This window comes from Halococcus saccharolyticus DSM 5350, from assembly GCF_000336915.1.
In the GTDB taxonomy this organism is placed as follows: domain Archaea; phylum Halobacteriota; class Halobacteria; order Halobacteriales; family Halococcaceae; genus Halococcus; species Halococcus saccharolyticus.
Genome location: NZ_AOMD01000034.1, coordinates 1 through 97,726, shown reverse-complemented (window position 1 = coordinate 97,726; position 97,726 = coordinate 1). Strand labels below are relative to the sequence as shown.

Annotated in this window: 93 protein-coding genes, 2 tRNA genes and 2 pseudogenes; 58 read left to right on the top strand and 39 right to left on the bottom strand. The window is 64.8% G+C overall.

Translation table 11 applies throughout. From position 1 onward, the window contains the following. The 4 genes and pseudogenes from C449_RS17240 to C449_RS17220 form a co-directional block, all read right to left on the bottom strand. A pseudogene (locus C449_RS17240) lies at positions 1 to 485 on the bottom strand (NADP-dependent malic enzyme); the annotation flags it as partial. Between the two features lie 302 nt (positions 486 to 787). Further along, positions 788 to 1,552: an IclR family transcriptional regulator gene (locus C449_RS17235; protein ID WP_049914413.1), complete on the bottom strand. Its 765-nt coding sequence runs from the start codon at positions 1,550 to 1,552 to the stop codon at positions 788 to 790. Positions 1,553 to 2,701: 1,149 nt separating this feature from the next. After that, on the bottom strand, positions 2,702 to 3,148 hold the full coding sequence (locus C449_RS17225; protein WP_006079330.1) for a universal stress protein: 447 nt from the start codon (positions 3,146 to 3,148) through the stop codon (positions 2,702 to 2,704). Between the two features lie 129 nt (positions 3,149 to 3,277). Then, on the bottom strand, positions 3,278 to 4,483 hold the full coding sequence (locus C449_RS17220; RefSeq protein WP_049914412.1) for an MFS transporter: 1,206 nt from the start codon (positions 4,481 to 4,483) through the stop codon (positions 3,278 to 3,280). A gap of 286 nt (positions 4,484 to 4,769) precedes the next feature. Between C449_RS17220 and C449_RS17215 the strand changes: the two genes are divergently transcribed. The 4 genes from C449_RS17215 (at position 4,770) to C449_RS17200 (ending at position 9,234) form a co-directional block, all read left to right on the top strand. Then, a complete protein-coding gene (locus C449_RS17215) occupies positions 4,770 to 6,116 on the top strand; it encodes an NRAMP family divalent metal transporter (protein ID WP_006079328.1) in 1,347 nt (448 codons plus the stop codon). 1 nt (position 6,117) lies between these two features. Further along, positions 6,118 to 6,669: a hypothetical protein gene (locus C449_RS17210; protein WP_006079327.1), complete on the top strand. Its 552-nt coding sequence runs from the start codon at positions 6,118 to 6,120 to the stop codon at positions 6,667 to 6,669. Positions 6,670 to 6,835: 166 nt separating this feature from the next. Further along, complete coding sequence (tenA, locus tag C449_RS17205; RefSeq protein WP_006079326.1) at positions 6,836 to 7,519, top strand: thiaminase II; 684 nt, start codon at positions 6,836 to 6,838, stop codon at positions 7,517 to 7,519. Further along, entirely contained in the window at positions 7,519 to 9,234 is a 1,716-nt protein-coding gene (locus C449_RS17200) for a sodium:solute symporter family transporter (RefSeq protein WP_006079325.1), read from the top strand. The genes tenA and C449_RS17200 overlap by 1 nt, the downstream gene beginning before the upstream one ends. Positions 9,235 to 9,277: 43 nt before the next feature. Here the strand turns inward: C449_RS17200 and C449_RS17195 are convergent, their stop codons facing one another. The 3 genes from C449_RS17195 to C449_RS17185 form a co-directional block, all read right to left on the bottom strand. Then, positions 9,278 to 11,188 carry an ABC transporter ATP-binding protein gene (locus C449_RS17195; protein ID WP_006079324.1) on the bottom strand — a complete coding sequence of 637 codons (1,911 nt, stop codon included), beginning with the start codon at positions 11,186 to 11,188 and terminating at the stop codon, positions 9,278 to 9,280. A gap of 507 nt (positions 11,189 to 11,695) precedes the next feature. Beyond that, a tRNA-Thr gene (locus C449_RS17190) sits at positions 11,696 to 11,767 on the bottom strand. Between the two features lie 43 nt (positions 11,768 to 11,810). Next, positions 11,811 to 12,506 (bottom strand): DUF7114 family protein, encoded by a 696-nt coding sequence (locus C449_RS17185; protein WP_006079323.1) that lies wholly within the window; start codon positions 12,504 to 12,506, stop codon positions 11,811 to 11,813. 59 nt (positions 12,507 to 12,565) lie between these two features. Here C449_RS17185 and C449_RS17180 point away from each other — a divergent pair, with 59 nt between their 5' ends. Then, complete coding sequence (locus C449_RS17180; RefSeq protein WP_006079322.1) at positions 12,566 to 13,258, top strand: enoyl-CoA hydratase/isomerase family protein; 693 nt, start codon at positions 12,566 to 12,568, stop codon at positions 13,256 to 13,258. Positions 13,259 to 13,326: 68 nt separating this feature from the next. Beyond that, complete coding sequence (locus tag C449_RS17175; RefSeq protein WP_006079321.1) at positions 13,327 to 14,283, top strand: phosphotransferase family protein; 957 nt, start codon at positions 13,327 to 13,329, stop codon at positions 14,281 to 14,283. Positions 14,284 to 14,327: 44 nt separating this feature from the next. Here C449_RS17175 and C449_RS17170 read toward each other — a convergent pair whose 3' ends face one another. The 4 genes from C449_RS17170 to C449_RS17155 all read right to left on the bottom strand — a co-directional run bounded on the left by C449_RS17170 (position 14,328) and on the right by C449_RS17155 (position 18,455). Further along, complete coding sequence (locus tag C449_RS17170) at positions 14,328 to 15,707, bottom strand: hypothetical protein (protein WP_241430143.1); 1,380 nt, start codon at positions 15,705 to 15,707, stop codon at positions 14,328 to 14,330. A 334-nt stretch (positions 15,708 to 16,041) separates the two neighbouring features. Next, entirely contained in the window at positions 16,042 to 16,404 is a 363-nt protein-coding gene (locus C449_RS17165; protein ID WP_006079319.1) for a hypothetical protein, read from the bottom strand. A gap of 103 nt (positions 16,405 to 16,507) precedes the next feature. Further along, entirely contained in the window at positions 16,508 to 17,359 is an 852-nt protein-coding gene (locus C449_RS17160; RefSeq protein ID WP_006079318.1) for an NAD+ synthase, read from the bottom strand. A gap of 247 nt (positions 17,360 to 17,606) precedes the next feature. Further along, positions 17,607 to 18,455 carry a DUF63 family protein gene (locus tag C449_RS17155; RefSeq protein ID WP_006079317.1) on the bottom strand — a complete coding sequence of 283 codons (849 nt, stop codon included), beginning with the start codon at positions 18,453 to 18,455 and terminating at the stop codon, positions 17,607 to 17,609. A gap of 83 nt (positions 18,456 to 18,538) precedes the next feature. Between C449_RS17155 and deoC the strand changes: the two genes are divergently transcribed. From deoC to C449_RS17130, 5 genes are all read left to right on the top strand, one after another. Next, positions 18,539 to 19,180: a deoxyribose-phosphate aldolase gene (gene deoC, locus C449_RS17150; protein ID WP_006079316.1), complete on the top strand. Its 642-nt coding sequence runs from the start codon at positions 18,539 to 18,541 to the stop codon at positions 19,178 to 19,180. Between the two features lie 121 nt (positions 19,181 to 19,301). Further along, positions 19,302 to 20,693, top strand: a complete 1,392-nt coding sequence (locus C449_RS17145) for an MFS transporter (protein WP_006079315.1) — start codon at positions 19,302 to 19,304, stop codon at positions 20,691 to 20,693. 618 nt (positions 20,694 to 21,311) lie between these two features. Next, complete coding sequence (locus C449_RS17140; RefSeq protein ID WP_006079314.1) at positions 21,312 to 21,806, top strand: protein-tyrosine phosphatase family protein; 495 nt, start codon at positions 21,312 to 21,314, stop codon at positions 21,804 to 21,806. Between the two features lie 92 nt (positions 21,807 to 21,898). After that, the gene (locus C449_RS17135; RefSeq protein ID WP_006079313.1) at positions 21,899 to 23,143 is read left to right on the top strand and encodes a tRNA (N(6)-L-threonylcarbamoyladenosine(37)-C(2))-methylthiotransferase; all 1,245 of its coding nucleotides are present in this window, start codon (positions 21,899 to 21,901) and stop codon (positions 23,141 to 23,143) included. Positions 23,144 to 23,392: 249 nt separating this feature from the next. Further along, positions 23,393 to 24,361 (top strand): acetamidase/formamidase family protein, encoded by a 969-nt coding sequence (locus C449_RS17130; RefSeq protein ID WP_006079312.1) that lies wholly within the window; start codon positions 23,393 to 23,395, stop codon positions 24,359 to 24,361. Between the two features lie 3 nt (positions 24,362 to 24,364). Here the strand turns inward: C449_RS17130 and C449_RS17125 are convergent, their stop codons facing one another. Together C449_RS17125 and C449_RS17120 are read right to left on the bottom strand one after the other, a co-directional pair. After that, positions 24,365 to 25,327 (bottom strand): cation diffusion facilitator family transporter, encoded by a 963-nt coding sequence (locus C449_RS17125; protein WP_049914410.1) that lies wholly within the window; start codon positions 25,325 to 25,327, stop codon positions 24,365 to 24,367. 62 nt (positions 25,328 to 25,389) lie between these two features. Further along, positions 25,390 to 25,920 carry an HIT family protein gene (locus C449_RS17120; protein WP_006079310.1) on the bottom strand — a complete coding sequence of 177 codons (531 nt, stop codon included), beginning with the start codon at positions 25,918 to 25,920 and terminating at the stop codon, positions 25,390 to 25,392. 243 nt (positions 25,921 to 26,163) lie between these two features. On the opposite strand from C449_RS17120, the gene C449_RS17115 reads away from it, so the two are divergent. From C449_RS17115 to C449_RS17085, 7 genes are all read left to right on the top strand, one after another. Beyond that, entirely contained in the window at positions 26,164 to 26,364 is a 201-nt protein-coding gene (locus C449_RS17115) for a DUF7835 family putative zinc beta-ribbon protein (protein WP_005039521.1), read from the top strand. A 164-nt stretch (positions 26,365 to 26,528) separates the two neighbouring features. Next, on the top strand, positions 26,529 to 27,683 hold the full coding sequence (hemC, locus tag C449_RS17110) for a hydroxymethylbilane synthase (RefSeq protein ID WP_006079309.1): 1,155 nt from the start codon (positions 26,529 to 26,531) through the stop codon (positions 27,681 to 27,683). After that, positions 27,680 to 28,447, top strand: a complete 768-nt coding sequence (gene cobA, locus C449_RS17105; protein ID WP_006079308.1) for a uroporphyrinogen-III C-methyltransferase — start codon at positions 27,680 to 27,682, stop codon at positions 28,445 to 28,447. The genes hemC and cobA overlap by 4 nt, the downstream gene beginning before the upstream one ends. Continuing rightward, positions 28,444 to 29,187 (top strand): uroporphyrinogen-III synthase, encoded by a 744-nt coding sequence (locus C449_RS17100; protein ID WP_006079307.1) that lies wholly within the window; start codon positions 28,444 to 28,446, stop codon positions 29,185 to 29,187. The genes cobA and C449_RS17100 overlap by 4 nt, the downstream gene beginning before the upstream one ends. Positions 29,188 to 29,213: 26 nt before the next feature. Then, a complete protein-coding gene (locus C449_RS17095) occupies positions 29,214 to 30,650 on the top strand; it encodes a single-stranded-DNA-specific exonuclease RecJ (RefSeq protein WP_006079306.1) in 1,437 nt (478 codons plus the stop codon). A 61-nt stretch (positions 30,651 to 30,711) separates the two neighbouring features. Further along, on the top strand, positions 30,712 to 31,734 hold the full coding sequence (locus tag C449_RS17090; RefSeq protein WP_006079305.1) for a sodium:calcium antiporter: 1,023 nt from the start codon (positions 30,712 to 30,714) through the stop codon (positions 31,732 to 31,734). A gap of 68 nt (positions 31,735 to 31,802) precedes the next feature. Continuing rightward, positions 31,803 to 32,348, top strand: coding sequence for a CDP-2,3-bis-(O-geranylgeranyl)-sn-glycerol synthase (locus tag C449_RS17085; RefSeq protein ID WP_006079304.1), 546 nt, complete (start codon positions 31,803 to 31,805; stop codon positions 32,346 to 32,348). Positions 32,349 to 32,632: 284 nt separating this feature from the next. Here C449_RS17085 and map read toward each other — a convergent pair whose 3' ends face one another. Continuing rightward, complete coding sequence (gene map / locus C449_RS17080; RefSeq protein ID WP_006079303.1) at positions 32,633 to 33,526, bottom strand: type II methionyl aminopeptidase; 894 nt, start codon at positions 33,524 to 33,526, stop codon at positions 32,633 to 32,635. A gap of 43 nt (positions 33,527 to 33,569) precedes the next feature. Continuing rightward, complete coding sequence (locus C449_RS17075; RefSeq protein ID WP_006079302.1) at positions 33,570 to 34,427, bottom strand: isoaspartyl peptidase/L-asparaginase; 858 nt, start codon at positions 34,425 to 34,427, stop codon at positions 33,570 to 33,572. 110 nt (positions 34,428 to 34,537) lie between these two features. Between C449_RS17075 and icd the strand changes: the two genes are divergently transcribed. The 3 genes from icd (at position 34,538) to C449_RS17060 (ending at position 37,386) form a co-directional block, all read left to right on the top strand. Further along, positions 34,538 to 35,785 carry an isocitrate dehydrogenase (NADP(+)) gene (gene icd, locus C449_RS17070; RefSeq protein ID WP_006079301.1) on the top strand — a complete coding sequence of 416 codons (1,248 nt, stop codon included), beginning with the start codon at positions 34,538 to 34,540 and terminating at the stop codon, positions 35,783 to 35,785. A 122-nt stretch (positions 35,786 to 35,907) separates the two neighbouring features. Beyond that, positions 35,908 to 36,741: a proline dehydrogenase family protein gene (locus C449_RS17065; protein ID WP_006079300.1), complete on the top strand. Its 834-nt coding sequence runs from the start codon at positions 35,908 to 35,910 to the stop codon at positions 36,739 to 36,741. 39 nt (positions 36,742 to 36,780) lie between these two features. Further along, complete coding sequence (locus C449_RS17060; RefSeq protein ID WP_006079299.1) at positions 36,781 to 37,386, top strand: DUF502 domain-containing protein; 606 nt, start codon at positions 36,781 to 36,783, stop codon at positions 37,384 to 37,386. 162 nt (positions 37,387 to 37,548) lie between these two features. Here the strand turns inward: C449_RS17060 and C449_RS17055 are convergent, their stop codons facing one another. The 3 genes from C449_RS17055 to eif1A all read right to left on the bottom strand — a co-directional run bounded on the left by C449_RS17055 (position 37,549) and on the right by eif1A (position 39,361). Beyond that, positions 37,549 to 38,061 (bottom strand): GNAT family N-acetyltransferase, encoded by a 513-nt coding sequence (locus C449_RS17055; RefSeq protein WP_006079298.1) that lies wholly within the window; start codon positions 38,059 to 38,061, stop codon positions 37,549 to 37,551. Between the two features lie 25 nt (positions 38,062 to 38,086). Then, positions 38,087 to 38,953: a serine/threonine-protein kinase Rio1 gene (gene rio1, locus C449_RS17050; protein WP_006079297.1), complete on the bottom strand. Its 867-nt coding sequence runs from the start codon at positions 38,951 to 38,953 to the stop codon at positions 38,087 to 38,089. 120 nt (positions 38,954 to 39,073) lie between these two features. Next, entirely contained in the window at positions 39,074 to 39,361 is a 288-nt protein-coding gene (gene eif1A / locus C449_RS17045) for a translation initiation factor eIF-1A (RefSeq protein ID WP_006079296.1), read from the bottom strand. Positions 39,362 to 39,508: 147 nt separating this feature from the next. On the opposite strand from eif1A, the gene C449_RS17040 reads away from it, so the two are divergent. Beyond that, on the top strand, positions 39,509 to 39,697 hold the full coding sequence (locus tag C449_RS17040; protein WP_006079295.1) for a DUF7470 family protein: 189 nt from the start codon (positions 39,509 to 39,511) through the stop codon (positions 39,695 to 39,697). Positions 39,698 to 39,715: 18 nt separating this feature from the next. On the opposite strand, the gene C449_RS17035 is transcribed toward C449_RS17040, so the two are convergent. Continuing rightward, on the bottom strand, positions 39,716 to 41,692 hold the full coding sequence (locus tag C449_RS17035) for a DUF460 domain-containing protein (protein WP_006079294.1): 1,977 nt from the start codon (positions 41,690 to 41,692) through the stop codon (positions 39,716 to 39,718). A gap of 120 nt (positions 41,693 to 41,812) precedes the next feature. Between C449_RS17035 and C449_RS17030 the strand changes: the two genes are divergently transcribed. The 5 genes from C449_RS17030 (at position 41,813) to C449_RS17010 (ending at position 45,421) form a co-directional block, all read left to right on the top strand. Continuing rightward, positions 41,813 to 42,091, top strand: coding sequence for a hypothetical protein (locus tag C449_RS17030; RefSeq protein ID WP_006079293.1), 279 nt, complete (start codon positions 41,813 to 41,815; stop codon positions 42,089 to 42,091). 104 nt (positions 42,092 to 42,195) lie between these two features. Continuing rightward, positions 42,196 to 42,831: an adenylate kinase gene (locus tag C449_RS17025; RefSeq protein WP_006079292.1), complete on the top strand. Its 636-nt coding sequence runs from the start codon at positions 42,196 to 42,198 to the stop codon at positions 42,829 to 42,831. Positions 42,832 to 42,951: 120 nt separating this feature from the next. Next, entirely contained in the window at positions 42,952 to 43,902 is a 951-nt protein-coding gene (locus tag C449_RS17020) for a DUF106 domain-containing protein (RefSeq protein ID WP_006079291.1), read from the top strand. A gap of 65 nt (positions 43,903 to 43,967) precedes the next feature. Further along, positions 43,968 to 44,543, top strand: coding sequence for a (d)CMP kinase (cmk, locus tag C449_RS17015; RefSeq protein WP_006079290.1), 576 nt, complete (start codon positions 43,968 to 43,970; stop codon positions 44,541 to 44,543). After that, a complete protein-coding gene (locus C449_RS17010; RefSeq protein ID WP_006079289.1) occupies positions 44,543 to 45,421 on the top strand; it encodes an RNA-guided pseudouridylation complex pseudouridine synthase subunit Cbf5 in 879 nt (292 codons plus the stop codon). Before cmk ends, C449_RS17010 begins: the two co-directional genes overlap by 1 nt. Here the strand turns inward: C449_RS17010 and C449_RS17005 are convergent. Beyond that, positions 45,418 to 46,341, bottom strand: coding sequence for a mechanosensitive ion channel family protein (locus C449_RS17005; protein ID WP_006079288.1), 924 nt, complete (start codon positions 46,339 to 46,341; stop codon positions 45,418 to 45,420). The genes C449_RS17010 and C449_RS17005 overlap by 4 nt on opposite strands. A 144-nt stretch (positions 46,342 to 46,485) precedes the next feature. Here C449_RS17005 and C449_RS17000 point away from each other — a divergent pair. Continuing rightward, positions 46,486 to 46,558, top strand: a tRNA-Pro gene (locus tag C449_RS17000). Positions 46,559 to 46,944: 386 nt separating this feature from the next. Continuing rightward, positions 46,945 to 48,987 (top strand): PGF-CTERM sorting domain-containing protein, encoded by a 2,043-nt coding sequence (locus C449_RS16995; protein WP_006079287.1) that lies wholly within the window; start codon positions 46,945 to 46,947, stop codon positions 48,985 to 48,987. A 140-nt stretch (positions 48,988 to 49,127) separates the two neighbouring features. On the opposite strand, the gene C449_RS16990 is transcribed toward C449_RS16995, so the two are convergent. Further along, entirely contained in the window at positions 49,128 to 50,120 is a 993-nt protein-coding gene (locus C449_RS16990) for a radical SAM protein (RefSeq protein ID WP_006079286.1), read from the bottom strand. Between the two features lie 133 nt (positions 50,121 to 50,253). Here C449_RS16990 and C449_RS16985 point away from each other — a divergent pair, with 133 nt between their 5' ends. Beyond that, complete coding sequence (locus C449_RS16985; protein ID WP_006079285.1) at positions 50,254 to 51,339, top strand: DUF373 family protein; 1,086 nt, start codon at positions 50,254 to 50,256, stop codon at positions 51,337 to 51,339. Positions 51,340 to 51,421: 82 nt separating this feature from the next. Beyond that, a complete protein-coding gene (locus tag C449_RS17970; protein WP_152415764.1) occupies positions 51,422 to 51,916 on the top strand; it encodes a hypothetical protein in 495 nt (164 codons plus the stop codon). Between the two features lie 12 nt (positions 51,917 to 51,928). Here C449_RS17970 and C449_RS16980 read toward each other — a convergent pair whose 3' ends face one another. The 4 genes from C449_RS16980 to C449_RS16965 form a co-directional block, all read right to left on the bottom strand. Beyond that, the gene (locus C449_RS16980) at positions 51,929 to 52,771 is read right to left on the bottom strand and encodes a polyprenyl synthetase family protein (protein WP_006079284.1); all 843 of its coding nucleotides are present in this window, start codon (positions 52,769 to 52,771) and stop codon (positions 51,929 to 51,931) included. Between the two features lie 61 nt (positions 52,772 to 52,832). Next, positions 52,833 to 53,801: an electron transfer flavoprotein subunit alpha/FixB family protein gene (locus C449_RS16975; RefSeq protein ID WP_006079283.1), complete on the bottom strand. Its 969-nt coding sequence runs from the start codon at positions 53,799 to 53,801 to the stop codon at positions 52,833 to 52,835. Beyond that, positions 53,798 to 54,592: an electron transfer flavoprotein subunit beta/FixA family protein gene (locus tag C449_RS16970; protein WP_006079282.1), complete on the bottom strand. Its 795-nt coding sequence runs from the start codon at positions 54,590 to 54,592 to the stop codon at positions 53,798 to 53,800. The genes C449_RS16975 and C449_RS16970 overlap by 4 nt, the downstream gene beginning before the upstream one ends. Positions 54,593 to 54,636: 44 nt before the next feature. Next, on the bottom strand, positions 54,637 to 55,818 hold the full coding sequence (locus C449_RS16965; RefSeq protein WP_006079281.1) for a helix-turn-helix transcriptional regulator: 1,182 nt from the start codon (positions 55,816 to 55,818) through the stop codon (positions 54,637 to 54,639). Between the two features lie 121 nt (positions 55,819 to 55,939). On the opposite strand from C449_RS16965, the gene C449_RS16960 reads away from it, so the two are divergent. Together C449_RS16960 and C449_RS16955 are read left to right on the top strand one after the other, a co-directional pair. Then, positions 55,940 to 57,262: a DUF7096 domain-containing protein gene (locus tag C449_RS16960; RefSeq protein WP_152415763.1), complete on the top strand. Its 1,323-nt coding sequence runs from the start codon at positions 55,940 to 55,942 to the stop codon at positions 57,260 to 57,262. A gap of 50 nt (positions 57,263 to 57,312) precedes the next feature. Further along, a complete protein-coding gene (locus C449_RS16955; RefSeq protein ID WP_049914408.1) occupies positions 57,313 to 57,786 on the top strand; it encodes a type IV pilin in 474 nt (157 codons plus the stop codon). 299 nt (positions 57,787 to 58,085) lie between these two features. On the opposite strand, the gene C449_RS16950 is transcribed toward C449_RS16955, so the two are convergent. Next, positions 58,086 to 58,706, bottom strand: coding sequence for a methyltransferase domain-containing protein (locus tag C449_RS16950; protein ID WP_006079278.1), 621 nt, complete (start codon positions 58,704 to 58,706; stop codon positions 58,086 to 58,088). A gap of 408 nt (positions 58,707 to 59,114) precedes the next feature. Between C449_RS16950 and ahaH the strand changes: the two genes are divergently transcribed. The 10 genes from ahaH (at position 59,115) to C449_RS16900 (ending at position 68,666) form a co-directional block, all read left to right on the top strand. Next, positions 59,115 to 59,441: an ATP synthase archaeal subunit H gene (gene ahaH / locus C449_RS16945; RefSeq protein ID WP_006079277.1), complete on the top strand. Its 327-nt coding sequence runs from the start codon at positions 59,115 to 59,117 to the stop codon at positions 59,439 to 59,441. Continuing rightward, positions 59,434 to 61,776, top strand: a complete 2,343-nt coding sequence (locus tag C449_RS16940) for a V-type ATP synthase subunit I (RefSeq protein WP_049914406.1) — start codon at positions 59,434 to 59,436, stop codon at positions 61,774 to 61,776. Before ahaH ends, C449_RS16940 begins: the two co-directional genes overlap by 8 nt. 178 nt (positions 61,777 to 61,954) lie before the next feature. Next, positions 61,955 to 62,206: a hypothetical protein gene (locus C449_RS16935; RefSeq protein ID WP_006079275.1), complete on the top strand. Its 252-nt coding sequence runs from the start codon at positions 61,955 to 61,957 to the stop codon at positions 62,204 to 62,206. A gap of 25 nt (positions 62,207 to 62,231) precedes the next feature. Beyond that, on the top strand, positions 62,232 to 62,813 hold the full coding sequence (locus C449_RS16930) for a V-type ATP synthase subunit E (protein ID WP_006079274.1): 582 nt from the start codon (positions 62,232 to 62,234) through the stop codon (positions 62,811 to 62,813). Continuing rightward, positions 62,810 to 63,871: a V-type ATP synthase subunit C gene (locus tag C449_RS16925; protein WP_006079273.1), complete on the top strand. Its 1,062-nt coding sequence runs from the start codon at positions 62,810 to 62,812 to the stop codon at positions 63,869 to 63,871. The genes C449_RS16930 and C449_RS16925 overlap by 4 nt, the downstream gene beginning before the upstream one ends. A 49-nt stretch (positions 63,872 to 63,920) precedes the next feature. After that, positions 63,921 to 64,250: a V-type ATP synthase subunit F gene (locus C449_RS16920; protein ID WP_006079272.1), complete on the top strand. Its 330-nt coding sequence runs from the start codon at positions 63,921 to 63,923 to the stop codon at positions 64,248 to 64,250. Between the two features lie 4 nt (positions 64,251 to 64,254). Then, positions 64,255 to 66,012, top strand: coding sequence for an ATP synthase subunit A (locus C449_RS16915; protein ID WP_006079271.1), 1,758 nt, complete (start codon positions 64,255 to 64,257; stop codon positions 66,010 to 66,012). 8 nt (positions 66,013 to 66,020) lie between these two features. After that, a complete protein-coding gene (locus C449_RS16910) occupies positions 66,021 to 67,499 on the top strand; it encodes a V-type ATP synthase subunit B (protein ID WP_006079270.1) in 1,479 nt (492 codons plus the stop codon). A gap of 26 nt (positions 67,500 to 67,525) precedes the next feature. Beyond that, the gene (locus tag C449_RS16905) at positions 67,526 to 68,230 is read left to right on the top strand and encodes a V-type ATP synthase subunit D (protein ID WP_006079269.1); all 705 of its coding nucleotides are present in this window, start codon (positions 67,526 to 67,528) and stop codon (positions 68,228 to 68,230) included. Between the two features lie 40 nt (positions 68,231 to 68,270). Next, on the top strand, positions 68,271 to 68,666 hold the full coding sequence (locus tag C449_RS16900) for a DUF6276 family protein (protein WP_006079268.1): 396 nt from the start codon (positions 68,271 to 68,273) through the stop codon (positions 68,664 to 68,666). A 27-nt stretch (positions 68,667 to 68,693) separates the two neighbouring features. Here C449_RS16900 and C449_RS18765 read toward each other — a convergent pair whose 3' ends face one another. From C449_RS18765 to prf1, 3 genes are all read right to left on the bottom strand, one after another. Continuing rightward, positions 68,694 to 68,999 carry a hypothetical protein gene (locus tag C449_RS18765; protein WP_080504957.1) on the bottom strand — a complete coding sequence of 102 codons (306 nt, stop codon included), beginning with the start codon at positions 68,997 to 68,999 and terminating at the stop codon, positions 68,694 to 68,696. 150 nt (positions 69,000 to 69,149) lie between these two features. Continuing rightward, positions 69,150 to 69,644, bottom strand: coding sequence for a TackOD1 domain-containing metal-binding protein (locus C449_RS18760; protein WP_152415762.1), 495 nt, complete (start codon positions 69,642 to 69,644; stop codon positions 69,150 to 69,152). Positions 69,645 to 69,753: 109 nt separating this feature from the next. Continuing rightward, on the bottom strand, positions 69,754 to 70,998 hold the full coding sequence (gene prf1 / locus C449_RS16890) for a peptide chain release factor aRF-1 (protein WP_006079267.1): 1,245 nt from the start codon (positions 70,996 to 70,998) through the stop codon (positions 69,754 to 69,756). Between the two features lie 112 nt (positions 70,999 to 71,110). Here prf1 and C449_RS16885 point away from each other — a divergent pair, with 112 nt between their 5' ends. Then, a complete protein-coding gene (locus C449_RS16885; protein WP_006079266.1) occupies positions 71,111 to 71,731 on the top strand; it encodes a DsbA family oxidoreductase in 621 nt (206 codons plus the stop codon). A gap of 91 nt (positions 71,732 to 71,822) precedes the next feature. Here the strand turns inward: C449_RS16885 and argS are convergent, their stop codons facing one another. Together argS and C449_RS16875 are read right to left on the bottom strand one after the other, a co-directional pair. Beyond that, on the bottom strand, positions 71,823 to 73,568 hold the full coding sequence (argS, locus tag C449_RS16880; protein ID WP_006079265.1) for an arginine--tRNA ligase: 1,746 nt from the start codon (positions 73,566 to 73,568) through the stop codon (positions 71,823 to 71,825). A gap of 149 nt (positions 73,569 to 73,717) precedes the next feature. After that, positions 73,718 to 74,362: a MaoC family dehydratase gene (locus tag C449_RS16875; RefSeq protein ID WP_152415761.1), complete on the bottom strand. Its 645-nt coding sequence runs from the start codon at positions 74,360 to 74,362 to the stop codon at positions 73,718 to 73,720. 269 nt (positions 74,363 to 74,631) lie between these two features. Here C449_RS16875 and C449_RS16870 point away from each other — a divergent pair, with 269 nt between their 5' ends. Together C449_RS16870 and ribB are read left to right on the top strand one after the other, a co-directional pair. After that, positions 74,632 to 75,336: a DUF120 domain-containing protein gene (locus C449_RS16870; protein ID WP_006079263.1), complete on the top strand. Its 705-nt coding sequence runs from the start codon at positions 74,632 to 74,634 to the stop codon at positions 75,334 to 75,336. After that, a complete protein-coding gene (gene ribB, locus C449_RS16865; RefSeq protein ID WP_006079262.1) occupies positions 75,333 to 76,022 on the top strand; it encodes a 3,4-dihydroxy-2-butanone-4-phosphate synthase in 690 nt (229 codons plus the stop codon). Before C449_RS16870 ends, ribB begins: the two co-directional genes overlap by 4 nt. Here the strand turns inward: ribB and arcD are convergent. Continuing rightward, entirely contained in the window at positions 76,019 to 77,461 is a 1,443-nt protein-coding gene (arcD, locus tag C449_RS16860; protein ID WP_006079261.1) for an arginine/ornithine antiporter ArcD, read from the bottom strand. The two genes, ribB and arcD, sit on opposite strands and share 4 nt — an antisense overlap. 138 nt (positions 77,462 to 77,599) lie before the next feature. Between arcD and C449_RS16855 the strand changes: the two genes are divergently transcribed. Then, the gene (locus C449_RS16855) at positions 77,600 to 78,532 is read left to right on the top strand and encodes a branched-chain amino acid transaminase (RefSeq protein ID WP_006079260.1); all 933 of its coding nucleotides are present in this window, start codon (positions 77,600 to 77,602) and stop codon (positions 78,530 to 78,532) included. A gap of 345 nt (positions 78,533 to 78,877) precedes the next feature. On the opposite strand, the gene C449_RS16850 is transcribed toward C449_RS16855, so the two are convergent. The 3 genes from C449_RS16850 to pyrE form a co-directional block, all read right to left on the bottom strand. Next, complete coding sequence (locus tag C449_RS16850; protein WP_006079259.1) at positions 78,878 to 79,135, bottom strand: glutathione S-transferase N-terminal domain-containing protein; 258 nt, start codon at positions 79,133 to 79,135, stop codon at positions 78,878 to 78,880. Positions 79,136 to 79,203: 68 nt separating this feature from the next. After that, positions 79,204 to 80,652, bottom strand: a complete 1,449-nt coding sequence (locus tag C449_RS16845; protein WP_006079258.1) for an arylsulfotransferase family protein — start codon at positions 80,650 to 80,652, stop codon at positions 79,204 to 79,206. 49 nt (positions 80,653 to 80,701) lie between these two features. Further along, the gene (gene pyrE, locus C449_RS16840; RefSeq protein ID WP_006079257.1) at positions 80,702 to 81,223 is read right to left on the bottom strand and encodes an orotate phosphoribosyltransferase; all 522 of its coding nucleotides are present in this window, start codon (positions 81,221 to 81,223) and stop codon (positions 80,702 to 80,704) included. Between the two features lie 109 nt (positions 81,224 to 81,332). Between pyrE and C449_RS16835 the strand changes: the two genes are divergently transcribed. The 9 genes from C449_RS16835 to C449_RS16800 all read left to right on the top strand — a co-directional run bounded on the left by C449_RS16835 (position 81,333) and on the right by C449_RS16800 (position 90,290). Further along, positions 81,333 to 82,202: an ArsR/SmtB family transcription factor gene (locus C449_RS16835; RefSeq protein WP_152415760.1), complete on the top strand. Its 870-nt coding sequence runs from the start codon at positions 81,333 to 81,335 to the stop codon at positions 82,200 to 82,202. Between the two features lie 196 nt (positions 82,203 to 82,398). Further along, positions 82,399 to 83,685, top strand: coding sequence for a tryptophan--tRNA ligase (locus C449_RS16830; RefSeq protein WP_006079255.1), 1,287 nt, complete (start codon positions 82,399 to 82,401; stop codon positions 83,683 to 83,685). 25 nt (positions 83,686 to 83,710) lie between these two features. Next, positions 83,711 to 84,271 (top strand): GNAT family N-acetyltransferase, encoded by a 561-nt coding sequence (locus C449_RS16825; RefSeq protein WP_006079254.1) that lies wholly within the window; start codon positions 83,711 to 83,713, stop codon positions 84,269 to 84,271. Positions 84,272 to 84,327: 56 nt separating this feature from the next. Then, positions 84,328 to 84,876: a KH domain-containing protein gene (locus C449_RS16820; RefSeq protein ID WP_006079253.1), complete on the top strand. Its 549-nt coding sequence runs from the start codon at positions 84,328 to 84,330 to the stop codon at positions 84,874 to 84,876. Between the two features lie 146 nt (positions 84,877 to 85,022). Further along, entirely contained in the window at positions 85,023 to 86,750 is a 1,728-nt protein-coding gene (locus C449_RS17635; protein ID WP_080504955.1) for a pentapeptide repeat-containing protein, read from the top strand. 226 nt (positions 86,751 to 86,976) lie between these two features. Beyond that, entirely contained in the window at positions 86,977 to 87,609 is a 633-nt protein-coding gene (locus C449_RS16815) for a TetR/AcrR family transcriptional regulator (RefSeq protein ID WP_006079252.1), read from the top strand. A gap of 102 nt (positions 87,610 to 87,711) precedes the next feature. Then, positions 87,712 to 88,182 carry a carotenoid biosynthesis protein gene (locus C449_RS16810; protein ID WP_006079251.1) on the top strand — a complete coding sequence of 157 codons (471 nt, stop codon included), beginning with the start codon at positions 87,712 to 87,714 and terminating at the stop codon, positions 88,180 to 88,182. A gap of 126 nt (positions 88,183 to 88,308) precedes the next feature. Continuing rightward, positions 88,309 to 89,349: an ATP-binding cassette domain-containing protein gene (locus tag C449_RS16805; RefSeq protein ID WP_006079250.1), complete on the top strand. Its 1,041-nt coding sequence runs from the start codon at positions 88,309 to 88,311 to the stop codon at positions 89,347 to 89,349. Next, a complete protein-coding gene (locus C449_RS16800; protein WP_006079249.1) occupies positions 89,346 to 90,290 on the top strand; it encodes an ABC transporter permease in 945 nt (314 codons plus the stop codon). The genes C449_RS16805 and C449_RS16800 overlap by 4 nt, the downstream gene beginning before the upstream one ends. Before the next feature lie 8 nt (positions 90,291 to 90,298). Here the strand turns inward: C449_RS16800 and C449_RS16795 are convergent, their stop codons facing one another. Then, positions 90,299 to 91,120, bottom strand: a complete 822-nt coding sequence (locus C449_RS16795) for an MBL fold metallo-hydrolase (RefSeq protein WP_006079248.1) — start codon at positions 91,118 to 91,120, stop codon at positions 90,299 to 90,301. Further along, positions 91,121 to 92,503, bottom strand: coding sequence for an ATP-binding protein (locus C449_RS16790; RefSeq protein WP_006079247.1), 1,383 nt, complete (start codon positions 92,501 to 92,503; stop codon positions 91,121 to 91,123). Between the two features lie 174 nt (positions 92,504 to 92,677). Here C449_RS16790 and C449_RS16785 point away from each other — a divergent pair, with 174 nt between their 5' ends. Further along, positions 92,678 to 93,817: a thiolase family protein gene (locus C449_RS16785; RefSeq protein ID WP_006079246.1), complete on the top strand. Its 1,140-nt coding sequence runs from the start codon at positions 92,678 to 92,680 to the stop codon at positions 93,815 to 93,817. Between the two features lie 81 nt (positions 93,818 to 93,898). Further along, the gene (locus tag C449_RS16780; RefSeq protein WP_006079245.1) at positions 93,899 to 95,206 is read left to right on the top strand and encodes a DUF389 domain-containing protein; all 1,308 of its coding nucleotides are present in this window, start codon (positions 93,899 to 93,901) and stop codon (positions 95,204 to 95,206) included. A gap of 53 nt (positions 95,207 to 95,259) precedes the next feature. Here C449_RS16780 and C449_RS16775 read toward each other — a convergent pair whose 3' ends face one another. Both C449_RS16775 and C449_RS16770 read right to left on the bottom strand, forming a co-directional pair. Next, the gene (locus tag C449_RS16775; RefSeq protein ID WP_006079244.1) at positions 95,260 to 97,479 is read right to left on the bottom strand and encodes an amino acid permease; all 2,220 of its coding nucleotides are present in this window, start codon (positions 97,477 to 97,479) and stop codon (positions 95,260 to 95,262) included. Then, positions 97,472 to 97,726 (bottom strand): annotated as a pseudogene (locus tag C449_RS16770) (universal stress protein); the annotation flags it as partial. The gene C449_RS16775 and the pseudogene C449_RS16770, both read right to left, overlap by 8 nt.

The following is a 97,726-nucleotide window of genomic DNA, read 5'->3' as shown; positions in this document are numbered from 1 at the left end:
TTGATGCCGCCGAAGGTGGGCTCCATCGCCTCGACAGTTCGAATGATCTCCTGAGGGTCTGCCTCGTCGAGTTCGATGTCGAAGACGTCGATGTCGGCGAAGCGTTTGAACAGCACGCCTTTGCCCTCCATCACCGGCTTGGAGGCCTGCGCACCGATATCCCCGAGGCCCAACACGGCGGAGCCATTGGAGATCACACCCACCATGTTGCCCTTCGCGGTGTAGGTGTAGGCGTCGTCGGGATCGGCAGCGATCTCCTCACACGCTGCCGCCACCCCCGGCGAGTACGCCAGCGAGAGGTCCCGTTGGGTGTTCGTGGGTTTGGTNTCGGGATCGGCAGCGATCTCCTCACACGCTGCCGCCACCCCCGGCGAGTACGCCAGCGAGAGGTCCCGTTGGGTGTTCGTGGGTTTGGTAGTGGCGATCTCGATCTTGCCCGGCGGTTCCTGTCGGTGGTACTCCAGCGAGTCCTCGTCTAGTCCCATGCCCGGAGCCTCTCCGTTGAGCAGTAAAAAGATATCCCATCGTTGTTGACGTAGATCGTTATTGTTCTGGATCAGAGAGCACTCGTATTTGACTCAGTGTACCCTCAACGGTTTGTCAGTCGTGGAGAGTATTCAAGGGATTTCTGAACACCAAGTCATCGTGAGAGTCGACCGTTTCCTCGGTCGAAACACTAACATTTGTTCTCGATTTAACCGGACGTAAATGAAGAGTACACGGCGTGTCGGCTTCTGTTATCTCCTTCGAAAAGGCTGTTTCCGATAGGGAAGCGGCCTAGTGGTGTTTAATCGTACGCCACGTTGAGTTCGATGACGTTCTGTACGTCCAGAATCAACTGTGGTAGTTTGCCCAGGCTATCTCGTTTCAGACGACTCCGTGGACCAGAGACGCTGATAGCTCCCAGCGCGGTACCGTCCGGGTCCGTGATCGGTGCCGCCACGCAACAGAGCCCTTTCAATCGCTCCTCGCGGTCGTACGCCCATCCTTGCTCCCTGATCGATTGGAGCTCGTCGAGCAAATCAGCCTCGTCAGTGATTGTATACTCCGTCATCCGTGGAAGACCGTGGCGCTCGATGATATCGGTCACTCGTTCGTCAGAAAACCCCGCGAGGATCGCTTTGCCCATCGCCGTCGTGTGGAGATACACTTCACGACCAGCGTGAGTATCGAGATTCACCGCTCGGCTGCTGTCGGCTCTGTAAAGGAATATCCCACGTCCCTGTTCTTCGACCAGCAGGTTCGCCATTTCGCCGGATTCTTCGGCTAACCGCTGTATCTCCGGCTTTGCAGTTTCGTAGATCTTCCGCCGTCGGCGTGCTCCCACACCGAGACTCAACAGTCGGAGTCCAGTGTAGTACATATCATTGTCTCCTTTGATCACGTACCGCTCCTCTTCGAGCGTCTTGAGGTGCTTGTATACGCTACTTTTGGAGATATCCAACCGGTTCGCGATCTCGGTGACACCGGCTCCCTCCAGTTCGTGAAGGGTTTCGATGATCTTGAACGAGGTCGTCGTCGTCTTCACCCGCATTTCGTTTTTCGATGTCATCGTTTCTCTACTAGCACACCGTGCGTCAGGGTACAAAAGTATTGTTCTTAATGGACGAAAGAGCACGGTTCGCATTGTCGTTCCGTCCTCGACCATCAGTCACGAACGTCTCGACAGCACCGCGTGTTTCAGTGGAATCGAACTCATTCGACGGTCGAACAGGATGAAAAGCTTCGACAGTCCACGAACGAGTTCGTCGTACGAGACAACCTGGGAACCGGTTCACGCTCACTGGTTCAACTGTTGTGCAGGTCCACCCACTCCGTAACAATACTACCTGTGTTACGAAATGGCCCGGCGCAGAAAGTTGTTCATAGAGTAAGAGTATAATTAGAAGTGATAGCCCAGATATGATCGAGTCAGATCAGGAAATTAGTGGGCACAGCGCTGGCGTTTTATCAATCAAACAGTAGAGATCAGAGACAGATCGATTGCATATCGTCATGCATCCGGGAGCTGCCATCTTTTCCGATTTCGACCCGATGCACGAGGTTTAAAACGGTTCTGAGCGCCATTCGCCACGAACTGTATGATCTCCACGAGAGTAGGTTGTGGAACATATCGGTGGACCCCACAGGCAAAGACTATTCTCTATTGGTGGTAGAAAATGGCCGTTTGGTAGAAGAGAATCTAGACAGAAGATATGAGTTGATGATTTTTTACCGGATCGATGCTCGACACCACAGAGACCATTACAGGCCTCGTGTCGCATCGGGGCGATCCTGTAACTGATCGAGATTAAATGGCCATATCGAGGGTTCTAAGGGACGATATCGGCGAAAGTAAGGGGCAGTGATGGATCAGTGTCCTCGGATCGATAGCGTATTTCCGAAATACGAACACACGTTTCTTCCGCTGGCACTTGCAGTAACGGTGGTTCACACGACGACCGTTCGTTGGCTGGACGATACGAGCCACGATAATGGAAATGGCCGGCAACGGCTTCATCCACGAGACGAAGGGTGGGAGATCACTACCTGCTCGCTTGCCGCGGAACCGTCTCGACTGCGATCCCGCTGTCGGATTCGAGAGCCGTCGGCAGGTATCGTCGAATCAGCCGGACACGTCGGTAGCCGCCCGGGAGCGACTCACCGATCCGTCCGTAGCGAACACGATGACCTCGATCGTGTGACGGGCCAGCGGTGAACCTCAAACGGTGGTGATCGTGACCGTGCCATCGAACTTGAGCAGGACCGACTGAGCGAGGTCACCGAACAGCGCCTTCCCCGTCGGCGAGCGTTTCCGGCCCTGGATGAAGAGGTGGTCACAGTCCTTTTCGTAAGCGGTCTCCAGGATCTTCTCTTCCTTGTCACCGAGGATGCCGATAGCCTCGAACTCAACCGAGAGCCCTTCGAAGGCCTCGCGACCGATATCCTCCGCGAACTGACGGGCCCCCTCACGCGCCCGATCGAGACTGTACGTTGCGTCCCGGTCGGAAACGTCCGCCAGCGAACTCGCGTGCTCGCTGAACTCACTTTGAGTGGTGACGTGTACCAAGAACAGTTCGGCTCCGACGCCGGCGGCGAGTTCGCCGGCCTCTCGCACGAGTTCCTTCGTCGCTTCGGTTCCCTCAACGACAACGAGCGCACGCTCCATGGCGAACGGTTCGTGGGAAGCCGTCCTAAACGTATCGGTCGTTGCAGTCCTCGCTTCGAGAGAGCTGTTGCACATATGTCGGCGAACGAACCGTGGCCACGGCGGTTCCGAGATGGCTCGAAGTGGTCGCTACGAGGCACGATACACGAGGAGCGCGACACCACCTCCGAGCAGGACCACGCTACCGACGCCGGCAAGTACCGTGGGATACCCGATCAGGCCGTTGCCGAGCGACACCGAGGCGGCGGTCGTGAACGCGACCGGACCGACGGTCTGACCGAGTCGGAGCATACTCGTCCGGACGCTCATCATACCGGCGCGGAGCCGTCCCGGCACGAGACCGATCACCGTGCTGTCGAGCGACGGCGTGATGAGCCCGACGCCCACACCGAAGCCGAGCAGACAGACGATCACGATCGGGAGCGAGGGGCCCGTTGCGAGCCCGAGCAGCGAGAGGCCGTACCACCCAAATCCGACGGCGATCAGGGTCGGCGAAGCGTAGTGTCCGGAGAGACGGCCGTACTGGGTGTTGACCACCGCGCTCGCGACCGCCAGTGCGGCGAGGAAGAGTCCGATACGGCCACTCGCGAGACCGTAGGCGTCGCCCAGCACGAGCGGCATCGCGGTCAACAGTCCGTAGAACACGAAGAAGTGCGTGAAGACGGTGGCGTGGACTGCGAGGGCGCGCGGGTACGACAGCACCTCGCGCATTCCCTGGAGGTACGCCCGGATCGATTGTCGATCGTCGATGACCGGCTCGTCGAGAACGAACAGCGCGTAACAGCCGACGAGGACGGCGACACCGAAGAAGAGAAACGGTATCTCCCACCGGATCGTCGCGAGCGCCCCGCCGAGGAGCGGAAAGATCGCGCCGCTGGTGCCGATCGCGCCGCCGTTGATTCCGATGGCGGTGCTGCGGCGCGGGTCGTCGTAGTAGTCCCCGATCAGCGTGATCGCGAGCATGATGAGCGCGCTGCCGCCGATTCCCTGGAGGACCCTGAGGGCGAGTACCGCCCGAAAGTTCGGTGCGAACGCGATCGCCGACCCCGCGACGCCGAACAGCACGAGAAGCGGGACCAGGGTCCGCCGCCGGCCGAACCGATCGGCCGCGATCCCGACGAACGGGGTCAAGACGACGCCCGGGAGGGTGAACGCCGGGACGATCAACCCGACAGCGGCGTCGCCGACACCGAAAACGCCCTTCAATTGGGGGAGGACCGGTGTGAGCAACGAAACGCCCATGATCCCGATCATCGAACTCGCGAGCACCACCCGGAAGTTCGCCGACCACGGCAACACGCCGGACTGCATCCCTTTCTCGGTGCTTGCGCTCATCGTCCCCCGGTTCGCGTCGGTCGTTCGTTCATGAGTTCACCAGTCGTCGCCGTCGACGATCGTCGATCGACGGGTCGGATCGAGCGGTGCTTCCGATCGATGGGAGTTAGTTGTTTGGGTCCGATATCGTCCGGAGGGAGATGGTCGATCCGTACCGGTTCCGAGAGATGTCATCTCGATTCGCTGCACGTAACCGTCACATGTCGATGTCGCAAGCGCTAATTACTGGCAGATAGTATCGAGTGATATACCAATGAACGACGACGAGTTCCTCGGGTGCGTCTGAATGGCCACGATCGAACGCGTCCGCGGCTACACCGCGGAGATCGGGCCGGCGTGGCTCGCAGGGGCGATCGCCGCCGGTCCAGCGACGATGGCCAGCCTCATCGCCGGCGGAGCGGGCTTTGGCTACACTCTCCTCTGGGTCGCCGTGCTCTCGGCAGTGCTCGGCGCGCTCTCGCAGTATCTCGCGATGCGGCTCGGACTGCTGACCGAGGCGGGTATCGTCTCGGTCGTCGAGGAACACCTCGGAGACGGATGGGCGTGGCTGCTCGTCGCCGACACGGTGCTGGCCGCCGGATTAGCGCAGTTGGTCATCATGAAGACGGTCGCCGGCGTCTCCGCGACGATCACCGGGATCGACGCCCGGGTCTGGGCGGTCGTCTGGGGGCTCGTGCTCGCCGTCGGGCTCGCCAGCGGCGGCTATCACATCGCCGAGCTCGGCGCGAAGGTGCTCGTCTCGCTCGTCGTTCTCGCCTTCGTCGCCTCGCTGTTCATCGTGCCCATCGATCTCTCGGCGGCGGCCGGCGGACTCGTACCACGGATTCCCGCCGGCGTGGACGGCGCGCTCGTCGCCGCGGGCGTTCTCGGCGGCGCGGTCCACATCACGCTCGTGACGATGCAGTCGTACACGATGGCGGCGCGCGGCTGGACCCGCGAGGAGTTCGGTCTCGCGCGCTTCGACGTCATCGTCTCGATGTTGGGTGCGTTCGGCGTCTACAGCCTCGCCATCTTCCTCGTGGCCGCGTCGGTGCTCCACGGACCGAACGTCGCGGCCGGCGAGCTGACCGCGACCGCGGCCGCACAGGCGCTCGGACCGCTCGTCGGCGAGTCCGCCAGCTGGCTGTTCCTGCTCGGTCTCTGGGGTGCAGCCATCTCGACGCTCGGCGCGAACACGGTCGTCCCGCCGTACCTCCTCGCGGACAAGCTAGGGTGGGAGCGCGACGTCGCCGATCCGCGATACCGGGCGGCCGTCGTCGCCGTCGCGCTCGCCGGCATCGCTGGCGTGTTCGTCGGCGGGGAGGTCTTCCCGCTGCTCGTCCTGACGCTCGCGTTCGGGCTCGTCGGGACACCGTTCGCGCTCGCACTCGTCCTCTACCTGCTCAACGACCGGCAGGCGGTCCCGGAGACGAACCCGACGGTCGCCAACGTCGGCGGCGTGGTGCTCATCGGCGTGACCGCCGTCACGGCGGGGTCGTTCCTCCGAGAACAGATCGCGGGCGGGTTGACACCAGTCACGCTGTTCGTTCTCGTCTTCGCCGCCGTTCTCGGGACCGCGACGCTGCTGTTGCTCGCGCTGTTCGTCCGCGAACAGTTCGGCAGCGCCAGCACAACCGTCGAGTCGGCAGGCTGAGATGACTGATCTTCCGTTTCCGCTCGCCGGAACGACACTCGTGACTGGCCCATCGAACGTGGGCAAGACGCGCTTGACTGCCCGTGCGCTCGACGCGTGGATCGACGAGCACGGAACGGACGGGGTCGTAATTCTCGATTTCGCCCCCGAAGTTCGACGGGACGGCCGGCTGCTCGGTGGGTTCCTGACACGATTCACCGACGTGCCGGACGACGTTTGGTACGAGCGCCTCGACGCCCACGCACCACGGGCGTCCGGCGCGACGGTTTCCGCGGCGCTCGATCTCGCGACGGAAAACGCCCGACAGTCGAAACGGATGGTGGAGTCGGCTCCCGCCGATCCGTGTGCGGTCTTCGTCAACGATGCTACCATCCCATTTCAAGCCGGCCAGTTCGATCCAACGGCGTTACTGTCATACTGTGACGGTGTGGAGGTGGCGGTTTGCAACGCCTTCGAGAGCGATGATCTCGGTGTCGACGACGGCATCTCTCGCAACGAGCGCGCCGCCCTCGACACGCTGCGATCGTGGGCGGATCGCGTCGTCGAACGCTGATCGACGGGCAGCGTTCCGTAGTGTCGCGTCAGCGGTGTTTGCAGTGCTATCGTCGTTCCGATCCTTGCTGCACTCGACGAAGTCATCCCTTCGAAGCACGTTGTGTCGTTCGCTCTCGCAGAATTATTCGATAGTTATATCACTCGCGAATCCTACCGTTCAACCAATGCGCTTCAGCGATCACCTCGTCGAAAACGAAGCGGAGCTCTGGGCGGCACAGAAAGACCATTCGTTCGTCCGCGAGTTGGCCGATGGAACGCTCGACGAAGCGGCGTTCCGCACGTGGCTCGAACAGGACTACCGGTATCTCCTCGATTACGCGCGCACCTTCGCCGTGCTCGGCACGAAAGCGCGTGATGAGGCGACGATGGCCCACTGCTTCGACGTCGCGGGGACGATCGTCGCCGAGGAGATGGACCTTCACCGAGAGTTCGCGGCCGAATACGGGCTCACTCCCGAAGATCTCGCCGCCGTCGAGAAGGCACCGACCTGCGTCGCCTACACGAACTACCTGCTGCGAACCGCCCGCGAACGCCCGCTCGGGGTCGGTGCGGCCGCCATCTACCCCTGTGGCCAGGGGTATCTCGACATCGCCGAGCACATGGCAGAACTGGCCGACGACGAGCACCGCTACACCCCGTTCATCACGAAGTACACGAGCGAGGAGTTCCGCGAGTCCGTGGCATGGATGCGCGAACTGGTGGATCGGTGTGCCGAGCACGATCCCTCGCTCCACGACGAGATGGAGGCGGCGTTTCGGCGGAGCGCCCAGTTAGAGCACGCCTTCTGGGAGATGGCCTACACCGAGGAGTCGTGGCCGCACGCACGCCAGATGCGAGAGGACGCCTGATGGTCGGGACCGCGCTCGCACTCGGGGTCACGGTGGCAATGCTCGCGGCCATGACTACCCTCGGGGTCGCTCACTCGCGCACGCGCATGCTGTCGGTCGAGGACTACATCAGCGCCCGCAACTCGGCGGATTCGGGGACCACGGCGGCCACGCTGATCGCGTCGGGAATGGGTGCGTGGATACTGTTCAGCCCCGCGGAGGCGGGCGCGGCCTTCGGGGGTCTCGCTGCGGCGGCCGGCTACGCCGTTGGCAGCGCCGTCCCGCTCCTCCTGTTCGTCTCGGTCGGCGTCCGTCTCCGCGAGTATCTCCCACAGGGTCACTCGCTGACCGAGTACGTCTACGCGCGCTACGGAACCTGGATGTACGGCTACGCCCTGCTGATAGCGGTGTTCTACATGTTCATCTCGCTCGCGGCGGGGATGACGGCCGCCGCGGACGCGCTCGCGTTCGTCGCCGGCGTGCCGGGATGGGTCACCGCCAGCGTCATCGGCGGCTTCGTGCTCGTCTACACCGGCTACGGGGGCCTCGTGGCGAGCATCTTCACCGACACGGTCCAGACGCTCGTTATCCTGCCGCTGCTCACCCTCAGTTTCGCGGCAGTCGTCGTCGGGCTCGGTGGCACCGGCGAAATCCATCGCGCCATCGTGGCTTCGAACCCGCACCTGCTCGATCCGGGCTTCGTTCCCGGCCTCGCGTTCGGGGGCTACGTGGTGATCGCCATCACCGGTGCGAGCGTCTTCAACCAGGGCCGCTGGCAGCGCGTCTTCGCCGCCGCGGACGACGACGCGCTCCGCCGTGGCTTCGCCGTCGCGGCGGTCGTCACCGTCCCGATGATCCTTCTGGCGGGGCTGCTCGGCGTCGCGGCGGCCGGACTCGGGCTGATCGGGGACGCGGGACCGAGCGTCGCGCTGTTCGTCGTCGTGGCTGCAGCGCTCCCCGAGTGGGCGACGCTCGGGGTCGTCGTTCTCGTGGTCTTGCTCGTGACGAGCACGGCCGACACGCTGTTCAACGGACTCGCGAGCATCGTCACCGCCGACCTCTCGCGCGTGCTCGACGATCCCGACGAACGAACCCTCCAGTACGCCGCCCGCGGGTTGACGATCATCGTCGCCCTTGCCGCCATCGTCGTCGGTGCACAGGGCTACTCGGTGCTCGAACTGTTCTTGCTCGCGGACCTCCTCGGAGCAGCGACGTTCGTCCCCTTCCTCCACGGCCTCTACTCCGGCCGGGCGACCGAGTCCGGTGCCTTGCTCGCCAGCACTGCCGGACTCCTCGTCGGTCTCGCCTACTTCCCGACGTTCCACGCCGCGCTGGTCGGGCTCCCTGTCGTCGGGCCGCTGCTTCCTGGTGGCTCGTTCATCCACTCGTTCGCCGGGGCGGCGGGAGTCTCGTCAGTCATCGCAGTGCTCTCCGCACGGCTGAGTGACGGTCGCTTCGACCTCGACAGCCTCGCTGCCGAGGTCCACTCGCTCGACGACACATCCGGCGATCCCGTGGCCGACGGCGGCCGAGAGGAGACCACGCCTGGCGGCAATAGAGGGCGAAACGATGATTCTCGGTCCACTCGCGTTCGCGGTGCTCGTCTGGGGCAGTCTCGCAGCGGTCGTGGTCGTTTTCGCTCAGTTACTCCGGGTCGTTCTCCGCGAGACACGGCTCGGGACAGGTTCGTCGATCCGAGACCAAACGAGATCGTAGCCGATCAGGCAGTGTGTTAGCGGTCGAAGATTCGGATAACAGACGCGTGAACCAGATATTGGTTCAGTCGTCGTCCGCTTCCAGACCGATCTCTGCGGGACCTCTCGACTGAGACTGCCACAGTTCGGCGTATGCACTGTCGGCCGCGAGGAGATCGGCGTGCGTCCCGCGTTCGGTGATGGTTCCGTCGTCGACGACAACGATACGGTCCGCGTCCTGGATCGTCGAGAGTCGGTGGGCGATGACGAACGCCGTCCGGTCGGCGGTGAGCCGTGCGAGACTCTGTTGGATCCGTTCTTCGGTTTCGGTGTCGACGTCGGAGGTCGCCTCGTCGAGGACGATGATCGCGGGATCGTTGAGCAGCGCCCGGGCGATGGCGATGCGCTGGCGCTGGCCGCCCGAGAGCTTCACCCCGCGCTCGCCGATCTGGGTATCGTAGCCCTCGGGGAGGTCGGTGATGAACTCGTGTGCTTCGGCCGCCATTGCGGCCTCGCGCACCTGCTCGTCGGTACTGCCCTCTTCGAGCGCCGTGTCGAGCGCGTCGGTCGTGCCGTACGCGATGTTCTCCCTCACCGTTCCCGAGAAGAGATACGGGTTCTGCTCGACGATACCGATCGACTCACGAAGTGCCTGGATATCGTACTCGCGGACATCGGTTCCGTCGACGCTTACGGCTCCCGCATCGGTGTCGTGAAATCGTGGGATCAGCTTCAGCAGCGTCGACTTGCCAGCCCCGGTCGGACCGGCGAGACCGATCGTCTCGCCCGGATCGACGTCGAGCGAGAGGTTCGAGATGACCGGTTCGCCATCCTCGTAGCCGAACGTCACGTCGTCGAACGTCACCCGTCCATCGACCCGTTCGGGGACGTGGCCGTTCTCCGGCGAGGCGATGGCGGGATCGTGGCTCAACACGCCGAAAACCCGCTCGGCGCTCGATTTGGCGAGCTGGTACTTGTTGGCGGTCTTCCCGATCCGGCGCATCGGCGAGTAGAGCCGTCTGATGTAGAGGAACACGCCGGCGAAGGCACCGACCGAGACCGCACCGGGGGCATCAGTGATGACACCACGACCACCGACATAGAGCACGGCCACGAAGACGACGCCTGTGAGCACTCGGAGGCTGGAGAAAAACGCCCGCCGAATCCTGATCGCACTCACCTGCTCGTCGTGGTAGCGTTCGCTCTCGGCGGCGACGCGGTCACGCTCGAATTCGTAGCGATTGAACGATTTGATGACCGGCGCACCGCTCAAGTTGTTTTCGAGGCGGACGCTGAGCCGCGCGACGGTCTCCCGGATGGCCCGGTATCGCGGCTCGACCCGGTGGAGAAAGCCCGCACTCGCCAGTCCGATGATCGGGACCGGCGCGAGCGCGATGAGTGCCAACGTCGGCGACTGAACGTAGAGGATGGCACCGATACCGCCAACGATGGCGACGACGCGGATGATCTGGCGGAGTTCGGTGTTGAGAAACCGTTCGAGCCGGTTGATATCGCTATTGAGGATCGACATCATCCCGCCGGTCTGGTGGTTCGCGAAAAAGGCCATCGAGAGGTGCTGCATGTGGTCGTAAGCGTCGTTGCGGAGGTCGCGCTGGATCTTCTGGGCCGTCGATTCGAGGAGGTATCGCGAGACGAACCGCGTCACCGACCGGACGACGTACGCGAGCGCCGCGATGGCGACGAGGCGTTCGAGGACGGCGAGCTGTCCTGCCTGTGCGTCGATGATCCCACCCGGCAGCAGTCCGAACCGCACCAGCAGGCCGGAACCACCCGAAGAACGGACGATCAGATCGATGGCGGCAGCGACGATGAGCGGCGGAACGAGGCGTGCGATGCGAGTCAACAGGGACGCACCCACGCCGACAGTAAGCCGCTTCCAGTAGGGAACGGCATAGCCGAACAGCCCCACCATCGGGTGCCCGTCGACTTCGTTGCGGATGTCCTCGAAGCCACCGTGTTCGTCCTCCGACGGCATTGTCCGCACGAGGCAATCGACACAGAAGTATTCGTTCGTTTCCCAACGAGACACCCACTCATTCCACAATACTCAGCGGTCAATACGGCTCATTGGATGTATGGAATTTCCATCTTGTTGAGCAGTTAGTCAAACATTTCACAACTAACGCTCGCTATGAAACAATCAGACAACAGGAGATCAGATATAATGAATTGGAGATTTCTTATATCAGCCGAGAATTTTATTCTGAAGATATGGCTTTTGAAGGACTCCGAAGGGCTGAAACCGGCCTGATATCAAATATAACTTATTTTCTCGATGTATATCAGTTTGATTATTTCTGTTCTGGGTCGCTGATCAGAGTAAGATTGTTCTTACTGACCAGATTCTTCACTAAGATATCGCTCACTGGTCACACATTTGGTGAGTGGGATAGCGGCCCTGCTCACGTGTGTTGGAGAGTATCCAGAAAGAGCCCGTTCGACAGAGCCACCGCTCCGGCAGGAGTCTGGGAGAAATCCAGAAAGCCTAGGCCGGGATTTGAACCCGGGGTCTCGTCCTTACCAAGGACGCGCTTTACCGCTAAGCTACCCAGGCAGGCACCTGTGAGTACCGCCGACCCGTGTTTATCCGTTTCGATTCACGAGTCGGTCGCAGATGGGCGGACACCCTCACCGGAGACGGCGGGAGCAGCCGAAAACGCCCGAAGCGATTCGCGTACCGACGCGCCGAACACCGTCTCCGGAGTCGGCAGCCCATCGTCCGTCCTCGCGAGGGCGGCGACGAACTCACGACACTCGGTCGAGGGGGGTGCGCCGACGGCCGTCGTGCCCGCGACCGCGGCAAGTTCGAACACGTCGGCTTCGAGACTGGTGTCGAGCGCCGTTTCGGCCGCCGATCGGCGGCGCGTCTGATCGCGGCCGAAGCTCCGCACCGTCTCGACGGCGGTGCCGGCGGCCTCGGTCCGTGCGAGCAGATGGAACCCACGAGCAACCAGCACGTCCGCCACGAGCACGTCGACGTTGGCTCCCGTCTCGACGTCGGGATCGAAGGTGGTGTCGGCACCCTCGTCGGTGGCACCCTCCCACGGTGGATCGGTGGCGAGCGCGCGCGTCAGTCGAAGGCCTTCGTAGATGAGCTGTGTTCCGGCAGCGCGCTCGGCGACGGTATCGAACGCGACCGATTCGTCGGCCGCGCGCGCACACGCTACTGCGAGGACGCCGGGCGTCATCGACCCTTCATCGAGCACGGCCCCGACGGCGTCACCGAACCGTTCGGGACCGACGTCGCGGACGGCCTCCCGCGCGGCACGTCGGACTTGGGAGGCTTCCTCCATCACCCGAAAATAGCCGCGGGGAGGGCAAAGGCCTTTGGAAAGCGTACCCAGCGTCGGCCATGATCGAGACGACCGCCGAGGCAGACGTCACGTACGTCACCGTCGATCGACCCCACCGACGCAACGCGCTAACACCGGACGGCCTCGATGCGCTCCAGGCTGCCATCGAGGAGTGCGAGACGCCCGTCATCTGTCTCCACGGCGCGGGCTCCGCGTTCTGTGCCGGCGCTGATCTCGATGTCGTTGCCGACCTCGATCACGAGGAAGCGACCGCGTTCGCCGAACAGGGCCAGCGGGTCGCGAGAGTCATCGAAGAGTCGACGGCAGTCGTGGTCGCGGCGATCGACGGTGCGGCGCGCGGCGGTGGCGTCGAACTCGCGCTCGCCTGTGATCTCCGGGTCGCCACCCCGAACGCCACGTTCGCCGAAACGGGAGTGCGGCTCGGGCTGTTCGGCGCGTGGGGCGGCACACATCGCCTTCCACGAGTCGTTGGCGAGGGCAACGCGATGGACCTCGCACTCTCGGGACGGACTGTCGACACCGAGGAAGCGCTCAGAATGGGGCTGGTTTCGCGCATCAGCGACGATCCGTCCGAAGTCGCTCGTGAGGTAGCAGCGAGCGATCCCGTTGCACTCGAACGACTACAACCACTACTGCGACAGCAGGGGACCGCCGCTGACCGCGAACGTGCCGAACGTGAGGTGTTCGCAGCCCTCGTCACGCGGAACGCCGGGACGCTCCGCGACGGCTGAGAATTGCTGAACGAGAGGCACCCTCGCACCACCACAAGAGCCATTCCGAACACGCATCACCGACGGACATGGACGACCGAGTCGCAACGGTTCTCGGTGATGGGTTCCCAGGACACGAGGTCGACGAGGTGAGGTCCCCGGGACCATCGTGGAACGAGAAGAATCATACGGTCAGGGTCGATTTCGACGACGGAACAACGATCTACCTGAAAGTGGCCGTCGACGGCGACGGGACCCGCGTGGCTCGTGAACGCGCGGTCATCGCCTACGTCGGCGCGAACAGTCCGATTTCCGTGCCAAGGGTGGTGGCGAGCGCGACCGGCGACCCCGGACCGTATCTCGCGACCGCACCGGTCGGCGGACAAAATTTTCTGGAACTCTGGACTGACGCAGAAACCGCCGAACGGGCGTCACTGGCCCACGAAGTAGGAGAATCGCTCGCGTGCGTCCACGCCGAACGGTTCGAACGACACGGACACATCACCGGCGGGAGCGTGGACGGGCTCGATATCGATACCGGATCATGGACGGATATCCTTCTCAATAAAATCGCCGAAAAGCGTGAGATCGCCTCGTCGGAACGGTTCGACCACCACTTCGAGGAAGTCGCCGCGGCGGTCGAGGAGAACCGCGATCTGCTCGACGACGCACCGGCCGCCCTGCTTCACGGCGACGCCGCCAAGCCGAACTGTTTTCGCACCGATAGCCGCATAGGGTTTCTCGACTGGGAGATCGCCCACATCGGCGACCCAGCACGAGATGTCGTCCGCACCCGCGGGTATCTCGATACGCTCCGTGGCGACGGCCCGGCAGCAATCGTGGATAGCTTCCACGACGGCTACCGCGAACGGGCGGGCGGGCTTCCGGAGAGATTCGTGGATCGACGGCCGATCTACGAGGCCGTCCGATTTCTCGGCAACTCCGGGTTCTACGAGCGCCTCGTCGAGTTCACTGGCGAGTCCCGCGAAGAGACCGCGACCTGGATCGAGGACGGGATGGATCGACGGCTGGCCGCGATAGCGTAATCTGCTCTCCCGCCGATCGCGTCTCACGACGATCCTCTCGACGGTTACGAACGGAACTTCTCCCGCAGTATCGGTGGCAACGTCGCCATCACGTATGCGGTGATCGCGCCGAGACCGACCAGAACTCCCAATCCCGGCAATCCTGGACCGGGCGACGGTGGTTGGACAGTCGTATTTCGGATCGCCGGGACGTCGCTCGGTACGCCGAACTGACTGTCGATACGCTGGCTGGCGGTGCAGTCCGCGCCGTAGCCGACGTTTCGCGTCCGAACCGCTCTGACGTCGGCGGGACCCGCGTCGGGGATTCGGATACAGCTATCCGCGAGCAAGGAGTTCGGCCGCTCGGTGGACCCACGGACGGCTGGCGCGCTCGTCATCGATCCCCGTATCTCGATGTGGTCCATCCGTACAGCCTGCGAGCCCGGGGGTGCCGAATACGGACCCGCTCCCGGTGGGTCGATCACGATCGCCGGCGTTCCGTCGAGGTGGTTCGTCAGCCGACAGCGCCGCATCCGCCCCGCTCCAGCACTTCCGCGATAGACGACGAGTCCCGGGCATTTCTGCATCGCGTACGCCCGAACGTCCAGGTTTCTGAGCTGTGTTCCCGACTTGTCCAAGCCACCGGTCTCCAATCGTACGGCGCTTACGCCCTGGATTTCGCCGATCGTGAACGCGCCGGGATGGCTGTCGGGCCACCGCTGCGCATCGAGGACGATCGTGGCCCCATCGCAGAACGACTCCGCACCGCTGATCCGAACGGCCGTGTTGTTGTTGTTGACGAACCGGCCGCCGATCACCTGAACAGCACCCCTGGTTCGTGTGGCGTAGAGCCCGTTCTCCCACCCGTGAAGTACCGGATCGACGAACTGCACCACGCCCTCGTTCGCACGGCCGACGAACGCGCCGACGATACCGCCAGCGACGTGGTTCGGCGGTGGATCGGACCCCACCCAGGCGTGCGACCCGGCGTTGGTGCCGCCGCGTGCGTGCAGATCGTCGATCCGGATGCTCGCCGTTCGGTTCTCCGCGACCGGGCGCAACAGCGCGCCCTGGTCGTCGTCGACGGCCGCGGCCGTGCCACGGTAGGTGAGATCGCGGGCATCGATGTGGCCGTCGGTACTCAGAAGGACCGAGACGGCGGCCCGTCCGGCACGCTGATCGAACGTGAACCCCTCGAACAGCCCGCGCGAGAGGTCATGGATCTTCACCTCACAACGGAGATCGGGATCGAGTCGAAACGTGGCTCGGGGGCCGACGATACCGAAGTCTCCATCGGGCGAGATACTGAACCCATCCGAGAGGCGGTAGGTTCCGGGCGGGAAATCGAGGAGCACGCCGTCGAGATCACCGGCGGCGTCGGCTCGTTCGAGCGCCTCGTCGATCGGATCGTTCGGTCCGATGCCGAGATACTCGATTGCGCTCACGACGCGATCGAACGTCGGCGATCCCGATCGCTGTGCGACGTTTCGCTCGATCTGCGCGAGGGCACGGTATGCGGCTCGGGACGGCTGACCCGGGGTTTCGAACCGGCTACCGTCGCGAAGCGTCTCTTGCGTCCGTTTCGTCGCGGGATCGATAGTACCACTCGATTTTGCGACTCCCGCACTCACGAACGTTCCGCTGGCACCGATACCGACGCTACTTCGAAGAAACGCACGTCTGGTGGTCGGAAGATCTGATTTCGGCGGCCGATCGCTCACGGAACAGCTCTCCCGTCGTCGATTCGTGCGCTACTGTGCTCCTGTGCTATCACGACAGTCACACCTCCGGGACACCAAGAACGGAAAGCGAGACGATATCCAGAGTTCCGAGCACGTACAACGCGACGACGGAGACGAGCCAAGCGACGAATCCGAGCACGGCGGCGGTCGGCCAGCCGCTGGAGTACTGCAAAACGATAACGACGATCCAGACGACGAGTGCCGTCACGGGGCCAACGATCGGAACGCGACCGGCGTAGAAACTGATAACAGTCCACGCGACGGCCCCAGTTGCTGCGGTGAACAACGCATCCACGGGGCGTACCGTGTCATCGACGACGAATCGCACACCGGCGAAGATCGCGAGAGCGCCGACCAGCAGGCTCACCGCGAGTATGACGAGTGTATCGAGTATCGCCATCCATCATCTCGATCGTGATCGGTGAAGTTATCTTTTTGTCCCCGTCGAGTGACAGAATCCGGCGAGCGGTCCACCGTGGAGAGACGGGCCCGAAACCATCGTGTCAGCCGAGCGGTTCGGGCGCGGGCGGCATCTGACGTTTGTGTTCGCTCCGAGCGACGAGACCTTCGACTCGCTCGACGACCGCTTCGTCGATGTCGAGTTCGCGGACGGTCGCGGATTTCGAGAGCGGGCCGTCGATGTGGAGTGCGAGCACGGCGTCGAGGACGTCGTAGCTCAGGCCCATCTCGTCCTCGTCGGTCTGGCCGACCCACATCCCTGCGGTCGGCGTCTTCGCCACGAGGTCGTCGGGGACGCCGAGATGGCGCGCGAGCTGGCGAACCTGCACTTTGTAGAGGTTCCCGATCGGGTTGCAATCGACGGCCTGATCGCCGTACTTCGTGAAGTAGCCGGCGAGTGCCTCGCTGCGGTTCCCGGTTCCGAGCACGATCCGGTTTTCGAGGTTGGCAGCGAAGTAGTTGAAGACCGCGCGCGTTCGGACGCGGACGTTGCCGACTGCCGTCGTGAGCGCCGCGGAATCCGATTCGGTGTCGAAGTCAGCCGGGAACGCCTCGCGGAACGACTCGACGATCGGTTCGATTGCAATCACGTCGTACGCGATGTCGAGGTCGTCGGCGACCCGCTCGGCGTCGCTCATGTTCGCGTCGTCGTTGACCTCGCTCGGCATCACGAGACCGTGGAGGCCGTCAGTACCGAGCGCCTCCACGGTCAGATACGCCGTCAGGGTGCTGTCGATCCCGCCGGAGAGCCCGAGCACCGCACCCTCCGCTCCCGCGTCGTCGACAGTCTCACGGATGAACTGGAGGATGTGCTCGCGGCGTGCGTCGAGTTCGGCCCCCGAGAGGGTGAGATCGAGCGGTACGTCGGTCCCCGCGACCGCCTCTGCATCGGACATTGCCGGCTGTAGGCCTTCGGCTCACTAATACCTGCCACCCGGATCAAGAAACTGGCCGTTCGGTCGCTTTCGCCACCGAGACCGCCCGTCGAAAGCCGAGTAGCGCGGCTCAGGCGAGCCGATCGAAGAGTTCGCGGCGTTCCTCGACGATACGTTCGATCCGGTCCTTGTACACATCGAGATCGCTGGGCATCGGTCGAGCGTTGTCGGCCATGTCTCCGCGGTTCGTTCTTACTGTGTGACGAATCTACGGCGAAGCGATGGTGAACAACAACAGGTTGTGGACGCCTGGTCCGAGCCCGACGGCGGCGACCGCGCCGAGCAGCAGGTAGCCCTCGGTGGGTTCGTCGCGGACGTAGCCCGAAAAGAGAACGACGACGACCGACGCGAGCACGAGTTTGACGAGGACGAAGAGCCAGACCGTGCCGAGAACCGGTGCCGTCGGGAGATCTGCGGCGAACGTGATGATCGCCCGCGAGATCGGCGACTGCTCGCCGAACCCCAGGACGTCGATCCCGACGGCAGTCGAGACACCGTCGAGTGCGTGGCCGAACACCGCGAGCGCGCCGACACCGCCGGTGATCCGGGTTTCGGGGGCGAGACGTCCCAGGAGAAGCCACACCACCGTCGCCACCGCCACGGCGACGACGAGTCCAACTGCTGGCCACGCCACCGTGAGCCCCTGGCTCGTCTCCACGCCGAACGCGAACGCCCACCCGACGGCCGCGATCGCGACCGCGCTCCCCACGAGCGCGACGACACCAGGCACCGACGGCAGTCGCCACCGGTCCGCAGGGAGTCCGGTCGCCGCCGTCGCCGCCCACACTGCACCTGCGAGAACGGCGATCGAGACGTAGACCGCCGGCGAACTGAAAAACGGGGCCACGCTTTGAGGCACCGCCTCGACCTGATAGAGCACGTAGCAGCTCGATCCAGCGACCATCCACGGCGCGAACGCGACCACCACCCGATCGGTGACCCGCGGGGCGATCCGTCGGAGTGCGACGACGACACCCGCGAACCCGATCGCCAGAGCGAGGAGGACACCGGGCGACGGGAGCGTCGTTCCTTCGGGGAGCACCTGCACGGGAACCATGGCCGACGACGCGACCGGCGGCGGCGAAAGGGTTCCGATCGGCGGATACGCGATTTTTTGTCCGTGGCTCCGTTCGCCCCGCTATGGACCGCACCGCATTCGCCGCGACGATCGATCACACCGTTCTCGGCCCCGAAACCACACCTGCCGATGTCGAGCGAGTCGTGACGGAAGCCGACGAACATGGGATGAACGCCTGCGTACCGCCGTGTTATCTCGACATCGCGACCGAAACCGCACCCGACGTGACTCTCGCCACCGTGATCGGGTTCCCCCACGGCCAGCACGCTCCCGCAACGAAGCGGGCGGAGGCGGTCCGGGCGTGGGAGGACGGCGCGGACGAACTCGACGTGGTGATAAACGTCGGTCGGCTCCGCGCGGGCGAGGACGACGCCGTGACGGCGGAACTCGCCGAGATGGTGGCCGCGGTGCCGCTTCCGGTGAAGGTCATCATCGAGGCCGCGCTACTGAGCGACGGGGAGAAACGCCGCGCGTGTTCCTGTGCGGTCGACGCCGACGCCGACTTCGTGAAGACATCGACCGGCTTTGCTGATGGCGGCGCGACGGTCGCGGATGTCGAACTCATGAGCGAGTTTCTCCCCGTGAAGGCCAGCGGTGGGGTCGGCAGCTACGAGGAGGCGAAAGCGATGTTGGAGGCGGGTGCGGAGCGGATCGGCGCGTCGAGCGGTGTCGCGCTCGTCGAGGACTTCGACGAAACCCGATGAATCAGGGGATTTCATACGGCAGATTCGAAGAACGTAATTCTTCGAAGGCGGCATTGATGGTGGGAAAGCGCTGTTGCTAAGTGTATGAAAAGATTCGTCATCAGTACGGAGAACCGAATCGATGTCGGACCAGGGCACGGTTACTGTCTCGGAGGTACTTGATTGCATCCCGATCGGGGCGTTCCACCGCCGGCTGCTCGCGATCTGTGGCAGCGCGTGGGCGCTCGACGGGATGGAGGTCATCATCATCAGCTTCACGCTGCCCGTGCTGATCGAGGCGTGGACGCTCTCGGGGCTCTCGGCCGGGCTGCTCGGCTCGGCGAGCCTGATGGGGATGGTGCTCGGTAACTGGGGCTGGGGCTGGTACGCCGACCAGCGCGGTCGTCAGGTCGCCTTCCAGTGGACGGTGTTGGTCTACGGCGTCTTTACTGGATTGACCGCGCTCGCGGTCGGCTTCTACTCCGGATTCGCGCTGCGCTTTCTCACCGGTGTGGGTCTCGGTGGTGCGCTCGCGGTCGATACGTCCTATCTCTCCGAGCACCTGCCGACCGACCGTCGGGGCCGGTATCTGGTCTATCTCGATGCGTTCTGGCCGGTCGGCTACGTTTTGGCAGTGGTGTTCGCGTGGGTCTTCCTCGCCGCGCTGCCGTCGGGTGGAATGATCACGGTACCGGTCGTGGGTGCGGTGGCGGGCTGGCGGTTGCTGTTCGCGGCCGCCTCATTCCCCGCGCTTCTCGTGTTCGTGATCCGCTCACAGCTCCGCGAGACCCCCTACTACCTCGCACGCACCGGCGACGTCGAGGGGGCGAACGAGCGCCTCGCGGCGATCGCCGAGGAGAACGGCGAGGAGCACACGCCGCCCGAGATCGAGGGGGTCGAATCGTCCGCCGCCGCGAGCGTCTCGCGGCTGTTCGCGCCGGATATCCGTCGACAGACCCTGATGATCGCGGCGGCGTGGTTCGCGATCAACTTCGGGTACTACGGCGTGTTCATCTGGCTGCCCCAGACTGTGGGCGCGGCCGGCGTGGTCGGCAACGTCTACGGTTACTTCCTGCTCGTCGGCCTCGTCCAGTTCCCCGGCTACTTCAGCGCAGCGTACCTCGTGGAGAAGATCGGCCGCAAGCCCACGCTCGGGAGCTACCTCGTGCTTTCGGGCGTGTTCACGTTCGTGTTCGCCACGTCGATGCCCGGCGTCTCGCTGTTCGGCCTCGGCTTCTCGGGCTTTTGGCCCTTCTTCGGCGGACTGCTCGCGGCGAGTTTCTTCTCGCTCGGGGCATGGGGTGCGATCTACGCCTACACCCCCGAGTTGTTCCCGACCGAGGCGCGCGCGACCGGCAACGGCTTTGCGGGCGGGGTCGGCAAGATCGCGGCCGTCATCGGCCCAATTCTCGCCGGTGCACTGGTCGAGAGTGGGTACCTCGCCGCGCTCGTCCCGCTCGCGATCGCATTCGCTGCAGGCGGAATCGTGGTGTTGGCGTTCGGCCGCGAGACGCGGGGCGAGCCGCTCCGGTAGACCGACTCGTCCGCATCATGGCGAGATGGCGGCACGGATCGTGATTGACACACCGTGGCGGTCCTGTGGTGGCGGTCACGATTCGTACTCATCCAGCCAGCGCTGAGACGGCCCTCGACCGTCAAGGGAGTAGATTTTTAATAAAATGTTTGCAATACTGGACATGGAAGTGAATTCATCAGATATTCGGCCAGACACTATTGCTCGTGGGACAGCGATTCTCGCTGCTTTCTATCTCACAGGTGGCCTACTGTGGCTTCTCCCGTCAGAAGGATATACAACAGTACGTCTTCTCTTCTTTTTGTCTATACTCGCCTGTAGCTGGATTGGGATATTCGGCGTTCTTCAACAACGACGATCACTATTAGCAATGAGTGTGGGTGGGCTCGTACTACTCGGATTCTGGCAGGCTGTCCTGTGGGTATTCATGATCCCAACTGCACTTGTTCTCCTTATCTCCGGTCTTGCCACGAGTCGAATACCGAACACAAACAGCATATAATCACACGTTTCATCCCTGTCAGCAGACTCTCTCTGCTGACGGGTAGTGCTCCGACATGATCAAGAAGGTCCTCGAATAGAACGGACCTTTATCGCGGGCAAGTACTTGATGCGGGCATGAATCCGGACGAAACGGCCGCCACGCAGAACCGGTTGGAGACTTCGGAGCCGATCGTTCGACCGTTCGGCTACGTGGCTGACGAACCGATCGTCCGTCGGATCGGCGAACGGGAACTGTACCTCGGCAACGAGGCCGCCACTGATCCTGTACAGCACGACCACACGTTCGAGTTCGTCCTCTCTGTCACCACGGACGAACGACCGCTGACGACCCATCACCACCCGCTCGACGATGGGCCAGGCAACGACTGGCCGACGTTCGAGGCTGCGGTGGACACCGCACGAGCGCTCTACCGACGTGATGGCTCACTACTGATTCACTGCAAGGCCGGGATCTCGCGGAGCAGCGCGCTCGTTGCGATAACGATCGCCGCGGAGGAGGATCGTCGACTCGACGACGCGTTCGCCATCGTCCACGAGGCTCGCCCGCACGCCGTTTCCCATCCGGCGCTCCACGAGGCGGCGGTGATCTACCTCGCCGCCAGGCGATAGTCGCTCCTCGTTCGAGCGGCGACGCGAGTCTGCTCTCGGGAGCCGAGTCGTCGCGCTTTTGCCCACGCGCGCCCGAGAGTTGATGACAGCGGATGGCCAGCTACCACCTCGAAACCTACGGCTGCACCGCGAACCGCGGGGAGAGCCGCACGATCGAGCGCCGGCTTCGCGACGGCGGTCATCACCCGGTCGATGGCCCTAAAGCGGCCGACGTGGCCATCCTCAACACCTGCACCGTGGTCGAGACCACCGAGACCAACATGCTCCGGCGGGCGCGCGAACTCGAAAGTGAGACTGCCGATCTCGTCGTCACCGGTTGCATGGCGCTCGCTCAGGGCGAGGAGTTCGCCGACCTCGACGCCACGGTCTGTGGCTGGGACGAGGTTCCCGAAGTCGTGCTCAACGGCGAGTGTCCAACGGTGACGCCGGGGACGGAGCCAATTCTGGACGGCGTGATCGGCATTCTTCCGATCGCACGGGGCTGCATGAGCGACTGTTCGTACTGCATCACGAAGCACGCCACCGGCAAGATCGATTCACCTCCTGTGGAGGAGAACGTCGAGAAAGCCCGCGCGCTGGTCCACGCCGGTGCGAAGGAGATCCGAATCACGGGCCAGGACACCGGCGTGTACGGCTGGGACGACGGCGAGCGAAAGCTCCACGAGCTCCTCAATCGGATCTGTGCCATCGACGGTGACTTCCGCGTCCGGGTGGGGATGGCGAATCCGAAGGGCGTCCACGGCATCCGCGAGGAGTTGGCCGAGGTCTTCGCGGAAAACGAGAAGCTCTACAACTTCCTCCACGCGCCGGTCCAGAGCGGGAGCGACGACGTACTCGGGGAGATGCGCCGCCAACATCAGGTGCGCGAGTTCCGCGAAGTCGTCAAAACCTTCGACGACCACCTCGACCACTGGACGCTCGCGACCGACTTCATCACGGGCTTTCCGACCGAGAGCGACGCCGATCACGAGGAGTCGATGGAACTGCTCCGCGAGACTCAGCCCGAGCGGATCAACGTCACTCGGTTCTCGAAGCGGCCCGGCACCGACGCCGCCGACATGAAGGGCCTCGGCGGCACCATCAAGAAGGAGCGCTCGAAAGCGATGTCCGACCTGAAGATGGACGTCGTGGGTGCGGCCTACGAATCGATGGTCGGCGAGCGCCACGAGGTCCTGGTCGTCGAACCCGGCACTGGCGAGTCGGTCAAGTGCTACGACGAAGCCTACCGCCAAATCATCATCCAGGACGCACCCGAACACGGCGTCGCGCCTGGCGATTTCGTCGAGGTCGAGATCACGAGTCAGAACACGGTGTACGCCTTCGGCGAGCCGGTGTAGTGTCGATTGGGCTCGAAGCGTTCAGTTGAATATCAGACATCAGTAGCTTCTCACAGGTTCGACGGTAGCAGAGAACGCAGCAACGAATCCCGTTGCAAATGAGAGACCGCAAGCCACACCTTCCCCAGCCGATTCGCTCGTCACTTCGTTCCTCGCTCATCCCTCGCGCGAGTCGCACGCCTTCGGCGTGCTCCCGCGCGCCACCCGTCCTGCGGCTTTATGTGGTGACGACACGTCGAGCGCGAACGCATGGCACACACCGAACGCGAGTACACCATCGATCATCGACTGAGCGATCGCGACGAGAACATCCACAGCGCGTGGGACAACAGTCTCGATCCCGCGCTGACCGTCGAACCGGGCGACGTCGTCCGGTTCGAATGCCGGGACGCGGTCGACGGTCAGATCGACGTCGAGACCACCGTCGAGGATGTCCCGGACGTGAGCTTCGATCCCGTCCACCCACTCACGGGACCGGTCGCGGTCGAGGGTGCGGAACCGGGCGACGTCCTCGAAGTCGAACTCCTCGACTGCCAGCACAAGGGTTGGGGGTACAACGTGTTCTTCCCCAGCGAAATGGGGCTCGGGCTGCTGCCCGACGATTTCGAGGAGCCGGGCCTCCACATCTGGGACCTGGAGGGCGACGTCGGCCAGTTCGTGAACGGGATCGAAATCCCCCTCGACCCGTTCCCGGGGACTATCGGGGTCGCTCCGGGCGAGGACGGTACACACGACACGCTGCCGCCGCGCGACGTCGGCGGGAACATGGACGTCAAACACCTCACCGAAGGCTCGACGCTGTACCTGCCCGTGGAAGTCGAGGGCGGCCTGTTCTCGACCGGCGACTGTCACGCCGCCCAGGGCGACGGCGAGGTCTGCGTGACGGGGATCGAAGCGCCGATGTTCGTGACCGCGCGGTTCGACGTGCGATCGGACATGGAGATCGAACAGCCCCAGTTCCGGACCGAGGGACCGTTCACCCCCACCGGCGTCGACGAGCCGATGTACGGAACCACGGGCATCAGCGACGACCTGATGACGGCGACGAAGAAGGCAGTACGGCACATGATCGACCATCTCCACAACGAGCGTGGGCTGACCCGGGCGGAGGCGTACATCCTGTGTTCGGCCGCAGTCGACCTCAAGATCAGCGAGGTCGTCGACGCCCCCAACTGGACGGTCTCGGCGTACCTCCCCGAGAGCATCTTCCCGGAGTAATCGTCATTGGCGGCTCCTGTTCGGCCTGGGCTCGCCGTCATCGGGGTGTTCCTCGCTCTGGCGAACCAGGCGGTCGGTGTCCGGGTCCGCCTTCCACTCGCCGAGTTCCTTCGGGTCGATGTGGACGAATACGTCGTCGACCCGATCGAGCGCGCGGATCGACTCGACGACCGCGCTCTCGATCGCGTGGGCCTCCCTGAGCGTGCGATCGCCCTCGACCTCGATGTGGAGACTGACGTCGATCTCGGGGCCGACGTAGTGAGCGATCACGTCGTGTGCACCCTCGACATCGGGATGGGCAAGCGCGCGCCTGAGGATACGGGTCTGAAATTCCTCGGAGGGTGCGCCGCCGACGAGATACGGCAGGTTGTCCCGAACCACCTCAATTCCGGTGTAGAGAATCCCCACCGAAACGAGCGCGGCCGCGAGCGGGTCGAGCAGCGGGTAGCCGAGCCGTGCACCGACCACGCCGCAGAGCGCCGCGCCTGCGGTCAGCACATCGTTGCGGTTGTCGAGCGCGGTCGCGGTCAGCGCGGGCGAGTCGTGGGTCCGGCCGGCAGCGAGACAGTAGCGGTACAGTCCGAACTTGCCGATCGCCGCACCCCCGAGCACCGCGACCGCGATCGGGCTGCCGGTGGCGGATACGTCACCTGCGGCGATCGCGGTGAGCGACCGCCACAGAACTGTGCCGCCGGTGAGAAAGACCGCGAGCGCGATCGCGAGCGCGACGAACGGCTCGATCCGTTCGTGACCGTGGGGGTGTTCGCTGTCCGGGGGTTGGGTCGTGAGGTAGAGTCCGCCGAGTACGACCGCGGCGTAGCCCGCATCCACGAGGGAGTTTGCAGCCTCCGAGCCGACCGCGAGGCTCCCGGTGGCGATCCACGCGGCCCCCTTGGTCCCGACGAGCACGACGTTCGCGGCGAGCACGAGCAGCCCGACACGCCGGACCGCGGCCGCACGACTCATCGTCGACGGTTGGCGAGCGGATGGCATAGACGCTTCGACACGCCGAAGCCGGCGGGACGTGCTCACTCGATGACGATCGCCTCGTCGGGACCGGGATCACGGACCCCGTCCTGTGCGGCGAACGCGTCGTGGAGGTGGTCGTAGGTGTCGTCGATCGCTTCCACGATCACCTTCGTGTCGCTCACCACCGGCATGAAGTTGGTGTCCCCCTGCCAGCGAGGGACCACGTGAGTGTGGAGGTGATCGTCGATCGAGCCGCCAGCCGAATCACCGAGGTTCATCCCGGTGTTCGCTCCATCGGGATCGAGTCCGTCGTCGATCGCGGCGAGCGTGCGCTGGACGAGCCGCGAGTGATCGAGGAGTGCCTCGTCGTCGAGATCGGGGTACGAGCCGGTGTGGCGATAGGGGATCACCATCGCGTGGCCCGGGTTGTACGGGGCGTTGTTCAGGAGGCAAAAGGCATGCTCGCTCCGAGCCACGATCCGTGATTCACGGTCCGCGTCGCGGTCGGGAAGCTCGCAGAACGGACACCCTCCAGAGTCGCCGTCGCGCTCGACCCACTCGATGCGCCACGGGGCGAACACCTGCTCCATGTGGAGACTGAGCGGTGGCGCGGTTAGAGACTTTCCGGATGTATCGAGTGCCAACGACAGCCATATATAAACTTTTCGGCCGTTTTCGACTGTTTCGGCCAGGATGAACGGTTGAACAGTGGGCGGCAAATTCCGTGTTCCGAGCCTGTTTCGCCGGCAATTGTCGCTATCGGCAGTTGAACCGTCGGAACTGAGGCCAACGGAATTGGAGGTTTATGGTGGCAACACCCCGAGCACCTGTCGATGTCAACCCGCACCGATGCTGCAGACGGCGTCAGCGAATCTTGCGATGTCTGCGACCGCGACACCAGCCATAGCGTCTCGATCGAGCTTCGCACCGAGAGCGGGAAAGCCGAGAACGCGGAGTTCTCGCGCGAACCCTACCGGATCAGCGAATGCATGATCTGCGGCGAGGAGACGGCGCTGCGGATGAACAACGCGTAATCGAGTTATTTTCTACCACGCCACCTACCTCGAAAGCCCGTGGCTCGCCGTCAGCCGAACCCGGATATCCACCGTTTGCTCGGCCCGCTCACCCACGGACTGACAGAACAACGGTCGCGTACGTCTCTCGAAGGTGGTTTGAAGCTCGGTGTCCGAAGGCAGGTATGAACGCGCGCGACGGGACCATCCGGCTGGCGACGCGGGGCTCCGACCTCGCCATCCGCCAGGCGGCGACGGTGAAAGAACGCCTCGAAGCCCGCCGCCACACGGTCGAGCTGGTCGAGGTCGAAACCACGGGCGACCAGCTCCGCGACGAACTCATCCACCGCCTCGGCAAGACCGGTGCGTTCGTCCGTGCGCTCGACCAGCAAGTCCTCGACGGCGACTGTGACGCCGCGGTACACTCGATGAAGGACGTTCCCACCGAGAGCCCCGACGATCTCGTGATCGCGGGCGTCCCCGAACGCGCCACGCCTGGTGACCTCCTCGTCACGCCCGACGGAGCGACGCTCGACGATCTTCCCGAAGGGAGCGTCGTCGGCACGTCGAGCCTCCGACGGAAGGCCGAACTGCTCGCAACGCGGCCCGATCTCGACGTTCAGCCGCTCCGAGGGAACGTCGATACGCGGATCGAGAAGCTGCTCGCGCCGCACCGCCAGCACGAACACGAACGGCGGATGGAGGCCGCAAATGCGGACGAGGAGGGGAGTGAGAGCGGGGAGGGAGACGGAGAGAACACGAACGACGGGAACGAGGACGACCTGCCAGAGTACGACCGCACACCCCAGGAGTGGTTTGACGATCTGAACGAGATCGAGCGCCGATCGCTCGAACGCGACGTCGAGACCCAACTCGACGCCATCGTGCTCGCGGCGGCGGGACTCGAACGCGCCGGCCTCGCGCGCCGCGTGGACACCCGCGAGCTGCCGACCGGCGAATTCGTCCCGGCACCCGGCCAGGGCGCGCTCGCGGTCACGGCCCGTGACGGCGAACTCGCCGAAACTCTCAACGAGGTGCTGGATCACCCCCGAACGCGTGTCGAAACCACCGTCGAACGGGTGGTTTTGGAGGAGCTCGGCGGTGGCTGCGTCGCACCGATGGGCGTACACGCAGTCATCCAAGGAGAGTACGTCCGAGTCGTCGTTCGGGTACTGAGTCAGGACGGCAGCGAGGAGGTGGCCGCCACGCGGGACCTCCCGATCGAGCGCCATCCGACGGCGGCCCGCGACTTCGCCGGTGACCTCGCCGATCGGGGCGCGGCCGACCTGATCGAACAGGCCAAACGGGACGAGGAAGAGGAGGCGAAACGCGCGGAATGACCGAGAACGAGACTGAGGCAACCGGGATCGTCTCCCTCGTGGGGAGCGGCCCGGGCGATCCCGAACTCCTTACCGTGAAAGCCCGCCGACTCATCGACGAGGCCGACGTCGTGCTCCACGACAAGCTTCCTGGGCCGGCGATCATCGAGACGATCCCCGAAGACAAGCGCGAGGACGTCGGCAAACGTGCGGGCGGCGAACGCACCAGCCAGGAGTACACCAACGAGCGGCTGGTCGAACTCGCGCGTGAGGGGAAGACGGTCGTCCGGCTGAAGGGGGGCGACCCGTTCGTGTTCGGCCGCGGCGGCGAGGAGGCAGCCTATCTCGCCGAGCACGGCGTCGATTTTCGAGTCGTCCCCGGCGTGACCTCGGCACTCGCCGGCCCCGCACTCGCGGGCATCCCCGCGACTCATCGCGAACACGCTTCCACTGTATCGTTCGTGACCGGCCACGAGGACCCCACGAAAGAAGAGTCGGCAGTCGACTGGAACGCGCTCGCCGCCACCCACGGCACGATCGTGGTGCTGATGGGTGTCGGCAAACTGCCAGAGTACACCGCCGCGCTCCGCGAAGCCGGCATGGGTAGCGAAACACCGGTCGCGCTGGTCGAGCGCGCGAGCCGGCCCGACGAACGGGTCGTGACCGGCACGCTCGAAACGATCACCGGAGTCGCCGACCGCGAGGGTATCGAACCGCCCGCTGTCACCGTCATCGGCGACGTAGCCAGTGAGCGCGATCGGGTACGGGAGTTCCTTCGAAAATGAAGGTCGCGGTGTTCCGGCCGGCCGACGAGCGCATCGAACGGGCGAGCGAGCTGCTCGCATCGCTCGGTGTCGAGCCGGTGGCGGACCCGATGCTCGCGGTCGAATCCACGGGAACCACGCCACGGACGGACGCCGAGTACACGATCCTGACGAGCAAAACCGGCGTCGAGATCGTCGCCGACGCGGGGTGGGAGCCGGAGGGGAAGGTGTGTGCCATCGGCACCGCAACCGCCGACGCGCTCCGAATGGCTGGCTATCGGGTCGATCACGTCCCCGAAGAGTTCTCCTCGACGGGTCTCGTGGCCCATCTCGCCGACGAGGTCCCCGGTATGCGCGTCGAAGTCGCGAGGAGCGATCACGGGTCGGCGGTGCTCACCGACGGGCTCGCCGAGAACGGCGCATACGTCCACGAGACGATTCTGTACGAGCTCGTTCGTCCACAGCAAGCGGGCCACTCGGCCGAACTCGCCGCCGATGGCGATCTCGCGGCCGCGCTGTTCACCTCCTCGCTCACGATCGAACACTTCCTCGAAGCGGCCGCCGATCGCGGACTCCGCGAGGCGGCGGTCGCCGGTCTCGAAGACGGGGTCGTCGGGGCGATCGGCGAGCCGACTCGGGCAACTGCGGCGGCCGCAGGGATCGGCGTCGACATCGTGCCAACGGAAGCGACGTTCGACGCACTCGCACGGGCCGGGGTCGATCTCTTGGACGGGACGGCCGCCAACGGTCCGGAGACTTAAACCGGATCGCGCGCCAACCGAGGACGATGGCCTCACCGGTCCCCGAGCTCGCCGACGACGCCCGCGCGTGCGCCGACGCACTCGTGGGGGCCGACGAAGTGCTCGTGGCCTCGCACATCGACGCCGACGGGCTGACCAGCGCCGCAGTCGCCGCACGGGCGCTCGAGCGGGCGGAGATTCCCTTCGAGGTCGTCTTCGAGAAACAGCTCGACGCCGACGCGATCGCCGAGATCGCGGCCACCGAGTTCGAAACTGTGCTGTTTACCGACTTCGGTAGCGGCCAGCTCGATCACATCGCCGAACACGAGGCCGCAGGCGCATTCACGCCGGTGATTGCGGACCACCACCAGCCCGCGGATGCCGACACGGAATTCCACCTGAATCCGCTGCTCGTTGGTCTCGATGGATCGTCGGAACTCTCGGGAGCGGGGACGACGTACGTTCTCGCCCGGGCGCTGGCAGAGTGTGACGGTGACACGAGCGGAGGGAAAACGACGGAAAACCGCGATCTCGCCGGTCTCGCGGTCGTCGGCGCGGTCGGCGACATGCAGGCGAGCGACGGGGAACTCACGGGCGCGAACACCGAAATCGTCGCCGAAGGCTGTGCGGCGGACGTCGTGAACGAAGCCACCGATCTGGCGCTCTACGGCAAGCAAACCCGGCCGCTCCCGAAACTCCTCGAATACGCGACCGATGTTCGGATTCCGGGAATCTCGGGAAGCGAGCGCGGGGCACGTGAGTTCCTTACCGGACTCGGCCTCGATCTCGAAGACGAGGGCGGCTGGCGACGGTGGGTCGATCTCACCGCCGACGAGCGCCAGGCGGTGGCGAGCGGGCTCGTCCAACGCGCGGTCGAGCGTGGCGTCCCCGCCGGACGGATCGACGAGCTGGTGGGGACGACGTACACACTGTCCGACGAGCCGGCGGGCACGGAACTCCGAGACGCCAGCGAGTTCTCGACACTACTCAACGCCACCGCCCGCTACGACCGCGCCGACGTCGGTCTCGCGGTTTGTCTGGGCGATCGCGACGAGGCGCTCGCACGGGCGCGCCGCCTGCTCTCGAACCACCGCCGGAACCTCGCGACCGGCCTCGACTGGGTGAAGCAGACGGGCGTAACCAGCGAGGACTACCTCCAGTGGTTCGACGCCGGCGACGAGATCCGCGAGACCATCGTGGGGATCGTCGCGGGGATGGCGCTCGGAGCCGACGCGACGCGTTCGGACAAGCCGATCGTCGCGTTCGCCGCGAAGAACGATGTCGAGAGCAAGGTTTCGGCCCGTGGGAGTCACCGATTGGTGCGGGAGGGCCTCGACCTCTCGGCGGTGATGGGCGAAGCCGCACGCGCACTCGACGGTGACGGCGGCGGCCACGACGTCGCCGCCGGGGCGACGATTCCGACCGAGGAGAAGGAAGCGTTCGTCGAGCGTGCGGACGCGATCGTGGCCGACCAGCTCGGCTGAGTCGGCAGTCGTCGAGCGATAACAGGAGTGTTATGGGATCGGCCGTCGGTAGCGTCGGACGATGAGCGCGACTCAGGTCGCCCTGTACGCGGTGATCGCCGTCGTGGCTACTGCCGGCGTGTGGAAGGGAAGCAGTCTACTGGAGCGCACCAGCGACCGACTGTCGACGTACTACGGGCTGCCGGCGGTCGTCCAGGGAGCCGTCGTCGCGGCGGTCGGGTCGAGCTTTCCGGAGCTTTCGGCGGCCGTCCTCTCGACGCTGCTCCACGGCGAATTTGATCTCGGCGTGAGCGCGATCGTCGGCTCCGCAGTGTTCAACATCCTCGTGATCCCGGCGCTCAGCGGCTATTTCAGCCAGGGTGATCTCGAAGCGGATCGCACGCTGGTGTACAAAGAGGCCCAGTTCTACATGCTCGCGGTCGCGGGGCTCCTCATCACGTTCGCGCTCGCGGTCATCTACAACCCGACCGCGCCCGGCTCGCTCGTCGGCACCGTCACGCGGCCGCTCGCGCTCGCCCCGCTCGCCCTCTACGCACTCTACATGTTTATCCAGTATCAGGACGTCGTCGAATACGAATCGACGGCGACCACCGACGGGATCAACGTCGTGCGGGAGTGGGCGGCGCTCGCGGTGAGCCTCGCCGTCATCCTGATCGCGGTGGAGGGGCTGGTCCAGGCGGCGATCGGGTTCGGCGACCTGTTCGACACCCCGAGTTCCATCTGGGGACTGACCGTCGTCGCGGCCGGGACCAGCCTGCCCGACGCGTTCGTGAGTGTCAAGGCAGCGAAGCGCGGCGAGGGCGTGACTAGCCTCGCGAACGTCCTCGGCAGCAACACGTTCGATCTCCTCGTCGCGGTGCCCGCAGGCGTACTGGTCGCCGGCACCGCGGCAGTCGACTTCGCCGCCACCGTCCCGATGATGGCGTTTCTCACCCTCGCGACGCTAGTGCTCTTCACCGTTCTCAGGACCGAACTGACACTCACCGAACGGGAAGGGATCGGCCTGCTCGGCGTCTACGGGGTGTTCATCGGCTGGCTCGTCCTCGAAACCGTCGGTATACTCGGGTTCATCCCCGGCGTGTAGCGGACGTCCCGCGTGGTGCGGTCCCCAAACTCCGACAGTATCATACCGCCGACCGCCGATCCGGCGGTATGGACCCTGTCGCAGTCGTCGCCGTCGCGTTCTGGGCGATGCTGCCGGCGTACGTTCCGAACAACGCCGCCGTCCTCGTCGGCGGCGGTCGCCCCATCGACGCCGGGCGAACGTGGCGCGGCGCGCGCGTGCTCGGCGACGGCAAAACGTGGCGCGGGACCGCCGCGGGCGCGCTCGCGGGGATCGCGCTCGCGCTCGTGCTGAACGCCATCGAACCCCCGGTCTCGGCGGCGACTGGCCTCCCGCTCCCGGAGTTCCCACCTATCGTGATGGTCACACTACCGATTGGCGCGATGGTCGGCGACGCAGCCGCTTCCTTCCTCAAGCGTCGCACCGGCCGGGAGCGCGGCGCGGCCTTCCCTGGCGTCGACCAGTTCGATTTCGTCCTCGGCGCACTCCTCCTGACCGCTCTCGGCGCGTTCGAGTGGCTCACCGCAACGTTCACGCTGCCCGTTCTCGCGGTCGTTCTCGTCGTCACCCCGCTGCTCCACGTCGGCACTAACGTGGTCGCCTATCAAGTGGGACTGAAAAGCGAGCCGTGGTAGACCACTTTTTTACTTCGTCGGGTGTGCTCGCTTCGCTCGCGCACCTCTCCTCGTAAAAACCTGGACTAAAAACACCCGCTCGCTCACTTCGTTCGCTCGCGGTACAACTACTGGCGCTCTCCGCGACCGCACAGCACCGCCCGAGCCCTCGCTCCCTGCGGTCGCTCGCCCTCGATCCACCAGGAACCATACCGCAACCGCCGAAGCCCTCGGTCACTCACTCCGTTCGTTCTCTCGCCCTTCATCCTCCAGGCCCGCACCGCAACAGCCCCGCAACCGACGTCTCAGCGCTCGGTCGTCACTTCACAGCCGTCTTCGGTCACGATGATGGTGTGTTCTTTCTGGCTCACGAGCGCACCGTCGTCCTCTTTCAGCACCGGATAACCGTGAACCACGTTCTGGCGTTCGAGCCGGCGAAGGGCCATCTCGGGACGATCGACGTCGAGCCACCGGGTGGCGAAGGGGAGCGTGCGGAACTCCTCGGTGATCTGTTCGAGCGCCTTGCGCGCGTCCCGGTTTCTGACCGACTGCTCGCGGTCGAGTGCGTAGATCTGCTCGTCACCACCTTCCGAGACCTTCCCGCCGCCGTCGGTGGCGAACGGCTCGACAGCGACCACGTCGCCCGCTTCGAGCTCGACGCTCTGGCTCACTGCCCGATTCGGGATGTTCGGCGGGATGTGCTGTTCCCAGCGGCCGAGCCCATGGCCGGTGAGATTGACGACGGGGTTGTAGCCGTAGTCGTCGATGACCTCCTCGATGCGTGCGCCGATCTCGCCGGTCTCGACACCCGGTTCGACGAGATCGAGTGCGGCGTCGAGTGCGGCCTCGGGCGCTTCCGCGAGGTCGTCGTGACCCGAGAGGTCCACGGTGATGGCAGTGTCAGCGAGCCAGCCGTCGACGTGTACCCCGATATCGAGGTTGATCATCTCCTCACCGAACGTCGTCTCGTCGTCAGCGCTCGGGGTGGCGTGGGCGGCCTCCTCGTCGATCGAGATGTTGACCGGGAAGGCGGGCTCGCCCCCCAGCTCGCGGGTGCGCTCCTCGGCCCACTCCGCGACATCGAGGTGGCTCACACCGACCTCGACGCGCTCGGCAGCCTCCTCGCGCACCTGGGCGAGGATTTCGCCAGCCTCACGGTGTTTTTCGTACTGCTCCGACGAGAGGTCCACATCGCTCATGGCACGACGTTGGACCGAACCACCAAAACGCCTGCCGTTCGGGCTACGACTGCTTGGCCGTGCTCGTCTGCATCGCTTCGGTGTTGTACGCGCTTCCCACCCTACCCTCGTCATCGAGCACGATGATTCCCGCCCCGCCATCGGTTTCGGTCGCCAACTCGTCGATAGCGTGCTCGGCGGCCGTCTCGGGACCGTCGCCAGCTTCGAGCCGCTCGACCGCCAGCCGCGAGAGCGTCATTCGGGCGATGTCCTCACCCGCCCCGGTCGCGCTCGCACCGCCCGCGGGCGTGGCGTAGAACCCGCTCCCGACCTGGGGAACGTCGCCCACCCGACCGGCGAGCGCACACCACCGTCCCCCGGTCGAGGTTGCTGCCGCAATCTCTCCATCGTCGACGGCGACCGCTCCAACCGTATCCGAGCCGCCGAACTGCTCGCGGACCCACGCGAGCCGTTCCTCGACGTCGTTCCCATCAGACGGTGAGAGGTCATCCCACCGCTCGCGCGTCCGCTCGGTCGTGAGATCGACCTCGGTCTCGACACCGAATCCTTCGGCCAGCGAAACGGCATGGTCGCCGGCGACGAGCACGTGTGGCGTCTCGTTCATGACGGCTCGGGCGACCCTCCCGGCGTCGCGGACACCGGGCATCGAGCAGGCCGCCCCCACCTCGCGCTCGTCGGTCATGATCCCCGCGTCGGTTCTGGCAGTCCCGTCGTCCTGGATTGCCCCGCCGACGCCGGCGTTGAACCGTGGAGCGCGTTCGAGGACGCCGATAGCTGCGACGACTGCGGCGGCCGGCGTCGGTTCTCCGGTGCCGGTCGCCGCAGCCTCGTCGAGGGCTCTCTGGCGCGACTCGGGATCGTCGGGTGCGCTGCCCGCCCCACCGTGGACGATGAGCTGCATGAGTGCGCCACCGGGGCCGGTCGCATAACCCTCACGAACCGGTACGAGACCGAGTACCCCGGATCGGAGAACGGTAGACCTTTGAGCGCGCCACGACGAATTCGGATGATATGAGCTACGATCGAGTCGAGGTACCTGATGAGGGCGAGCGCATCGAAGCCGCCGGCAGCGACGAGTTCGACGTTCCCGACGAGCCGATCATCCCGTTCATCCACGGTGACGGGATCGGCCAGGACGTCGCACCCGCCGCCCAGCGCGTGCTGGGAGCGGCCGCGGAAGCGACAGGACGCGAGATCCACTGGATGCGCCTCTACGCCGGCGAGGCCGCCCGCGAGCGCTACAACGAGAACCTCCCTGCGGACACCCTGGAGGCACTCCGCGAGTTCAACGTCGGCATCAAGGGCCCGCTCACAACCCCCGTCGGCGCGGGTTTTCGGAGCCTGAACGTCGCGCTCCGCAAACGCCTCGATCTCTACACCAACGTCCGACCGACCTTCCACATCGACGGTGTCCCCTCGCCGGTATCCGATCCGGGCGCGATGGACATGGTCAACTTCCGGGAGAACACCGAGGACGTCTACGCCGGCATCGAGTGGGAGGCCGGCACCGACGAGGTCGAGCAGGTCCGCGAGTTCGTCGAAGAGGAGATGGAGTTCGACGAGTCGATCCACGAGGGTGCGGTGGGGATCGGCGTCAAACCCATCACCGAGTTCGGCACCAAACGCCTCGTCCGGAAGGCCATCGACTACGCCCTCGCTCACGACCGCGACTCGGTCACGCTGGTCCACAAGGGCAACATCATGAAGTTCACCGAGGGCGCGTTCCGTGACTGGGGCTACGAGGTCGCCGCAGAGGAGTACGGCGACGAGGTCATCACCGAGGACACCCTCTGGGAGGACGAGGACGGTGACGCACCCGAGGACACACTCGTGGTCAACGACCGGATCGCGGACAACATGCTCCAGCAGATCCTCACCCGCACCGACAACTACGACGTCCTCGCGATGCCGAACTTGAACGGCGACTACCTCTCCGATTCCGCCGGCGCACAGATCGGCGGACTCGGGATCGCGCCAGGCGCGAACATCGGTGACGGTCGGATGGTCGCCGAACCCGTCCACGGCTCCGCGCCGAAACACGCCGGCAAGGACAAGGCCAACCCGACCGCGCTGATCCTCTCGGGTCGGATCCTGTTCCAGGAGATCGGCTGGGACGACGCCGCACAGAAGGTCTACGACGCCGTCGAGGCCACCATCTCCTCGAAGCAGGTCACCTACGACATCCACCGACAGATCGAGGGCGGCGAGAAACTCGCCACCAGCGAGTTCGCCGACGTCATCGTCGACAACATCTCATAGCGACCGTCGCTCGAACCACCGATCCAACGCCGATTCGATTCTCGACGAGCAGCTGCGGTCGGTGGAACCGGACCCGATCGCGGAGCGGAACTGCTATTGATCGCCCGGCAAGAATTGCGCGCATGATCCCGCCGATCGCCAGTCGGTTCGTCGCGGGCGAGACCCCGGCCGAACTCTTAGAACACGTCCGCCAGCTCGAGGACCAGGGCGTCAGAACCATCTGTAACCGGCTCGGCGAGCACTACGAGCAGCCCGAACCCGCGATCGACGACCGCGACGCCTACTGTGATCTCCTCACGGATATCGACAACGCGGGACTCGGGGCATGCATCTCGGTCAAACCCTCACAGATCGGCCTCGGGATCGGCGAGGAGACGTTTCGAGAGAACCTCGCGATTATCGTCGATCGGGCGGCCACCCACGAAAAATTCGTCTGGATCGACATGGAGGACCATCCGACGACCGACGCCACGCTCGACGCCTACGCCGATCACGCCACGGAGTACGAGCGGGTCGGCGTTTGCATTCAGGCGAATCTGAAGCGCACCCCCGAGGACCTCCGCCGGCTGGCAGACCTGCCGGGGAAAGTCCGGCTGGTGAAGGGTGCGTACGACGAGCCCGCGGCGATCGCCCACCGGAAGAAGCCGCGGGTCAACGAGGCCTACCGCGACTGTCTCGATTTCATGTTCGAAGAGTTCGACGACGGCATCGCGGTGGGAAGTCACGACCCCGCGATGATCGAGCACGCAACCCGCCGCCACGAGGAGTTCGGGACGGACTTCGAGATCCAGATGCTGATGGGGGTCCGCGAGGAGGCCCAACTCGAACTCGCCGAGGAGTACGACGTCTGGCAGTACGCCCCCTACGGCGGCAAGTGGCTATCCTATTTCTCCCGGCGGGCGATGGAACGGACCGAGAACCTCACGTTTGCGCTGCGGGCGATCGTGGGGCAGTAGGGGAAGCGCTCATTACGGTCGGGGGTGACCGTCGAACAAATGACCTCCTGGAAGCGCGACGCCACGAGCGGGTTGATCGTGCTCGTGCCGGTCATCGTCACGCTCTACGTCATCGCGTTCATCTACAACGCCATCGCGACGCTGCCGTTCATCGAAAGTATCGAGCCGGGGTGGGTTCGGGTTCCGCTCACGCTGATCCTGTTCGCCCTGTTGGTGTTCGCGATCGGGTATCTGATGCGCACGGCGACAGGGCCGCTGGTCGAGGGTGCGATCGACGACGTGATGAACAGCCTCCCGGGGCTCAGGGTGGTCTACAACGCCTCGAAGATGGCGGTCGAAACCGCGGTGACGGGCACCGGCGACCTCCAGGCCCCGGTGAAACTCGAAACCTGGAACGGGATGCGGATGACGGCGTTCAAAACCGGCAAGCAGACTAGCGACGGCCGCGACGTGCTCTTTCTTCCGACTGCGCCCAACATCACCACCGGGTTCGTCGTCGAGGTCGCACCCGACGACTACTCGGAAACCGACGAACGCGTCGAGGACGCGCTAACCCGGGTCCTGAGCGCAGGATTCGGCGAGACGCAGGATAACATCGGCGTCTCGATCAACGTCACCGAAGAACCAGCGAAAACCGACGACTGAGCCGCGAGAGCGGTCTTTGAGATCTCACGATGTACAACCCAGAAGAGTCGTGTGAGACGTTTCGATGGACTTACCAGTCAGCATGCCAGCCATCGTCGGCAAATGAGGTTTGGTTACTCCACAGAGACGAGAGACAGTATCGGCTGTGACAGGGCTCGTGGGTCAAAGCGGTACCGAACGGTAGTAGACGTACTCTGAGAGGGTCTGATCGCCGATTTCGCGCTCGCGCTCGGCGGTCCGCTCGAACCCGCGAGATTCGTAAAACGAGACGCCAACCGCGTTGTCCGCGAGGACCTCGACTCGAAGCCGTTCGACGTCACGCTCGGCGAGGCGATCGACGACAGCTTCGAGCAACGTCGTGCCGATCCCGTCGCCCCACCGGTCGGGATCGACGTAGATGGCATACAACTGCGCTTCCTGATCGTCGTCCTCCGCGCCGATCGGCGCGGCGCTCGCGTAGCCCACGATTTCCTCACTTTCGGCCACGAGGTAGACGCTCCGCTCGCTCGTGATCGGGGCCTCGATCTCCTCGGCCGCGTACCAGTCCGCGAGAATCGTATCGATGGCCTCCGTAGCCAGGAACTCCCCGTATGTCGCGTGCCACGCCTGGCGCGCGACCCGCTGGATCGCGGCCACGTCATCCACTGTGGCGGCTCGAACCGATACATCGTTCATACCATGTGTACGGCCCCCACGACAATCAGTCTTCGCGCGGCTCGGCTTCGCTCGTCACGTGCGCCAGCAGCTCCTCGCCGTCGGTGTCGAGCCCCTGACGCGCGAAGAAGTTCGCCACGTTCCGGCAGTCACGTTCGAGGAACTCGCGACTGTTGGGGTGGTGGATCGTGACCGCCTGGCCGAGGTCGATGATCCACAGCTGCGAGTCGTGGACCACGATGTTGTACTCAGAGAGGTCGCCGTGGATCAGCCCGGCGTCGTACAGCCGGCGGGTGTACTCCCGGACGACCTCGTACGTCGTCTGCGGGTTCTCGATGTGAACCTCGCCGAGGCGTTTCGCACGCTCACCGTCCTGGCCCACGAACTCCATCACGAGTACGTTGCGCTCGACCGCGATCGGGTTCGGCACGTTGACCCCTGCCGCCGCCGCACGCCGGAGGTTGGCAAACTCCTTTTTCGTCCACGCGAGCACCACCTTCTTCTTTTTCGAGCCGATGTTATCGAATCGCGGGTCGCCCTCCAGATACTTGCGCATCTGCCGGAAATCGCTCGCGTTGATCCGGTAGATCTTGACCGCGACGTCGGCCCCGTCCGCGTCCGCGAGGAAGACGTGGGCTTCCTTTCCCGTCGAAATCGGCCCGCCGAACGCGTCGATGTGGCCGTCCTGGACCAGTTTGTAGAGCGCGCCGAGGGTCGCCTCGTCGAAGACGCCACCCTCGACCTTGAACTGGTCGGCGTCCTTGATGCGCTCCCTGAACTGTGCGAACTCCCGGTCTTGCTTGCGGGCGACGCGGTCGGCGTCGGTGTCGGACACGTCGAGTTCCTCCCACTCGTCGCCCGGCTCCTCGGTGGCGTCGGTATCGACGAGATCGTACTCCTCCTCGCCACTCATTCGTCGTCACCGCGGTGTGGGTCGGCGGGGCCGACGTTCTTCGTGCCGATGGCGCTGTACTGGTCACTCAGTCGTCGGTGCATATCGAGAAAAACGGGGGAGAGTGTCTGGATGGCCACGTTATCCCTGAATATGGCCCTCCCGTCGGAGCTGGTCGGCGTCCTGTTTGTCGTATCGCCACTCGATGTCGGCTTTCTCGTCCTGCCAGTCCCACGGCGAGACGAGCACGACGTCGTCCTCCCGAATCCAAACCCGCTTTTGCATCCGACCAGGAATCCGTGCGGTTCGTTCGGTGCCGTCCATACACCGGACGTTCACCCGGTTCGCGCCGAGCATCTCGGTCACGACGGCGAACACCTCGTCGTCGTCGGGCATCCGAAGGTCTTTCCGTCCCTGGTTGTCGCTCATGGGCCGACGTTCGACAGCGAACGGTTTAACTCTTTCAAGGCCCCGGCTGTGGATTCCGAACCGACACAGGGCGAGATCCGTGTCTCGACCGCTACCGTCGTGCTGGAACTTCACTGTGTTTAACCCGCCGACGGACTGTTCGTCGATATGTTGAACCGACTCGGCCTCGCCGGCGTCGTTGGCGTCCTTTGCTGTCTCGCCGGCCTCGCTGTCGTCGCCTACGCCGCCCCGATCGTCGCTGGCGGGATCGCGCTCGTGCTCGTCGGACTCCTTCTCGTGGCACGCGGACTGCTCTCGGGAATGCTTGCCGCGTTCGGGATGGACGGGATGTTCTGACGCGAACGCACCCGTTCGTCAGTCGCTCTCGCTGCGGTCCGCCCGATGTTCGCTGATGACCTGATCGACCATCGATTCGTTCTGGTCCTTGCGCCACGCGACAGCGCGCTCTCGCCACCCCTCGATGGCGGCCTCGACCGTCCCCTCGCGCGCGACCGCGAGATCGTCGACCTCCTCGATCGGCACCTCGTCGGCGGGCGCGACCGGGATCTCGTGTTCGAACAGCAGCTCCCGAGCGACCTCCGAAAGCCCACCGTCCTTGAGGACGACGCGGGGCTCGCGCTCAACCAGCGTTTCGGCGGTCGAGCGGCCGGCACCCGACGCGTCGCGGAGGTAGACCACGTCGCCTGCCGCGAGGCCGTAGCGCTCGTCGGCTTCCCGGAGCGCACTCTTGGTGAACTTCGCGACCGGCTTCACAGGGACGAGGCCCTGTTTCGCCTCGGCCACGTCGGCGAAGTTCGAGTGATCCAGCCGCCAAAGCTCCTTCAGCCGATCGAGTTTTTCGGTGAGTTCCTCGTTCGCCTCGCGTTGTTCGTCGAGTTCGCGTTCGAGGCGCTCGTTCTCGCGTTCGAGCCGGTTGACCTCGCGGCGCTCCCGCGCTTCGCGGCGCTCCTCGCGCCTCGCGTCGGTGAGTTCGCGCTCGTACTCCGCGATCTCCTCGTCTTTTGCTTCGATCGTCGTCTCGAGGTCGTCGACGTGTGAATCGAGGCGCTCGACCCGTGTTTCGAGGTCCTTGATCCGCTGCTCCTCGGGCGTGAGTTCGCGTGGTTCGTGCTCGTCCTCGTCGTCGTCGGCCTCGTCGTCGCCCGCGAGATCCGCGAGAACGGTCTCGACCGACTCTTCGCCCGCGACCACGCGAGCGATCACTTCGCCGGTCTCGATCCGTGGGGGCACCTTCCGGCCGACGCGCTCGAAGGTGTCCTCGTACTCGTCGAACGCGTGGAGGGCGGCGGCGAGCGCGTCGCGCTCGTGGTCGTTGTCGTATCCTTCCTCGCGAGTCCGGTGTTGTTTCTCGTCCACGGCCAGATCGCGCTCGGGCACCCAGCCCGCCGCCGAGAAGCTCCGGCGGATCTTTTCGACTGTGGAGGGCATCGGCTCGACGTCGGCCGCCACCACGACCGGCCGACCGCGCTCGACGATCCACTCGATCACCGCGGCGGTGTCGGCGGTCCTCGTGCTCAGCACGTCCAGCACCGCGCCGTCGAGCCCGACGATCGCCACCGCGGTCGTCGTGCCTGGATCGATCCCCACGAGCACGTGATCCCGGCGCTTCGCGAGCGGGCGGAACTCGATCCCGTCCCGCCGGACGCGCTCGATCTCGGTTCTGGTGTCGCCCGAGCGCCTGGCCGACACCGGAATGTCCGACGGCCGCGCCTCGACAGTAAAGACCGCGTTGGCGTACCCGCCGTACTTCTCGGTCTCGTCCATCTCGTAGTCGAGGCCCGCCTCCCGCAGCTCGGTGTCGACCTCGCGAGCGCGACGCTTGACCGACCCGTGGATCCGCCTGGTGTAGCGATCCTCCGACCACCCGCCGCTGCCGGTCGAACGGCCACGCGAGACCTTCACCTCGGTAGTGTCGGTGAACGCCGAAACCTCGTATCCGACGTTCGCGGCCGCGAGCCGTGCGGCGGCTTCTGCCTCCTTCATCGGCTTCTTGCCATATGGAACTCCGTGGCGGCTCGCCACCCGCGAGAGGGGTTCGGGCTGCTCGTCGCCGGTGACCTGGACGAGCCTGGTTTCGTCCGGCAGACTGCCCAGCAGTCGGACGAGAGCGTCCTTGTCGGCGGCGAGTTCGTAGACGTTGTCGGTGGCGACGATCGCGGGCTCCTCGCGGTCGATCAGCCGCCGGAGCTTTCGGTGCGAGACGACGTCACGATCGAGGTTCTCGCCATCGAACGCAACAACGGCGTAGGAGGGTGCGTCACCGCGGACGTCCCCGCTCTGGACGTCGACCCCGAACACCACCGCATCGAGCGCGCTGATGCGACTGCTCACGCGCTCGCGTAGGGGATCTGCCGGCATAAATCCACGGCGGAGTTCGGACGGTGGGGATCGAACGATGAATGACGTGACGGACAGAGGAACATTTTAGTCACCAGACACACGAGCCATCCCATGGCCCTGCTTTCCCTCCTCGCTCCGATCGGGGCGCTGGCAAACGCGGCCATCGCGGCCCTAGTAGTGGGTTTCGTGATCGTCCTCGGCTACCGGCGGGTCACGAGAACCGCCGACGCCGACACGGCGGAACGACCGGCCGAGTCGACCGAGGGGCCGCCGCTCGAATCGTGGCGACACGTCTACGACGTCGACAAGGCGGCGGCCGACCGCGAGATAACCGCTGTCCAAGAGCAGGCGGCAGACCTCGCCGAGGCCGACGAGGAAGCGCGTCGGTAACACTCCAACCTCAGTAGGCGAACGCGGCGGCGAACGTCACCGAGCCGACAGGGCGTCTCGACGCGTATCTGCAAACCTTTTACTGTCGCCTGCGAAGCGCGCCCATGAGCCAGCAACCGAACGTCCTGCTGCTCGGACCACCCGGTGCAGGGAAGGGCACCCAGAGCGCGAACGTCGCAGAGGAGTACGACATCCCTCACGTCACGACCGGCGACGCGCTCCGGGCGAACAAGGACATGGAGACCGAACACGGCACCCCCCGATCGTTCATGGAGGCGGGCGAACTCGTCCCCGACCCCGTGGTGAACGAGATCGTCGCCGAGGCACTTGGTAACGCTGAGGGCTACGTGCTCGACGGCTACCCCCGGAACGAAGACCAGGTCGAGTATCTCGCGGATATCACGACTCTCGACGCCGTCTGTCTGCTCTCGGTGAGCGAGTCCGAGCTGGTCGATCGGCTGACCGGCCGACGGGTGTGTGACGAGTGCGGCGCGAACTACCACGTCGAGTTCGACCAACCCGAGGAGGAGGGCGTCTGTGACGAATGCGGCGGCGAGCTGATCCAGCGCGACGACGACACCGAGGACACTGTGCGCGAGCGCCTCCGGGTCTATCACGAGACCACCGAGCCGGTGATCGAGCACTACCGTGAGGCGGGCGCGCTCAAAGAGATCGACGGCGAGCAGTCACCCGACGCGGTGTGGGACGACCTCCGAACGACGATCGACGAGGCGATCTGACGCCCCGACGCATCGCCGTCGCCGACCGTCCTGCGGGGCAGCACGTGCGCTGCTTCGAGACGGGTCGCTGGGGCGGACGAACTAAAAGGTTGATTAGCGTCCACGCCGAAAGGGCTTGCAATGGCGCGGACAGCCGACAAAGTGCGTTCGCTGATCGCCGAGGACAGCGCGTTCGAGGACGCGCTCTCGGTCGTGCTCTCGCGGGCCGGCCACGCATCCCCCGACGAGGCCACTCCCGACGGCGGTACCCAACCACACACCGTGACGTGGGGCGACGTCAGCGACGAACTCACGAGCGGCCAGTGGGGCCGACTCATCGAAGTCGGCATCCTGACCGACGCCGACGGCAGCGGGTTCGCAGTGAACGACCCCGACGGAGTGCGCGAGGCACTCAGCGACGACGCGGTCGAAGCGAGCGATGACGACGACGAGGAGTCGAGCTGGACCACCTACGACAAGCTCGCGGGTCTGGGCGCGCTCGCACTCTTTCCCGCCTACTGGTTCGCCCCGATCCGGAACGCGGTCGGCGGCGCGGTCGACCTCTTCCTCGGACCGCTCGACGCCATTCTCCCGTTCTACGCCGTCGTGATCGTACTCTCGGTGCTCACGGGACTCTACTCGACGCTGTTGCAGGCAAACCTGATGAACACCGAGAAGATGAGCGCCGTCCAGGAGAAGATGAGCAACATTCAGGAGCGTCGAAAGGAAGCGAAAGAACGGGGCGACGACGCCGCCCTCGAACGCATCCAGGAGGAGCAGATGGACGCGATGAGCGATCAGCTCGGGATGTTCAAAGAGCAGTTCCGCCCGATGGTGTGGATCATGCTGCTCACCATCCCGGCGTTCGTCTGGATGTACTGGATGATCGGCTTCCGGGGCGGTGCGGGACACATCGCACCCGCCGAGTCGTCGCTCATCCTCCCGATCTTCGGCGAGCTGGAGTGGGCAGGATCGGCGGGGAAGATCGCCGGTATCGCGCCGGTCTGGCTGGTCTGGTACTTCCTCTGCTCAACGGCGTTCCGGATGATCATCCAGAAGTCGCTCAACATCCGGACCACGCCCGGCTCGTAGACGTTTCGCAAGGACGGCGAGCGAGAGACACAACCGATTTGTACCGCGCCGGACCCAGAAGAGACATGTTTGTCACCCTGTCGGGGCCGGCTGGCGGCGGCACGTCGACGACCGCCGCTGACCTCGCCGAGGCACTCGGCTACGAACACATCAGCGGCGGCGACATCTTTCGGTCCGTGGCCGACGAGCGTGGGCTCACGCCGCTAGAACTCAACCGGCTCGCCGAGGACGACGACGAGATCGACCGCGCGCTCGACCGCCGCCAGCGCGAGATCGCCACAGAGCGCGACGACGTAGTGCTCGAATCCCGGCTCGCGGGGTGGATGGCGGGCGAGCACGCCGACCTCCGGCTCTGGCTCGACGCACCCCTGGCGGTCCGAGCCGAGCGGATCGCCGATCGCGAGGACAAACCCGTCGATCTCGCGCGCGAGGAGACCGAGGCCCGCGCACAGAGCGAGGCGCGGCGGTACCGCGAGTACTACGCCATCGACATCGAGGACCGATCGATCTACGATCTCGCGGTGAACACCGCACGATGGGACCCCGAGACCGTCGTCGACCTCGCTCGCGAGGCGTGTGAGCGCTACGACCCCGCGACCGACGAGGGTGGAGTCGTCGTCGACGCCGACTACGATCGCTGATGCGCGGCCCGCCAGGCGAGCGTCCGCCGACCGATCGCCTCGACTTCGGCGTCGTGAACCTCGACAAACCGCCCGGCCCCTCCGCCCATCAGGTCACGGGCTGGGTCCGCGATCTCGTCGGGGTCGACCGCGCGGCCCACGCCGGGACGCTCGACCCGAAAGTCACGGGCTGTCTCCCGATCCTGCTCGGCGACGCTACCCGACTCGCCCAGGTCTTCCTCGAAGGGGCGAAGGAGTACGTGGCGGTCCTCGAACTCCACGGACCGACCCCCGACGATCTCGATGCCGTGCTCGCAGCGTTCGAGGGACCGATCCAGCAGAAACCACCGAAGAAGAGTGCGGTCACCCGCCGACTACGCGTCCGAACGATCCACGCACTCGACCCGCTCGATGTCGAGGAACGTCGCGTCCTGCTCCGGATCCGGTGTGAGAGCGGAACCTACGTCAGGAAGCTGTGTCACGATCTCGGGCTCGCGCTCGGTACCGGTGCGCATATGGGCGACCTTCGGCGAGTGGGAACGACACCGTTCGACGACACGGATCTCGTGAGCCTCCACGACCTCACGGACGCGCTCGCGTTCGCCGAGGACGATGATACCGAACTGCTCGCGGCTGCCGTCCAGCCAGCCGAGCGCGCGCTCGCCCACCTCCCACGGGTGACGGTCGCACCGAGCGCCGCCCGCGAGGTCGCCGAGGGTGCGCCGGTGTACGCGCCCGGCGTGCTCTCAATCGATGGCGCGTCGGGGACGAACGCCGACGAATCGCCGCTAGTGGCGTGTTACACCCCGAATGGGGCTGCGGTCTGTCTCGGGCGGCTCGTGGGAACGGCCGATGCGGAGAGCGGGACGGTCGTCGACCTCGAACGCGTCCTGGTTTAATCGTCCGCAGGTGCGAGGTCGGCTTCACTGAGGTTCTCGACGTCGATTCCGCCCGTGAGTTCGGTGTAGGGGTACGGCATGTCGATCCCTTCGGCGTCGAAACGTTCCTTGACCGACTGGACCCACGCAGAGAGCGCTTTGACGTACTTCCCCCGTGATGGGTCGGCGATGTGTGCGCGGGCGGTGAGACCGACGTACGAGTCGGCGAGTTCGGTCAGGATCACGTCGGGCTCAGGCTCGCCTTTGAGCCGGTCGACGGTCGCCGCCTCCTCGACGATGATCTCTTTGGCCTGCTCGATGTCGTCCTCGTAGCCGATTCCGAACGTGAACGGGACCCGGAGCTGATCGTCGGCGACGGGGTTGGTGACGGCGTTGTCCGCGAGTTCCGAATTGGGAACCGTGATGAGCTCGTTGTCGAACGTCTTGAGCTTCGTCACCCGGAGGCCGATCTCCTGCACGACGCCGGATTTGGTTCCGTCGCCGGAGGGCCACTCGATCCAGTCGCCGATGCCGAACGGATCGTCCTTCAGAATGAAGATTCCGGCGGCGAAGTTCGCGAGCAGGTCCTGGGCGGCGAATCCGAGCGCGAGCGAGAGCGCGCCGAGCAGGGTCGCAAACGCCGCGAGCACGGTCCCGAAGCCAGCCATCGTCGCGGCGAGCGAGAGCGCGGCGAACAGCGCGAGCGCACGGGCGATGGTGCCGCCAAGTCCCACTACCTTCGGGTCGAATCCTCGGGCGCTGAGAGCACCCTTCACGAGGCGGACGAGCACGAATCGCCCGATGACGTAGATGGCGACGAACGCGACGACGAACAGCACGACCGTCGCGGCGACGTCGATCAACGCCGTTCCGTACTGGTCGATGATCCCCTCTGGACTTGTCGGAATTCCCTGTCCTTGCTGGAGCAGTAGCGAACGCATCGAATGACGTGATACGCGTACGCGTCATGAATGCATCGCCTGTTCGTTCGGTTCGACGCCCTTTACCGCCCAGTCGCCGGCCGTCGGTGTTCCGCGTGGGCGAAACGAAGGGCTTAATCCCGGAGGTGGCGTGGTTCGGGACGCGGGACCGTGGGGTAGCTTGGTATCCTCGGCGCATGGGGTGCGTCGGACTCGTGTTCGAATCACGACGGTCCCACTCCACCGTTTTTATCTCCCTTCCAGCCGGTAGGCCACCACACCCCACTCACGTGGTGGACACTCGTGGTACAGCCACCCTTCTCCTAGTGGACTGTTTCCGTGGCACAGTCGAAGTGATGGACAACCCAGACCCCGATTCGTTGCCCGTTATCGCCCGCCGGCAGCACGACGCACAGACGGTTGTCGATACGATCGATCTTCGGACCGGCCGTGTCGGTGCTTCGATTAGCCGTGATCCGAGTCCGAAGAAACGGGGCGCATGGAAATGTTTATTGGGAACTAGTATGAGATTCATTGCATGAACCGAACTGCGAGTGATACGGTGTCGATTTCGACGGACAGCGCCCGATCGGATACGGCTGCGCTCGCCCGTGGGAGCGGGCGATGACAGCGCGTTCCCGATCGGCGGCAGTCCTCGTCACGGTTCTGGTCGTGCTGAGCACCGTCGTCGCCGGTGGGGGAATCGTCGGCGCACAGAGCGATGCAGGCGGCACGAACGGGACGAACGCCACGGCCGAGACGGGTGTCGATCTCCCACCGGCCGACGACGTCTACGTCGAGGACAACGGTGACGCCGTCCTCGCCTACGAGGAGGCGGCGAACGGCACGCAAGCGAACTACGGCCTGAACGTCAGTGAGGAGCTGTTCCACGCGCTCGTCGCGAGCGATATCGAGGGCTCGGACGATCTCGCCGCCAACGTCACGGCGGTCATGACCGGCGAGAACGTCACCGGCAACGGGACGCTGGGAATGGCTCGGCCCGAGACGCTCTCGAACCTCTCGGTGAACGCCACCGGCGTGCGGACCGACGAGAACGCGCGGTCGGACGTCTCCGCCGCGGCGACCGTCACCGGTGAGAACGTCGCCCGGTCAGTGCCCATCGAGCGTGCGGGGATCACCGGCGACGTCACGACCACGGGCTCGACGTTCGACGCCGATCTCTCGGCGAACGCTCAGCTGACCCAGCCGCTGGGGCAGCCCCAACACCAGTCCTACCAGATCACCGAGGGCAACGGCACGTACACGCTGAACGTTTCCCAGGAGCGGCCGGTTCTCGGGGCCACCGCGTCACAGTGGGAAACCCGCGAGCAGGCCAAGCGAACGCTGGAGTCGCAGTACGTCGCGCTCGCCGAGTCGATGAACGGTTCGGCCGATCTCACGATCGACTCGTACTCGTTTACTCAGAGTGAGTCGGGCCGGTCGCAGCTCGACATCGATTACTCGGTCACTTACCAAGGGATCGAACGTGCCGTCGCCGACCAGCTGGTGTCGTCGCTGACGTCGGCCGAAGACGTCGATCTCAACCGCTCGGAGACCCGCAACGTCTCCCAGCGCCTCCGAAATCTCACGGTGAACGAGCTCTCGGTCCGGTACGACCAGCGGCAGGGGTCGATCGAGGCCGGAATGAGCGCCGACCTCGATAACTACGACGGAGCCGTGCTCGCGGCGCTCGATGTCGCGGAAGCGACCGACATGCAAGCGCTCAACGCGGGCACCATGGCAGGGATGAACACGGCTGGCGTCGGGTCGATGCCCGCGAGCACGGAAACGACGCCGGCAGCCACGTCGAATGTGACACCCTCCAACGCCGCAGCCACGAACGCCGCAGCCACGAGCGCGGCGTCGTTCAACCAGAGCCTCGAACGCTTCCGCAAGCAGTTCGAGGCCCAGCAGGCCGCGAACCTCACGCGGACGAGCACGTTCACCGCGAACGTCACGAAGAACTCCCCGCAGGCACTCAGCGTCGACCTCGACTCACAGTCCCGGACCAAGAACTGGGGAGCGTACGTCGACGAACTGGAAGACCGCGATATCGATACCAGTGATCTCGAATACGAGCTCCACGCCGCCACCGAGGGCGAGCGTGTCAACGTGACCGCCGCAGTCTCGGTCTCGGGCGAGAACCTCCTCAAGCAGGCGACGAACCAGATGCTCAACAGCAGCACCGGCCCGCAGGCGGGCCAGACTCGTGAGTACGTCACGGCGTTCCGCGAGGCGGGCTTCCGGAAGGCCCAGATGGATGTCTCGGTCGAGGATGGCCGGATGCAGCTGGAGACCGGTGCGGCCTTCGAGAACATGACGGCGCTTCGCGACGCGTTCGTCACCATGGAAGGCGGACAGAACGTCCAGAGCGTCGTCGGCCGCACCGACAACGGAACGACGACCTCCTACGTCCGGGTCGAGGGCGCTGTCTCCGAGAACGCCTCGGAGTCACAGGTTCGCGAACTCGGGTACGTGGGTGAGGACACGTCGGTCCACCTGCCGAACACGTGGAACCGGACGATGCCGTCGGCGAACACCAGCCAGGCCAACGAGTATCTCGGGCTGACGGGCGCGACCTCCGGACTGACCGGCCCCGGCTTCGGGGTCGTCGTTGCGGTGATCGCGCTGCTGGCCGCCGCGCTCGTCGCTGTCAGACGGCGGTAAACCGCACCACCACCATTTTACTTCGTCCCCGTTCGCTCGCTGCGCTCGCTCAGAGTCCTTGCAAAAACCTGGATTGAAAACACCCGCTCGTTCCCAGTGGTTACTCGCGGTGAAACGCCGCGCTTCGCGCGTCGTCTGCTCTACGCTAAGGGCGTCCGTTCGACTACCGTGCCGTCGGCAGTCGGGTACTGCTCGACGATCTCGCCTTTCCCGATGTCTCCCTCGTCGACCATCTCCTCGGCGAGCCACCACGCGAGCTCGACGTGGTCGGTCTTCTCGGTGTAGAACTCCTCGGGAACGCCGAGTTCGGCGAGGCGCGTAACGGGCTCCCAGATCTTGCCGTAGACGAGGGTACCGTCGTCGGTCACGTCGTCGAACTCTCGCCCGACGATTCTCGCCATCCGCTTCAGTCGATTGCGGTGCTGGGCGGCGTCCTTGAACACGCTGGTGCAGTAGTAGACCTTCTCGTGGTCGCCCATCGCGTCGAGCACGTCGTGGCTCCCCTCGACCGCGCTCATGTGGCCCTCTCGGAGTTCGAAGCCCGCCTCCTGCATCCGCTCGGCGTTGCCGTCGGACATCTCGAACTCGTTGATATTACAAAAGTCCGCCGCACCCTCGTCGAGAAAGTCGAGGAACTCGGTTTCGGCTCGGATGCCGGGAATCTCGAACGCCGGCGTCAGCCCTTCCTCGCGTGCGATGTAGAGGATGTCCTCCCACTCCGTGCCGTGCATGTCGCCCCACAGTTCGTAGGGTGGGTGAAAGCGGATCTCGTCGAGGCCCGCTTCCGAGAGCCGGCGCATGTTCTCGCGCCCGCCCGTGATTCCGGTGTAGAGGTGGGTGTGGTGGTCCTCGCCGAACTCGTCCTTCAGCAGCGAGAGGTAGCGACAGGTCCGATCGAGCGCTTCCTGAGGCTCGCCGCCGGTGATCGAGGTTCCGAGGGCGTCCATCCGATGGGCCTCCTCGATCACGTCCGAGTCGTCCTCGACCTGACGCTCGTTGGCGTAGACGTCAGTGACGTTCTTGCGGTTCTCGCCGAGCGGACAGTAAAAGCAGTCACGCTGATCGCAGTAGCCGTAGACGAACAGCACCATCTTCCCGCCTTTGGCGCACTGTTCACAGCCCTTCGAGATCATTCGTTGGGCGTTCTCGGAGACCGACGCTCAAAAGCCGCACGACTCCGTTCGGCGTAGTGGCGATCACTGACTCTCCACCATCCGAACCGTTCGCACGGAAAGCAGTTAACCCCGGATCGCGTACGGCCAGGCGATGCTGCTCGTGCTGTGTGTCGACCTCGACGACGATCTCGGCCGGAAGGCCGGCGTCGAGACGCCCGTTGTCGGGCGAGATGCGGTCGAGCGGGCGGCGGTCGCGCTCGCCACCGCGGACCCGGAGGACTCGGACTCCAATGTGTTGTTCGAGGGCCTCCACATCCACGACGACATCACCGACGAGCGGATCGAGGTCGCGGCGGTCACGGGTGTCGAGAGCGGTGGCGTCGCCGCCAACCGGCGCGTCGGCGAGGAGGTCGACACGATCCTCGCGGGGCTCGTCACCGGCGAGGACGTCCGCGCGCTGGTGGTCACCGACGGCGCGCAGGACGAGTCGGTGCTGCCAGTGATCCGGTCGCGGCTGCCGGTCGACGGGGTGCGCCGGGTGGTCGTCCGCCAGGCCCAGAACCTGGAGTCGATCTACTACACGATGAAGCAGGTGCTCGACGATCCCGAAACGCGGGGAACGATCCTCGTGCCGCTCGGTATTCTCCTGTTGATCTACCCGCTCGTGGAACTCGCCGGCCGGCTGGGGGTGCCGGGGACGGCGGTGATCGGCGTCATCTCGGCGCTGCTCGGACTGTACGTCCTCTTTCGCGGTCTCGGACTCGAACGCGCGGTCGACGAGTCGGTCGCGCGCGCACGAAGCGGGCTGTACGCTGGCCGGGTCATGCTCATCACGTCGGTGGTGGCGCTCGCGCTGTTCGTCATCGGCGGCGTCAGCGGTGTCCGAACGCTCGACGCCGCCCAAGCGGGAGCGGGAGCGCTGACGCCGGTCGACACCGCCGCGGCGTTCGTCGTCGGTGCGGTGCCGTGGATCGCCGCGGCGGGAGTCACCAGCAGCGTTGGCCGGATCACCGACACCTATCTCGCCGAGCGGTTCCGGTGGCGCTACCTCAACGCACCCTTCTACGTGCTCGCGATCGCGGCCGTCCTCCACGGCGTCGGTGCGTACCTCCTCGGCGATGTCGGACTCTCGTACATGGCGGTCGCGCTCACCGCCGGAACGCTGCTCGGCCTCGTGAGCACGCTCGCCTTCGCTATCGCCGAGTCGCGCTCGCCGAGCGTACCCGAGCCAGCATAGTCTTCCACTCGTCGAAGGAGCACAATTTCACCCCCAACCATTTCCCAGAAGACAATTAAAACGACCGCAAGGATCGGTTGTCATGACTGCACTGCTCTTACAAGCTACCGGAGAATTGAGTCCGGTCCTCGCTGCTGGTTTTGGTGCTTTGATTGGCTCAGCTGGCTCGTTCCTAGTCAGATACTATCTTGATTATCGACAGAAGCAGAATCAGCAAGAGAAATTAAGGAGAGCATTAATATCCGAAATTAACGAAACAGCTAGTAGGATTGAATACTGGAGAGATGCCTCTGCAGCGTTTGCTTTCGTTCCTGAACACGATTTCCTTCCACGGACGGTATTCGATTCAACTGCTGCCGACATTGGGATCCTCACGGCAAAAGAAGTTGAGTGCGTCGTTGAATTCTATTCTTCAGTATCCGTTCTTGCCGAAGCAATGCCACACGCTGCAGCAAGACACGAGGAGATTGATACACGGTCGGAACAGAGCGAACTTCTCTCTGATCTCTACGAAGAATTAGGAGAGGTTCAAGATCGAGGGAATGAGGCGGTTGACCGCTTGCAAGCGAATTTGTGATCTCACGGCAAATTATCGCTCGCGGACGACCACGAACTCCGCGAGATCGCGGAGGTACTCCTCGGCCTGTTCATCGGCGATCGAAACCGAGTCGAGCGCCGCGAGCGCGTCGTCGGCGGTTCGACGTGCGAGGTCGTTCGCTTCCTCCGGCGCAAGATCGGTGACTTCGACGAGCGAGGGGCGGTCCATCTCGCTGTCCTGACCCGTCGGCTTGCCGAGATCGTCGGCGTCGGCAGTCGCATCGAGCACGTCGTCGCGAATCTGAAAGGCGACCCCGACACCTTCGGCGTAGTCGCCGAACGCTGCCACCGTGGCGTCGTCGGCGTCGGCCGCGACCGCGCCCAACTGGGCCGCCGCACGAAAGAGCGCCCCTGTCTTCCGGCGGGCGAGCTCCATGTACTCCGTCTGGGTGGTGGGCTGAGCGACGAGTTCGGTCGCTTCACCCTCGCCGAGTTCGACCATCGCCTCGCTCACGACCTCCATCGCACGCTCGTCGGTCGCAAAGAGCGCGAACGCCTCGCCGAGCAGCCCATCCGAGGCGATCAGCGCCGAGCCGTGGCCGAAGGCCGCCCACGCGCTATCGGTCCCCCGGCGGACGTCCGACTCGTCGATGATGTCGTCGACCACGAGCGAGGCGTTGTGCACCAGCTCGATCCCGACCGCGAAATCGACCGCGTCCTCACCCTCCCCGCCGGCAGCCTCACAGGCTAAAACTGTGACTGTTGGCCGGACGCGCTTGCCGCCAGAGAGCGCGACGTGTTCGAGCTGGGCGGCGAGATCGTCGGGCTCGGACGCCTCGCAGACGGCTTCGAGGCGCTCCTCGACCATCGCCCGCCGGCGTTCGAGATACTCCATTGTCCGCTCTTTAGACCCGGCGTGAAAGTACGTGACGATCGGCGGTAACCAGAACGAATCGTCAGATTTCGGGCGGTTCGCCGCCGAACGCCTCGATCAGCGCCGGCACCACGTCGAAGAGGTCGTCGACGATCCCGTAGTCCGCGAGGTCGTAGATCGGCGCGTTCGGGTCGGTGTTGATCGCGACGATCGTCTCGGCTCCCTTCATCCCAGCGACGTGCTGGACGGCACCCGAAATCCCGATTGCAATGTACACGTCGGGCGTAACGACCTTCCCCGACTGGCCGACCTGGCGATTCTTCGGGAGCCAGCCGTTGTCGACGATCGGCCGCGAGGAAGAGAGCGTCGCGTCGAGGGTATCCGCCAGCGCCTCGACCAGCGCGATGTTCTCCTCCTCTTCGATCCCGCGGCCCACCGACACCAGCACGTCGGCCTCGCTGATGTCGACGTCGCCGCCGCCGACCTCCTGGAATCCGGTTACCGTCGAGCGCACCGCCGACTCGTCGATCTCGGCGTCGAACGCTCGGATTTCGGCTCCGTTGGTGCCCTCGGCGGGCGGCCACTCGCCGGGCCGAACCGTCACCGCCGCGCGGTCGGCGTCGACTTCGACTACTGTTTCCACCTTCGAGCCGTACTTCTCGCGGGTCACCGAGAGGACGCCGTCGCGCTCGATGTCGATCGCGTCGGTCACGAGCGGCAGCGAGAGACGGTTGGCGACCGCAGGAGCGTAATCTAGCCCGTTGACCGAGTTCGGCATGAGCAGCGTGTCGGGCTCGACCTCGTCGTAGAGCGCGGTGACCGCCTGGACATAGACGTCGTGGTTGAACTCCTCGCCCTCGTCGACCGTGTGGACGACGTCGACACCCTCGCGGTCGAGCCGGTCGGCGAACTCCGCTACTTCGCCGCCGATCACGGCGAGGTGGAGGTCGCCGTCCGTGGCGTCGGCGAGCTCGCGGCCCACGGTAGCAAGCTCGAAGCTCACGTCGCGCAGCTCGCCGCGGCGGTGTTCGGCGATGGCGAGGACCGTCATCCCTCGACCACCCCCTTGTCGCGGAGCAGTTCAGCCAACTGGTCGGCTTCCTCGTCGGGGCTGCCCTCGAACACCGTCGCGTCGCTCTCGGTTTCTGGCTCGTAGAGCTGGGTGAGCGTGATCGGACTCTCAGTCACCGACGCATCGAGGCCGATGTCCGCGAGGTCCTTTGGAGCGATCTCCTTCGATTGGGCCTGGCGGATCCCGCGGAGGCTCGCATACCGGGGCTCGTTGATCCCGGTCTGGATGGTGAGGACGGCGGGGAGTTCCACGTCGGTGAGCTCCTCGACGCCGCCTTCGAGTTCGCGGTGGACCGAGGCGACGCTTCCCCCAGGATCGAGATCGAGATCGTTGACGACCGCAGCCCACTCGAAGCCGATCTCGTCGGCGAGCGAGACGCCGGTGGCCCCGAAGGCGTCGTCGTTCGACTGGACGCCCGCGAGCACGAGGTCGGGGTCTTCGTCCTCGGCGACCGCCGCGAGGATATCGGCCTTGGTTTCGACGCCAAGCTGTCCTTCCCCTTCGAGCGCGTCGTCCCAGACCCGGATCGCGCGGTCGACACCTTTCGCGAGCCCCATCCGGATGGTCTCCTCGCTCCGTTCGGGGCCGATCGTGACCGAGACGACCTCGACGTCCTCACCCGCCTCCTGGAGCTGGACGCCCGCCTCGATGGCGTAGTCGTCCCACTCGTTGAGATCGTAGTCGAGGTACTGCTCGGCGACCGCGAGACCGTCGATCTCGAAGTCGTCCTCGACCTCGGCCACCTCGGTTACCGCGATGAGGATCTTCATCGGACGGGAGTCGCCGCCCGCGAATGTTAACGGTTCCGAAAGCGTCAAACCGTCTCATCGTCGCGATCAGGCAGGCTGATGAGGTTCTCCCGGCCGATTCGGAGCTTCTCGATTCTGCCCGTGTCGTCCATCGCCGACAGCAACTGGGATACCTTCGCGTTCGACCAGCCGGTCTCATCGACGATCGAGGCCTGCTTCATCCGCCCGTCGTTGCGTTCGAGGAGTCGCTCGACACGCTCCTCGTCCGAGAGGAGTTCGTCGTCAGGCGGTTCGTCGTCGGGTTCGTCGGCGGTCGCCACGGCGGAAGCGCCGGTTCCCGCTTCCGTTTGCGCCGTCGCCGGCGTCGTCCCCGATCCGGAGTCGTCATCGGCGACATCGGGTGTGTCCCCGTCACCGTCCGTCTCGCGTCGCGTCCAGGTGTACGCCCCGACGATCACGACACCCGCCCCGAGAACGATCGCTCCTGCGCCGACCACGAGCGGCGGTACTGCGGCGAACGGTCCGGTGTCGCCGTTGCCATCTTCGCTTCCGTTGGGATTCTCGCCAGTCGTGGGCTGGAGTGGTGCGCCGGTGCGATCGTAGATCACCCGCGGCTCCCCGGGAGCGAACGATCGGGACCCCTTCCACACGAGCGTGCGATTGGTATATCCGATCGGCGAGGTATCGATGGTGTGCCCTCGGGGCGTTTCGATGCGCAACGTCTGCTCCGATGTGAGCGACGGGAGCCAGGTTCCCTGGCTGGTGTTGAACACGTCACCGACGATCAGCTCGTCGTCACTCTGCCGGGCGAAGTTCGTCCACGTGAACGCGACCACGAGCCGGCCGGTGTCGTTCTTGCTGGTGTTGTTCCGGCCCACGATCGTCGCGGTTCGGTTGACGTTCGTAACGTTCATCGGCCGGCGAGTGGCGTTGCTCGCCGCGGTCGCGGCGCGCCGGAACGTCGGGATCGGATCGGTGTTGGCGCTCTCCTCGAACTCCCTCGCGATCGTTCTGAACGCTCTGGTCTCGTTCGTACTGGTGAGAGCGAAGCGCGTCGAGATCCGGAGTCGGGCGTCGCCGTTCGGTCGGGGCTGGATGGCGATGGTCGTGGCGGCGTCGGCGCTGTCGATCGGCGACGCCGCCTGGTCGATGTCCGTCCCGGGCTGGCCGTACACGACCGCCGGCCCGACGGCGGTGACGGCGACGACGGCAGCGAGGAGCGCGCACAGCACCGCCCGAAAGCGCATACCCGACTCTGCTCGGGCCGACACGAAAACCCTTTTCATCCCCTGGATCACCGTGTATGGCCGCCTCCGAGCCATGTTTCGGCCGGGATTTTAATAGCGACGGGAACAGATGGTCCATCCGATGCGCCGCGCGATCGCACTCGTGCTTGCTCTCTGCTGTGTCCTCGCGCCGGTCGCGCTCGCGGCTCCGGCTTCACGTCCGCCGGACGGGGCTCGCGTCAGCTCGGCGGCCCCGGTCACGCCGGCGACCGAGACGACCTCGTATCTCCGCATCACACCCGATTCGCTCGAAACCGCGGCGTACAATGGCGCGACGATCGACGTTTCGGGAACGCTCGCACTCGAAACACAGCAGCTCGACGGCCGGTTTCAACAGGAGGTGCTCCGACAGCGCCTTTCGGATACCGAGTCCGTCACGGCACGTCACGAGCAGATCGAGACGACTGCCGCCCGAATCGACGAACGGATCGCGGCGCTTCACGATCGACAGGCCACCACGATCACGGCCTACAACAACGGATCGTTGTCCGGACAGGCGTTCCTCCGCGATCTCGCGCGGATCGGCGCTGCGGCCGGTCGACTCGAAACGGCAGTCGAGCAGTTACAGCGGCGGGCGGAGTCGGTCCCACAGTCGACGATCGACGGTACATCAGTGATCAACTGGGCACAGAACCGACAGTTCGAACTCGCGCCGTTCGGCGGCCCGGTCCGTGATCGAGTCACAACGGCGCTTCGCGGGGAGAACACGGTTCCCGTCGACGCCGACGTTCCGTCCGGCGTCGCCCGGGTCGGCTCGACCCGTGAGGAGCGTCTCGAACCCCTCTGGGTGTACGCCGAAACGACGGCCGATGGGGTCGTGCTGGCGACCGTCGACGACGGGCAGTACTATCGTGAGGCGTACCTTCCGAGCGAACGAAATACTACTGCAGGCAGCGTCGAGAACAACACGGACGTGCGCAATCGCCGCGCGATGTTGTATCCCTGGGCCGAGAATAACTCCGGATCCAAAGGCCAGCGCAACGTCCAGCAAGTCGGTATCTCCCGATTCCGATTCTCACACGATCACGGCCGACTCACGGCGTATCTCGATCAGAGCACCAGCCAGGTGTTCGTCGAACACCAACAGAAGACTCTGACACGGCTGCCAACGGCCGCGCCGGTGACTACCACCGCCGCGAACCGGCGACTCGTGGTCAATCGCACCCATCCGACCGGCCCGCTCGAAGTGCTCCTGACGACCGAGAGCGGCAAACGGCTCGACGGCACCGTGACGATCGAGAACCGAACGGTGGGCGAAACCGGCCCCGACGGCCGTCTGTGGACGGTCGCACCGCGCGGAAACGCCACGGTGACGGTCCGCGTGAACGGATCGATCATGCGCGTCGAGACGAGCGTGGCCGTCACGACGAACGGGACGGCGCTCGTTGCCCCCACCTCGCCGTAACCGTCCGCGTCGCCGAACGTTGAAGTACGAGGCCGGGACCACCGCGTGGCGTGTCACGCCGTGCAGTCGCTCCGGTAGTTGGCGTCGTTCTCGTGCTCGCCGTCGTCGTCACGCTCGCCGGTATCGTCGGCGTGTTCGTCGTCGGGGTCGATGGTCAGATGGACGATCCACCAACGGCTACGATCACTGCCGAGAGGGAAACTGGGGACAGGTACGACAATCCGAAGATCGTGCTGACACACGTAGCTGGCGACGAACTCAATGCCCGCGATCTCACCATCCGTATCTTGGTCGATGGGCAACCGCTCGAAGACCAACCGGTCGTTCCAGCCCCTGCGGGGATGGATGGTTTCGTCGGAACACTGTCTGCCCCTCTCCAAAAAGGGGGCGACAACACCTGGTCGGCCGGGGAAACGACTTCGTTGGTGGTCGCCGGGACGAACTCACCGTATCCGAGCACGGGATCGAGCCTAACTATCAACTTCTACGTCGACGGAACGGCCATCGCCACGGCACGAGCGTGATATCGGCTGACATCGATCGAAAAGCCAGACCATCGGGCCGGGACGCTGGCGCGCGGGAGCAGAGCGCGGCGCGACCGAAGTGAGCGCCTCGGATGTGAACGGGGTGCGCAAGCGACCCGTGAGCGCGCCGGAGGCGCGCGACTCGCGCGAGAGGGCGACTGAGTGAACAAAGCGAGCGAAACGGCTGGGGAGGGTGTGGTCTGCGATCACTCGTTTGTGTCGAAAATAGATGCAGACGAACCGACTCCGGAGTTGTCATCACGGAATCACGAGACATACCGGGATCCGACCGACAACACCTACTCAGGAACGTGTGCGACCGTCGTAATCGCTCGTGGACTGCCAGGACGGGCCTGCTGGATGTGGTGTTCGAATTCCTCGAAACCCGCCGCGTCGAACATCCGGTCGGCCTCGTCCTCGTCGTAGAACAGCATGATCGCGTCGGCGACCCGGCCGAAGACCGACGATGTCGGCGCATCAGGACCGACAACGAGCACGCTACCGCCCGGCTTGACCACCCGACAGAATTCCCGAAGGGTGGCGACCGGATCGGGCCAGTACTCGATCGATCCCGACGACCAGACCGCATCGAAGGCGTCGTCGGCGAAGGGGAGCCGCTCGGCGTCGCCTCGATAAAATCGGACCTGGTCGGTCTTCCCGAACTTTTCCCAGGCGCGTTCGAGCTGGTGGCTGCTCTGGTCGAGTCCATGGACGTTGTCGGTGCGTTCGAGCAGGCCCTCGGTGGCAAAGCCCGTGCCACAGCCCACGTCGAGCACCCGATCGTCGGGCGCAGGGTCGAGCCAATCGATGGCGTCGGCCCGCATCGACTCGTTCCAGATGAAGGGGTTGATCTCGTCGTAGACGCGGGAGAGGTACTTGTAGAACACCCGCGCACGCGCCTTGTCTTCGAGCACTCCCATTGGCCGCGGATTCGCCGGCTGTCGGCATAACTCTGGGGATACACACCCACTTTTTTCTGCGTCGGGTCGACTCACTTCGTTCGCCGACCACTCCTTGAAAAACCTGGACTAAAAAGAGCCGCTCACTCGCCTGCGGCTCGTTCGCGGTTCGATTACTGACACCACCACCTCAGCACCGCACCGCAACAGCCACACACCTCCCCCAACCGATTCCTTCGTTCGCTACGCTCGCTCAGTCATCCCTCGCGCGAGAGTCGCGCGGGCGCTCCGTCAGAGCAGCCGCGCAGCCGCGCGCCACCGCCGGGGGTCGGTGGTGCGGCTCGCCAACCGATGGGACGGCGCTGTTGGGCCACACGGTATTCGCAACTACCAAATAGGCGCTCGCACAAGAGCCGCCCAGACAAGATTATGGCGAGGCCAGAGGTTCTCGACCGAATCCAGGCGGCCGAGCGCGAGGCCGAGGAGATCGTCGAATCCGCCGAGGAAGACCGCGAGGAACGCATCGCCGAGGCCGAGCGCAAAGCCGAGGAGATCCGTGAGTCCGCCCGCGAGGAGGCCGACGAACTCGAATCCGAACGCCTCGAGACGGCGCGCGCGGAGATCGAGGCCGAGCGTGAGGCAATCCTCGAATCGGGTGCCCAAGAGCGTGAACGGCTCGAATCGGGTGCGAGGGAGAACGTCGACGACGTGGCCGACTACGTCGTCACCGAGTTCATCGAGAGGGTTCATGCTTAGGCCAGAGCGGATGAGCCGGGTGTCGATCACGGGCGCAAAGCGCGTGCTCGACGACGTAATCGAGACCACCCACGACCTCAACCTGCTCCACGTGACCGACTACGACGGCGCGTGGGAGGGGTTCGAACCCGGTGACCCGATCGCGGGCGCTGACGCGGCCGCCGAACGCCTCGTCACCGTCCGCTCGCTCGAGTCGATTCTCGACATCGACGGCGATCGGGACAATTCGGGCGGGCGCGTCGATACCGACAACCTCGCCGATCGACTTGAGCGGGTTCGCGAGGCGGTCAACGATTGCGACGATCGGCGCGACGACCTCCGCGACGAGCGTCGCACACTCGACGAGCGCGCCAGCGCGATGGCTCCGCTCGAAACGCTCGGGATCGATCTCGACCTGCTCTCCGGGTACGACTCGCTCGAAACCAGCGTCGGACAGGGTGACGAGCAAGCGGTCCGGGCGGCACTCGACGCCGCCGAGGACATCGAGCGCTACGAGACGTTCGCCGAGGACGGCGTGATTGCGGTGTTCGCACGCCCTGCAGCAGGATCGAGCGACGTGCTCGAAGATGCCTTGGTCGGTGCGGAGTTCGCGGCCATCGAGGTCCCCGACGCCGAGGAGAGCCCCACAGCGTACCTCGACGACCTCGACGACCGCCGTGCGGAACTCGATCGCGAGACCGAATCCGTCGAAGCCGAGCTCGACGAGCTCCGCGAAGAACACGGCGACTTCCTGCTCGCGGCCGAAGAACAGCTCACCATCGAGGTCGAAAAGCGCGAGATCCCGCTCGCGTTCGCCACCACGAACAACGCGTTCGTAGCCGAGGGCTGGCTCCCGACCGAGCAGTTCGTCGACCTCGCGGAGTCGCTCCAAGCCAGCGTCGGCGAGCACTGCGAGGTCGAGGAGCTCGAACGCGCCGCCTACGACAGCAGCGGCCAGGTCGCCGACCGCGAACCGACCGGCCCGACCGAACCCGGCGTGGGCGAGCCCGAAACCGCCGCTGACGGCAGCGGGAACGCCGACGAGCAGTCGAGCGGGCTCCAGCCGCTGGACGACGACAGCGAATCGGACGATAGCCGGCTCGAAGCCGACGGTGGTGAGCCGAGCGAAGCGAGGCGATCCTCGTCGGTCGAGCGAAGCGAGTCCGACGGTGGGACCGAAACCAGAATGGGCAACGGCGAGCCGCCCGTGGTCCAGAAGAACCCGAAGGGAGTACGGCCGTTCGAACTCCTGACGAAAGCGGTCGGTCGACCGTCGTATGCCGAGTTCGATCCGACGATCATCCTGTTTCTGACGTTCCCGCTGATGTTCGGATTCATGATCGGCGACGTCGGCTACGGGCTAATCTACAGCGGGATCGGGTACTGGATGTACACCGGCTTCGACTCCGATACGTTCCAGCGGTTCGGCGCGGTCGCGCTCGCGGCCGGCATCTCGACGGTCGTGTTCGGCGTGCTCTACGGCGAAATCTTCGGGCTACATCTGGTCTCGACGTACCTCTGGGAGGGGGTTGTTGGCCTCTCACACGCCCCGATCGAGAAAGGACTCTCGCCCGCGACCAGCTACTGGGCCCGGACGTGGTTCGTCGTCACCGCGCTGTTCGGGGTCCTGCACCTGAATCTCGCGTGGACCTTCGAGTTCATCGAGGAGTACACGTTCCACGGGTTCGCCGACGCGCTGAAGGAGACCGGTTCGTGGCTGCTCGCGCTGAACGGGCTCTGGGTGTTCATCTTCAGCCGGCTGTTCGATGGCTCGAAGCCCGACCTGCTGTTCGAGGTGTTCGCCAGCGGCGAGGGAGCGGCGTTCGAACTTGGCTTTACCGGCTTCCCGTCGTGGGTCGGGATCGTCGGCGGCGTTGCATTCCTCGTCGGTGCCGGACTGTTGGTCGCCGGTCCCACCCACGAACTCGTCGAGATCCACCAGGTACTCGCACACGTGCTGTCGTATCTCCGGATCGCCGCCGTCCTGCTGGCGAAGGCGGGGATGGCCTTTGCGGTCAACCTCCTCTTCTTTGGAGTCTACGCCACCGAATCCGAAAGCGGTGCCGAGTGGCACTTCGCGCTCGGCAAGATGCCGGAGCTCAACTCGATGTATCATGGTCACGAGGTCATCGAAATCCTCGGACCCGGGCTGATCCATCAGGGACCGCTTTTCGTCGCCCTCGGCGTGCTCGTCCTGATAGTTGGTCATCTCGTCGTCCTCCTGCTCGGGATCACTTCGGCAGGAATCCAGTCGATCCGGCTCGAATACTTCGAGTTCTTCACGAAGTTCTACGAGGGCAGCGGAACCACCTACAAGCCGTTCGGGTACGCCCGTCGGTTCACCACTGACGAGTAGCGTTCGTCGCCTGCCGACCGGGGACGGTCCGAGCGATCGTTCGTGTTCTTTTCGGTTCATCGGCATCGTCACAGTCCACGGACTTGGGCGGGTCTCTCGACCGATTTAGGAAGTTTTATGCCTGCTTCGGGACCAACTCACGACCGTCGGAAGACCAAGCCAAACGGAATCTCACCCAATGCTCGAAATCATTCCAGCGCTGACGCAACTCGTACTGCAGCAGGGCGGTCCCGCCATCACCGCAAGTGGTATGGCGGCGCTCGCGGTCGGTCTCGGTGCGCTCGGGACGGGCCTCGCCCAGCGATCGATCGGTGCGGCGGCGGTCGGTGCAGTCGCCGAGGACGACGACGTGTTCGTCCAGGCGCTGATCTTCACCGCCCTGCCGGAGACGCTCATCATCATCGCATTCGTCACCGTCTTCGTCGCCTAACGACGGCCGGTTTTTTCAACACATCATGAGTCTCGATACGGTTGCGGAGGACATCAAAGACGACGCGAGGGACCGGGCCGAACGCATCCGGAACGAGGCCGACGAGCGCGCCGATGAGATCGTCGCCGAGGCCGAGGCCGATGCCGAGGAGATCCGCGCCGAGCGCGAACGCGAGATCGAACGCCGGATCGAACAGGAACGTGAACAGAAACTCTCCAGTGCGAAGCTGGAGGCCAAACAGAAGCGCCTCGAAGGCCGCCGCATCGTCCTCGAAGACACCCGCGACGAGGCCGAATCCCGCATCGCCGACCTCTCCGGCGAGCGACGCGAGGAGGTCACGCGCGCGCTGCTCGACGACGCCGCTGCGGAGTTCGACGAGGGCGATACGGTGCGGATTTCGGGGCGAGCCGACGACGCCGACCTGCTCGAATCGCTCGTCGCGGAGTACGACGGGTTCGAGCACGCTGGCGAAGTCGACTGTCTCGGCGGCGTGGTCGCCGAGAGCGACGCCTCGCGGGTGCGGGTGAACAATACGTTCGACTCGGTGCTCGATAGCGTCTGGGAGGATCGACTGCAGGAAATCAGCACGCGACTGTTCGAGCAATGAGCGTTCGATCGGGCTCGGGCGAGTCGAACTACGAGTACGTTATCGCGCGCGTCCGCTCGCGACGGTCGCGGCTGTTCGACGAGGACGACTACCGGAAGCTGATCCGGATGGGGCCGAGCGAGATCGCGCGGTTCATGGAGGAGAGCGAGTACGAAGAGGAGATGAACGCGCTCGGGAGCCGTCACTCCGGCGTGGACCTCATCGAGAACGCACTCCACCGCAATCTCGCGAACCACTTCGACGACCTCCTCCGGTTCGCCGACGGCGCGCTCTACGACTACATCGCACGCTACCTCCGGCAGTTCGACGCGTGGAACGTCAAGACCGTGCTTCGGGGACTGTACTCCGAGGCCGACCGCGAGTCGATCGAGGTCGACCTGATCCGAGCCGGCGAGTTCAGCGACGAGCGCATCGATCGACTGCTGGGGGCTGGCTCGATCGAGGAGGTCGTCACGCTGCTCGACGACACCCTGTTCGGCGAACCGCTCGCGAACGCCTACGAGGAGTACGAAGCGGAGTCGTTGCTCGTCCCGCTCGAAAACGCGGTCGATCGGGCGTTCTACGAGGCGCTCACCGACGGATTGCCGAACGAACCGAACCGGGCGACGCAGCTGTACGTCGACTTCCTCGAAAGCGAGATCGACTTTCGGAACGTTCGGAACGCGCTCCGGCTCTCACGGAGCGGTGCGGAGATGGATCCCGCCGAGTACTTCATCTCGGGTGGGCGGCTGTTCGACGAGGACGAGATCAGCCAGCTCGTCACGAACACGGACGAGCTCGTCGCGCAGCTTCGTGAGAGTCCCTACAGCGACGATCTCGACGCCGCGCTGTCCGAACTCGACACCGCCGAGAGCCTGCGCGGGTTCGAACGCGCGCTCGATGCGGCGTTGCTCGAATACTCGCGCACGCTCTCGAGTCGCTACCCGCTGTCGGTCTGTCCGGTGTTCGCGTTCGTCCTCGCGAAGATGCGCGAGGTCGAGAACGTCCGGGCGATCGCGCGGGGCAAGGAGGCCGGACTCGATCCCGACACCATCGAAGACGAACTGGTGATGCTATGATCGACAGGCCGAAACCGACGGGTACCCAACACCCGCCGATGGATGCACCATGAGTCAGGAGATCGCGGTCGTCGGGAGTCCGGAGTTTACCACGGGCTTTCGACTCGCGGGCGTCCGGAAGTTCGAGAACGTCCCTGACGACGAGAAGGCGGACACGCTCGACGGTGCGGTCGAGCAGGTGTTCGACGACGACGACGTCGGAATCGTGGTGATGGCCGACGAGGACATGGAGTATCTCTCGCGCGGTGTGAGACAGGACGCGGAAACCAGTATCGAACCCACACTCGTGACGCTCGGCGGCGAAGGTGCCGGCACCGGCGGGTTGCGGGGGCAGATCAAACGCGCCATCGGCATCGACTTGATGGACGACGACCAATAACACAATGAGTCAAGCAACGGAGACACAGGTCACGGAGGACGGCACGATCGCGAGCGTGAGCGGCCCCGTCGTGGTCGCCACGGACCTCGGAGCCCGGATGAACGACGTGGTGTACGTCGGCGAGGAAGGGTTGATGGGCGAGGTCATCGAGATCGAGGGCAACCGAACGACGATTCAGGTGTACGAGGAGACCTCGAACGTCGCGCCGGGCGAACCCGTCGAAAACACCGGCGAGCCGCTCTCGGTCGATCTCGGGCCCGGGATGCTCTACTCGATCTACGACGGCGTTCAGCGCCCGCTGGATGTGCTCGAAGACCGGATGGGGGCGTTCCTCGACCGCGGGGTCGACGCGCCCGGTATCGATATGGAGGAGACGTGGGCGTTCACGCCCACCGTCGAGGAAGGCGACACGGTCGAGGCCGGCGATATCGTCGGAACAGTTCCAGAGACCGAGAGTATCGAACACAAGGTGCTCGTGCCGCCGGACTACGAGGGTGGCGAAATTACGAGTGTCGAGGAGGGCGAGTTCACCGTCGAGGACACGGTTGTGGAACTCGACTCCGGCGAAGACGTCACGATGCACCAGGAGTGGCCGGTGCGTGAGGCCCGCCCCACGCTCGACAAGGAGACACCGACCACGCCGCTCGTGACGGGCCAGCGCGTCCAGGACGGGCTGTTCCCGCTCGCGAAGGGCGGAACCGCGGCGATTCCGGGGCCGTTCGGCTCCGGCAAAACGGTCACCCAGCAGAGCCTCGCCAAGTTCGCCGACGCCGACATCGTGATCTACATCGGGTGTGGCGAGCGGGGCAACGAGATGACCGAGGTGATCGACGACTTCCCCGAACTCGAGGACCCGAACACTGGGAAACCGCTGATGAGCCGGACGTGTCTCATCGCGAATACTTCGAACATGCCGGTCGCGGCGCGGGAATCCTGTGTCTACACCGGGATCACGATCGCGGAGTACTACCGTGACATGGGCTACGACGTGGCACTAATGGCGGACTCCACGTCGCGGTGGGCCGAGGCGATGCGGGAGATCTCCTCGCGGCTGGAGGAGATGCCCGGCGAGGAGGGGTATCCCGCCTACCTCGCGGCGCGACTCAGCGAATTCTACGAGCGCGCGGGCTACTTCCAGAACATCAACGGTACTGAAGGGTCGATCTCGGCGGTCGGCGCGGTCAGCCCGCCGGGCGGTGACTTCTCCGAGCCGGTGACACAGAACACCCTCCGGATCGTGAAGACGTTCTGGGCGCTCGACGCGGACCTCGCCGAACGCCGGCACTTCCCCGCGATCAACTGGGACGAGTCGTACTCGCTGTATCGCGACCAGCTCGATCCGTGGTTCGAGGAGAACGTCGCGAGCGACTGGCCGGACGTCCGCCAGTGGGCGATCGACACCCTGGACGAGGAGAGCGAACTCCAGGAGATCGTCCAGCTGGTCGGTGAGGACGCGCTGCCGGACGACCAGCAGCTCACCCTCGAGATCGCCCGATATCTCCGTGAGGCGTTCCTCCAGCAGAACGCGCTCGACGACGTGGACGCGTACTCCGCACCGGAGAAGACCTACCTCATCATGCAGGCGATCAAGACCTACAACGACGAGGCGTTCGCGGCGCTCGACGCCGGCGTGCCGGTCGACGAGATCACCGACATCGACGCCGCACCCCGACTCAACCGGATCGGCACGACCGCGGAGTACGAGGAGTACATCGACGAGATCGAGGCCGACGTCGAGGAGCAGCTCCGGGAGAAATACTGATTACAGCCATGAAAGAGTATCAAACCATCGAGGAGATCAGCGGTCCGCTGGTGTTCGTCGAGATCGACGAGCCGGTGGGGTACGACGAGATCGTCGAGATCGAACTGCCGAACGGTGAACAGAAGCGCGGCCAAGTGCTCGAATCGAACGAGGACTTCGCCTCGATCCAGGTGTTCGAGGGGACCGGCAGCATCAACCGCGACGCTTCCGTTCGCTTCCTCGGCGAGACGATGAAGATGCCCGTCACCGAGGACCTGCTCGGCAGAGTGCTCGACGGCTCGGGCCGTCCGATCGACGACGGTCCCGAGATCGTGCCCGACGAGCGCCAGGACATCGTCGGGGCAGCGATCAACCCCACGGCGCGGGAGTACCCCGAGGAGTTCATTCAGACCGGCGTGTCGGCGATCGACGGGATGAACACGCTTGTCAGGGGGCAGAAACTCCCGATCTTCTCGGCGTCGGGGCTGCCTCACAACGATCTCGCGCTCCAGATCGCGCGCCAGGCGTCGGTGCCCGAGGAGGAAGCCGACGAGGCTGCGGAGGATGGGGACGCTGACACGGACGACGACGGATCGGAGTTCGCGGTGGTGTTCGCGGCGATGGGGATCACCGCCGAGGAGTCCAACGAGTTCCTCGCGGACTTCGAGCGCACCGGCGCGCTCGAACGCTCGGTCGTGTTCGCGAACCTCGCGGACGACCCGGCAGTCGAGCGACAGATCACGCCGCGACTCGCACTCACGACGGCGGAGTACCTCGCGTTCGAGAAGGGGTATCACGTGCTCGTGATCCTGACGGACATGACCAACTACTGCGAGGCACTCCGTCAGATCGGTGCCGCTCGGGAGGAGGTGCCCGGCCGGCGTGGGTACCCTGGCTACATGTACACCGACCTCGCCCAGCTCTACGAGCGCGCGGGTCGGATCAAGGGCCGCGAGGGATCGGTGACCCAGATTCCGATCCTCACGATGCCGGGCGACGACGACACCCACCCGATCCCCGACCTTACGGGGTACATCACCGAGGGCCAGATCATGATGGATCGGGACCTCAATTCCCAAGGTGTGCAGCCACCGGTCAACGTCCTGCCGAGCCTCTCGCGGCTGATGGACGACGGGATCGGCGAGGGACTGACCCGCGAGGATCACGGTGACGTCTCCGATCAGCTCTACGCTGCCTACGCCGAGGGTGAGGATCTTCGGGACCTCGTGAACATCGTCGGTCGGGAGGCACTGTCCGAACGGGACAACCTGTATCTCGATCTGGCCGACCGCTTCGAGAACGAGTTCGTCGATCAGGGATTCGACACCAACCGCGAGATCGAGGAAACCCTCGACATCGGCTGGGACCTGCTCTCGACGCTCCCCAAGTCCGAGCTCAACCGGATCGACGAGGAGCTCATCGAGGAGTACTACCGCGAGGACGTTACGACCGAGACCGCCGCCGACGAGGAAACCGAAGAGTCCGCCGAGGCGGAGGCCGAGGCTTAAGAGCCTCGCCCCGCTAGTCCACCCAAATGGCCACCGACGTCAAACCCACGCGCAAGAACCTGATGGCGATCGAGGAGCGGATCGACCTCTCCGAGCGCGGCCACGACACCCTAGAGAAGAAACGCGACGGGCTGATCATGGAGTTCATGGACATCCTCGATCAGGCCCAGGATGTGCGCTCGGGGCTCGCCGACAACTACGAAGACGCCCAAGAGGCCATCGACATCGCACGCGCGATGGACGGCGACCTCGAGGTCCGTGGCGCGGCGGCGGCGCTCGAAGACCACCCCGAGATCACGCTCCAGTCACACAACATCATGGGCGTGGTGGTTCCTCAGATCGAGTCCTCGAAGGTGAAAAAGGACCTCGCGGAGCGTGGCTACGGCGTGATGGGCACGAGCGCACGCATCGACGAGGCCGCCGACGCCTACGAGGAACTGATCGAGTCGATCATCCTCGCGGCCGAGGTCGAGACCGCGATGAAGAAGATGCTCCACGAAATCGAAACCACCAAGCGCCGGGTCAACGCCCTCGAATTCAAGCTTCTGCCCGAACTCAAGGAAAACCAGGAGTACATCGAGCAGAAGCTCGAAGAGCAAGAGCGCGAGGAGATCTTCCGGATGAAGAAGATCAAGAACAAAAAGGAAGAGGCCGAGAGCGAGGCCCGCGAGCAAGCCGCGGCCGAAACCAAAGAGCGGCCCGAAGGCGAAGTCGCCGTTACCTCGGACTGACGGCACCCACATTTTTACTGCGTTCGTCCGCCACCCAATCATGGACTGTCCCAACTGCGACAGCGAGACGGTCGCGTTCGCCGTTCCCGATGACCTCCACGAGTACGTTCCCGGCGACGAGACGCGGGTCGCACTCTGTACGCACTGCCTCACACTCCATCCCGTTATGGAGGCTGATACAGCTTCGACAGCCGATTTCACCCGTGTAAGCGACGCGTTTCCCACAACTGAGGCAGCGGTGCCGATGGCGCTCGCGGTCGGGCTGCTCGACTCGTTTGCGGTCTACCGATCCGAGATCGAAGCGCTCCTCCAGCGTGTCGAACGTGCCGGTGCGGACCCGCTACTGGTTCTCGATCGCCTCGCGAGCAATCGCGATCTCGACCCACAAGTAGACCTCGAACGTCGACGAAAGCAGCTCGAAAGCGTTCGCGAGTAACGCGAAAAATCGACCGTCTGCGACCGATCAGGGCTGCTTGACTGCCGAGGCGATCCGCTGGACTAGCGACTGAGTCGTGCGCGGATCATCGGTCACCTCGTAGTCGCGTTCGAGCGTGCCATCGGTCTGTGCGCTCAGGATGCGGAGATCGTCGCGATCGGCGAGCGAGGCCACCGATGTCGCGACCGAGCCGAGTGTGGTGACCATCATGGGTCGCGCGTCGAGATCGGCGGCGACGTCACGGAGGTCGGCGGCGTCCTCCCGATCGGGGCGTTCGTGGATCGCCACCACGATCCGGCTGTCGAGGAGTTCGTCCTCGCCGTAGACGTGCACCGGATGTTCCGTTCCGGAGTCACCTTGGACCGTCGTGTTCGCGCTCGCGTCGAACCCGCGATCGGTCAGCAGTTCGACGACCGACTCGCGGGCCGAAAGCTGGGTCTCGACCCATCGCTGGCCCGAATCGGTGAGGCTGTACCGACGTGATCAACGAGGACCGCGAGCAAGGCAACGACGCGAACTGCAAGCGGAACAACGGGCTCGCGGACTACAGCAACGAANGCTCTTCCGATCTATGGCTTCCGAATCGTCGACCGTCGCCTCGCAGCCGGGACAGACGAACTCGTTGGGCCCCGCCTCGAACTCCACCCGTGGGGCGATGTGGCCACAGTCGAGGTGTTCGAACAGTTCCGTTTCGATGGTGTACGCCGATCCACAGCCCGGACAGGCCGTGGTGTACTGCATCCCCTCGGCTCCGCAGCCGGGACAGACGTACACCTTCTCCTCGAAGGTTTTACCGAGGATGTCGCGACGAGCCAGCGATTCGAGCGCTTCGAAGGCGGTCGGATCCTCGTCGTTGAGTAGCCGCGCCACCTCCGGATAGCTGACCGCGCCGGTATCGGGATCGATCGTGGGTTCGTACTCCGGAGTCGAACCGTCCGCGAGCGCCGTGAGAGCGGTGAGTTTGCCGGGCGAGACCATAATCCGTTACATACCCTCTCCACGCGGGCGGTTATATAATTTGCTTCGCCCTGCCGACGGTTTCACTCGACGAAACCGACTGCCGGTGTCCGATTTCGGACGAGCCGCGTCAGACACCTGTCGAATAGCGGAGGATTCCCGCGATCCCGCCGAACGCGTTCAGCAGCTGCTCGCCCTTCTCGAAGTCCTCGGAGATGAACTTGGTTTCCGTCCCTCGATTGTCAGCGATTTCCATCAGGTGTTCGATCACGTCTTCGCGCTCGATTTCTTCCGGCTCGGCGTCACATGTCTCACAGGTGTGTTCCGGCGTATCGCTTCGTCGATCGACGAGTTCGCGGTCCTCGTGGCCGTCCGGACACTCGTAGGTCACGACGTCGTCCCGGAGTTCCTCGGAGATGAGGAGGCGATCGACCGATCCGAGCACGAGGTTTTCCCTCGTGGGGCCGAACCCGTAGGTCGCGAGATCGCCACCGTGGAGCTCCGAAAAGAACTCCTCCATCTCGGCTTTGTCCTGCATCACCTCTTGATCGGCGAGCGCGTCGCCCGCCGAATCCACGAGGTCGGAGAGACCCGACTCGTCGGTGTAGGCCACGTCGAACTTCCCGATCACCTTCTCGCCGAGTTCGTGGTGGAGGTAGTCACCGTCGAGGAACTCGTCTTTGGTTGGCGAGGGCCCACCCACGAGAACGCCGTCGATCTCGTGGCGTTCGGGCACCATCAGGTCGTTCGCCATCCCCGCGACTTCCTGGTAGAAGTTATCGATCGCCTCCAGTCGCAGGCGGGCGAACCGCTGAGCGGACTGGCCACCCTTTCGCTGTTTTCCGGGAACCAGCGAGGATGCCGACTTGACAGGGACGACCCGTTTGCCGCGGAGCCAGCCCACGTTCGCCTCCCGCCGATCGAGGACGATCAGTCCGAAGAGTCCTTGATCGGTGAACATCTCCTCTAACGGTTCGGTCACGAACTCCGAGGAACACCGGTACAGCGAGGACTGAATGGGCTGTGGCGGGTCTTCGAGGACTCGGGTAACCATATCGGTCCGGCCACCGCCGGTGTCGATCGCGCCGCTGAACACCGCCATCCCGTTTTCGGGCGGGGTGTCGTAGTACCGGAGGCGGTCCTTGATCGACTTCAGCGCGTCCTGGACGTTGGTCCGGGTCTGTTTCGACTTGATGTTCGACGCCTCGGAGTACTCCTCGTTGACGTGGGCGACGATGTCACTGATCATCTCGCCCGGCGTGACGTAGATGGAGACGAGCTGCGTTCCTGATCCCTCGTACTCCTTCAGATCCTCGATGACCTTCCGGAACTCGTACTTCTTCCGGTCGGACTGTTCGGCTTCCTGGGCACTCATTGGGTGATAATACCGCCTTCCGGGGTAAGTACCCTTTGGCAGTCGGTCAGTCCACCGCTGTCCGTCGATCGTCGTGCGAAGGTTCTACTGGTTCGGTCACAACCCAGTATCCATGAGCGAACGCGAGAACACTCTCGTCGAGTACGCGGACTACAGTTGTCCGTTCTGCTATCTCGCCCACCGATCTCTCGAACAGTATCGACGAACGCGCGACGACGCACTAACCGTCGACTGGCGGCCGTTCGACCTCCGAAACGAGAAACGCGGGCCGGATGGCGAGATCGACGACGAGGCCGACAAAGGGTATCCGACCGAGGTCGAACAGCGCATCGGACAACTGCGAACGAAGTTCGATGCGGACGAGATGCTGTCTCTCGACGAAGTTCCCAAAGTAGATTCTCTCAACGCACAGGTGGTCTCGGCATACATCCGGAACGAGTATCCCGACCAGTGGGCCGAGGTCAACGCCGCGATATTCGACACTCTGTGGGAGGACGGCCGCGACATCAGCGACGGCGGGGTTCTGGCCGAAATCGCAGCGGATGCTGGCGTGGACCGCGACGAGACCTACGACGCCATCGCGGACGACGAACGCCGCAGCCAGCTTTTCGAGCGGTTCGAGAGAGCGCGACGCGACGGCGTCAGCGATGTCCCGACGTTCGTTGTCGACGGCCGGACTACGACGGGCGTCCTCTCTCCCGAAGAGATCGAGCGGTTCGTTTCGGACCCGTAACTCATCGAGAGATCACAGCGGCTCGTCGAGTGTCCAGTAGTTCTCGAATCAAGTGATAGGATCGCTCACGCAGACTCGTTCCCTCGGGAGTTCACATCGATTCGGGTGCAGCCACCCCGAGGAGGCCGAGTGCGTTCGCCATCGTGGTCCTGGCGGCGGCGACGAGGGCGAGCCGCGCCGTGCGGGTCTCGCCCTCGGCGTCGAGTACGGGACACTCGCGGTAGAAAGCGTTGAACCGTTCGGCGAACTCGCGGGTGTAGGTGGCGACGACGTGAGGGGCGAGTTCGTCGGCCGCGCTCTCGACGACTGCCGGGAACCGCGCGATCACGTCGAGCAGCGCGCGCTCTTCGGGCGTCGTGAGCGTGCTCGCGTCCACACCATCGAGAGCTGGAACCCCGTCGGCCTCCGCGAGGATCCCACAGGTCCGGGCGTGGACGTACTGGACGTACGGCGCGGACTGAGCCTCGAAGTCGAGCGCACGGTCCCACTCGAAAGTGATCGCCTTCGTGGGCTGTTTGGAGACGATGTCGTATCGGACCGCACCAAGGCCGACCTGGCGGGCGATCCGCTCGACATCGTTCTCGGTGAGATCGTCGTCGCGGATCCGACTTTCGAGCCGGGATTCGACCTCCTCGCGCGCGCGGTCGATCGACTCGTCGAGCAGGTCGTCGAGATCGACGCCGGTGCCCGCACGGGTACTCATGCCGCCCTCCGGGAGGTTGACCCACGAGTAATACACGGAGCGAAGCTGGTCGGTATCGTTACCGAGCAGGTCGAGCGCCCCCCGGAGCTGTTCGGCCTGGAGCTTGTGGTCCTCGCCGAGCACCGTGACCGCGTGATCGAAGTTGTCGAATTTCCACTCGTGGTGGGCGAGGTCGCGGGTGGTGTAGAGGCTCGTCCCGTCGGATCGGAGGAAGACCAGCTTCTTCTCGAAGTCGGGAAGATCGAGCTGCCACGCGTCCTCTTCGTAGACCGCGTTCTCGGTGTCTTGGAGCCGCTCGATCACGTCGTCGGTCGCGCCGCTGCGCATGAACCGCGTCTCGCGGACGAACTCGTCGTACGTCACGGGCAGTCGTTCGAGCGACGAGCTCATCCCACCGAGCATCGGTTCGACGACCTCGTTCACCCGCTCGAAAGTCGCCTCGTCGCCGTCTTCGAGCCCCTGGAGGATCGATTGGATCTCGTCCTCGGCTACCCTGCGCTCGGCCTCGCTCACCTCTTCGAGGAACTCGTTGCCCTTCCGGTAGTAGCGCACGAGATCGTAGTCCGCACGTGGTCGTTCCGGTTCGGGAAGTTCGTCTTCCTCGAAGGTCTCGTAGGCCCACGTGAACACCGCCATCTGGCGGCCGGCGTCGTTGACGTAGTAATGGCGGGTGACGTCGTAGCCAGCGAAGTCAAGGACGTTCGCGACCGCGTCGCCGATGATGGGGTTGCGCGCCCGGCCAACGTGGACGGGGCCGGTAGGATTCGCGCTAGTGTGTTCGACCACGACCGACTCGTCCTTCGGGTCGAGTCGGCCATAGCCGTTGTCGCCGGCGGCCGCGAGTGTGTCGTCGTAGTACGCCTCGCTGGGGTGGAAGTTGACGTACGGCCCCGCGAGAGAGACCCGATCGAGATACTCGTAGCCCGCGGTGTCGAGCGCGTCGGCGACCTCCTGGGCGACCTGGGGCGGGGGTGCGCCGCGCTCTGCGGCCAGCCGGAAGGCCACACTAGAGGCGAGTGCGGCGTCGACGTTCTCGGGAGGCTCCTCGATACCGAGATCCGTCCCCGGCACGTCGAGCGTCGCGAGCGCCGCGGAGAGCGCGTCGGCGACGTCGTCGCGAAGCGAGAGGAACATACCGAGGCGTTTCTCGGCGGCCGATATAGGAGTGTTGGGTTCGCCCAGGCAGGGTCGCCGCGCGCTCGCGCCGTGTCTACGCACCCCCGGTGCGAAGAACGTCACGAGCGCATCAATAGGTCTTGTTGCGCCCTCGTCGTCGGCGGGTTTCAGTCGTCGGGGAGTTCGTCGATCAGGACCACCGCCTCGCCGTCGATCACTGTCTCGCCCTCGTCGCTCTCGACCGCGGTCGTCAGCCGGTACTGGTCGTCGCCGAGATCTTCGACGATCTCGCACTCGGCGGTCACGGTCTCGCCGATCTCCACCGGGCCGCGGTACTCGACGTTCTGAGAGAGGTAGATGGTGAGTCCGGGAAGGCGGGCGAGTGCGGCGCTGATCAGCCCCGAGACCAGCGTGCCGTGGGCGATCCGGCCGCCGAAACGCGTCGTCGCGGCGAACCCATCGTCGAGATGGAGTCGGTTGGTATCGCCGCTGGCCTGAGCGAACGCGTGGACATCGCCGTCGTGGACCGGCTTCGAAAACCGGACGTAGTCGCCGACGCCGAGCGCCGCACGGCTATCGGCCGACCGCTCGAACGACCAGCCTGCCGTCACGTACGAAAGCTCCGCGATCGGGGCCGTGATCCGCTCGTCCGGCCCGGTCGGGCGTTCGAGACCCAGCCCCGCCATGATCGCTCGGTTGGCCTCGACGTAGCTGTTCAGGACGTGCCGGGAGACATCGGACCACGACTCCATCGCGTCGAGCGACGGTACCCGTTCCGTGGGGTCGTCGTCCGCTCGGTCGTCGTCGACCATCGTCGGGTACTGACGTGGACGGCGCATAACTCTACTGCCGGTGGGATGTCCGGCCGTCGGAACCCATTCACGAGCCTGCGAATCGCCTGCTGTCGAGCGCAACGACTTCACCGATAGCATCGGTCCATGAAGTGCTTGAGCCGACGGGTTTACCCGCCGCCCGTGCCATCGTCCGATCACGTCACGGATTTGGAAGAGGATGCCATCACGATATTGTTACGCGTAACGCGTTCGGTACGCTTATGCGGGACGGGCTTCGAGTTGGAGTTATGTCGACGGCAACCGAGCGCGCAGTCGGGAACGACGAGCGCGCCACGCTGAAGCTGCTGGCGCTCCGCGGCGCACTCGACGGCGAGGTCAAGGTTTCGTGCGCGAACCTCGCAGCCTCTCTCGACGCCTCGAACCAGACCGCCTCCCGCCGGCTCCAGCGACTCGACGACGCCGACCTCCTCACGCGCGAGACTGTGAACGACGGCCAGTGGGTTGCGATCACGCCGTCGGGCGAGCGCGAACTCCGCGAGGCATACGCCGCCTACCGACGCATCTTTGAGGAGGGACTCACGGTCGAACTCGTCGGGAGCGTCACCGGCGGGATGGGCGAGGGTCGCCACTACATCACGCTGCCTGGCTACGCCGAGCAGTTCGAGGAACGACTCGGCTACGAACCGTTCCCCGGGACACTGAACGTCGATCTCACCGACGAGAGCATTCGGTCGCGCACGGCGCTTGCCGGGATCGAGCCGATCGGGATCGACGGCTGGGAGGACGACGACCGCACCTACGGCCCCGCCGTCTGCTATCCGGCGACCGTCGAGGCATCGGACGAGGCCGACGATCGTGCCCACGTCATCGCGCCCGAGCGTACCCACCACGACGACGACCAGCTCGAAGTGATCGCCTCCGACAAGCTCCGCGAGACGCTCGACCTCGACGACGGGGATCGCGTGACCGTCCGAATCGAGGGTGAAACGTGACCTCGCGGACGACCGAACGCGCTGCCGACGCGGGTGACACCGCCGAACCCGCCGACCGCGCGATCGCGGCGTTCGCGCGCGGCGACCCCGTCCTCGTCCACGACGCCGCCGACCGCGAGGGCGAGACCGACCTGATCTACCCTGCCAGCGCAATCACGTCCGACGCGGTCGCCCGGCTCCGCAACGACGCTGGTGGTCTCGTCTGTGTCGCGCTTTCCGATACGGTGGCGAGCGCGTTCGACCTTCCCTTCGCCCGCGAGATCGTCGACCACCCGGCAGCCGACGGCGACGAACTGGCCTACGGCGATCGCTCCTCCTTCTCGCTCACGGTGAACCACCGCGACACGTACACAGGAATCACCGACGACGATCGGGCGCTGACGATCGCCGCACTCGGCCGGGCGGCCGCCGCACCGGACGACACCGACTTCGCCGCGACGTTTCGCGTGCCCGGTCACGTCCACCTCCTCCGCGGTGCACCCGGCCTCCTCGCCGAACGCCGTGGCCACACCGAACTCGCGCTCGCGCTCGCGGCGGCCGCGGACTGTCCGCCCGCGGCCGTGGTCTGTGAGATGCTCGACGATGCGGGCGGTGCGCTCGCGCCGGCGGACGCCGAGGCGTACGCCAAGGAGCACGATCTCGTCTACGTCGAGGGTGCGGCGCTCGTCGATTGGCTCGCCGATTAGTCGTCGGCGGGCGCTGCGGCGTCAGCCCCCGCGGTCGACCGCGTCACGCCGTGGCCTGTGTACGCCATCACGAACAGCGCGAGCGGCGAGAGAAAGCCGAAGAAGTAGTACGGGACGAACGCCCACGAGGTCGCGAAGCCGAGCACGCCCGCCATGTACACCGCGCCGGCGTGCCACGGGAAGAGTGGCCCCGAAGGCGTGCCGGCAGCCTCAACCGCACGTGAGAGGTCGGTCGTCGGGAGGTCGTACTCGTCGTAGAGGCTCCGGAGACTCATCCCGGGCACGACGATGCTCATGTACTGCTGGGCCGAGAACGCGTTCGTCGCCATCGCGGCGACGCCGGTGCCCGCCACGAGCGAGCCTGGCGATCGGATCGCCGCCGCGAGGTGGTGTGCGAGCGTCGCCAAGATTCCCGTGCGTTCGAGCAGGCCACCGAGCGAGAGCGCGGCGACGACGACCGCGATGGTCCACGCCGAGCCGGCGATCCCGCCGGTCGCGAGCAGGCCGTTCACGACTTCACTACCCGTCTCCGGGGCGGTACCGTTCAGGAACACCTCCCACGCACGGGTGAACGACGCGCCCTGGGCGACGGTTGTGGTGAGCGCGCCGGCGAAGACACCCGCGACCAGCGCCGGGAGCGCCGGATAGCCGGCGATCGCGAGTCCGAACGTGACCAGCAGTGGAAGGAAGACGAGCGGGCCGAGGGCGTACGTCGCGGCGAGCGGATCGCTGATCGCGGCGACGTTCGCGCCCGCGCCCGAAACGGCGATCACGCCGAGCGCAGCGTACGCGAGCACCGAGAGGCCGAATGCGACGAGCGTGCCGAGTCGCATCGCGGTGATGTGGTCGTAGAGGTCGGTGTCGGTGACCGCGGCCGCGAGATTCGTCGTATCCGAGAGTGGGCTCTGCTTGTCGCCGGCATACGCCCCGGAGACGATCGCGCCCGCGGTCATCGGTGCGGGGATGCCGAGCCCTTCACCGATCCCGAGGAAGGCCACTCCGAGCGTTCCCACAGTGGTCCACGAGGAGCCGACCGCGAAGGCCACGATCGCGGCGAGGACCGCTGCGACAGGGAGAAAGACCGTCGGCGAGAGCAGGCCAAGCCCGTAGTACATCAGTCCTGGAATCGTCCCGGCGCTCGTCCACGTCGCGATGAGCCCGTAGATCACGAACAGGATCAGGATCGCTTGCAGCCCCATCCGGAGGCCGCTCGCGGCGGCGTCGTAGACGCCCTCCCAGTCGTAGCCCAGGCGATATCTGGCGAACAGCCCGGTGAACGCGATGGCCCAGAGCAGCGGTCCGTGCGGCGCGAGGCCGAGATAGCCCGACCCGATCCCGAGGGCGAGGACGACCGCGGCGACCGGCACGAGCGCCTCGGCGAGACTCGGCCGCCGCGACGGCTCGATCTCCCCGTACTCGAGCGGTGCGAAATCACTCATCGATACCCAGTAATTCTCCGAGGTAATTAAGACACTCGATTAAATTATTGTAGGGAATTTTTGGTGCGTCGTGGACCGGCAAGCGTTGCCCGAACCGTCACTCGTGGTTTTAAGATGTGGCCGATCGATCCTTCGGGTATGAGCGGCTTCGACGACATGGATGTCGACACGATCTGGATGGACGGCGAGTTCGTCGACTGGGACGACGCCCAGATCCACGTGCTGACCCACGGGCTCCACTACGGCTCGGGCGTGTTCGAGGGCGTCCGGTGTTACGACACCGAGCAAGGGCCGGCGATCTTCCGGTGGGACGAGCACCTCGATCGGTTCTACGACTCCGCGAAGCCATACGACATGGACATCGAGTTCTCCCGAGAGGAGCTCACCGACGCCACCCACGAACTCATCGAGCGCCAGAACCTCCAGTCGTGTTACATCCGTCCGATCGCGTTCTACGGGTACAACACGCTCGGCGTGAGTCCCCAGGACTGCCCCACTCGGGTCGCGATCGCGTGCTGGCCGTGGGGCACGTATCTCGGCGAGGATGCGCTCGAAAACGGCGTCGACGTGATGGTGTCCTCCTGGCGCAAACACGCCTCCAGCCAGATCCCGACGAACGCGAAGACCACGGGTTTGTACGTCAATTCGATGCTCGCCGGCGAGGAAGCCCGACGGAACGGCTACGTCGAGGCGATCGTGCTGAACAAGGAAGGCAACGTCGCCGAAGGTCCCGGCGAGAACCTCTTTCTGGTTCGTGACGACGCGATCTACACGCCCGGTCTCGCCGAGTCGATCCTCGATGGTATCACCCGCCAGACCGTGATCGAGCTCGCCGAGGAGGCGGGCTACGAGGTCCACGAGGAGTCGGCGATCAGCCGCGGCGAGCTCTACACCGCCGACGAGCTGTTCTTCACCGGCTCGGCGGCCGAGGTCACCCCGATCAAGACCGTCGACGACGTCACGATCGGCGCTGGCGAACGCGGCCCCATCACCGAGGAGCTCCAGTCGCGCTTCTTCGAGGTGGTCGAGCGCCGGACCGACGACCACGACGAGTGGTTCACCTATATCTAGAACCCACCTTTTTACTTCGTCGAGTGTCCTCGCGCTCGCTCCGCTCGTGCTGCGGGCACCACTCTCTGCTCACGGGCGCGAAGCGCCCGTTCGCACGGTACGAGGGACGCGAAGCGTCCCTCGCTACTCGCAAAAATCTGGACCAAAAACACCCGCTCGTTCGCTCCCTGCGGTCGCTCACTCGCGGTACGATCGCCGATCCCTCCGCAACTGTTCCGCCACCGTCCAGCACTACTGAAGCCCTCGCTCGTTTCACTCGCTCACCCTTCATCCACCAGGACCACACCGCAGCCGGGTCGCTATCGACGGTGCGAAAGCGAACAGTGAAAATCGGAAACGGACGGTCTACGCCGCGCTCTGGCCGTAGGTCTCGTCGAGATACGCCACGATGTCATCGGATTCGGACATCCCATCGACGCCGTGTTCGTGATCGACGAGGACGGGCACGCCGGTCTGCCCGCTGACTTCTTCGACTTCGGTGCGTTCGCTGTGAGAGCTCGGCACCATGTGCGAGTCGTATTCGAGATCGAGATCGGCGAGCTTGTCCTTCACCTTCGCACAGTACGGACAGCCTTCCAGCTCGTAGAGTTCGAGGTTCGACATCACCAGTCAGTAGGCAGCGTGGATTCAAGAGGCCTCCGGTGGTGTGCATCTCTCTCGCCCAGCCACAGTCACCGTGACAGCCGTGATCGGGCGCGACCGGCCGCGCGGCGGATGCGCTCACGGTGGTAGAGTCCCTCGCCGAACGCCCACGGGAACGCGACGAGCGCCGCGCCGAGAAGGGCAGCGAACGCCCAGCTCGACAGCCACACCGGCCGGAAAAAGGGCGTGATGTGGGTGTAGCGCTCGGCAGCGGACTCGACCATCGACCCGACCGGGGTCCCCGCAGCCACCGACGCGACCCACGTCGAGAACTGGCCGTCGTCGGGCCGCGCCTCCCCGGCACCGCCCGAGACTTCGTAGCTCCCGGTGGCGTTCAGGTCGGTCATCGTGGGGCCGTTCGACCCACCGATCGAGGCGTTCGTTGCGTTCGAACTGTTCGTGCCGTTCGCTCCGGCCGCCCCAGCCGCACTGAGACGCTCTGCGTCGTACGGTGCCCACGGCGCGTAGTACTCCCAAACCACCTCACCCGTCGGCGTGACCTCGACCACGCGATGGTTGAGCGTGTCCGTGACGAGGGTGTTGCCGTTGGGCAGTCGATCGGCGTCGCGCGGCCAGTTGAACCCGCCCGACAGCTCCCACGCCCGTTCCCACTCTCTCTCGTTCCCCGAATCGTTGGTCCGCACGTACTCCACGATCCGGTCGTTCTCCGAGTCGGCCACGAGAATCGTCGGGGTACCGTTCTCGCTTTCGAGGTAGTCGGGGTTGTGCTGCTCGAACAGCGTTCCCAACTGGCCGTCCCGCCCAAGTCGCATCGTGATGTTCCCGGTCAAGCGGTCGATCACGATCGCCTGGTCGAAGTTCCGCGGCGAAGCGAGGTACTTCCCGTCACCGATCTTGTCGACGTCGTTGACGTGTGACCAGTCTGCCGAGAAACCGCCATCGGTCGCGTTCGGGAAGTGGTTCTTGAAGTACCACTCCCAGACGATCTCGTCGCTCCCCCGATCGTAGACGAACAGTCGATCGTTGCTCACGCCAGTGCTCCCGTTGTACTCGCGCATGTTGGCGACGAGGAGCTGATCGCCGTTGATCAGGTCGACGTCGTGGGTGTCCTCGGCGTCGAAGCGCTCAGTCCAGACCCGTTTTTGAGTATGGGGGTCGAGTTCGAACACCACCGTCTCGTTCGGTACCGTCGACGTCACCAGCAGGTTGCCGTTGGAAAGCGGATCGACGTCGTAGAACCACCGCGCGTTCCGCTTCGAGCCGTCGTAGACCCACTCGGTTGTGGCGCGCGGCCCGGCCGAAGCCAGCCGTGCCGGCTTCTTCGCGTTACCGACGCCCCGAAAGTGAAAGCCCTGGACGCTGACGATCGTCGATCCGTTCGCGGGCTGCTCGACCGCTCCGGAACCTAGCGATGGCGGCTCGTAGGCGACCGCCGAAACGGCCGCGACGACCACGAGTGACCCCACCACGAGCCCGAGAACGCCGCGAACGAGCCAGCGCCGTGGCGGGAGGTCCATGTTTCGAGACACCGTCCGGCGGTTGAAGCGTTTGTGATCCTCCGGACGATCAGGCGTCGTCGAGCAGCGCGGAGGCGGTCACGAGCGATGTGAGTTCGACGTCCTCCTCAGCGAGTGTCTCACGTGCGCCCTCCTCGCGGTCGACGACCACGAGCACCCGATCGACGCTCGCGCCGGCTTCTCGGAGTGCGCGGACGGCCGACAGCGCGCTTTTCCCGGTGGTAGCGATGTCTTCGAGCACGACCACCCCTTCCCCCTCGGCCAGCTCGCCCTCGATCCGGTTCCCGGTGCCGTACTCCTTCGCTTCCTTCCGCACGATCACGTACGGTGTGTCGGTCTCGACGCTCGTCGCGGCGACCAACGGGACGGCCCCGAGCGCGACGCCCGCGAGTTTCGACTCGTCGAGTCGCTCGGCGAACGCCGCGGCGATCGTCGAGAGGCAGTGTGGGTCGGTCTCGAAGCGGTACTTGTCGACGTAGTACTCGCTCGTCCCGCCGTGAGAGAGTTCGAACTCGCCGAACTCGACGGCATCGGCCGCCCGAAGCGCATCGATGAGGTCCTGATCGGTCATTGTCCACCGGTTGGACGGCCCCGATATAAGCGGCGTGGAGCGTCGAGGGACGAATCGCCCGCGACGGATGGACGACAGCGTTTTGTCACGCCGCGGTCCACCCGGACTCATGAGCGAATCCCCCGTCGAGGAGGAAGTGCCGCCGGCGAAGGCGTTCGCCGCCCTCGCCGATCCGGTCCGCGTCGCGGTGCTCGAAGCGCTCTGGGCGGCCGACGATCACACCGCGACGTTCTCGGAGCTCCGGACGGCAGTCGGGGTCGCCGACTCCGGCCGGTTCAACTACCACCTCTCGAAGCTGCGGGATCGGTTCGTGACGAAAGACGACGACGGGTACCGACTGCGTCTCGCCGGCTCCCGCGTCGTCGGGGCGCTCCTCTCGGGGGCGTACACCCAGACCGGCTCAGTCGAGTCGATGCCGATGGATCAGGCGTGTCCGCTCTGCGACGGCGCGATGACCTTCCACTACGAGGACGAACGGGTGGAGATGGCCTGTGCGGACTGTGACACCGTCTCCATCCAGATCGACGTTCCACCCGGGGTGTTCGCGGGCTACGACCACGAGCAACTCCCTGAAGTGACCGAACGGTACGCACGAACCACTGTTCGGCAGGCCAACGAAGGGTTCTGCACGACGTGCGAAGGACAGATTCGCCGACGGGTCGCGGTCGAGACACCATCCCAGGACGCCACCGACCGGCCCCGGATCCCGCTGGTCGAGTACGAGTGTGAACGGTGCGGGGAGTCAATCACGGCCGATCTCGGCACCACGTTTCTCGATCATCCCGACGTGGTCGCCTTCCACCGCGGCCACGACATCGACGTGCGCGAGGTCCCACTCTGGCGGTTCGTCGCGGTCGATGGGGACTCCACCGACATCCGTTCGGAAGACCCGCTTCAGGTGAGCGTCGTCTACACCGCCGGCGACGACCGACTGACACTCACCGTCGACGACGCGCTCTCGGTGCTCGCCGTCGAGTGACCGAAAGGGCTTTTCTGACCGACGGCGTGACTGCGGACGATGATCGCTGTCCGCTGGCGCTGGCGTGTCCCTTCGCCAGCGGACAGTCCAGCCCGCTCCCCTGCGGTGGCCTAACCCCGCAGGCTGCGGCCTGGTGCTCCCTCCGTTCGCCGCCTTCTGCCGCACCGCTACTGACTATCCAGAGCACCAGGACACGATGGACGACACCAACGCGAATACGACGGATCGAACAGCGCGACGAACCGACGACACCGATGTGGCCGACACCGACGAAGTCGGTACCAGCGGAGACGACACCGACGAACCCGAGAACAGCGTGACGCCGGATGGGGTCGTCGGCGAGGTCGACTACGGAAAGCTTCTCGATCGGTTCGGTGCTGACGCGCTGACCGACGATCAGGTGAAGCGATTTCCGCAACCGTTGCACCCGCTGCTCCGACGCGGGATCTACTACGCCGGCCGCGATGTCGACCGGCTTCTCGGTGCGATCGAGAGCGACGAACGGCTGTCGATCGTCACGGGTGTCGGCCCGTCGGGACCGATGCACGTCGGCCACGCGGTCACTTTCTACTTCGCAAAGTGGCTCCAGGCCGAAACCGGCGCGACCGTCTACGTCCCGCTCTCAGACGACGAGAAGTATCTCAGCCGGGACCAGAGTCTCGCGGAGACTCGCGAGTACACCCGCGAGAACCTGCGCGATCTCGTCGCGGTGGGATTCGATCCCGAGCGGACGCGGTTCGTGATCGACACCGCCGACGCCGATGTCGTGTATCCGCTCGCGACCGCGCTCGCCGAACGGATCACACCCGCGGCGCGCGACGCGGTGTACGGCGAGCCCGCGAACGTCGGGATGGGGTTCTACCCGGCGGTCCAGGCGACGCACCTCGTGCTGCCGCAGTTCGTCGAGGGCCCGCACGCCACCACCGTACCGATCGCAGTCGATCAGGACCCCCACGTCCGGCTCGCGCGCGACGTCGCCGCGAAGGAGCGCTTCCCGGTCGAGAAGCCTGGCGCGCTGCTCTCGAAGTTTTTGCCCGGGTTGGAAGGACCGGGAAAGATGAGCTCCTCGGACGACACACCGACCATCCACCTCACGGACGATCGCGAGACGGTCCACGAGAAGCTCGGTCAGGCGTACTCCGGCGGGCGGACGGACAGGGAAGCCCACCGCGAGCACGGCGGCGAGCCCGAGGTGGACGTGGCCTATCAGCTTCTCAGAGTGTTCTTCGAGCCAGACGACGACGCGATTGAACGACTCGCGCGCGAGTACCGGGCTGGAGAGTTGCTGAGCGGCGAACTCAAGGCTCACGCCGCCGACCGTATCGCGGACTTCCTCGACGCCCATCAGGCCAGGCGACCGAGCGACGCCGACCTCGACGACGTGCTCGCACCCTACCGACTGACCGCTACAGAACGTGAGCGTGCGCTCACCGCGGCCGGGCTCGGAAGCGGCGTGACGACGGTTGATCCCGGGAAAGGCTGAAGCGCAAACGTCTCGAGAGGCGAACATGGCCGGCGTCACGGTCCGCCAGTCGACACCCGTGGACGTGGCCGGGATCCAGCGAGTCGCGCGCCGCGGCTGGGCGGCCGCCTACGGCGACTTTCTCGCCGAAGGAACCATCGACCGCGCGATGGACGAGTGGTACGCGAGCGAAAGGGTTCGCGAACAGATCACCCGCGGGGACGTCGCTCACTTCGTCGCGTGTGAGACGGGCGACGTCTCGGGTAGCGTGAGCGGGGAGCGGACCGACCCACGAGCCGTCGAGGAGCAGGTCGTCGGCTACGTCGGCGGCGGGATCCCCGACACGAACGAGCGCGAACGCGGCGCAGTCTGGACGTTCTACGTCGATCCCGACTGGTGGGGCGAGGGGATCGGAACGCGACTGTTCGAGCGCGAACTCGACGCACTTCGAGAGCGAGGAGCGTCCCGCGTCACGGTCCGGGTGCTCGCGGCGAACACGGTCGGACGATCGTTCTACGAGTCTCAGGGATTCGAGGTCGCCGAAACGGGCGAGGACGATCTCTTCGGCGAAACGCGGGCGGCGGTTACGTACGCACGCGACATCTGACGCAGAGGTGCGGACGCGTGCGAAGCGTTCAAATCGCGCGGCTCCGTAGCGGACGCATGCAACACGTGAAGATTCCGCAGGACCGTATCGGCGTGTTGATCGGCGAGGGCGGTGCGACAATGCGCGAGATCGAAGAGCGCGCAGAGGTCCGTCTCGATATCGATTCCGAAACCGGCGCGGTCGCGATCGAGTCGGTCGGTGACCCCATGCTGGGGCTGAAAGGCCCCGAGATCGTCGAAGCGATCGGCCGCGGGTTCGCACCGGAGGACGCGCTGGCGCTGCTCGACGACGAGATGATGATGCTCGAACTCGTCGATGTCGACGCCGCAACCAGGAACAAGAACGACCTCGAACGCAAGAAAGGGCGACTGATCGGCGAGAACGGCCGGACCCGCGAGCTGATGGCCGAGCTCACCGGGGCGGAAGTCGTGATCTACGGCACGACGGTCGGTGCGATCGGAGCGCCCCAGCAGGTCGAGGTCGTGCGGAGCGCGGTCGAGATGCTGCTCGATGGCGCGCCACACGGCGCGGTCTACTCGTTCCTCGAACGCAAGCACAACGAGCTCAAGCAGCCCGGCATGGAGTACCACCAGTTCACAGGTTGAATACGAATACAATTCTTGCCATAAATCGTCTGAATAGAATAAGAGCCCGTACAACCCAGCACGTACCCAAATTGTGATATATTCTATATAAACAGCCATCGATAAATAGAAGTGGTCACTGACCTCGCTGATAAGACAGACGCGGTATGGGGAAAAATAAGCAGTGCACCTTTAACACAGAAGTCAGAGAGAGGTGGGGAGACATCGAGGACGAAACTTGGAGATGCCCGCACCCATCCCACCAACAGAACGAACTCTGCATATTCCACCTTCCGCCTAAAAATAAGAGCGAGCAGCTGGTTGCCGAGAGATTAGTTAAGTTAGTAAATAGTGACACTAATTCTGCCGACTACTATCAAAACAATAGGCGGAAAAAGCAATTCATCGAGTCCAAGTTTGGGACTCTTGATCTGACCTATACCACGTTATCTCCACAAGATAACTATCCCATAGATTTCCGTGGCTCCGAATTTGGGTCTATAGATATGTCCAACTCATCAGTGATGAACGAGATGAATTTTTGCGATACCGTTGTGAATGGGCAAACCATGATATGGCCTGGAGATTTCAAAGGCGAGACTATATTCGCGCGTGCTACTTTCCATGGTCAAGTTGCTCTTGTGGGTTCTACGTTTGAAGACGAACTTTGGTTCACGGACGCCACCTTCTATGGGAACAATAATTTGCTTTCGGGCCTTAACGCTAGTAACGCCCGTGTAGCGTGGTTCGGGAGAACATCATTTTTTGGACCCATAGAATTTGAAAATAGCGATTTTTCCACCATCACATTTGGTGGTGCGCAGTTTAGGGAGCCTGTCTCATTTGATCAATGTTCATTTGACTCAGCAAGTTTCAACGGCGCTTATTTTTATGATGATGTTTCTTTTGATGAAATAGAAAGTAACAACGGCCTGGATTTCACTGAACCCCTCGAAAACGAACCAGTTAATAGTTTCATGGAAACATATCGGGAAGATGATGATCCGCCAGGAACCATCTTTGAGCACGTGTGTACCTTAGAAAATGCCTATATCGGAGGCGAACTCAACATATCTTCCGCCGACTTTCGCAAAGGAGCCTCCTTTGACGGGCTTGAGATTGAAGGTGCGGTCAGTATAGAGGATGCAAACATATCATCTGAATTTTCTATAGACTCAGCCAGCATAGAAGGAGAGGCCGAACTAGGCGGAAACCAATACCCTCAACAGGCATCAATGAAATGTTCAGACATTCACCATTTGTCAATACAGGCGGTGGGTGAAAACCAGGAATATGTGACTGAATTTGATCTGAGTCAATCAGCGGTCTCAGCGGGTACCCTCAATTGCTCTAATCTGGTTTTTGATCTGGAAAAATCAACTGTTGGTGACGTAAAACTAGAGCCTCACGGAACAGAGGATCTATTATCACATTATCGATTCTTGAAAACTTCTTTCGAAGGTTTTGATTTTGCTGCATATAAGCGAAAGCTGAGCGAAGCGAATTGGGATATAGTATCTGTTTCAAGTTTTAGCGAGCAGCAAATACCACATTCAGAGTATGAAGAGACCTTTCTTAAGGCGAAAAATGCAGCGTACCAAGCAGGCGATATAGAGTCAGGATCAGAGTTTCACTATCGAGAGATCTACCATCGGGGTAGTGTCTACTGGGAAAACAAGGAAGGAATATCAGATTTGTTTAATTTTATATCTAACCGATTGTATCTATTGACATGCGGTTACGGTGAAAGACCATATCGAGTTCTGATCCTATTTGCCTTGGTGGTTGGGACTGTTCTATCGATTTCTGAGATTCCGTTATCGTCGATCGTGTATGTACTACCCTTTTTCAGCGCTCTCTTTGTGTTTACTTTGACTAGGACGCTGGGTGGGTAAGTAGGATGGTTTGTTACATAGGTGTATAGATGAGAAAGTGTCGTACAAAAGGATATCCTCTAAAACGAACTCCCGCGTAATCGACCTTCGGAGCGCCAGTTCCTCATATTTGGCAAGTACCTCCAATTCACTGGGGTGATCGGCGACCATCGACCGTCGCCACGAGCGACACGGAGCCATAGCAATCCTCTTACTCACGGATCGACGAGTTTCGATAGGACGACCCATGGCCGAACCGGACGCCCCCGACCGCCCTGCCCCTCCGCCCGAGACCTATGAAGCCATCATGCAGGCGACCTACCGTGCGTTCTGCAAACACGGATACGCCGACCTGACGACCCGCGAGATCGCCGAGGAGTTCGCAAAGAGCCGATCACTCCTCCATTATCACTACGACACCAAACAGGAGCTCATCGTCGCGCTGCTGGATTACTTGCTCGAATCCCATCCGGCGAAGGCAGCGACCGACGAGATCGCAGACCCGGACGAGCGCTTGGAGCTGTTCATCGACCGAGGGCTGTTCGGTCCCCAAGAGGCAGCCTTCGACTTCTGGGACTTCCACACCGCGCTGCTCGAACTCCGGTTGCATGCCCACCGCAACGACGCCTACCGCGAGCAACTCGACCGCACCATCGGCCTCATCACCGACCTCCTCGCCGAGACGATCCGGGAGGGGATCGAGAAGGGTCGTTTCCACGATGTCGATCCGGAGGAAACGGCTCAGTTCCTCTACGACGCCATCGACGCCGCCCGCATCCGGAAGATCACGCTCGGCCACGACGACGCGCCGCGGCGAACCAAGCACGCGATCGAGACGTTCGTCCTCCCGACGCTCCGAGCGTCGGACGACGATCGGTGAGACGGACGGCGCGGCCCAGCTGACGGCACCCGAGAGATGACGTTCGTCGACGGAGCGGTGGTGAATCGTGTGACATTTTCCGACCCAGGAAAACGGTCACGTATGCCCAGTAGTCGTCGTTTCGCGACGATCACCGTCGCGGTCAGTCTCGGTGCGCTCGCACATGCGCTCCTCACCTGGCCACGGCGCGCGACGGTCGCCTTGTTCGTCGGGGGAGCTCTCGTGGCGTTCGTCGCCGAGGCAGTCGTCATCAACGTCGGCTGGCTCGAACACCACATCGGGCCGAAAGTCGCCGGCGTGCCGCTCTACGTCCTCTTCGGGTGGACGGGTGCGGTCTACGTCGCGTTCCGGATCGCACTACTCGTGACCGACGGCTGGACGGCGGTCGTGGCTGCTGGCGTGCTCGCCACGGCGTACGATGTCCTCACCGACCACCGCGGGGTCGCCGAGGGCCACTGGACGTACACCGACGATCTGCCGGGTCCGCGCCATCGGGGCGTACCGTGGTGGAACTTCGCCGGTTGGTTCGTCATCAGCGTTGTCACCACAACGCTCGCCGTACCGTTCCTGTAAGTGAGAAATTCCAATGAGAGAGCAGTGCCCGAGCCGGACGACCGAACAACGCTACTCGACCGTGCGTGACCACTGGCTGTCCAAGCGGTCAGTGTGCTTAAGCCCGTCCGGACCGAGAGGGAGACAATGAGAGCGATCAACGCCGAGGAGGTGACACTGACGTACGCCGACGGCACCGAGGCCGTTCGAGGGATCGATCTCGACGTTTCCGAGGGGGAGTTCTTCGGCTTTCTCGGGCCGAACGGCGCGGGCAAGACCACCGCGATCAAGACGTTCACGACGCTGTTGCGGCCGACGTCGGGAACGGTCGCGGTCAACGGGTTCGACGTCGCGAGCGAGCCGCGGGCCGTCCGCGAGTCGATCGGCTACATGGCCCAGGAGACCAGCGTCGACGAGGAACTCACGGCACGCGAGAACATCCGTTTCGCCTGTGAGGCCTACGGGGTGCCGAAGGCCGAGCGAGGCGATCGGATCGACGAACTCCTCGATCTCGTAGATCTCGCCGAGGCTGCCGACAAGGTGGCCGAAGGATTCTCCGGCGGGATGAAAAAGCGTCTCGACGCTGCGATGGCGCTGGTCCACCAGCCACCGCTCGTGTTCCTCGACGAGCCGACGACGGGGCTCGACCCCAAAGCCAGAAACCGGCTCTGGGAGTACTTCCGCCGGATCAACGAGGAGGGAACGACGATCTTCCTGACTACCCAGTATCTGGAGGAGGCCGATCAGCTCTGTGAGCGGATCGCGGTCATCCTCGACGGTGAGATCGTCGCCACCGGTTCGCCGGCGGAGCTGAAACGGCAGGTCGGCGGCGAGATCCTCGACATCGACCTCGACGGCGGCGAGAACGCTCACGAGCGCGCGGCCGGGGTCGCCGCCGACTCCGATCTCTTCGAGAGCGAGGCGACGATCGAGACAACCGACGAGGGAATCAGCGTCACCTCGCGGCGCGCCCGCCAGACGGGCACCGATCTGCTCGTCGCACTCCGCGACGAGGGTCTCACGGTAACGGGGTTCAACATCCGCGCACCCACCCTCGACGACGTGTTCCTCGCGATCACCGGCGAGTCGGTCGACGAGGAGGACGAGAGCGGCGCAACCGACGGGGTCGACGAGGCGAGCGCTGCCGAAGCGGGCCCCGCGGCCGCCGGCGGAGAGGCGAACCGATGAGCCCGCCAGTCGACGAGAAATCAGAGCGGGCCACGACGGACGGCGGAACCGCCGAAGCGGCGGCCGGAACCGAAGCCGAGGCCGAGACGACCGCGATACGACGATCGAGCAACTCGTTTCTCGGCGACGCGTGGGTCAACTTCAAGCGCTGGAACATCAAGGCCGTCCGCAACCCGTTCGTGCTCGTGGTCTCGCTGGCCCAGCCGATCATCTTCCTCGTGCTGTTCACCCAGGTGTTCGGCCAGATCGCGACCGGCGCGATCAATCAGGGCGGTGGCCTCGGCACGATCTCCTACGAGACCTATCTCGTGCCGGCGATCGTGATTCAGGTCTCGCTCGCGGCCGCGATCACCTCCGGAATCGGACTCGTGAACGACATCGAGGAGGGGATGTTCGAGAAGGTGCTCGTCACGCCGATGAACCGCACCGCGGTCTTCGTAGGGAAGACCGCCGCCGAGGTACTCCGGATCGCCGCCCAGATCGCCATCATCCTCGGGTTGGGGGTGCTGCTCGGTGCGGAGATCGCCACCGGGATCGTCGGCGCGCTCGGCATCATCGCGGTCGGGATCCTGTTCTCGCTGTGGTTCGTCTCGCTCTCCAATAGTCTCGCGGTCCTCACGAAAGATCAGGAGTCGACCATCATCGCGATGAACTTGCTCCAGTTCCCGCTGCTCTTTCTCTCCTCGGCGTTCCTCCCGCTCGAAGCACTGCCGGAATGGATTCAGACGTTCGCGCGGTACAACCCGATCACCTACGGTGTGGACGCCGCCCGCACGCTGATGCTCGATGTGGACGTGATGACAGTGCTCGACGTCACGGCCTTCTCGGGCATCTGGAACGCGCTCGTGCCGGCGCTCGCCGTGCTCGCCGGGCTCGATCTCGTGCTCGGCGCGATCGCGGTGTACCTCCTGAGCCAGGCATCGAGTTCGTCGGCACAGTAATACCGAACTTAGAGCCGGTATCGCTCGCCGTCGACCGCGAGCGGATCATCGAACGCCTCGTCGGCCGAGAAGAAATGCGAGACGTGAACCAGACGCGTCGTCGCCGCGCCGAGTTCGTCGGCCAGCGCGAGCGCGCCCTCGCGAGTCATATGTTTGGTGCCGAACGTCCGCGGCACCCCCTCGGAATCGTGGTGATCGCCGCCGAGCGGGTGGTGTTCGCAGAACGACGCCGGGGCGATCGCGTCCGCGATCAGGAGGTCGGGGTCGGCGAGGCGTTCGCGGGACGCGTCGGGGATCGCGTAGTTCGTATCGCCGGTGATGGAGAGCTTCGCACCCGTCTCGCACTCGATCACGGCGCCGTAGCACACGAGCGGCGGGTGGTCGACCGGCACGAGCGTCACGTCGAACCCACACAGCTCGAACGGTTCGAGCGGTTCCTGCCCCGTGATCGAGAGGGCATCGAGGTAGTCGTACTTTCGCCGGACGGTGTCGGCCACGCTCTCGCCGGTCTCGGGATCGGTCTCGTTCGCGGCCGCGACCGGGAGGTCGCGAACCAGCCGAAAAGCGTTGCCCAACCCGTCGAGATGGTCGAAGTGGATGTGGGTGATGATCGCAGCGTCGAGGAGGGCGACATCGCGGGCGAGAAACTGGGTGCGGAAGTCGGGGCTGAGGTCGACAAGCAGCGATTCGTCGGTGCGTTCGTTCCGGACGTGAACGGAAAACCGAGTGCGCTCGACACCCCTCTCACGGGCGGCCGTACAGGTGTCACAGTCACAGCCCACAGTCGGAGTCCCGGTCGTGTCGCCGGTGCCGAGCAGCGTGACCTCCATTCAGTGTTCGTGGGTGTGGCCGTCGGCGTCGTGATCGTGGCTGTGGTCGGTGGTGTCGGTGTCGCTGCCACCATCGGCGCTGATGTCGCCGCCCGCGACGAGGGCGTCGTGGTCGCCCTCGATCATGTCGAGATCTTTCAGGCTGTCGCGCTCCTCGAAGTCCCGGACCGCCTCCATGAGATCGTCCTGGGTCAGCGTGGTGCGTTCTTCAGTGAGCGCGTCGAGCACCGCCTCCCGAAGCACCAGTCGAAGGTCGCTACCGGTCAGGCCCTCGGTGTCGGCGGCGAGTTCGAGGGGGTCGAAGTCCGCGATGTCCATCTCCTGGGTGACGACCTGGAGGATGTCCGCGCGCATCTCGACGTCGGGCTTCGGGAAGTTCACGATCTCGTCGAACCGCCGCCACGCCGCCGCGTCGAGCTGGTCGGGGTGGTTGGTCGCGCCGATCAGAAGCACGTCGTCCTCGATCAGGCTGACCTCGTCGATCGACTTGAGCAGGGTGTTGACTGCGCGCTTCAGCGCGGCGTGCTCGTCCGAATTGCGGGTCTTTGCCACGAAGTCGAACTCGTCCATGAACAGGATACACGGCGAGAGCCGTTTGGCGATCTCGAAGGTCTTCTCGACGTTTTTGGCCGTTTCGCCGAGATACTGGCTGGTGACCATCGAGAGCTTGACCTCCACGAACGGGAGATCGAGTTCGTGGGCGAGCGCCCGTGCGGTCGTGGTCTTGCCGGTGCCTGGCGGCCCCACGAGCAGTAGCTTCCCGATCTCGCGCAGGCCGATCCCCGCGAGGTACTCGCGGTGTTCGATCGCCTTCATGATCTTCACGATCTCGTTCTCCTGATCGGCCGTGAGCACGAGGTCGTCGAGCGTCATGTCGACCTCCTCTGGCGCGCGCACGTCGACGAGATCGAGCATCTCCTCGTCTTCCTCGTCGTCGAAGTACTCTTCGAGGAGGCTGTCGATCCAGACCCGGTCGGCGCGCATCGGGCGGTTCGCCTCGCGTGACTGTTCGTAGTCGACTTCGGGGACGTTCTCGCGCTCCTCGAAGACGGCTGCGAGCGTCGGGTTCGTGGCGAGTCGATCGGCGTCGATCCGGTCGACGAACCACTCCTCGGCCATGTCGGGCTCCGAAAGCGAGAGCGTCTCGGCGAAGTCGTCGCGATCGGTGAACATCAGCCCCGACACCGCGGCCCACGGATCGTCGACGCCGGTGGCAGCCGCCGTCTGCTCCTCGCTCGTTGCGAGCGGGCGCTCGATTCCGCCATCGGCGAAGAAGACGGTGCGATAGCGCGGCGGGAGGTCCTCGGCGTCGCGTTCGCGGTGCTCGTTGTAGGCGCGTGTCGTGAGCAGGAATTCGACGACGTCCAGTTCCGGGCTGCTCATTCCCTGTTCGATACGCCGTCCGGCGGGATAAGACCGTCGAACTCCCGCTCAGCGTGGGTCGTTTCCCAATAGTTGCCAGGGGTCTCGGCAGTATTCGCCGGACTGTCGCGTGAACCCGAGTCAAACGACGCGGGGTTTGCGTGCGTTTAACATTGAGGACCACGACGAACCGGTATGGCCGACACCACGCCGGTCGTCGCGGCGGCGTACCGCACCGCACAGGGCAAGGAAGACGGCGTCTTCGCCGACATCAGGAGCGAGGACCTCTCGATCCCGCTGATCAACGAGATTCTCGCCGACACCGGGATCGGGAGCGAGGACGTGGACGACCTGATGTGGGGCTGTGCCCAGCAGCGCGACGAGCAGGGCAGCAACCTCGCGCGGGTGATCGCGCTGCTCTCGGATCTGGGCGAGTCCGTGCCCGCGACCACGATCAACCGCTGGTGTGCCTCCTCGGCACAGGCCATGATCTCCGCTTCCGACGCGATCCGGGCGGGCCAGCGCGACGCGATCATCGCGGGCGGGGTCGAGAGCATGAGCCGGGTGAAACAGGGCGGGAACCGCGAGACCATCCATCCTCGGCTGGCCGAAGAGTACAACATCGCCGCGCTGGCGATGGGAATGACCGCCGAAGCGGTCGCCGAACGCTACGACGTCAGTCGGGAAGCCCAGGACGAGTACGCCGCCCGCTCCCAGCAGCGTGCGGTCGAAGCCACCGAGGAGGGTCGCTTCGACGACGAGATCGTCCCGATCGACACCGGTGAGGAGACCATCGACACCGACGAGGGGCTCCGACCGGGCACGACGCCCGAGGTGCTCGCCGATCTTCCCACCGTGTTCAAATCGGAGGGGACGGTAACGCCGGGCAACGCCTCCCAGATTTCGGACGGGGCGTCCGCGACCCTCATCACGAGTCGCGCGTTCGCGGAGGATCACGGCCTCGACGTGCTCGCCGAGGTCGGCGGGAACAACGTCGCCGGTGTCGACCCCGAGGTGATGGGAATCGGCCCCGTGCCCGCCACCGAGGGCCTGCTCGAACGCACGGGCGGATCGATCGACGACTTCGATCTCGTGGAGCTCAACGAGGCGTTCGCCTCCCAGACACTCTACTGTCAGCGCGAGCTCGGGATCGACGACGAGATATTCAACGTGAACGGCGGCGCGATCGCGATCGGCCACCCACTCGGCGCGAGCGGCGCACGCCTGCCCGTGACGCTGCTCCACGAGATGCAAAAACGCGACGCCGACCACGGCCTCGCCACCGAGTGTGTCGGCTTCGGCCAGGGTGCGGCGATCGAGTTCTTCCGGCCGTAATCACCGACGACGTCCCTCCGTCGATCGTTTCGTGGTCGTGCCGATCGGAAGGTTGATTTCACTCGGTTTCGAGGGGCGAGCGTGCGGCAGATACGGACCCGCGTCCCGAGCGATTCCCGGGAGGCGGTCACGACGGCGCTGACCGACGCCGACATCGAATACTTAGTGTCCGAGGAAGCGAGCGGCCGCGACGCGGTGATCGTCGAGATTCCGGTTCCCGGCGGCGGGGTCGACCCGATCCTCGAACTGCTCTACGATGCGGGCCTCGACGAGAACGCCTACACCGTCATCAGCGAGGTCGAGACCGCGGGCGCGACCACCCAGGCCGTGGCGGACCTAGAGGACCGGTACGTCGCGGGGCCGAAAGGCGAGTCGGGCGTCTCGTACCCCGAGATCAAGGAGCGCGCCGAGAACCTCGAACCGGGACGCGCGACCTACATCGCGTTTGCGGCGCTCGCGGCGATCGTCGCGGTCGCAGGCCTCCTACTCGATTCGGCGATCATCATCGTGGGTGCGATGGTGATCGCCCCCTTCGCCGGATCGTCGCTGTCGGCCGCGGTCGGTGCGGTCATCGACGATCGTGGGATGGTCGTCGACAGCGTGGGTACTCAACTCGTGGGGCTCGTCGTCGCGTACGTCGGCGCGGTGGCGATGAGCCTCGTGCTGCGGGAGACGTTCTTCGTGCCGGCGGCGCTCGCGATCACCCGGGTTCAGCAGGTCGGTGCGTTTCTGACCCCGAGCCTGCTCGCGGTCGTGGTCGCGCTCGCGGCGGGCGCAGCGGGTGCGCTCGCGCTCGCGACCGACCTCCCGGTGTCGATCGCCGGGGTTGCGGTCGCGGCCGCGATCGTCCCCTCGGCGGCAACCGCGGGCATCGGCACCGTCTGGAACGAACCCCTCGTGGTGGCCGGCGCACTCGTCCTCCTGTTCATGAACGTGGTGTTCATCAACGTGAGCGCGTACGTCGCGCTGGTCGCGCTCGGCTACCGTGATTCGGTGACCAGAAGCGTCCGCGAGAACCTCACGATTTCGGTCCGGACGGGTGCGTACGCGCTGGTCGTTCTCGGATTCGTCGTCAGCGTGATCGTCGTGAGCGCGGCGACTGCGAGCTACGTCGGATTCGAGGGTGCGGCCAACCGCGAAGTCCAGACCACCATCGACGAACCGGTGTACGACGATCTCGAACTCGTCGGCGTCAGCTCGAGTTACAGCGCCCGCGAACTGTTCGGCGGTGACGTGTCGGTCACGGTGACGCTGAGTCGCACCACCGGCAGCGAGTATCCGACGCTGGCACAAACCCTTCAGGAACGCATCAGTGCGGCGACCGACCGGCCGGTCACGGTGCAACTGCGCTTTCTCGATTACGAGCCAGCGGTGGAACCGACTGGCTGATCACGAACCGGTGCCGACACGGGTGAGAGGAACGAGTCATGAGCGACAGTCGATCAGCCCAGCAGTCGATCGAGCAGGCCGCGTTCGCGGGTCCTCTCGGCGAGCAGCACCGAACACTCGACCTCGTTGACGACGTCGAGCACGAGTGAACCACGGACCAGGCGCGAGAGCAACCCGCGCTCGGTTGCACCCACGATCAACATCGAGGCGTCGGCGGCGGCGCGCGCGATCGCCGCCTCGACGTCGCCGGTCTCGACGATGAGTTCGGCGTCGCTCAGACCGTGTTCGTCGGCCCACTCCGCGAGGAACGCTTCGCCCTCGGCACGATCGTCGGCGACGTGGAGGAGTGCGATCTCAGCATCGTGTTCGGCCTGGAGCAGCGTCGCGATCCGGGCGCTGAGTGCCGAGTCGGGGCCGCCAGCGGTGGGGACCACGATCCGCGAGGGATCGAACCCACGGTTCCTGAGAACGAGGAAATCACAGGGAAGCGAGCTCGCGAGTTCGTCGATCGCGCTCTCGGCACGTCCGGGCGCGCCGTGGGAATCCTCGCCCCAGCCCATCACGACCGTATCGGCGCTGTAGGTGCGCGCGGCGTCGAAGATCTCCTCGAACGAGCGGTGGCTGAGCACGGTGTGGGTCTCGATCGGTACTCCGAACGTCTCGGCATCGGCCTCCGCACTGTCGAGGAGGTCGGCGGAGCCGTCGAGCTCGTCGACGTGTTCGGCCCCGGAGGCGAGCGAGGTCTGGTCCGGCACTTGCACGATGTGGACCGCGACCACTCGCCCGCCGCGACGCTTCGCGACCGTGCTCGCGAGCGCGATCAGGTCGGTCTGGTTTTCGGGGTTCGCGAGCGGCACCATCACCCGGAAGTCGCCGCCGTCGGGCTGGACCGTGGTGGCCGCCGAGATCGCGCGGTCCGGGAGCTCCTCCGAGCGACTGAGGACGTACTGACCGAGCACGCCCTGTTTCGTCGCCCGTGTCCGCGCGTAGAGGACGTACCACAGCGCCGCGCCGACGACGAACGCGAACGAGAGCAGGACGACGAACGGTTCGATGAACCCGATGAGCGCGAAGGAGATGAGCGCGCCGAGCACCGGCGTGATCGGGTAGAAGGGAACTCGATAATCGGGCTCGTAATCCGCGGGATCGGCCTCGCGCATCACGATCAGCGCGACGTTCAGGAGGCCGTAGATCACGAGGTGGAGCGTGCTGCCGGCGGTCGCGAGGGTCTCGACGTCGCCGAAGACGATGAACAGCACGATGAACGCACCCGTGACCGCGATCGAGCGGTACGGCGTGGCGAAGCGGTCGTGGATCTCGTTGAGCGACGCGCTCACGATCCCGTCGCGGCCCATCGCGAAGTTGATACGCGAGGAGGCGAGGATCGAGGCGTTCGCCGAGGAGGCGGTGGCGAGCAGCCCCGCAAAGAGAAGGACGCCCGCGCCGACCGGCCCGAGCAGGAAGCGGGCGACGTCGACCACCGCGGTCTCGTTGTTCGCGACGACCGGGGTCTCGACGACCGCGAGCAGCACGACCAGGACGAGGGCGTAGATCGCGGTCACGATCACGACGCTCCCGATCACCGCCCGCGGCAGGTTCTTCCCGGGATCCTTGATCTCTTCGGCGACCGAAGTGATCTGGACGAACCCCAGATACGAGACGAATATCAGTCCGGTCGTCGGCAGCAGCGGCGTGTACCCGAACGGTGCGATCGGCCGGAGCGTCGAGAGATCGGCGTTCAGCGCGCCGGCGGCGGTGAACACCGTGAGAATCGCCACGAGCGTGACCACGATCACGTTCTGGAGCCGGCCGGTCTCCTTCGCGCCGACGTAGTTCACCCCGACGAACAGGATCGCGCCGACGAGCGCGATCACTTTCGCTGGTCCGAGCGCGATCACGCCGAGATCGATCCCCGGAACCGTGAGGAACTCGCCGACGTACTGGCCGAAGCCGAACATGTAGAAGGCCGAGGCAAAGGCGAGCCCCATCCAGTTCGCCCAGCCCGCGATCGAGCCGAACAGCGGCCCGAGCGCGTGGTTGACGTAGTAGTACGCTCCGCCGGCTTTCGGCATCGCGGTGCCGAGTTCGGCGGCCGAGAGGGCAGTGAGGAGCGCGATCGCACCGCCGAGCACGAACGCGACCGCCACCAGCGGGCCGGCCTCGGCGACTGCGGGGCCGGGGAGGACGAAGATCCCCGCGCCGATCATGGTGCCGACGCCGATGGTCAGTGCTGCGAGCGGGCCGAGGTCCTTCGCGAGCTCCTCGTCAGCCACCGCCGCCTCCGTCCTCGGCCGCGCTGTCGGTCGCGTCGGCATCGATCGCGCCCGCGTCGCCGTCGGCTACGTGATCGGGCAGCACGACGACCGGCCGCTCGCTCTCGCTGATCAGCGCGTTCGCCGTGTCGCCCGAGAGGAGTTTGAGCCAGCGGCTTCCCTCGCGAGGAGTGAACGCGATCGCGCTCGCGTCCACGTCGTCGGCGACCTTGAAGACGGTCTCGGCCACGTCGGTGCCGTACTCCAG

Bases quoted from the DNA above. Each gene is read 5' to 3' on its own strand.
- C449_RS16990 (WP_006079286.1), bottom strand. From the start codon at position 50,120: ATGATCTCGAAGGGCTGTGAACAGTGCGCCAAAGGCGGGAAGATGGTG.
- C449_RS16810 (WP_006079251.1), top strand. From the start codon at position 87,712: ATGCCCAGTAGTCGTCGTTTCGCGACGATCACCGTCGCGGTCAGTCTC.
- C449_RS16830 (WP_006079255.1), top strand. From the start codon at position 82,399: ATGGACGACACCAACGCGAATACGACGGATCGAACAGCGCGACGAACC.
- cmk (WP_006079290.1), top strand. From the start codon at position 43,968: ATGTTTGTCACCCTGTCGGGGCCGGCTGGCGGCGGCACGTCGACGACC.
- C449_RS16935 (WP_006079275.1), top strand. From the start codon at position 61,955: ATGCTCGAAATCATTCCAGCGCTGACGCAACTCGTACTGCAGCAGGGC.
- C449_RS17215 (WP_006079328.1), top strand. From the start codon at position 4,770: ATGGCCACGATCGAACGCGTCCGCGGCTACACCGCGGAGATCGGGCCG.
- C449_RS17175 (WP_006079321.1), top strand. From the start codon at position 13,327: ATGGACGACCGAGTCGCAACGGTTCTCGGTGATGGGTTCCCAGGACAC.
- C449_RS16985 (WP_006079285.1), top strand. From the start codon at position 50,254: ATGCTGCTCGTGCTGTGTGTCGACCTCGACGACGATCTCGGCCGGAAG.
- C449_RS16835 (WP_152415760.1), top strand. From the start codon at position 81,333: ATGAGCGAATCCCCCGTCGAGGAGGAAGTGCCGCCGGCGAAGGCGTTC.
- icd (WP_006079301.1), top strand. From the start codon at position 34,538: ATGAGCTACGATCGAGTCGAGGTACCTGATGAGGGCGAGCGCATCGAA.
- C449_RS17095 (WP_006079306.1), top strand. From the start codon at position 29,214: ATGGCCTCACCGGTCCCCGAGCTCGCCGACGACGCCCGCGCGTGCGCC.
- map (WP_006079303.1), bottom strand. From the start codon at position 33,526: ATGAGCGATGTGGACCTCTCGTCGGAGCAGTACGAAAAACACCGTGAG.
- cobA (WP_006079308.1), top strand. From the start codon at position 27,680: ATGACCGAGAACGAGACTGAGGCAACCGGGATCGTCTCCCTCGTGGGG.
- C449_RS16960 (WP_152415763.1), top strand. From the start codon at position 55,940: ATGCGCCGCGCGATCGCACTCGTGCTTGCTCTCTGCTGTGTCCTCGCG.
- C449_RS17210 (WP_006079327.1), top strand. From the start codon at position 6,118: ATGACTGATCTTCCGTTTCCGCTCGCCGGAACGACACTCGTGACTGGC.
- ahaH (WP_006079277.1), top strand. From the start codon at position 59,115: ATGGCGAGGCCAGAGGTTCTCGACCGAATCCAGGCGGCCGAGCGCGAG.
- tenA (WP_006079326.1), top strand. From the start codon at position 6,836: ATGCGCTTCAGCGATCACCTCGTCGAAAACGAAGCGGAGCTCTGGGCG.
- C449_RS17030 (WP_006079293.1), top strand. From the start codon at position 41,813: ATGGCCCTGCTTTCCCTCCTCGCTCCGATCGGGGCGCTGGCAAACGCG.
- C449_RS17160 (WP_006079318.1), bottom strand. From the start codon at position 17,359: ATGTCCGATGCAGAGGCGGTCGCGGGGACCGACGTACCGCTCGATCTC.
- C449_RS17180 (WP_006079322.1), top strand. From the start codon at position 12,566: ATGATCGAGACGACCGCCGAGGCAGACGTCACGTACGTCACCGTCGAT.
- C449_RS16920 (WP_006079272.1), top strand. From the start codon at position 63,921: ATGAGTCAGGAGATCGCGGTCGTCGGGAGTCCGGAGTTTACCACGGGC.
- C449_RS16970 (WP_006079282.1), bottom strand. From the start codon at position 54,592: ATGAAGATCCTCATCGCGGTAACCGAGGTGGCCGAGGTCGAGGACGAC.
- C449_RS17100 (WP_006079307.1), top strand. From the start codon at position 28,444: ATGAAGGTCGCGGTGTTCCGGCCGGCCGACGAGCGCATCGAACGGGCG.
- C449_RS16975 (WP_006079283.1), bottom strand. From the start codon at position 53,801: ATGACGGTCCTCGCCATCGCCGAACACCGCCGCGGCGAGCTGCGCGAC.
- C449_RS17220 (WP_049914412.1), bottom strand. From the start codon at position 4,483: ATGAGCGCAAGCACCGAGAAAGGGATGCAGTCCGGCGTGTTGCCGTGG.
- C449_RS16980 (WP_006079284.1), bottom strand. From the start codon at position 52,771: ATGGAGTATCTCGAACGCCGGCGGGCGATGGTCGAGGAGCGCCTCGAA.
- C449_RS16790 (WP_006079247.1), bottom strand. From the start codon at position 92,503: ATGAGCAGCCCGGAACTGGACGTCGTCGAATTCCTGCTCACGACACGC.
- eif1A (WP_006079296.1), bottom strand. From the start codon at position 39,361: ATGAGCGACAACCAGGGACGGAAAGACCTTCGGATGCCCGACGACGAC.
- C449_RS17140 (WP_006079314.1), top strand. From the start codon at position 21,312: ATGAATCCGGACGAAACGGCCGCCACGCAGAACCGGTTGGAGACTTCG.
- C449_RS16940 (WP_049914406.1), top strand. From the start codon at position 59,434: ATGCTTAGGCCAGAGCGGATGAGCCGGGTGTCGATCACGGGCGCAAAG.
- C449_RS17200 (WP_006079325.1), top strand. From the start codon at position 7,519: ATGGTCGGGACCGCGCTCGCACTCGGGGTCACGGTGGCAATGCTCGCG.
- C449_RS16995 (WP_006079287.1), top strand. From the start codon at position 46,945: ATGACAGCGCGTTCCCGATCGGCGGCAGTCCTCGTCACGGTTCTGGTC.
- C449_RS17155 (WP_006079317.1), bottom strand. From the start codon at position 18,455: ATGGTTCCCGTGCAGGTGCTCCCCGAAGGAACGACGCTCCCGTCGCCC.
- prf1 (WP_006079267.1), bottom strand. From the start codon at position 70,998: ATGAGTGCCCAGGAAGCCGAACAGTCCGACCGGAAGAAGTACGAGTTC.
- C449_RS17970 (WP_152415764.1), top strand. From the start codon at position 51,422: ATGACTGCACTGCTCTTACAAGCTACCGGAGAATTGAGTCCGGTCCTC.
- C449_RS16905 (WP_006079269.1), top strand. From the start codon at position 67,526: ATGGCCACCGACGTCAAACCCACGCGCAAGAACCTGATGGCGATCGAG.
- C449_RS16800 (WP_006079249.1), top strand. From the start codon at position 89,346: ATGAGCCCGCCAGTCGACGAGAAATCAGAGCGGGCCACGACGGACGGC.
- C449_RS16820 (WP_006079253.1), top strand. From the start codon at position 84,328: ATGCAACACGTGAAGATTCCGCAGGACCGTATCGGCGTGTTGATCGGC.
- C449_RS16850 (WP_006079259.1), bottom strand. From the start codon at position 79,135: ATGTCGAACCTCGAACTCTACGAGCTGGAAGGCTGTCCGTACTGTGCG.
- pyrE (WP_006079257.1), bottom strand. From the start codon at position 81,223: ATGACCGATCAGGACCTCATCGATGCGCTTCGGGCGGCCGATGCCGTC.
- C449_RS16785 (WP_006079246.1), top strand. From the start codon at position 92,678: ATGGCCGACACCACGCCGGTCGTCGCGGCGGCGTACCGCACCGCACAG.
- C449_RS16915 (WP_006079271.1), top strand. From the start codon at position 64,255: ATGAGTCAAGCAACGGAGACACAGGTCACGGAGGACGGCACGATCGCG.
- C449_RS17090 (WP_006079305.1), top strand. From the start codon at position 30,712: ATGAGCGCGACTCAGGTCGCCCTGTACGCGGTGATCGCCGTCGTGGCT.
- C449_RS17125 (WP_049914410.1), bottom strand. From the start codon at position 25,327: ATGAGTCGTGCGGCCGCGGTCCGGCGTGTCGGGCTGCTCGTGCTCGCC.
- C449_RS16855 (WP_006079260.1), top strand. From the start codon at position 77,600: ATGAGCGGCTTCGACGACATGGATGTCGACACGATCTGGATGGACGGC.
- C449_RS17020 (WP_006079291.1), top strand. From the start codon at position 42,952: ATGGCGCGGACAGCCGACAAAGTGCGTTCGCTGATCGCCGAGGACAGC.
- deoC (WP_006079316.1), top strand. From the start codon at position 18,539: ATGGACCGCACCGCATTCGCCGCGACGATCGATCACACCGTTCTCGGC.
- C449_RS17225 (WP_006079330.1), bottom strand. From the start codon at position 3,148: ATGGAGCGTGCGCTCGTTGTCGTTGAGGGAACCGAAGCGACGAAGGAA.
- C449_RS17075 (WP_006079302.1), bottom strand. From the start codon at position 34,427: ATGCAGCTCATCGTCCACGGTGGGGCGGGCAGCGCACCCGACGATCCC.
- C449_RS17120 (WP_006079310.1), bottom strand. From the start codon at position 25,920: ATGGAGCAGGTGTTCGCCCCGTGGCGCATCGAGTGGGTCGAGCGCGAC.
- C449_RS17195 (WP_006079324.1), bottom strand. From the start codon at position 11,188: ATGCCGTCGGAGGACGAACACGGTGGCTTCGAGGACATCCGCAACGAA.
- arcD (WP_006079261.1), bottom strand. From the start codon at position 77,461: ATGAGTGATTTCGCACCGCTCGAGTACGGGGAGATCGAGCCGTCGCGG.
- C449_RS17010 (WP_006079289.1), top strand. From the start codon at position 44,543: ATGCGCGGCCCGCCAGGCGAGCGTCCGCCGACCGATCGCCTCGACTTC.
- C449_RS17115 (WP_005039521.1), top strand. From the start codon at position 26,164: ATGTCAACCCGCACCGATGCTGCAGACGGCGTCAGCGAATCTTGCGAT.
- C449_RS17130 (WP_006079312.1), top strand. From the start codon at position 23,393: ATGGCACACACCGAACGCGAGTACACCATCGATCATCGACTGAGCGAT.
- C449_RS16870 (WP_006079263.1), top strand. From the start codon at position 74,632: ATGTCGACGGCAACCGAGCGCGCAGTCGGGAACGACGAGCGCGCCACG.
- C449_RS16910 (WP_006079270.1), top strand. From the start codon at position 66,021: ATGAAAGAGTATCAAACCATCGAGGAGATCAGCGGTCCGCTGGTGTTC.
- C449_RS17065 (WP_006079300.1), top strand. From the start codon at position 35,908: ATGATCCCGCCGATCGCCAGTCGGTTCGTCGCGGGCGAGACCCCGGCC.
- C449_RS17185 (WP_006079323.1), bottom strand. From the start codon at position 12,506: ATGGAGGAAGCCTCCCAAGTCCGACGTGCCGCGCGGGAGGCCGTCCGC.
- C449_RS16885 (WP_006079266.1), top strand. From the start codon at position 71,111: ATGAGCGAACGCGAGAACACTCTCGTCGAGTACGCGGACTACAGTTGT.
- C449_RS16900 (WP_006079268.1), top strand. From the start codon at position 68,271: ATGGACTGTCCCAACTGCGACAGCGAGACGGTCGCGTTCGCCGTTCCC.
- hemC (WP_006079309.1), top strand. From the start codon at position 26,529: ATGAACGCGCGCGACGGGACCATCCGGCTGGCGACGCGGGGCTCCGAC.
- C449_RS16845 (WP_006079258.1), bottom strand. From the start codon at position 80,652: ATGGACCTCCCGCCACGGCGCTGGCTCGTTCGCGGCGTTCTCGGGCTC.
- C449_RS17635 (WP_080504955.1), top strand. From the start codon at position 85,023: ATGGGGAAAAATAAGCAGTGCACCTTTAACACAGAAGTCAGAGAGAGG.
- C449_RS17145 (WP_006079315.1), top strand. From the start codon at position 19,302: ATGTCGGACCAGGGCACGGTTACTGTCTCGGAGGTACTTGATTGCATC.
- rio1 (WP_006079297.1), bottom strand. From the start codon at position 38,953: ATGAGTGGCGAGGAGGAGTACGATCTCGTCGATACCGACGCCACCGAG.
- C449_RS17085 (WP_006079304.1), top strand. From the start codon at position 31,803: ATGGACCCTGTCGCAGTCGTCGCCGTCGCGTTCTGGGCGATGCTGCCG.
- C449_RS16950 (WP_006079278.1), bottom strand. From the start codon at position 58,706: ATGGGAGTGCTCGAAGACAAGGCGCGTGCGCGGGTGTTCTACAAGTAC.
- C449_RS16875 (WP_152415761.1), bottom strand. From the start codon at position 74,362: ATGGTCGACGACGACCGAGCGGACGACGACCCCACGGAACGGGTACCG.
- C449_RS17025 (WP_006079292.1), top strand. From the start codon at position 42,196: ATGAGCCAGCAACCGAACGTCCTGCTGCTCGGACCACCCGGTGCAGGG.
- C449_RS16825 (WP_006079254.1), top strand. From the start codon at position 83,711: ATGGCCGGCGTCACGGTCCGCCAGTCGACACCCGTGGACGTGGCCGGG.
- C449_RS16925 (WP_006079273.1), top strand. From the start codon at position 62,810: ATGAGCGTTCGATCGGGCTCGGGCGAGTCGAACTACGAGTACGTTATC.
- argS (WP_006079265.1), bottom strand. From the start codon at position 73,568: ATGTTCCTCTCGCTTCGCGACGACGTCGCCGACGCGCTCTCCGCGGCG.
- C449_RS16965 (WP_006079281.1), bottom strand. From the start codon at position 55,818: ATGCGCTTTCGGGCGGTGCTGTGCGCGCTCCTCGCTGCCGTCGTCGCC.
- C449_RS17165 (WP_006079319.1), bottom strand. From the start codon at position 16,404: ATGGCGATACTCGATACACTCGTCATACTCGCGGTGAGCCTGCTGGTC.
- C449_RS16805 (WP_006079250.1), top strand. From the start codon at position 88,309: ATGAGAGCGATCAACGCCGAGGAGGTGACACTGACGTACGCCGACGGC.
- C449_RS17060 (WP_006079299.1), top strand. From the start codon at position 36,781: ATGACCTCCTGGAAGCGCGACGCCACGAGCGGGTTGATCGTGCTCGTG.
- C449_RS17135 (WP_006079313.1), top strand. From the start codon at position 21,899: ATGGCCAGCTACCACCTCGAAACCTACGGCTGCACCGCGAACCGCGGG.
- C449_RS16795 (WP_006079248.1), bottom strand. From the start codon at position 91,120: ATGGAGGTCACGCTGCTCGGCACCGGCGACACGACCGGGACTCCGACT.
- C449_RS17235 (WP_049914413.1), bottom strand. From the start codon at position 1,552: ATGACATCGAAAAACGAAATGCGGGTGAAGACGACGACGACCTCGTTC.
- C449_RS17005 (WP_006079288.1), bottom strand. From the start codon at position 46,341: ATGCGTTCGCTACTGCTCCAGCAAGGACAGGGAATTCCGACAAGTCCA.
- C449_RS16815 (WP_006079252.1), top strand. From the start codon at position 86,977: ATGGCCGAACCGGACGCCCCCGACCGCCCTGCCCCTCCGCCCGAGACC.
- C449_RS17055 (WP_006079298.1), bottom strand. From the start codon at position 38,061: ATGAACGATGTATCGGTTCGAGCCGCCACAGTGGATGACGTGGCCGCG.
- C449_RS17040 (WP_006079295.1), top strand. From the start codon at position 39,509: ATGTTGAACCGACTCGGCCTCGCCGGCGTCGTTGGCGTCCTTTGCTGT.
- C449_RS16930 (WP_006079274.1), top strand. From the start codon at position 62,232: ATGAGTCTCGATACGGTTGCGGAGGACATCAAAGACGACGCGAGGGAC.